82 protein-coding genes and 1 pseudogene are annotated in these 110,336 nt (G+C 73.2%); 34 read left to right on the top strand and 49 right to left on the bottom strand.

Features of this window, described 5'->3' with window-relative positions; all coding sequences use genetic code 11:
• Nucleotides 1-72: 72 nt before the first annotated feature.
• A complete protein-coding gene (locus ACIA5A_RS23390) occupies nucleotides 73-363 on the bottom strand; it encodes a hypothetical protein (protein WP_396766048.1) in 291 nt (96 codons plus the stop codon).
• A 173-nt stretch (nucleotides 364-536) separates the two neighbouring features.
• On the opposite strand from ACIA5A_RS23390, the gene ACIA5A_RS23385 reads away from it, so the two are divergent.
• The gene (locus ACIA5A_RS23385; RefSeq protein WP_396766045.1) at nucleotides 537-1,067 is read left to right on the top strand and encodes a phosphatase PAP2 family protein; all 531 of its coding nucleotides are present in this window, start codon (nucleotides 537-539) and stop codon (nucleotides 1,065-1,067) included.
• 55 nt (nucleotides 1,068-1,122) lie between these two features.
• On the top strand, nucleotides 1,123-1,866 hold the full coding sequence (locus tag ACIA5A_RS23380; protein ID WP_396766042.1) for an SAM-dependent methyltransferase: 744 nt from the start codon (nucleotides 1,123-1,125) through the stop codon (nucleotides 1,864-1,866).
• A 99-nt stretch (nucleotides 1,867-1,965) separates the two neighbouring features.
• Here ACIA5A_RS23380 and ACIA5A_RS23375 read toward each other — a convergent pair whose 3' ends face one another.
• Nucleotides 1,966-2,646, bottom strand: a complete 681-nt coding sequence (locus ACIA5A_RS23375; protein WP_396766039.1) for an HAD family hydrolase — start codon at nucleotides 2,644-2,646, stop codon at nucleotides 1,966-1,968.
• A 76-nt stretch (nucleotides 2,647-2,722) separates the two neighbouring features.
• Here ACIA5A_RS23375 and ACIA5A_RS23370 point away from each other — a divergent pair, with 76 nt between their 5' ends.
• The 8 genes from ACIA5A_RS23370 (at nucleotide 2,723) to ACIA5A_RS23335 (ending at nucleotide 12,707) form a co-directional block, all read left to right on the top strand.
• Nucleotides 2,723-3,097 carry an ArsR/SmtB family transcription factor gene (locus tag ACIA5A_RS23370; RefSeq protein ID WP_396766036.1) on the top strand — a complete coding sequence of 125 codons (375 nt, stop codon included), beginning with the start codon at nucleotides 2,723-2,725 and terminating at the stop codon, nucleotides 3,095-3,097.
• Nucleotides 3,098-3,483: 386 nt separating this feature from the next.
• Entirely contained in the window at nucleotides 3,484-5,004 is a 1,521-nt protein-coding gene (locus ACIA5A_RS23365) for an arabinofuranosidase catalytic domain-containing protein (protein ID WP_396766034.1), read from the top strand.
• A gap of 30 nt (nucleotides 5,005-5,034) precedes the next feature.
• Complete coding sequence (locus ACIA5A_RS23360) at nucleotides 5,035-6,801, top strand: family 43 glycosylhydrolase (protein WP_396766031.1); 1,767 nt, start codon at nucleotides 5,035-5,037, stop codon at nucleotides 6,799-6,801.
• Between the two features lie 12 nt (nucleotides 6,802-6,813).
• Nucleotides 6,814-7,932 (top strand): RICIN domain-containing protein, encoded by a 1,119-nt coding sequence (locus tag ACIA5A_RS23355; protein ID WP_396766028.1) that lies wholly within the window; start codon nucleotides 6,814-6,816, stop codon nucleotides 7,930-7,932.
• Between the two features lie 80 nt (nucleotides 7,933-8,012).
• Complete coding sequence (locus ACIA5A_RS23350; RefSeq protein WP_396766025.1) at nucleotides 8,013-9,257, top strand: extracellular solute-binding protein; 1,245 nt, start codon at nucleotides 8,013-8,015, stop codon at nucleotides 9,255-9,257.
• Nucleotides 9,258-9,261: 4 nt separating this feature from the next.
• On the top strand, nucleotides 9,262-10,140 hold the full coding sequence (locus tag ACIA5A_RS23345) for a carbohydrate ABC transporter permease (protein WP_396766022.1): 879 nt from the start codon (nucleotides 9,262-9,264) through the stop codon (nucleotides 10,138-10,140).
• Between the two features lie 62 nt (nucleotides 10,141-10,202).
• Nucleotides 10,203-10,964 carry a carbohydrate ABC transporter permease gene (locus tag ACIA5A_RS23340; RefSeq protein ID WP_396766057.1) on the top strand — a complete coding sequence of 254 codons (762 nt, stop codon included), beginning with the start codon at nucleotides 10,203-10,205 and terminating at the stop codon, nucleotides 10,962-10,964.
• A 30-nt stretch (nucleotides 10,965-10,994) separates the two neighbouring features.
• Nucleotides 10,995-12,707, top strand: a complete 1,713-nt coding sequence (locus ACIA5A_RS23335) for an amylo-alpha-1,6-glucosidase (protein WP_396766019.1) — start codon at nucleotides 10,995-10,997, stop codon at nucleotides 12,705-12,707.
• Between the two features lie 20 nt (nucleotides 12,708-12,727).
• Here ACIA5A_RS23335 and ACIA5A_RS23330 read toward each other — a convergent pair whose 3' ends face one another.
• The gene (locus ACIA5A_RS23330) at nucleotides 12,728-13,753 is read right to left on the bottom strand and encodes a LacI family DNA-binding transcriptional regulator (RefSeq protein ID WP_396766017.1); all 1,026 of its coding nucleotides are present in this window, start codon (nucleotides 13,751-13,753) and stop codon (nucleotides 12,728-12,730) included.
• A gap of 172 nt (nucleotides 13,754-13,925) precedes the next feature.
• On the opposite strand from ACIA5A_RS23330, the gene ACIA5A_RS23325 reads away from it, so the two are divergent.
• Both ACIA5A_RS23325 and ACIA5A_RS23320 read left to right on the top strand, forming a co-directional pair.
• Nucleotides 13,926-16,322, top strand: a complete 2,397-nt coding sequence (locus tag ACIA5A_RS23325) for a ricin-type beta-trefoil lectin domain protein (RefSeq protein WP_396766014.1) — start codon at nucleotides 13,926-13,928, stop codon at nucleotides 16,320-16,322.
• Nucleotides 16,323-16,349: 27 nt separating this feature from the next.
• Complete coding sequence (locus tag ACIA5A_RS23320) at nucleotides 16,350-17,489, top strand: mandelate racemase/muconate lactonizing enzyme family protein (protein WP_396766011.1); 1,140 nt, start codon at nucleotides 16,350-16,352, stop codon at nucleotides 17,487-17,489.
• Here ACIA5A_RS23320 and ACIA5A_RS23315 read toward each other — a convergent pair.
• The 4 genes from ACIA5A_RS23315 to ACIA5A_RS23300 form a co-directional block, all read right to left on the bottom strand.
• Nucleotides 17,486-18,226, bottom strand: a complete 741-nt coding sequence (locus ACIA5A_RS23315) for a FadR/GntR family transcriptional regulator (RefSeq protein ID WP_396766008.1) — start codon at nucleotides 18,224-18,226, stop codon at nucleotides 17,486-17,488. The genes ACIA5A_RS23320 and ACIA5A_RS23315 overlap by 4 nt on opposite strands.
• A 50-nt stretch (nucleotides 18,227-18,276) precedes the next feature.
• Nucleotides 18,277-19,143 (bottom strand): aldo/keto reductase family oxidoreductase, encoded by an 867-nt coding sequence (locus tag ACIA5A_RS23310; RefSeq protein ID WP_396766006.1) that lies wholly within the window; start codon nucleotides 19,141-19,143, stop codon nucleotides 18,277-18,279.
• A gap of 104 nt (nucleotides 19,144-19,247) precedes the next feature.
• Complete coding sequence (locus ACIA5A_RS23305) at nucleotides 19,248-19,745, bottom strand: YcxB family protein (protein WP_396766003.1); 498 nt, start codon at nucleotides 19,743-19,745, stop codon at nucleotides 19,248-19,250.
• Between the two features lie 40 nt (nucleotides 19,746-19,785).
• Nucleotides 19,786-20,187 carry a winged helix-turn-helix transcriptional regulator gene (locus ACIA5A_RS23300; RefSeq protein ID WP_396766000.1) on the bottom strand — a complete coding sequence of 134 codons (402 nt, stop codon included), beginning with the start codon at nucleotides 20,185-20,187 and terminating at the stop codon, nucleotides 19,786-19,788.
• 75 nt (nucleotides 20,188-20,262) lie between these two features.
• On the opposite strand from ACIA5A_RS23300, the gene ACIA5A_RS23295 reads away from it, so the two are divergent.
• From ACIA5A_RS23295 to ACIA5A_RS23280, 4 genes are all read left to right on the top strand, one after another.
• Nucleotides 20,263-21,069: an SDR family NAD(P)-dependent oxidoreductase gene (locus tag ACIA5A_RS23295; protein ID WP_396765997.1), complete on the top strand. Its 807-nt coding sequence runs from the start codon at nucleotides 20,263-20,265 to the stop codon at nucleotides 21,067-21,069.
• 419 nt (nucleotides 21,070-21,488) lie between these two features.
• A complete protein-coding gene (locus ACIA5A_RS23290; protein ID WP_396765994.1) occupies nucleotides 21,489-22,793 on the top strand; it encodes a cellulose binding domain-containing protein in 1,305 nt (434 codons plus the stop codon).
• A 105-nt stretch (nucleotides 22,794-22,898) separates the two neighbouring features.
• Entirely contained in the window at nucleotides 22,899-23,318 is a 420-nt protein-coding gene (locus ACIA5A_RS23285) for a PPOX class F420-dependent oxidoreductase (RefSeq protein ID WP_396765991.1), read from the top strand.
• Nucleotides 23,319-23,340: 22 nt separating this feature from the next.
• A complete protein-coding gene (locus tag ACIA5A_RS23280; RefSeq protein WP_396765988.1) occupies nucleotides 23,341-24,075 on the top strand; it encodes a hypothetical protein in 735 nt (244 codons plus the stop codon).
• Between the two features lie 161 nt (nucleotides 24,076-24,236).
• Here the strand turns inward: ACIA5A_RS23280 and ACIA5A_RS23275 are convergent, their stop codons facing one another.
• Nucleotides 24,237-24,794: a DUF3455 domain-containing protein gene (locus tag ACIA5A_RS23275; protein WP_396765986.1), complete on the bottom strand. Its 558-nt coding sequence runs from the start codon at nucleotides 24,792-24,794 to the stop codon at nucleotides 24,237-24,239.
• A 183-nt stretch (nucleotides 24,795-24,977) separates the two neighbouring features.
• Between ACIA5A_RS23275 and ACIA5A_RS23270 the strand changes: the two genes are divergently transcribed.
• Both ACIA5A_RS23270 and ACIA5A_RS23265 read left to right on the top strand, forming a co-directional pair.
• A complete protein-coding gene (locus ACIA5A_RS23270) occupies nucleotides 24,978-26,756 on the top strand; it encodes a hypothetical protein (protein ID WP_396765983.1) in 1,779 nt (592 codons plus the stop codon).
• Between the two features lie 15 nt (nucleotides 26,757-26,771).
• The gene (locus ACIA5A_RS23265; RefSeq protein WP_396765980.1) at nucleotides 26,772-27,728 is read left to right on the top strand and encodes a glycosyltransferase family 2 protein; all 957 of its coding nucleotides are present in this window, start codon (nucleotides 26,772-26,774) and stop codon (nucleotides 27,726-27,728) included.
• Nucleotides 27,729-27,802: 74 nt separating this feature from the next.
• Here the strand turns inward: ACIA5A_RS23265 and ACIA5A_RS23260 are convergent, their stop codons facing one another.
• On the bottom strand, nucleotides 27,803-29,086 hold the full coding sequence (locus tag ACIA5A_RS23260) for a hypothetical protein (RefSeq protein WP_396765977.1): 1,284 nt from the start codon (nucleotides 29,084-29,086) through the stop codon (nucleotides 27,803-27,805).
• Between the two features lie 250 nt (nucleotides 29,087-29,336).
• On the opposite strand from ACIA5A_RS23260, the gene ACIA5A_RS23255 reads away from it, so the two are divergent.
• Nucleotides 29,337-31,763 (top strand): ATP-binding protein, encoded by a 2,427-nt coding sequence (locus ACIA5A_RS23255; protein ID WP_396765974.1) that lies wholly within the window; start codon nucleotides 29,337-29,339, stop codon nucleotides 31,761-31,763.
• 51 nt (nucleotides 31,764-31,814) lie between these two features.
• Here ACIA5A_RS23255 and ACIA5A_RS23250 read toward each other — a convergent pair whose 3' ends face one another.
• The 11 genes from ACIA5A_RS23250 to ACIA5A_RS23200 all read right to left on the bottom strand — a co-directional run bounded on the left by ACIA5A_RS23250 (nucleotide 31,815) and on the right by ACIA5A_RS23200 (nucleotide 41,074).
• A complete protein-coding gene (locus ACIA5A_RS23250; RefSeq protein WP_396765971.1) occupies nucleotides 31,815-33,395 on the bottom strand; it encodes a cellulase family glycosylhydrolase in 1,581 nt (526 codons plus the stop codon).
• A gap of 287 nt (nucleotides 33,396-33,682) precedes the next feature.
• A complete protein-coding gene (locus ACIA5A_RS23245; protein WP_396765968.1) occupies nucleotides 33,683-34,048 on the bottom strand; it encodes a UBP-type zinc finger domain-containing protein in 366 nt (121 codons plus the stop codon).
• A 122-nt stretch (nucleotides 34,049-34,170) separates the two neighbouring features.
• Entirely contained in the window at nucleotides 34,171-35,013 is an 843-nt protein-coding gene (locus ACIA5A_RS23240) for a DUF6745 domain-containing protein (protein WP_396765965.1), read from the bottom strand.
• 168 nt (nucleotides 35,014-35,181) lie between these two features.
• Nucleotides 35,182-35,652: an SRPBCC family protein gene (locus ACIA5A_RS23235; protein WP_396765962.1), complete on the bottom strand. Its 471-nt coding sequence runs from the start codon at nucleotides 35,650-35,652 to the stop codon at nucleotides 35,182-35,184.
• Between the two features lie 91 nt (nucleotides 35,653-35,743).
• Complete coding sequence (locus ACIA5A_RS23230) at nucleotides 35,744-36,109, bottom strand: DUF3618 domain-containing protein (RefSeq protein ID WP_396765959.1); 366 nt, start codon at nucleotides 36,107-36,109, stop codon at nucleotides 35,744-35,746.
• Complete coding sequence (locus tag ACIA5A_RS23225) at nucleotides 36,102-36,551, bottom strand: phage holin family protein (RefSeq protein WP_396765956.1); 450 nt, start codon at nucleotides 36,549-36,551, stop codon at nucleotides 36,102-36,104. Before ACIA5A_RS23225 ends, ACIA5A_RS23230 begins: the two co-directional genes overlap by 8 nt.
• A 62-nt stretch (nucleotides 36,552-36,613) precedes the next feature.
• Nucleotides 36,614-37,984: a CoA transferase gene (locus tag ACIA5A_RS23220; protein WP_396765953.1), complete on the bottom strand. Its 1,371-nt coding sequence runs from the start codon at nucleotides 37,982-37,984 to the stop codon at nucleotides 36,614-36,616.
• A 75-nt stretch (nucleotides 37,985-38,059) separates the two neighbouring features.
• The gene (locus tag ACIA5A_RS23215) at nucleotides 38,060-38,749 is read right to left on the bottom strand and encodes a glycosyltransferase (protein ID WP_396765950.1); all 690 of its coding nucleotides are present in this window, start codon (nucleotides 38,747-38,749) and stop codon (nucleotides 38,060-38,062) included.
• A gap of 5 nt (nucleotides 38,750-38,754) precedes the next feature.
• Nucleotides 38,755-39,381: an SAM-dependent methyltransferase gene (locus tag ACIA5A_RS23210; RefSeq protein ID WP_396765947.1), complete on the bottom strand. Its 627-nt coding sequence runs from the start codon at nucleotides 39,379-39,381 to the stop codon at nucleotides 38,755-38,757.
• Nucleotides 39,378-40,121, bottom strand: a complete 744-nt coding sequence (locus ACIA5A_RS23205) for a PIG-L deacetylase family protein (RefSeq protein ID WP_396765944.1) — start codon at nucleotides 40,119-40,121, stop codon at nucleotides 39,378-39,380. The genes ACIA5A_RS23210 and ACIA5A_RS23205 overlap by 4 nt, the downstream gene beginning before the upstream one ends.
• Nucleotides 40,115-41,074 (bottom strand): acyl-CoA dehydrogenase, encoded by a 960-nt coding sequence (locus ACIA5A_RS23200; protein ID WP_396765941.1) that lies wholly within the window; start codon nucleotides 41,072-41,074, stop codon nucleotides 40,115-40,117. The genes ACIA5A_RS23205 and ACIA5A_RS23200 overlap by 7 nt, the downstream gene beginning before the upstream one ends.
• A 253-nt stretch (nucleotides 41,075-41,327) precedes the next feature.
• Between ACIA5A_RS23200 and ACIA5A_RS23195 the strand changes: the two genes are divergently transcribed.
• Complete coding sequence (locus tag ACIA5A_RS23195) at nucleotides 41,328-41,789, top strand: hypothetical protein (protein WP_396765939.1); 462 nt, start codon at nucleotides 41,328-41,330, stop codon at nucleotides 41,787-41,789.
• Here ACIA5A_RS23195 and ACIA5A_RS23190 read toward each other — a convergent pair.
• Entirely contained in the window at nucleotides 41,786-42,799 is a 1,014-nt protein-coding gene (locus tag ACIA5A_RS23190; RefSeq protein ID WP_396765936.1) for a hypothetical protein, read from the bottom strand. The two genes, ACIA5A_RS23195 and ACIA5A_RS23190, sit on opposite strands and share 4 nt — an antisense overlap.
• 61 nt (nucleotides 42,800-42,860) lie before the next feature.
• Between ACIA5A_RS23190 and ACIA5A_RS23185 the strand changes: the two genes are divergently transcribed.
• On the top strand, nucleotides 42,861-43,442 hold the full coding sequence (locus ACIA5A_RS23185; protein ID WP_396765933.1) for a TetR/AcrR family transcriptional regulator: 582 nt from the start codon (nucleotides 42,861-42,863) through the stop codon (nucleotides 43,440-43,442).
• Between the two features lie 15 nt (nucleotides 43,443-43,457).
• Here ACIA5A_RS23185 and ACIA5A_RS23180 read toward each other — a convergent pair whose 3' ends face one another.
• The 5 genes and pseudogenes from ACIA5A_RS23180 to ACIA5A_RS23160 all read right to left on the bottom strand — a co-directional run bounded on the left by ACIA5A_RS23180 (nucleotide 43,458) and on the right by ACIA5A_RS23160 (nucleotide 46,125).
• The gene (locus ACIA5A_RS23180; RefSeq protein WP_396765930.1) at nucleotides 43,458-44,117 is read right to left on the bottom strand and encodes a Type 1 glutamine amidotransferase-like domain-containing protein; all 660 of its coding nucleotides are present in this window, start codon (nucleotides 44,115-44,117) and stop codon (nucleotides 43,458-43,460) included.
• A gap of 93 nt (nucleotides 44,118-44,210) precedes the next feature.
• The gene (locus tag ACIA5A_RS23175; protein ID WP_396765927.1) at nucleotides 44,211-44,660 is read right to left on the bottom strand and encodes a GNAT family N-acetyltransferase; all 450 of its coding nucleotides are present in this window, start codon (nucleotides 44,658-44,660) and stop codon (nucleotides 44,211-44,213) included.
• Between the two features lie 44 nt (nucleotides 44,661-44,704).
• Nucleotides 44,705-45,268, bottom strand: coding sequence for a dihydrofolate reductase family protein (locus tag ACIA5A_RS23170; protein WP_396766054.1), 564 nt, complete (start codon nucleotides 45,266-45,268; stop codon nucleotides 44,705-44,707).
• A 48-nt stretch (nucleotides 45,269-45,316) separates the two neighbouring features.
• A pseudogene (locus ACIA5A_RS23165) lies at nucleotides 45,317-45,754 on the bottom strand (SRPBCC domain-containing protein); the annotation flags it as partial.
• Nucleotides 45,751-46,125, bottom strand: coding sequence for an ArsR/SmtB family transcription factor (locus ACIA5A_RS23160; protein WP_396765924.1), 375 nt, complete (start codon nucleotides 46,123-46,125; stop codon nucleotides 45,751-45,753). The pseudogene ACIA5A_RS23165 and the gene ACIA5A_RS23160, both read right to left, overlap by 4 nt.
• Nucleotides 46,126-46,327: 202 nt before the next feature.
• Between ACIA5A_RS23160 and ACIA5A_RS23155 the strand changes: the two genes are divergently transcribed.
• Entirely contained in the window at nucleotides 46,328-48,076 is a 1,749-nt protein-coding gene (locus ACIA5A_RS23155; RefSeq protein ID WP_396765921.1) for a DUF1996 domain-containing protein, read from the top strand.
• Nucleotides 48,077-48,127: 51 nt separating this feature from the next.
• Here the strand turns inward: ACIA5A_RS23155 and ACIA5A_RS23150 are convergent, their stop codons facing one another.
• The gene (locus ACIA5A_RS23150; protein WP_396765918.1) at nucleotides 48,128-48,982 is read right to left on the bottom strand and encodes a hypothetical protein; all 855 of its coding nucleotides are present in this window, start codon (nucleotides 48,980-48,982) and stop codon (nucleotides 48,128-48,130) included.
• A 187-nt stretch (nucleotides 48,983-49,169) separates the two neighbouring features.
• On the opposite strand from ACIA5A_RS23150, the gene ACIA5A_RS23145 reads away from it, so the two are divergent.
• The 3 genes from ACIA5A_RS23145 (at nucleotide 49,170) to ACIA5A_RS23135 (ending at nucleotide 56,435) form a co-directional block, all read left to right on the top strand.
• On the top strand, nucleotides 49,170-52,016 hold the full coding sequence (locus ACIA5A_RS23145) for a BTAD domain-containing putative transcriptional regulator (RefSeq protein WP_396765915.1): 2,847 nt from the start codon (nucleotides 49,170-49,172) through the stop codon (nucleotides 52,014-52,016).
• Nucleotides 52,017-52,111: 95 nt separating this feature from the next.
• Complete coding sequence (locus ACIA5A_RS23140; protein WP_396765912.1) at nucleotides 52,112-53,302, top strand: cellulose binding domain-containing protein; 1,191 nt, start codon at nucleotides 52,112-52,114, stop codon at nucleotides 53,300-53,302.
• Between the two features lie 1,210 nt (nucleotides 53,303-54,512).
• Nucleotides 54,513-56,435, top strand: coding sequence for a BTAD domain-containing putative transcriptional regulator (locus tag ACIA5A_RS23135; protein WP_396765909.1), 1,923 nt, complete (start codon nucleotides 54,513-54,515; stop codon nucleotides 56,433-56,435).
• A 2-nt stretch (nucleotides 56,436-56,437) separates the two neighbouring features.
• Here the strand turns inward: ACIA5A_RS23135 and sbnB are convergent, their stop codons facing one another.
• The 4 genes from sbnB to ACIA5A_RS23115 all read right to left on the bottom strand — a co-directional run bounded on the left by sbnB (nucleotide 56,438) and on the right by ACIA5A_RS23115 (nucleotide 60,527).
• Nucleotides 56,438-57,463, bottom strand: coding sequence for a 2,3-diaminopropionate biosynthesis protein SbnB (sbnB, locus tag ACIA5A_RS23130; RefSeq protein WP_396765906.1), 1,026 nt, complete (start codon nucleotides 57,461-57,463; stop codon nucleotides 56,438-56,440).
• Nucleotides 57,460-59,733 carry an MMPL family transporter gene (locus ACIA5A_RS23125; protein ID WP_396765903.1) on the bottom strand — a complete coding sequence of 758 codons (2,274 nt, stop codon included), beginning with the start codon at nucleotides 59,731-59,733 and terminating at the stop codon, nucleotides 57,460-57,462. The genes sbnB and ACIA5A_RS23125 overlap by 4 nt, the downstream gene beginning before the upstream one ends.
• Nucleotides 59,734-59,889: 156 nt before the next feature.
• On the bottom strand, nucleotides 59,890-60,177 hold the full coding sequence (locus tag ACIA5A_RS23120) for a hypothetical protein (protein ID WP_396765900.1): 288 nt from the start codon (nucleotides 60,175-60,177) through the stop codon (nucleotides 59,890-59,892).
• Nucleotides 60,177-60,527 (bottom strand): ArsR/SmtB family transcription factor, encoded by a 351-nt coding sequence (locus ACIA5A_RS23115; protein WP_396765897.1) that lies wholly within the window; start codon nucleotides 60,525-60,527, stop codon nucleotides 60,177-60,179. The genes ACIA5A_RS23120 and ACIA5A_RS23115 overlap by 1 nt, the downstream gene beginning before the upstream one ends.
• Nucleotides 60,528-60,861: 334 nt before the next feature.
• On the opposite strand from ACIA5A_RS23115, the gene ACIA5A_RS23110 reads away from it, so the two are divergent.
• Nucleotides 60,862-61,797 carry a class I SAM-dependent methyltransferase gene (locus ACIA5A_RS23110; protein WP_396765894.1) on the top strand — a complete coding sequence of 312 codons (936 nt, stop codon included), beginning with the start codon at nucleotides 60,862-60,864 and terminating at the stop codon, nucleotides 61,795-61,797.
• A 52-nt stretch (nucleotides 61,798-61,849) separates the two neighbouring features.
• Here the strand turns inward: ACIA5A_RS23110 and ACIA5A_RS23105 are convergent, their stop codons facing one another.
• Genes ACIA5A_RS23105 through sbnA form a run of 13 tightly spaced genes read right to left on the bottom strand, consistent with a single transcriptional unit; the run spans nucleotide 61,850 to nucleotide 100,928 of the window.
• The gene (locus ACIA5A_RS23105) at nucleotides 61,850-62,131 is read right to left on the bottom strand and encodes an acyl carrier protein (RefSeq protein ID WP_396765891.1); all 282 of its coding nucleotides are present in this window, start codon (nucleotides 62,129-62,131) and stop codon (nucleotides 61,850-61,852) included.
• A 26-nt stretch (nucleotides 62,132-62,157) separates the two neighbouring features.
• Nucleotides 62,158-63,891, bottom strand: coding sequence for a fatty acyl-AMP ligase (locus tag ACIA5A_RS23100; protein WP_396765888.1), 1,734 nt, complete (start codon nucleotides 63,889-63,891; stop codon nucleotides 62,158-62,160).
• Nucleotides 63,888-65,135 carry a cytochrome P450 gene (locus tag ACIA5A_RS23095; protein ID WP_396765885.1) on the bottom strand — a complete coding sequence of 416 codons (1,248 nt, stop codon included), beginning with the start codon at nucleotides 65,133-65,135 and terminating at the stop codon, nucleotides 63,888-63,890. The genes ACIA5A_RS23100 and ACIA5A_RS23095 overlap by 4 nt, the downstream gene beginning before the upstream one ends.
• Nucleotides 65,132-69,649, bottom strand: coding sequence for an amino acid adenylation domain-containing protein (locus ACIA5A_RS23090; RefSeq protein ID WP_396765882.1), 4,518 nt, complete (start codon nucleotides 69,647-69,649; stop codon nucleotides 65,132-65,134). The genes ACIA5A_RS23095 and ACIA5A_RS23090 overlap by 4 nt, the downstream gene beginning before the upstream one ends.
• Nucleotides 69,642-70,418, bottom strand: a complete 777-nt coding sequence (locus tag ACIA5A_RS23085) for a thioesterase II family protein (RefSeq protein WP_396765879.1) — start codon at nucleotides 70,416-70,418, stop codon at nucleotides 69,642-69,644. The genes ACIA5A_RS23090 and ACIA5A_RS23085 overlap by 8 nt, the downstream gene beginning before the upstream one ends.
• A gap of 1 nt (nucleotide 70,419) precedes the next feature.
• Nucleotides 70,420-71,391, bottom strand: a complete 972-nt coding sequence (locus ACIA5A_RS23080; RefSeq protein ID WP_396765876.1) for a TauD/TfdA family dioxygenase — start codon at nucleotides 71,389-71,391, stop codon at nucleotides 70,420-70,422.
• A 29-nt stretch (nucleotides 71,392-71,420) separates the two neighbouring features.
• Nucleotides 71,421-72,353, bottom strand: coding sequence for a TauD/TfdA family dioxygenase (locus ACIA5A_RS23075; RefSeq protein WP_396765873.1), 933 nt, complete (start codon nucleotides 72,351-72,353; stop codon nucleotides 71,421-71,423).
• Nucleotides 72,354-72,398: 45 nt separating this feature from the next.
• A complete protein-coding gene (locus tag ACIA5A_RS23070) occupies nucleotides 72,399-73,682 on the bottom strand; it encodes an MFS transporter (protein WP_396765870.1) in 1,284 nt (427 codons plus the stop codon).
• Nucleotides 73,679-74,626 (bottom strand): ornithine carbamoyltransferase, encoded by a 948-nt coding sequence (locus ACIA5A_RS23065; RefSeq protein WP_396765867.1) that lies wholly within the window; start codon nucleotides 74,624-74,626, stop codon nucleotides 73,679-73,681. The genes ACIA5A_RS23070 and ACIA5A_RS23065 overlap by 4 nt, the downstream gene beginning before the upstream one ends.
• Nucleotides 74,623-94,713, bottom strand: coding sequence for an amino acid adenylation domain-containing protein (locus ACIA5A_RS23060; protein ID WP_396765864.1), 20,091 nt, complete (start codon nucleotides 94,711-94,713; stop codon nucleotides 74,623-74,625). Before ACIA5A_RS23060 ends, ACIA5A_RS23065 begins: the two co-directional genes overlap by 4 nt.
• Complete coding sequence (locus ACIA5A_RS23055) at nucleotides 94,710-99,665, bottom strand: amino acid adenylation domain-containing protein (protein ID WP_396765861.1); 4,956 nt, start codon at nucleotides 99,663-99,665, stop codon at nucleotides 94,710-94,712. The genes ACIA5A_RS23060 and ACIA5A_RS23055 overlap by 4 nt, the downstream gene beginning before the upstream one ends.
• A gap of 43 nt (nucleotides 99,666-99,708) precedes the next feature.
• A complete protein-coding gene (locus ACIA5A_RS23050; RefSeq protein ID WP_396765858.1) occupies nucleotides 99,709-99,933 on the bottom strand; it encodes an MbtH family protein in 225 nt (74 codons plus the stop codon).
• A complete protein-coding gene (sbnA, locus tag ACIA5A_RS23045; protein ID WP_396766051.1) occupies nucleotides 99,930-100,928 on the bottom strand; it encodes a 2,3-diaminopropionate biosynthesis protein SbnA in 999 nt (332 codons plus the stop codon). The genes ACIA5A_RS23050 and sbnA overlap by 4 nt, the downstream gene beginning before the upstream one ends.
• Before the next feature lie 188 nt (nucleotides 100,929-101,116).
• Here sbnA and ACIA5A_RS23040 point away from each other — a divergent pair, with 188 nt between their 5' ends.
• The 7 genes from ACIA5A_RS23040 (at nucleotide 101,117) to ACIA5A_RS23010 (ending at nucleotide 105,726) form a co-directional block, all read left to right on the top strand.
• On the top strand, nucleotides 101,117-101,890 hold the full coding sequence (locus ACIA5A_RS23040) for a DedA family protein (RefSeq protein ID WP_396765856.1): 774 nt from the start codon (nucleotides 101,117-101,119) through the stop codon (nucleotides 101,888-101,890).
• Between the two features lie 100 nt (nucleotides 101,891-101,990).
• Nucleotides 101,991-102,125, top strand: a complete 135-nt coding sequence (locus tag ACIA5A_RS23035; protein ID WP_396765853.1) for a keywimysin-related RiPP — start codon at nucleotides 101,991-101,993, stop codon at nucleotides 102,123-102,125.
• A 33-nt stretch (nucleotides 102,126-102,158) separates the two neighbouring features.
• Nucleotides 102,159-103,994: an asparagine synthase-related protein gene (locus ACIA5A_RS23030; protein ID WP_396765850.1), complete on the top strand. Its 1,836-nt coding sequence runs from the start codon at nucleotides 102,159-102,161 to the stop codon at nucleotides 103,992-103,994.
• On the top strand, nucleotides 103,991-104,251 hold the full coding sequence (locus ACIA5A_RS23025) for a lasso peptide biosynthesis PqqD family chaperone (RefSeq protein ID WP_396765847.1): 261 nt from the start codon (nucleotides 103,991-103,993) through the stop codon (nucleotides 104,249-104,251). The genes ACIA5A_RS23030 and ACIA5A_RS23025 overlap by 4 nt, the downstream gene beginning before the upstream one ends.
• Entirely contained in the window at nucleotides 104,248-104,682 is a 435-nt protein-coding gene (locus ACIA5A_RS23020; RefSeq protein WP_396765844.1) for a lasso peptide biosynthesis B2 protein, read from the top strand. Before ACIA5A_RS23025 ends, ACIA5A_RS23020 begins: the two co-directional genes overlap by 4 nt.
• Nucleotides 104,679-105,218, top strand: a complete 540-nt coding sequence (locus ACIA5A_RS23015; protein ID WP_396765841.1) for a MauE/DoxX family redox-associated membrane protein — start codon at nucleotides 104,679-104,681, stop codon at nucleotides 105,216-105,218. Before ACIA5A_RS23020 ends, ACIA5A_RS23015 begins: the two co-directional genes overlap by 4 nt.
• A 7-nt stretch (nucleotides 105,219-105,225) precedes the next feature.
• On the top strand, nucleotides 105,226-105,726 hold the full coding sequence (locus ACIA5A_RS23010) for a TlpA family protein disulfide reductase (RefSeq protein ID WP_396765838.1): 501 nt from the start codon (nucleotides 105,226-105,228) through the stop codon (nucleotides 105,724-105,726).
• Nucleotides 105,727-105,811: 85 nt separating this feature from the next.
• Here the strand turns inward: ACIA5A_RS23010 and ACIA5A_RS23005 are convergent, their stop codons facing one another.
• Nucleotides 105,812-106,138 carry a TraR/DksA family transcriptional regulator gene (locus ACIA5A_RS23005; protein ID WP_396765835.1) on the bottom strand — a complete coding sequence of 109 codons (327 nt, stop codon included), beginning with the start codon at nucleotides 106,136-106,138 and terminating at the stop codon, nucleotides 105,812-105,814.
• 176 nt (nucleotides 106,139-106,314) lie between these two features.
• Here ACIA5A_RS23005 and ACIA5A_RS23000 point away from each other — a divergent pair, with 176 nt between their 5' ends.
• Nucleotides 106,315-106,878, top strand: coding sequence for an NYN domain-containing protein (locus tag ACIA5A_RS23000; protein ID WP_396765832.1), 564 nt, complete (start codon nucleotides 106,315-106,317; stop codon nucleotides 106,876-106,878).
• A gap of 40 nt (nucleotides 106,879-106,918) precedes the next feature.
• Here the strand turns inward: ACIA5A_RS23000 and ACIA5A_RS22995 are convergent, their stop codons facing one another.
• Genes ACIA5A_RS22995 through ACIA5A_RS22980 form a run of 4 tightly spaced genes read right to left on the bottom strand, consistent with a single transcriptional unit; the run spans nucleotide 106,919 to nucleotide 110,254 of the window.
• A complete protein-coding gene (locus tag ACIA5A_RS22995; RefSeq protein ID WP_396765830.1) occupies nucleotides 106,919-108,112 on the bottom strand; it encodes a right-handed parallel beta-helix repeat-containing protein in 1,194 nt (397 codons plus the stop codon).
• Nucleotides 108,109-108,885, bottom strand: coding sequence for a hypothetical protein (locus tag ACIA5A_RS22990; RefSeq protein WP_396765827.1), 777 nt, complete (start codon nucleotides 108,883-108,885; stop codon nucleotides 108,109-108,111). Before ACIA5A_RS22990 ends, ACIA5A_RS22995 begins: the two co-directional genes overlap by 4 nt.
• Nucleotides 108,882-109,751: a carbohydrate ABC transporter permease gene (locus ACIA5A_RS22985; RefSeq protein ID WP_396765825.1), complete on the bottom strand. Its 870-nt coding sequence runs from the start codon at nucleotides 109,749-109,751 to the stop codon at nucleotides 108,882-108,884. Before ACIA5A_RS22985 ends, ACIA5A_RS22990 begins: the two co-directional genes overlap by 4 nt.
• Nucleotides 109,748-110,254: a carbohydrate ABC transporter permease gene (locus tag ACIA5A_RS22980; RefSeq protein WP_396765822.1), complete on the bottom strand. Its 507-nt coding sequence runs from the start codon at nucleotides 110,252-110,254 to the stop codon at nucleotides 109,748-109,750. The genes ACIA5A_RS22985 and ACIA5A_RS22980 overlap by 4 nt, the downstream gene beginning before the upstream one ends.
• Nucleotides 110,255-110,336 lie beyond the last annotated feature (82 nt).

Raw genomic sequence — 110,336 nt, 5'->3', positions numbered from 1 at the left:
TCCCGGTTGACCCCCGTGGAATTCGAGACCATCATGCACCCACCGGCCAGTCAGGCCGCGTGACTACACCTGTCACCTGCCGGTGCAGCAGACCCGTTCCGCGAGGGTCACCACGGCAGATCGGTCGCTGTCGTCCGGCGCACAAGTCTTGCCCTGGAAGAAGTAGGCACGAAGCGACGGATGCTCCAACAGACGGTCGTGCCAGGCGCGAGACAGGTTGTTCATCTCCATGAGCGCGGCGGCCGAGCCAATGCCGTTGTTGATGCGGCTCTGCTTCGCCACCTCTCGCGTCTGGAGGGCGGAGAAGCACAACGACACCGCGACCAGCACCAGACCGGCGACGCCCAGAACCGTCTCCTGCATGCCTGCCCACCTTCCCGGGACCGCCATCCACCATCACGCTAAGACGATCGCGCAACCACTCACCGCGACCGACCGCGTGGGGGGGCCGCCTGGCGACGCCGCGACTTCGCGATTCTCCGGATCCACGACGCGCGCGCGTGCAAGCGTGGAAGCGGCGAGACCGAGGAGGACGTGTGAACTACCACCTGTTCCAGATGATCAATGCCGGCGCGGGGCGGGTCGACTCCGTCGACGACGTCTTCGAGTGGTCGGCGATCTATCTGATCTACGTGCTGGGGGCGCTGGCGGTGGTGCCGGTGCTGCGCCGTGGCCGGTCCGCCGCCCGACCCGTCCTGCGGGTGCTCGCCGCGTCGGGGGTCGCGTTCCTGCTGGGGCGGACCGCCGCCGCGCTCAGCACCGAGGTCCGCCCGTTCCAGACCCACCACGTGCACCAGTTGATCCCGCACGCGGCCGGACCGTCACTGCCCAGCGACCACGCCACCGCGGCGTTCGCCCTGGCCTTCGCGGTCGGCGCCTTCCTGTCCCGACGCTGGGGGGTGGCGCTCACCGCGCTGGCGGCGGTCATCGGGTTCGCGCGGGTCTGGACCGGCGTGCACTACCCCGGCGACATCGTGGCCGGCGCGCTCGTCGCCGCCGTGGCCGTCGCCGCGGTCGCGGTCGCCGGCCGCCTCCTCGGGCACCGGTCGCGACCCGACCAGGTCTGACCTCCGTCCGGGGTGGAGCCGGAGCCCGCCGAAGCCCTGGTGTTCACTGTCAGCCGTGGATCGCCAACGGCTCAGCAGCATCGCGCACTCGCACCACCCGATCGCGGCCCCGGTCTCCGGCGTCAACGTCAACCGGCTCCTGCGCCGGGCGGACCGGCGACCGGCGGCACGCATCCTCGACCTCGGCTGTGGGCAGGCGGCCTGGGCGATGCAGGCCCTCGCCCACTACCCCGACGGACACGCGGACGCCGTCGACACCAGCCGCCACGCGCTCGACCACGCGGCCGCCGCGGCCGAGGCGCGCGGCCTCGCCGACCGGCTCACCCTGCACGAGCGCGACGCCCGGGGGTACGTGCCGGACGGCGAGTACGACCTGGTGCTCTGCGTCGGGTCGACCCACATCTTCGACGGCGTCCCCGGCACGCTCGGGGCAGCCGGCCGGCACCTGCACCCGGACGGCATCCTGCTGCTCGGCGAGTGCTTCTGGCAGGCCCCGCCGACACCGGCGGCGCTGACCGCGCTCGACGTCGAGGCGACGGACCACACCGACCTCGCCGGCCTGGTGGACGTCGTCGAGCAGGCCGGCTGGACCCCGGTGTACGCGCACGTCAGCGACGCCGCCGAGTGGGACAACTACGAGTGGTCGTGGGTCGGCTCGCTCACCGAGTGGGCGCTGGACAACCCCGGCCACCCGGACGCCGCAGACGCGCTCACCGCCGCGCGGGAGCACCGGAGCGGGTGGCTGCGCGGCTACCGCGACGTGCTGGGCTTCGCGACGCTGGTGCTGCGTCGCTCCTGACCGTCAGTGGTAGCCCAGGTCGGTGGCGGCGAGCGCGCCGACCCACGGCACGACGAAACCGCCCAGCAGCCCCACCGAGCCCGCCGCCGGCAGCAGGTGTCAGGGACCCGGTCGTGACAGCGGCCGGCCCAGCAGGGCGGGCAGCTCGGCGAGGCCGGTGATCACCTGTCCGGTCCAGCTCGGGTCGGTGTCGTTCAGTTCGGTGGTCCGGAGCACGGTCATCCCGACCGCTTCCGCGCCGGCCAGTTCGCCGTCCGCGCCGTCTCCCACGTAGACACACCCGGCCGGGGCGACGCCCAACCGCTCGGCGGCGATGTGGTAGATCGCCGGGTCCGGCTTGGCCACCCCGACGTCGGAGGAGAAGACCGCGACGTCGAAGCGACGGGCGAGCGGGCCGTCCGGCCACGCCTCGGCGGTCTCCGAGGTGGCGTTGCTGATCAGGGCCAGCGGATGCCCGGCCGCGCGCAGCGCGTCGAGGACGTCGAGGGTGGTGGCCGGAGGCCGGGCCAGCACCCGACGGGCCAGGGCGCGACGGTGACCTGCGGCCCGGGCCACCTGCTCGTCCGTCGGCGCGCCGCCGAGGCGGCCGGCGAGCACGCGGACGGTCTCCTCGACGTCCCACCGGACCAGCCGGTCCCGCCAGGAGGCGTGGTAGGCGGCAACAAGCGCGGCCGGCTCCACCCCGACCACGAGCGCCATCTCGCCGACCACCCGGTCCCGCTCGTCGTCGGCGCCGTGCAGCAGCGTGTGGAAGAGGTCGAAGATCACCGGCTGGGGCACGCGGCGCATCATATCGAGATTCACCGCCGGTGATGGTTGGCGGTTTTGCCGTCCCATCGATGGCGTCGGTGCGACTATGGAGGGCGTGGGAACTGCGAAGACTGCCGCCATGCCGTCCATCTCGCCGCTGACCGGCGAGCCGATCAAGCGGGCCGACGCCGAACGCCTCGCCGGGGTGCTGAAGGCGTTCGCCGATCCGGCGCGGCTGCGGCTGCTCAGCCTGATCCAGTCCGCCCCGGAGGGTGAGGCGTCGGTGAGCGACCTGACCGCGCCGCTCGGGCTGTCCCAGCCGACGGTGAGCCACCACCTGCGCATCCTCACCGAGGCCGGGCTGCTGGAGCGGGAGAAGCGCGGCGTCTGGGCCTACTACCGGGTGGTGCCGTCCGCGATCGCCGCGATCGCCGACCTGCTGACCCCGCCCCGCAAGCGGGCGACGAAGCGCGCCCGCTGAGCGCGCCCACCCCGCCCCGGGCGCGGCAGGCGCAGCGCGAACAGCGCGCCGAACACGTTCACGGCGTCCGGCACCGCACCTTCTGAGGGCCGCCCGGACCGACCCGGGCCGGATCCCCGGCGAAGTCTGCCCGATCCTCCACCGGCGCGCAGTGCCGCCGATGTGTTCTAATTATTCGCGTCGATGTTCGCGCTAACATCGATGACCGGTCGCCACCACCACCGGCACCTCCGGCATCGAGACGCGTGCGGGCCTCGCGCCGGAATCGGGCGCCGGCGGTGGGTTCCCCCCTGCGCGCGCCAGCGTTCCATCGACGGCCATCACCACTCGTGAGGCTCCGCGCCGGTACGGAACGTCTCGGAGCCCTGCGCATCCGAGGAGCCGTCATGCCCCTTCCCCGTCCCCCATCCGTCCGTTCCGGACCCGCGCGCCTGGCGTTCGCGGCCCTGGCCCTCGTCCTGACCGTCGGCGGCGCCACCCTGGTCACGCAGGCCCGGTCGGCGGTCGCCGCACCCGGGCCGGGCTCCGTCGTCGGCGCGCAGTCCGGCCGCTGCGTCGACGTGCCGAACGGCAGCACCACCAACGGCACCCAGGTCCAGCTCTACGACTGCACCGGCGCCGCCGCGCAGAACTGGACCTACACGTCGGCGAGGCAGTTCACGGTGTACGGGACCAAGTGCCTGGACGCCAACGGCCAGGGCACCACCAACGGCACCGCCGTGATCATCTGGGACTGCAACGGCCAGACCAACCAGCAGTGGAACGTCAACGCCAACGGCACCATCACCGGCCAGCAATCCGGCCTCTGCCTCGACGCCAACGCCGCCGGCACCGCCAACGGCACCAAACTCATCCTCTGGACCTGCAACGGTCAGGCCAACCAGCGGTGGACCACCCCGACCACGCCGACGTCCCCGCCGCCCACCTCACCGCCGCCCGGCGGCGGCCGGCCGTGCGACCTCTACGCCGCCGGCGGCACGCCGTGCGTGGCCGCGCACAGCACCACCCGGGCGCTGTTCTCGGCGTACGGCGGCAACCTCTACCAGGTCCGCCGCTCCTCGGACAACGCCACCCGCGCCATCGGCGTGCGCAGCGCCGGCGGCTCCGCCGACGCCGCCGTCCAGGACGCGTTCTGCGCCGGCACGACGTGCGTGATCACCGTGGTCTACGACCAGTCGGGCCGCGGCAACGACCTGTGGTACCAGGGATCGACGCAGGTACCCGGTTCCACCTCCAGCCGGCCGGCGACCGCGACAAGCGAGTCGTTGACCGTCGGCGGCGCCCGGGCCTACTCGCTCTACATCAACCCCGGAAACAGCTACTGGCGTGACGGTCACCTGACCGGCGTCCCCACCGGCAGCGCGCCCGAGGGCATGTACATGGTGACCAGCGGCACGCACGTCAACAGCGGCTGCTGCTTCGACTACGGCAACAGCGAGACCACCCGCAGCGCCGACGCCGCCGGCGCGATGGACGCGATCAACTTCAGCACCAGTTGCTGGTTCGGCGGCTGCTCCGGCAGCGGCCCCTGGGTGCAGGCCGACCTGGAGTGGGGCCTCTACCCCGGCGGCAGCCAGACCTGGAACCCCAACCAACGCGCCTTCACCAGCAAATTCGTCACCGCCACGCTGAAGAACAACGGCACCTCACGCTTCGCCATCAAGGGCAGCAACGCCCAGTCCGGCGCCCTCTACACGCTCTACGACGGGTCACTGCCGCCCGGTTACAGCCCGATGCGGAAGCAGGGCGCGATCATCATCGGCAGCGGCGGCGACTGCTGCAAGCCCGTCGGCGGCGCCAACCTGAGCGCCGGCACCTTCTACGAGGGCGCCATGGTGGCCGGCTATCCCTCGGACGCCACCGAGAACGCCGTGCAGGCCGACGTCGTGGCCGCCGGATACCGCTGAGACCCCCGTACCAGACTCGAAGGGACAGTGATGTTAGCGCTATCAAGAAGGCCGGCGCGGCGCAGGCTCGCCCTGGTCGCCACGCTGCTCGCCCTGATCGGGCTGTTCCCGGCCGTCGCCCGGGCCGACAACCCGATCGTGCAGACGATCTACACGGCCGACCCGGCGCCGCTGGTCTACAACGGCCGCGTCTACCTCTACACCGGCCACGACGAGGACAACTCGACCTGGTTCACCATGAAGGAGTGGCGGGTCTACTCGTCCGACGACATGGTCAACTGGACCGACCACGGCTCGCCGCTCAGCCTGGCCACGTTCAGCTGGGCCAAGCAGGACGCGTGGGCCGGGCAGGCGATCTACCGCAACGGCAAGTTCTACTGGTACGTACCCATGGTCGTGCGGGCGACCGGTCAGATGGGCATCGGCGTGGCGGTGGCCGACAGCCCCACCGGACCGTTCCGGGACGCCATCGGCCGTCCCCTGGTGAGCAACGGCGAGATCGACCCCACCGTGTTCATCGACGACGACGGGCAGGCGTACCTCTACTGGGGCAACCCGAAGCTGTGGTACGTGAAGCTGAACGCGGACATGATCTCGTACTCGGGCAGCCCGACGCAGATCCCGCTGACCACCGCGGGCTTCGGGACCCGGACCGGGGACGCGAACCGGCCCACCCTCTACGAGGAGGGGCCCTGGGTCTACAAGCGCAACAACCTCTACTACAACGTGTTCGCCGCCAAGTGCTGCTCGGAGTTCCTCGCCTACTCGACCGCGCCCGGCCCGCTCGGACCGTGGACCTACCGCGGGACGGTGATGCCCACCCAGGGCAGCAGCTTCACCAACCACCCCGGGATCGTCGACTTCAAGGGCAACTCCTACCTCTTCTACCACAACGGCGCGTTGCCGGGCGGCGGCGGCTTCACCAGGTCGGTGGCGGTGGAGAAGTTCACCTACGGCGCGGACGGCTCGATCCCGACCATGTCGATGACCACCACCGGGCCCCCACAGGTCGGCACGTTGAACCCGCACGTCCGGCAGGAGGCCGAGACGATCGCCTGGGGGCAGGGCGTGGAGACCGAGCCGGCCAGCGGCGGCGGGATGAACGTCGGCTACATCGACAACGGGGACTACATCAAGGTCAAGGGCGTGGCGTTCGGGACCGGCGCGACCTCGTACACCGCCCGGGTCGCCTCCGCCGGCAGCGGGGGCACCATCGAGCTGCGCCTCGACGGCGCCAGCGGTCCGCTTGTCGGCACCTGCCGGGTGTCCGGCACCGGCGGCTGGCAGACCTGGGCCGACACCACCTGCGGGGTCAGCGGCGCCACCGGCACCCACGACCTCTACCTGCGCTTCACCGGCGGCAGCGGCTCGCTGTTCAACATCGACCACTGGCGGTTCAGCTCCGGGACCAGCACCCCGCCGACCGACCCGCCGCCCACCACCGCGCCCCCGACCACCCCGCCGCCCACCACTCCCCCGCCGACCACCCCGCCCCCGACCGGCGGCGCCTGCGCCGCGACCTACCGCACCACCAGCACCTGGTCCGGCGGCTTCCAGGCCGAGGTGACGGTCACGGCAGGCGCGTCGGCGATCAGCGGCTGGACGGTGGGTTGGAACCTGGCCGGCGGCCAGAGCATCAGCCAGATCTGGGGCGGCACGCTGAGCACCAGCGGCTCCGCCGCGACCGTGCGCAACGTGTCCTACAACGGCTCGGTGCCCGCCGCCGGCTCGACCACGTTCGGCTTCCTCGCCAACGGCTCGCCGTCGACCCCGTCCCTCACCTGCACCAGCCCCTGAGAGGAGCAGACCATGCGTACCAGGAAATGGCTCGCCGCGGTCGCGGCGCTGGCCCTGTCGGCCACCGGCGTGCTGGCCCCGGCCGGCCCGGCGGCGGCCGAGTCCAACGGCGGGGTGCGGGTGATGCCGCTCGGCGACTCGATCACCGAGGGCACCCAGGTCCCGGGCGGCTACCGGATCGGGCTGTGGCAGCGGCTCGCCGCCGGCGGCTACCGGATCGACCTGGTCGGCTCCCAGTTCAACGGGCCCGGCAACCTCGGTGACCACGACCACGAGGGCCACCCCGGCTGGCGGATCGACCAGATCGACGCCACCATCACCGGCTGGCTGAACACCTACCAGCCGCGCACCGTGCTGCTGCACATCGGCACCAACGACATCCTGCAGAACTACAACGTCTCCACCGCGCCGAACCGGCTCTCCACGCTGATCGACCGAATCACCGCGACGGCGCCCAACGCCGACGTGTTCGTGGCCCAGATCATCCCGCTGGCCAACGCCGGCCAGGAGTCGGCGGTACGCACGTTCAACGCCGCGCTCCCGGGCATCGTGCAGGCCAAGGTGAACGCCGGCAAGCGGGTCCACCTGGTCGACCAGCACTCGGCGCTGACCACCGGCGACCTGATCGACGGCATCCACCCCACCGCCACCGGCTACGACAAGATGGCGGCGGTCTGGTACCGGGCGCTCCAGTCGGTCGACGGCAGCATCGGCGCCCCGGGCACCGGCGGCGGCACCTACCAGAACGTGCAGCTGGTGGGCGGTGGCTCGGGCCGGTGCCTGGACGTCCCGAACGGCAGCACCACAAACGGCACCCAGGTGCAGCTCTACGACTGCTGGGGCGGCACCATGCAGCGCTGGACCTACACCTCCACGAAGCAGTTGCAGGTGCTGGGCAACAAGTGCCTCGACGCGAGCGGCCGGGGGACCGCGAACGGCACCGCGGTGATCGTCTGGGACTGCAACGGCCAGCCCAACCAGCAGTGGAACCTGAACACGAACGGCACGATCAGCGGCGTGCAGTCCGGGCGCTGCCTGGACGCGGCCGGCTACGGCACCGCGAACGGCACGAAGATCAACCTCTGGGACTGCCACGGCGGCTCCAACCAGCTCTGGAGCACCCGCGCCTGAGGTGCAAGGCGGGGCCCCTTCTTAACGCCTCAGGTAGAGGAAGGGGCCCCGCTTAACACTCGCCACGAAAGGAGTACGCCATGCCGAGACGTCCACTCGTCGTCGGTGTCGTCGCCGGGGTGGCGGGGCTGGTCCTCGCCATGGGCGGCGTCGCGCTCGCCGCCGGGCCGGGCAGCGCCGGCGCCGGCACGCTGGCGGCGACCGCCGGCTGCGGCAGAGCGCCGACGCTGACCAGCGGCTCGCACACCATCTCCAGCGGGGGCCAGAACCGCTCGTACATCCTGCGGATCCCCGACAACTACGACAACAACCATCCGTACCGGCTGATCTTCGGGTTCCACTGGAACGGTGGCAACTCCCCCGACGTGCTCATCGTCGACAACCCGGTGATCTCGACACTCGCCCAGGCCGGCGCGCTGACAGCCGCCGACGAGACCGGGCTGGACACCTCGGCCTCCGCGCCCAACCTGCTCGGCGCCGGCCGGCTCGACGGCAAGGCGTACGGCGTCCCAATCGGGGCGAACACGCTCGCGCTCTGGTACAACAAGGACCTGCTGGGCAGGGCCGGGGTGGACGTCGCGTCGATCCGGGACTGGCCGTCGCTCACCGCCGCGCTGGCGAAGGTCAAGGGCGCCGGCAAGAAGGGCATCACGTTCTCGGCGATCGGCACCGAGGAGGGCAGCTTCCAGTTCCTGCCCTGGTTCTGGGGCTCCGGCGCCCAACTGACCGCGCTGGACTCGCCGCGGGCGGTGTCCGCGTTGACGCTGTGGAAGGACTGGCTGACCCGGGGGTACGCGCCGAACTCGGTCATCACCAACACCCAGACGACGAGCTGGCAGGAGTTCGCCGCGGGCGACTACGCGTTCGCCGAGAACGGCACCTGGCAGCAGGCCAACGCGGAGAAGCTCGACTTCGCGTACGGCATCATCCCGGTCCCGGGCAGCGCGGGCGGCACCGCGCCGGCGCCCACCGGCGGCGAGTTCGTCTCCGTCCCGGTGCAGCGCGACACCGGCCGGTACGACGTCTCGCGCAAGCTGGTGGCCTGCCTGACCAATCCGGACAACCTGCTGACCACCGACACCACGCTGTCCTACGTCGCCCCGGTGGCGGCGGTGCAGCAGAAGCAGGTCGCGGCCGATCCGGGGTTGAAGGTGTGGGTCGACGCGGTGAACGCCGCCAAGGGCCGCACCGGCGACAACCTCGGCACGAGGTACCCGAGGATCTCCGAGCAGCTCTGGACGGCCGTGCAGGGCGCGCTGAGCGGTGCGAAGTCGCCGCAGGCGGCGTTGACCGCCGCCCAGGGCGCGGCTGCCGCCGCCAGGTAGCGCCGTGCGCGGCAACCGGTGGACGGCGTGGGCGTTCCTCGCCCCGGTGACCCTCTACCTGCTGGCCTGCTACGCCTACCCGCTCTACCGCAACGTCGAGCTGAGCCTGCGGCGCTACACCGTCCGGTCGTTCGTCTCCGGCGGCGCGCCGTTCGCCGGGCTGGACAACTACCGGGAGGTGGTGACCCATCCGACCTTCGGGCCGGCGCTGTGGCACACGGCGGTCTTCACGGCGGTGTCGCTGCTGTGCCAGTTCACCCTCGGGCTGGCGCTCGCGGTCTTCTTCCACAGGCACTTCCCGCTGTCGCGGACCCTGCGGGCGCTGTTCCTCGTACCGTGGCTGCTGCCGTTGATCGTCTCGGCCTCCACCTGGTCGTGGCTGCTCAACAGCGAGGCCGGCGTGGTCGACGCGGCGCTCGGCGCGGTGGGCGTCGACCCGGTCAACTGGCTGACCTCGCCGCGCTTGTCGCTGGTCTCGGTGATCATCGCGAACATCTGGATCGGCGTCCCGTTCAACCTGGTCGTGCTGCACAGCGGCCTCCAGGCGATCCCACCCGACGTGTACGAGGCGGCGGCGCTGGACGGCGCGGGCGGGGCGCAGCGGTTCTGGCGGATCACGTTCCCGCTGCTGCGTCCGGTCTCGGCGATCACGCTGCTGCTCGGGCTGATCTACACGCTGAAGGTCTTCGACCTCATCTGGGTGATGACCCGGGGTGGGCCGGCGGACTCGTCGACCACGTTCGCCACCTGGTCCTACCGGCTCGGGTTCGGCAGCCTGCTGCCCGAGTTCGGGCCGGGCGCGGCGGTCGGCAACCTGCTGATCGCGGTCGCCCTGATCGGCGGGTTGGCCTACGCCCGGGCGCAGCGGAGACCGCGGTGGTGACCCGGGCGCCGGCCCGCACCGCCTGGTGGCGTACCGCCCTGGGGGTGGTGTTCACCGCGCTGATGCTGTTCCCGGTCTACTGGATGGTCAACGTCTCGTTCACCCGCGACGGCGACCTGCGGGCCGACCCGCCGCACCTGTTCCCCGTGCACGGCACCGTGGAGGGCTACCGGGTGGTGCTGCGCGAGCAACTGCCCTACCTCGGCACCAGCCTGCTTGTCGGGCTCGGCACCGTGGCGCTGACCGTGGCGCTCGCCGCGCCCGCCGGGTACGCGCTGGCGAAGCTGCGTCCGCCCGGCGGCGGCGTGCTGACCTTCGTGCTGCTGATCGCGCAGATGATCCCGGGGATCATCATGGCGATGGGGTTCTACGCCATCTATCTGCGCCTCGGGGTGCTGAACTCGGCGGCCGGGTTGGTGCTGGCCGACTCCACCATCGCCGTACCCTTCGGGGTGTTGATCTTCACGGCGTTCATGTCCGGCATCCCCGACGAGGTGGTGCAGGCCGCGCTGGTGGACGGCGCCGGCCGGTGGCGGACATTCCGGTCGGTGGTGCTGCCGCTGAGCCGGGGCGCGATCATCACGGTGTCCCTGTTCGCGTTCCTCTGGGCCTGGTCGGACTTCCTCTTCGCGTCCACCCTGGACGCCGGCGGCGCCAGCCGCCCGATCACCCTCGGCATCTACCGCTACATCGGCAACAACAACCAGGAATGGAACGCGATCATGGCGACCGCCGTGGTCGCCTCCGTCCCCGCCACCGTTCTGCTGATCGTCGCCCAGCGGTACGTCGCCGCGGGCGTGACGGCCGGCGCGGTCAAGGACTGAGCCATCCGCACCCAGAAAGGCAGCCCCCCGATGACCGTCGCCCCCACCGGTCCGGAGTTTTCCGTCCGGGAGATCCCGTTCAGCCACCACGGTTCCTGGCTCAGCGTCTCCCCCGTGCTCGCCGAGCACCGCTACGCCGACGACCTGCACCTGGTCTCGCACCGCAACGGCATGCACCCGGTGCTCCGGTTCACCCCGTCGGGCGACGCCACGGTGACCACCCGGCCGGCGCTGCTGAGCTGGCAGGGCCGAACCGGCCGGGTGGAGCTGACCGGCGCCGGCCCGGACACGCTGCGGCTGCGCGGGCGCGGCGCCGGGCTGCGGATCACCGCCGCCGCCGCCACGCTCACCCCGTTCAGCGGGACCTATCTCTACGACGACCCGGTCTCCCGCGGGTCCGTGTTCACCTCCTACGAGACCGGTCGCCGCTACCGGGTGACCGTGCTCGACGGCGCCGCCGAGACCGTCGGCGCGCAGGCCCTCGGCACCGCCGAACGGGGCCTGGTCCTGCCCGCGGACCAGCCGTGGGAGATCGCGATCGAGGAGTACGCGACGGCCCGCGCGCCGTACCTGTCGAGCCTGGGCTTCGAGGACCTGGTGGACGCCGGCCGGGCCGAGTTCGCCGCGTTCGTCGAGGCGGTCGCGCCCTGGCGGGACGCGGAGACGCCGGCCGCCGAACTGGCCGCGTACGTGCTGTGGTCGGCGACGGTGGCGCCGGACGGCTTCGTCACCCGGCCCGCCGTCCTGATGTCGAAGCACTGGATGAACAAGGTGTGGAGCTGGGACCACTGCTTCAACGCGCTCGCGCTCGCCGACGGGCTCCCCGACCTCGCCTGGGACCAGTTCCACCTGCCCTTCGACCACCAGGACCCGGCCGGCGCGCTGCCGGACTCGGTGACGCACTCGGAGGTCCTGCACAACTTCGTCAAGCCACCGATCCACGGCTGGGCGGTGCGACAGTTGCGGCGGCGGTCGGGCCGGCCGGTGCCGCGCGACGAGCTGGCCGAGATCTACCGGCGGCTGGCCCGCTGGAGCACGTTCTGGCTGGCGCACCGGCGGGCGCCCGGCCGGCCGCTGCCGCACTACCAGCACGGCAACGACAGCGGCTGGGACAACGCCACCACCTTCGACGACGGCCGGGTGGTGGAGGCGCCCGACCTGGCCGCGTTCCTGGTGCTGCAACTGGGTCACCTCGCGGAGCTGGCCACCGAGCTGGACCGCCCGGAGGAGGCCACCCGGTGGGCCGGCGTCGCCGGGGAGGTGCGCGACGCCCTGCTGTCCGAGCTGTGGACCGGCGAGCTGTTCACCGCCCGCGACCCGGTGACCGGGCGGACCCGGTCCGGCACCAGCCTGCTGGACCTCCTGCCCGTCGTGCTCGGCGCGGAGCTTCCGCCGGACGTCGCGGCCACCCTCGCCCGACGCGCCGAGGCCCACCTGACCGAGCACGGCCTGGCCACCGAGCCGCTGGACTCACCGCACCACCAGGCCGACGGCTACTGGCGCGGCCCGATCTGGGCCCCGGCCACCGTTCTGGTCGAGGACGGGCTGCGCCGGGCCGCGCACACCGGGCCGGCCGACGAGATCAGCCGGCGGTTCCGGCTCCTGTGCGAGCGGTCGGGGTTCGCCGAGAACTTCGACGCCAAGACCGGCGCGGGCCTGCGGGACCGCGCGTACACCTGGACCGCGAGCGGCTATCTCCTGCTCGCCGGCGACGACCGCCGGCGGCGGGCCGCGCGGGAATGACCGGACCCGGCGGTACGCGGTCAGCGCGCGCCGCGGGCCGCGGGCACCGGGCCGGTGCTGGCGCGCAGCGAGATCGGCGGGCGGTAGAGCCGGTGCCGGGGCGCGGTGTCGGGCGCGGCGATCCGTTCCAGCAGGAGCGACACCGCCTCCGCGCCCATGTCGACGATCGGCACGTCCGCCGCGGTCAGCGACGGCCGGACGTTCTCCGCCCAGTGCCGCGCGGCGACCCCGGTGAGCGAGAAGTCGCGCGGCACCACGAGCCCGGCGCTCTCCAGCGCCCGCTGCATCCCGGGCAGGGCCGCCTCGTTGACCGTCGCCACGGCGGTGACCTCGGGGTGGGTGGCCAGCAGTTCCTCGACGCACGCCTCGCCGGCGGCCACGTCGTCGCCGCAGCAGACGTCGACGCCGGCCAGGCCGCGTGCCGCGGTCGCCTCGGCGAAGCCGGCCGACGCGCGGCTGCCCGGGCCGTAGCCGGCGGCGACCAGCTCGGCCGACCGGTTGACCAGGGCGACGTGCCGGTGCCCCAGGTCGGCCAGGTGGTGCACGCAACCGGCGATGAGGCCGCCGTAGTCCACGTCGACCCAGCTCATCCCCCGCGGCTGGGCGGTGCGGCCGATGGTCACGAACGGCAGGCCGGTCTGTTCCAGCCGGGTCACCCGCTCGTCGGTGAGCCGGATCTCCATCAGCACCACGCCGTCGACCCGGCGGCCGGTGACGATCCGCTCGAACGACCTGTCGTGGTCGCCGCCGGACGGCGACAGCAGCACGTCCAGGTCGACCCGCGCGGCGGCCTCGACCACGCTCGCCACGAAGCCGAGCTGCATGTCGGTGAGGCGCCGGCTGGCCGGCGGGATGACCAGGCCGAGGGTGCGGGTGCGGCCCTCCTTGAGGGCGCGCGCGCTGGCGTTGGGGCGGTAGTCCAGCTCGTCGATGACGGCCTGGATCCGCTGCCGGGTGGCCGCCGAGACCGGCCGCTTGCCACTGAGCACGTACGACACGGTGCTGCGGGACACCCCGGCACGCCGGGCGATCTCACCGATGTTCATCCCGCTCCCGGCAACGGTCGTCGAATCGGTTCACCTGGTGGGACGACCCTAGGGCGGGTCGCGCGCGACTGTCAACGCACGCAATCGACGTTGCTCGATGTTGATCCGGCCGACACGGCTTCTTAACATGAGACGTCATACCTATCTCTGTCGATACGTCGTGGAGGCTTCCGTGAACACATCCGCCCTGCGCCGACCGGCCGCGACCGGTCTCGCGCTGGCGACGGCGCTGGCCGGCGTCGCCGTGGCGGTCTTCGCCTCGTCCGCGTCGGCCGCCGTCACCACCCTCCACGCGTCCCCCGGCGGCAGCGGCACGGCCTGCTCGGCGTCCCAGCCCTGCTCGCTGGCCACCGCGCAGTCCACCGTCCGGGCCACCGCGCCGGGCATGTCGGACGACGTCGTGGTGGAACTCGCCGACGGCGTCTACCGGGTGACCTCGCCGCTGACCTTCGGCGCGGCCGACTCCGGCACCAACGGCCACACCGTGCGCTGGCAGGCCGCCTCCGGAGCGCACCCGGTGATCAGCGGGGCGAGGCAGGTGACCGGCTGGACGGTCGCGGACGCCGGCCGCAACATCTGGAAGGCGACAGTCGGCGCCGGGCAGGACACCCGGCAGCTCTACGTCGACGGCCAGCTCGCCACCCGGGCGCGCACCCAGGTCAACCGGTCGGACTTCAGCGCCTCGGCCACCGGGCTGCGGATCACCAACGGCAACCTCAACTACCTGAACAACCTGACCAACCCCGGCCGGGTGGAGGTCGAGGGGGTCAACTCCTTCACCGACCGCTACTCGCCGGTGCAGAGCATCAGCGGCGGCCTGCTGACCATGCGGCAGCCGGCCTGGAACAACAACAACTTCGGTTACGACACCCTGATGAACCCGTTCCGGGCCGGCCCGTTCTACCTGGCGAACGCCTACGAGTTCCTCGACTCCCCCGGCGAGTGGTACGTCGACCCCGGCACCGGCACGCTCTACTACATCCCCCGCTCCGGCCAGAGCATGAGCAGCGTCGACGTCGAGTTCCCGGTGGTGCAGTCGCTGGTGAACATCGGCGGCAGCTACGCGAACCCGGCGCACCACATCGCGTTCTCCGGCATCACCTTCACCGGCACCAGTTGGCTCGGACCCAGCGGCAACCAGGGCTGGGTCGACCAGCAGACCGGCTCGTACATCGCCGGCACCTGGTCGACGCCCGCGTTCGGCTCCTGCACCTCCGGCTGCCAGCAGTTCGAGGCGGCCCGGCCGAGCTGGTCGCAGATGCCCGCCGCGGTGCAGGTCTCGGCCGCCCACACCATCACGTTCAGCGACTCGCAGTTCGTCAGCCTGGGCCAGACCGCCATCGGGATCGGCAACGACGCCAACGCGCACGCCACAGGCGTGGGGCTGGGCGCCAGCGGCATCACGGTCACCCGCTCCGAGATCGCCCGCAACGCCGCCGGCGGCTTCGTCATCGGCGGGGTCCGGGCCGACGCGCACCACCCGAGCGACAGCCGGATGACCAACCGGGACATCACCGTCAGCAACAACCGCATCCACGACCTCGGCATCGACTACCGGGGCGTCAGCTCGGTGCTGCCCACCTACGTCACCAACGCCACGATCAGCCACAACGAGATCTACAACATGCCGTACTCCGGGATCACCATCGGCTACGGCTGGGGGGCCAACGACGCCGGCGGCAACACTGAGTACGCCAACCGCGGCCTCTACAACTACCAGCCCCGCTACAGCACGCCCACGACCGCGTCCAACACCCGGGTGGTCGGCAACTACGTCCACGACGTGATGCAGCAGATGAACGACGGCGGCTGCATCTACACGCTCGGCTGGAACCCGAACGCGCTGATCAGCGAGAACCACTGCCTGCGGACCAACGGCTACTTCGGCGTCTACTTCGACGAGGGCTCCAAGTACTACACCGTCACCGACAACGTCTTCTCGAACACCGGCACCTGGGCCACCGCCAACTACTGGGGCGGCGAGAACATGGGCAACTGGACGCTCACCAACAACTGGTCGACGAACAACAGCACCAACGTGACGAACGGCGACCGGGGCAACGTCGTCTACGGCAACACGGTGGTGGCCAACGGCGCCTGGCCGGCCGGCGCGCAGACCGTGATGAACAACGCCGGCCCGCAGGGCACCGGCGGCCCGACCACCCCGCCGCCCACCGGCACCGCCCAGCAGATCGTCGGCGCGCAGTCCGGCCGGTGCGTGGACGTGCCCAACTCGTCGACGAGCAACGGCAACCAGGTCCAGCTCTGGGACTGCGGCAACGCCACCGGCCAACGCTGGACCGTCACCGCCGGCCGGCAGCTCCAGGTGTACGGCGCCAAGTGCCTGGACGCCAACGGCCAGGGCACCACCAACGGCACCGCCGTGATCATCTGGGACTGCAACGGCCAGACCAACCAGCAGTGGAACGTCAACGCCAACGGCACCATCACCGGCCAGCAGTCCGGCCTGTGCCTCGACGCCAACGCCGTCGGCACCGCCAACGGCACCAAACTCATCCTCTGGACCTGCAACGGTCAGGCCAACCAGCGGTGGAGCCTGCGCGGATGAGCCGGCGACCGGCGCCGGGAGACGACCGTGAGGGTCACCGGCTGGCGCAGCCTCACCACCACGCACGACTGGGGACGGCCGACCGGCGACGCCAACGGCGTGATGCCCGGCCCGCGCACCGACGTGCACGTGCTGATCGTGGAGACCGACGTCGGCCTGGAGGGGGTCGGCGTCGGCCCGCACGCCGACGTGGGCCGCGTCTTCCCGGCGGTCGACGGCCGGGATCCGCGGGCCGCGCCGGCGCTCTACGACCGGATGCTGGACCAGGTGTTCAAGACCGGCCACGCCGGGGCCACGTTCGGCGCGATCGGCGCGCTCGACATGGCGCTGTGGGACCTCAAGGCGAAGGCCGCCGACGAGCCGCTGTGGCGCACCCTCGGCGCCGTCGACCGGTTCGTCCCCGGCTACGCGTCCGGGCTGGACATCGCGCTCGACGACGACGAGCTGACGCGGCTGTACGAGCGGTTCGCCGAGCGCGGCTTCGGCGGCGCCAAGCTCAAGGGCGGCCACGACGTCGAGCGGGACCGGCGCCGGCTGGAGGCGGTGCGGGACATCCTGCGCCGCAACTGCGCCCACCCGGCGCTGATGGTCGACGCCAACGAGTCGTGGAACCGCGCGCAGGCCGTCCGCCACGTCGCCGCGCTGGAACGTACCGTCGATCTGGCCTGGGTCGAGGAGCCGGTGCGCCGGTGGGACGCGGCCGGCCTGGCGTCGGTGCGCCGCGGCGTCCGGGCGGCGGTCGCCACCGGGGAGAACCTCACCGGCCTGGAGCAGTACCGGCCGCTGCTCGACGCGGACGCGGTCGACGTGGTGCAGGCGGGCAGCGTCTGGGGCATCACCCACTTCCTGCGCACGGCCGTGGTGGCGCACGCGCGGGACCTGCCGGTGAGCCCGGTGGCCTACCACGCCAACCCGCTCGCGCACGCCGCCGCCGCGGTGCCCAACCACCTGTCCTGCGAGGTCCAGGACTTCTCCTGGCCGCTCGGGTTGGCGGTGGACCAGGAGATCGCGGACGGCGGCATCGTCCTCGGCGACCTGCCGGGCCTCGGGATCCGGGTCGACGAGCGGCGCGTCGAGGCCGCCCGTGCCGCCGACCCACCGGCCGCCACGACCGGGCCGCACGTGCGGCCGGACCGGGCCGGGTTGCGGCTCGTCCCCGACCCCTAGCCGGGCGGCCCCTGGAGCCGGCGTCGCTGCCAGGAGGTGACGATGTGGTCGCGCATGGCGCGCTCGGCGCCGGCCGCGTCCCGGCGGGCGATGGCGTCCACCACCAGCGCGTGCTCGTCGAGCGTCGACTCGAAGGCACTCTCGTACGCCAGCCCGTGGAACCTGTCGCTCTCCAGCGCCCGCCGGTAGAGGCGCTTGCAGATGTTCTCGGCCAGCCGGTTGCCGGACAGCTCCATGATCGTGAAGTGGAAGACCACGTCCGCCTGGCGGGAGGAGTCGGTCTCGTGCCGGATCTCGCGCATCGCCGCGAGCGCGTGCTCGACCCGGGTCAGCTCCTCCGGCGTACGCCGGGTCGCCAGGGCGCCCGCCATGGCCGCCTCCAGGCTGCCCCGGACGACAGTCAGCTCGTCCAGGACGCCCAGCGACTCGTCGTTGTCGATGAGCGCGGACAGCACGACCGGGTCCAGCATGTTCCACGAGCCGGCCCGGGCCACCTGGGTCCCGCGCCCCTGCGAGACCACCACGAGGCCCTTCTCCTCCAGCCGCTTCACCGACTCGCGGACGACAGTGCGGCTCACCCCGAAGTGCTCGCTGAGCGGCCCCTCCGGGGGCAGCAGCCGCCCCTCGCCGAGTTGACCGGTGACGATGAGCTCGACCAGCTCGCGGACGACCGCGACGCCCAACCGCTCCGCCGGGCGACGGGGCGGAAGGGCGAACCGGTCCACGCGCGCCGTCATGGCCACACCCTAGTGCAGCGCCGCGCCGGCCCCCGGCGCCCGCGACCGGGTCACGCGCCGATCGCGTCCAGCTCGGCGAGCGCGTCGGCGGGCAGGTCCAGGGCCGCGCCGGCGACGTTCTCCCGCAGGTGCGCGACCGAGGAGGTGCCGGGGATGAGCAGGATGTTCGGTGAGCGGTGCAGCAGCCAGGCGAGCGCGACGGCCATCGGCGTGCTCTCCAGCCGCTTCGCCACCCGGTCCAGGCTGCCGGACTGCAACGGCGAGAAGCCGCCCAGCGGGAAGTACGGCACGAACGCGACGCCCTGCCGGGCGGTGTCGTCGACGAGCGCGTCGTCGGCGCGGTTGGCGAGGTTGTAGAGGTTCTGCACGCACACCACCGGGGCGATCGACCGGGCCTCGGCGAGCTGGTCCGCGGTGACCGTGCTCAGCCCCAGGTGCCGGATCAACCCCTGCTCGCGCAGCTCCGCGAGCGCCCCGAACGGTTCGGCGACCGAGCCCGGCTCCGGGGTGTCGAAGCCGCCGACGCGCAGGTTCACCACGTCGAGCGCGTCGACGCCGAGGCGGCGCAGGTTGTCGTGCACCTGCTGGGTCAGCTCGGCCGGCGTGCGGGCCGGCGGCCATCCGCCCCGCTCGTCGCGGCGGTTGCCGACCTTGGTCACGATGTGCAGGTCGTCCGGGTACGGGGCGAGCGCCTCGCGGATGATCTCGTTGGTCACGTGCGGGCCGTAGAAGTCGGCCGTGTCGATGTGCCGGATGCCCAGCTCGACCGCCGTGCGCAGCACCGCGACGGCGGCGTCGCGGTCGCGGGGCGGCCCGAACACGCCGGGGCCGGCCAGTTGCATGGCGCCGTAGCCCATCCGGGTCAGGGTGAGGTCGCCCACCCGGTAGGTGCCGCCGGGAAGCTTGTCGCCGGTCATGGTTCCCTTCCGCGCGCCGGCGTCTCCGGCGGGCACCCCTCACGGTGCCCGCCGGCGGCAGGCGCAACCAGGCCCCACCGATCCCAGGATCGGCGGGGCCTGGTTCACCGCTGCCGGAGCAGCCCGCGCCCGGCCATGAAGGCCCGCAGCGTCTCGGCGTCCGCGTCGGACATCAGCCGGCGGGGGATCACGGTCGCCGGCATCCGGCCGACGTGCACGATCCAGAACTCCGGGTCGTCCGTCACCTTGGCGACCCCGTCCCAGGCTATGCCGCCGGACTCCGAGCCGCTGCGCATCATGATGTTGTCGTCGGTGATGTCGTAGCCGCCCTCGACGGCGTAGCCACCCGAGCGGCGGCGCGCGCGCCACCGCACCCAGGGCGGGTGGAGCATGGAGAGCAGGCCGCCCACGAGCAGCGCGGTCCACAGCGACGTGAACCGGCCGTCGGAGCCGAGCGCCCACGAGACGGCCAGCCCGAGCACCCCGAGGCCGGCCAGCGCCGCGCCGACGTAGCCGAACCGGCGCAGCCGGACCCGGCTGAGCGCGGCGGCCACGCGGCCCGGATAGGTGGGGTCGGCCGGGACGTCGAAACGGATGTGCACGCCCGAACGATAGCGCCGAGCGCGGGCACGGCGCGGTGAGTCAGACGGCTCGCCGAGCCGCGACGATCTCGGGGTGGTGGTGGAGCGCCCAGCCGGCCAGCACGGCGAGCGGCTCCAGCAGGCTGGCGCCCAGTGGCGTCAGCCGGTATTCGACGCTCGGCGGCGACGTCGGAAGCACCTCCCGGTCGACCAGGCCGTCGCTCTCCAGCGTGCGTAACGTCCGGGTGAGCATCCGCTGGCTGATGCCGTCGACGGCCCGGTGCAGCTCGTTGAACCGGTACGGCCGCTGCCCGAGCAGGGTGAGCAGCAGCAGCGTCCACTTGTCACCGAGCCGTCGGAGCACATCGGTGACCGGGCAGCACTCGTACTCGCCGGCCGGCACCGGGTCCGGCAGCCGGTGGTCGTCGAGTCGGGCACGCACACCGGTGTTCCCTGTGTCCATCAAAGTGCCTTCTTTCGCCGTCGCCGACGCCTGCCGAGGATGAGCACGGTTGCCAGAGACGGTAGTGGAGGCGGAATGGGACTCGTGGTGGTCAGCGGCGGCACCAACGGCATGGGACGGGCGTTCGCCCTCGGACGCGCCGAACGCGGCGACCGGGTCCTGGTGCTCGGCCGCGACCACACGCGCGGCGCGGCGCTAGCGAGCGACTCCGTCGACTTCCTCCCCGTCGACCTGTCCAGCGTGCGCGAGACCCGGCAGGTCGTCGAGCGCATCCTCGCGGAGCACCCGGTCGTGGACGCGTTGGCGCTGTTCGCCAACGCGGTGGCGCCGCGCCGGACCGTCACCGCCGAGGGCCTGGAGCACACCTTCGCGCTCTACTACCTCAGTCGCTACCTGCTCGGTCTCGGCCTGCGGCCGGCGCTCGACCGGGCGGCCACGCCGGTGATCGTGAACGTCGCGGGCGTCGGCGTCACCAGGGGCGGCGTGCGCTGGGCGGACCCGCAACTGGAGTCGGGGTACTCGGCGGTCACCGCGCAGTTGCAGGCCGGTCGCGCCAACGACCTGCTCGGCGTGGGCTTCGCCAGGCGGTCGGGAAGCCGCGCGCGGTACGTGCTCTACCATCCCGGCTTCACCAGGAGCGGCGACCGTGGCCCGCTGCCGTTCGTCGTTCGCGGGCTGTTGGCGGCGGCGTCGCTCGTGGCCCGTCCCGTCGCGGCGGCGGTGGCCCCGATCCACGGGTTCGTGGACGCGCCACCCGACGCGCCGCTGACCGCCGTGGACCGCGGCAGGCGACTTCCGCTCACCTTTCCGACGCTCGACCCACGCGACGCGGATCGCCTGGCGGACCTCACGGAGCGGCTGCTCGCGCCCCACGACTGTTAACGCTCACTGCCGTCGGACCGGCTCGGCGTCGGAGTTTTCCGGATGTCGAGCCGAGAGTTTCGGCGCTCCGGACTCTCCTTTATTAGCAGCTCAGGGGCGAGCGGTCCGCACCGGCGCACGGCCGGAACGACGAACCAGGAGCACTCGTTCCGCAACACGAGCGGTTGAACCTGTTATCGATAAACTGCTATCTTTCGGCACGGGAGCGAAGGGCACGCTCCCGGTCACCGGCAACGCGCCGACGAGGGCACGCCCCTCCGTCGCCCGGCGACCAGTCCGGGCCGCCGTGCCGATGCCCGCAGACCGTCGCCGGAGGACCTCGCTCCTCGCCGGCCCGCCTCTCCGCGCCTCGCCGCAGGCGAATCCGCACGCGCACCACAGGCACCGGACCACCACCACTGGCAAGGAGGCACGCAACAGTGAAACGTACCCATGTTCTCTCCACCCTCGCCGCCGCGGCCCTGATCGTCACGACGGCCGCCGGCGGTGTGCTGAGCGGCGGTCTCGGCGGCGCGGCGGAGGCCGCGACGAACGGCACGCTCGCCGCCACCGCCGGCTGCGGCAAGGCTCCCACGCTCACCAACGGCACCCGCACCATCTCCAGCGGCGGGCAGAACCGCAGCTACATCCTGCGGATCCCGGACGGCTACGACCGCAACCGCCCCTACCGGCTGGTCTTCGGCTTCCACTGGCTGAACGGCTCGGCGAACAACGTCGCGTCGGCCGGCTACTACGGGCTGCTGCCGCTGTCGAACAACAGCACGATCTTCGTCGCGCCGCAGGGCATCGACAACGGCTGGGCCAACACCAACGGCCGGGACCTGACCCTCTTCGACGACATCTCCCGGCAGGTCGAGAACGACCTCTGCGTCGACACCACCCAGCGCTTCGCGCTCGGCTGGAGCTACGGCGGGGCGATGAGCTACGCGGTCGCCTGCGCCCGGTCCAGCGTGATCCGCGCGGTAGCCGTGCTCTCCGGCGCCAACCTCAGCGGCTGCAACGGCGGCACCCAGCCCGTGCCCTACTTCGGCATCCACGGCACGCACGACAGCGTGCTGAACATCTCCATGGGCCGCTCGCTGCGCGACACGTTCGTCCGGAACAACGGCTGCACCGCGCAGACCCCGCGCGAGCCGGCGCTGAACAGCTTCAGCCACATCACCACCGTCTACTCGGGCTGCCGCGCCGGCTACCCGGTGCAGTGGGCCGCGTTCGACGGCGACCACACCCCCAGCCCGGTCGACGGCTCGGGCAGCCCGAACGACTCCCGGACCTGGACCTCGGGCGAGATCTGGCGCTTCTTCAGCCAGTTCGAGTCGACCACGCCACCGACCACCACCCCGCCGACGAGCACGCCGCCCACCAGCACGCCGCCCACCTCGACCCCGCCCACCACCACGCCGCCGACCACTCCCCCGACGACCGGCTGTGCGGCCGCCTACCGCACCGTCAACACCTGGCCGGGCGGCTTCCAGGGTGAGGTCACCGTCGCCAACAACACCACCGCCACCGTCAACGGCTGGACGGTACGCCTGACGCTGGCCTCCGGGCAGGCCATCAGCAGCCTCTGGAGCGGCGTCAACACCGGCACCACCGGCACGGTCTCGGTGCAGAACGCCCCCTACAACGGCACGCTGGCCCCGAACGCGTCGACCACGTTCGGGTTCACCGCCACCGGCAACGGCGCCACCGCCCCCGGCAACGTCACCTGCACCGCCTCCTGAGCGCCCCGGGCCCGGAGCCGACCGGCTCCGGGCCCGCGGTTCCCCTGCGAGCGCCGGCACCGGTCCGTACAGTGCTCAGACAGTGCCGTCGCGAGGAGGAGAGTCATGTCGAAGCCGCCGCTGCCCGAGCCGGCCGTCGCCATGCTGCGCAAGCCGAACCCGGCCGTCATCGCCACGCTGCGGCCCGACGGACAGCCGGTGTCCGCGGCCACCTGGTACCTGTGGGAGGACGGCCGGATCCTGGTCAACATGGACGAGGGCCGCCGCCGCCTCGACCACCTGCGCAACGACCCCCGGGTCACCCTCACCGCCCTGGACGAGCAGGGCTGGTACACGCACCTGAGCATCGTCGGGCGCGTCGTCGAGCTGCGCGAGGACACCGACCTCGCCGACATCGACCGGCTCTCCCGGCACTACACCGGGAAGGCGTACCCGCGACGGGAGCGGGCCCGGGTCAGCGCGCTGATCGAGATCGACCGCTGGCACGGCTGGGGCGCGCTCAAGGACAACAGCCAGGTCGGCTGAGCGAACCGCCGCAGGAGGCGACGTGGGCATCCGATCCCGGCGGCGAGGACGCCGGGCCTGGCTGATGGCCGGGCTGGTCGTGCTGACGCTGGTCACGGTCGCGTCGGCGGCTCTGGCGTACCCCTCGGCGGCCGCGGCCGCCTGTCCCCGCTGCTACGGCCTGGTGCCGGTGCAGGGCCGGCTCCACGCCGAGCCCGGTCTGTCGGACGCCGACCGGCAGCGGCTCGTCGAGGTGTACCGCGAGGCGAACCGGCAGGTCGACGAGTTCTACCAGGGGCGGCGGAGCGATCCGACAGTCCTCGCCTGCCTGACCACCGACTGCTACCAGCGGATCGGTGGCGGCGGCGAGCGGGGGGCGGCGATCCGCACCTGGGCGCTGATGCTCTCCCCCCGTGGCATCTCCACGACGATCGCCGCGCACGAACTCTCCCACGTCGAGTTCCGTACGCGGCTCGGTTCCCGGCACGCGGAGGTTCCGCAGTGGTTCGACGAGGGCCTCGCGGTCCTGGTCGCCGACGACAGGCGTTACCTCGCGCCGCCCACCGCACCGGACCGCTGCCGGGACGCGGCCCCGGGACCGTTGCCGGAGACGCTTGCCGCGTGGCTGCGCGCGGCCGGCGCGGACGAGCAGGTGTACGCCAGAGCCGCCTGCCGGGTGAGCCGCTGGGTCGACGCGCACGGCGGCCGGCAGGCCGTGCTCCACCTCGTCGACCGGCTCCGAGACGGTGAACGCTTCGCCGCGCTCGTCGACGGCTGAGGCGGGGACGCCGCCGAGGCGCTCTCCGGCCCCCCGTGCCGCATCACCCAGGGTGGAGTCGTCGCAGGGCCGCGGCGGCCATGCGCCCGGGCCAGGGCTCGCGGGAGCCGGTTGCCGTCCGGTGCCCGCCGGAGAGCCGCCGGGCACCGGGGCGAGGGCCACTAGCGCGGCGCGGCCCAGAAGACGTATACCGCGCCGTAGGGCACCGCTGCGGTCGCGCCGTCGGTGCAGGGACCGGACGGGGCGACACCGCCGGAGGTCAGCAGCCGGTTGACGTACGCGACGTCGGCGAGGATGCCCGAGCCGGTGTGGGTGTCCACCGTCAGCAGCAGTTCCGGGATGGTCCCCGGCCGCGGGCTCTCCGCGGTCTTCTTCGCGGTGATCAGCGAGTTGTCGCGCTCGGACTGCCAGCTCGGGCCCTTGAAGTGGTGGACCCGGCCGCCGGTGCCGACCAACCGGGCCTCCGGCACGGACGCGCCGGTGAACACGCCACCGGCGCACGTGTAGGTCTGCGTCCCGCTCGCGACGACGTACGCGCCGACCGGGCGTGATCCGGCCGGCGGGCGGATCGCCGGGGCGATGCCGCCGACGGCGACCCGGTCGGTGTCGGGACGGACGGCGGCGGACGCCGGAGCGGTCGTTCCCCCGATCGCCGCGAGGACGCCGGCCGTGCCGACGGCGGCGAGCGCCCGGACCCGGGAGCGAGACGTGCTGGGCATGCGGTTCCTCCGTTCGGGCAGGCGCGCTCGCGCCTCCGCACTTCTCAACGGGCTCCGGCCGGGCGGCGATCAACGGTGCGCCGGTTCTGTCGGCCACCCGACCATCCCCTGTTGCGCAGACGTTCGATCCAAATCTCGGGCAACTGATCGACAAGCCGATCCGTATCGGACACCATCTATCTCATGAATGTCCGGTCCGCCGGCGCTCGGCCAGCCGCCGAGAGCGCGAGCCCTGATCAGATCCCCGACGAGCGCCCGCCGGGCGGACGGGGGCGGCGAATCCCGCGCGAGTGGGTCCTCGCGATCGTCGGCAGCGTGCTGCTGGCGGTGGCGCTGACCTGGCCCACGCTGCGGCACCCGGCGACCACGATCCCCGGCGACCTCGGCGACCCGACGTTGCAGGCGTGGCAGGTCGCCTGGTCGGGGCACGCCCTGCTGAGCAACCCGCTCGGTCTCTGGGACTCGAACACGTTCTATCCCGAGAAGTACACGTACGCCTACAGCGACACCCTGCTCGGGTACGCGTCGGCCGGGATGCTCGGCTCCGGCTTCGAGGCGGCCGTGGTCCGCTACAACGTGCTCTACGTGCTGCTGCACGCGCTCGCGTGCCTCGGGGCGTACGCGCTGGCCCGGCAGCTCGGAGCGAACCGGTGGGGCGGCGCGGTCGCCGGCGTAGCCTGGGCCTTCGCGCCGTGGCGGCTGGCGCACTCCGGCCACCTGAACATCCTGTCCAGCGGCGGCATCGCGCTGGCGCTGGCGATGCTGGCGCGCGGGCACGGCTGGTCGCTGCGCCACGGCTACCGGCCGGAGCGGCGCCGGCCCGGCTGGGCGCTGGCCGGGTGGCTCGTCGCCGCCTGGCAGGTCAGCCTCGGCTTCGGCATCGGGCTGCCCCTGGTCTACTTCCTGCTGGCCGCGGTGCTGGTGGCGGCCGGCTGCTACGGCTGGTCCTGGTGGCGGCGGCGGGAGCGACCACCGTTCGGCCGGCGGCTGCTGCTCGCCGACCTGGCCGGCGGCGTCGCGTTCGGCGCGGTGACGGTGCTGCTCGGCCTGGTCTACCTGCGCGTGGTCGACCTCAACCCACAGGCGCAACGGACGCTCGACTGGACGAAGATGTTCTCCCCGCCGCTGATGGGCTTCCTGACCGCGCCCGGTGACTCCTGGGTGTGGGGCGAGCGGCACGCCGCCGCGCGCGAGCAGTTGAGCTGGCCGCCGGAGATGGCGCTGCTGCCGGGGATGACGCTGATCGGGCTGGCCGCGGCCGGGCTGTTCGTCTCGGCCTACCCGCTCCGCCGGCGGCTGGCGCTCGGGCTCGGCGTGCTCGGCACGGTGCTGCTGGGGCTGGGCGCCACGTTCGGCGGCGACGGGGACCCCGGTTACCTGACGTTGTCCCGGCTCCTGCCGGGCTGGGACGCGTTGCGCACGCCGGGCCGGATGATGCACTGGACCAGCCTGCTGCTCGCGCTGTTGGCCGCCGGTCTGGTGACGGCGCTGGCCGAGTCGTCGGGGCGGGCCACCAACCGCCGCCGGACGCGGATCCTCGCCACCCTGGTCCTGCTGGTGCCGCTGGCCCTGGTCACCGTGGAGGGCGTCAACCGGACGCCGCACCCGACCGTGCCGCCGCCACCGGCGGCGCTGCGGAGCGCGCCGGACCCGATCCTGGTGCTGCCCGCCGGCGGCGTGGGCGACCTGACGTACATGCTGTGGACGACCGACGGTTTCCCCCGGGTGACTAACGGGCTCGGCGGGTTCGAGCCGGCGAGCCAGGCGCAGACCCGCGTCGCGGTCGCGTCCTTCCCCGACCCCGGCAGCGTGGCCTACCTGCGGGGGATCGGCGTGCGGTCGGTCGTGGCGGTGCCGAGCCGCGCCGCCGGCACACCGTGGGAGGGCATCGAGGCGCGACCGGTCGACGGACTGGGCATCACCCGGGAGGATCGCGATGGCGTGCTGGTCTACCGTCTCTGACCAGGGCCGGGCGAGGTGACGGTGGTGCGGCTGTCCGTCGTGGTGCCCTGCTACAACGAGGAAGCGTCGGTGGAGCGGTTGCACCGTACGGTGCGCGACGCGCTCGACGCGCTGCCCGACGTCGACGTGGAGGTGGTCTACGTCGACGACGGCAGTGCGGACGGCACGCTGGACGCGCTGCGCCGGCTCGCCGCCGCCGACCCGTGCGTCTGCTATCTGTCGCTGAGCCGCAACTTCGGCAAGGAGGCGGCGATGCTCGCCGGCCTGCGCCGGGCGACCGGCGACGCGGTCGTCATCATGGACGCCGACCTGCAACACCCGCCCCGGCTGCTGCCGGAGATGGTGGCGCTCTACCGGCAGGGTTTCGACCAGGTGATCGCCCGGCGGGACCGGCGCGGCGACCGGTTCGTCCGCACGCTCGCCTCGCGGTCGTTCTACCGGGCCATCAACTGGTGGATCGACGTGCGCCTGCTGGACGGGGAGGGCGACTTCCGCCTGCTGTCGCGGCTCGCGGTGGACGCGATCCTCACCATGCCGGAGTACAACCGGTTCTCCAAGGGCCTGTTCTCCTGGATCGGCTTCCGGACGGTGGTCGTGGCCCACCACAACGAGGCCCGGCAGGCCGGGCGGAGCCGCTGGACGTTCGGCAAGCTGTTCAACTACGCGTTCGACGGCCTGCTGTCGTTCAACAACCGGCCGCTGCGCCTGGCGATCTACGGCGGCCTGTTCCTCACCCTGATCGCGGTGGCCTACATGGCCTGGGTGGTCGCGGACGCGGTGGAGAAGGGCATCGACGTCCCCGGCTACACCACGATCATCGTCAGCGTGATCGGGCTCGGCGGCATCCAGATGATGCTCCTCGGCGTGATCGGCGAGTACATCGGCCGGATCTACTACGAGACCAAGCGCCGGCCGCACTATCTGGTGCGGGAGACGGAACGCCTGGTCACCGAGGCCCGCGACGAGCGCTGAGCACCGCCGCGCGGTCGGACCGGGCCGGTACGCGGCAGGCGTACCGGCCCGGTGACCGGATCGGGGGCGGGCGCTCAGCCCAGGACCACCCCCGAGGCGCCGACGCCGGCGAGGCCGGAGAAGATGTCCTCGTAGTACATCCGCCAGGCGCAGACCCGGCCGGTGGGGACGTAGCCGGTGCAGGCCGTCGAGGTGTTGGTGTCGTCGATGGCGGAGTTGGTGCCGGTGGCGTACACCTGGGTGGTGTTGGCCCCGTTCACGATCTCCACCGGGCCGCCGCTGTCACCCTGGCCGACCGCGTTGGTGCGGGTGGTGCTCTCCGCCTGCACCTGGCCGCAGACCGTGCCGAAGTTGCGGATGTTGATGCACAGGTCGCGGGCCTTGACCTGGATCGAGCAGCGGGTGCCGGAGTAGGCGCCGGAGGTGCACACGAAGTTGCCGACCTGGCTGGCCAGCGCGCCGATCACCTGGTTGCTGAACTCGCTGGTCACCGCGCCGGCCGCGTCGGTGGTGTTGTTGAAGACCCGGCCGCCCCCGCTGCCCGCGAGGAGCAGCGTGTCGGTGCCGACGTTGCGGGTGCCGACGATGCCGATCGTCTGCCCGGTCGGGTCGGTGGCGACGTTGTTGAGGTTGCCGCAGTGCGCGGCGGAGAGCACCCGCGACACCCCGCCCTGGAGGACGCCGAAGCCGGTCGAGCAGCCGCCGCCGGTGGTGGCGTTGCGCCAGGCGGCGCCGCCCCACCACGGCGGCGAGTCGTCCCACCGGGTGGCGGGCGCGGCGGCGACGCCGGTCTGCACGGTCACCGGGACGCCGGCGAGGCTCGCCGCGCCGAGCAGCCCGTGCTGCGTGCCGACGAGCAGGCCGGCGCCGTCGGCGCGCGGCCCCACCGTGGTGACCGCGTCGCCGGCCGCGGCGCGCAGCTTGGCCGCGGCCACCGCCAGCTCCCGCTGCGAGTACGCGGCGGGCAGCACCCGGGTCGGCACCACGCCCCGGGCGGTGGCCAGCAGGCCGGCCGGCGCCGTGCCCTTCCAGTAGACCCGCAACTGGCGGGTGGTGGGGTCGGCGACCACGCCGGCGAACCCGGAGTCGGGTCCGCGTCGCGCCGCCCGTTGGATCCGCTCGGCGGCGGTGTTCATCCGCTGCTGCACCGTGAACAGCTCCGCCCAGGACGCGAAGCCGGCCGGCGCCGGCGCGCTGTCGACGAACGACCCGGTGGTGGCGCCCTTGCCGGCCGGCGCGGCGGCGGTGGCCGGCGCGGTGGACACGCCGGTGGCGAGCAGCGTCAGGCCGACCGCCGCGACGGCGGCGCGGCGCAGCAGTCCCCCGGCCCGTCGGGCGGTCAGGTGTCGATGGCTCATCAGGTCTCCCTTTCCCCAGGTGGCATGGCACGGGCCGAGCCCGCACCGGGACGGTGGCACGGGCCGCCGGGGCGCCGCCGGGCATCCTGGACTGCGCTGGACACCGCCGGACACCGTCGGCCGCCCCGGCGGACGTCCGAAGTGGATCTGTCGGAGATCAGCATCGATCTATGGATGTCGTCGGCTCCGGATCTACAGTCCCGGTGTCGGCTCCCTCGGCAGCCGGGGTGAGGTCGGCGGGGGAGGCCGCATGTCCGACCAGGCGGAGCGTCCCGGTGCGGCGAGATCGCCGCGGGGCGCGACCAAGGTCGACCGATCCGCGTACCCGGTGATCCGCGCCGCCGACGCCGCGCGGACCGTGCCGGAGCTGGCCGGCCTGCTGCGCCAGCTCCGGCGGCGGGAGGCCCGGCAGCAGGGCGAGACGCCGTTGACCTACCGGCAACTGGCCGCCAAGACCGGCTGGTCGCGGGGCGTGATCGGGGAGTATTTCGCCGGCAACATCCTGCCGCCGACGGAACGGTTCGACGTGCTGATCCGGCTGCTCGGCGCCACCGCCGGCGAGCAGGGTGCGCTGGCCACCGCGCGGGACCGGGTGGAGGAGGCGCGGCGGCAGCCGGACCCGGGCGACACCCGTGCCGGGCGGGACCGCGCCCGGACGGCACGGCTGCCCGTGCCGCGCCAACTGCCCCCGGCGCTGCCCGGCTTCGTCGGCCGGGCCGACCAGTTGGCGCAGTTGGACGCCGGCGGCGGCCCGGCGACGGGCGACCCCGCTCCGACGATCCTGGTCCTGTCGGGCACCGCCGGGGTGGGCAAGACGACGCTCGCGGTGCACTGGGCGCACCGGGCCGCCGACCGCTTCCCCGACGGCCAGCTCTACGTCGACCTGCGCGGCTTCGACGCCACCGGCGCGGTGGTGACACCGGCCGAGGCGGTGCACGGCCTCCTGGAGGCGCTGGGGGTGCCGCCGGAGCGGATGCCGGTGCACCTGTCCGCACAGGTGGGCCTCTACCGCAGCCTGCTCGCCGACCGCCGGATCCTGGTGCTGCTGGACAACGCCCGCGACGTCGAGCAGGTCCGGCCCCTGTTGCCCGGCAGCCCCGGCAGCCAGGTGCTGGTCACCAGCCGCAACCGGCTCGCCGGCCTGATCGCCGCCGAGGGCGCCCGCGCGATCACCGTCGGGCTGCTCAGCACCGCCGAGTCCTGGCAGTTGCTGGCCCGCCGCCTCGGCGCGCAGCGGCTGGCGGTCGAGCCGCAGGTGGTGGACGAGATGGTCGAGCGGTGCGCGCGGCTGCCGCTGGCGCTGGCGGTGCTCGCCGCGCGGGGCGCCGCGCACCCCGCGTTCCCGCTGGCCACCCTCGCCGCCGAGCTACGGGACGCGGCCCGGCTGCTCGACGCGTTCGACACCGGGGACGCCGGCACCGGCGTGCAGGCGGTCTTCTCCTGGTCCTACCGGAGCCTGACGCCGGCCGCCGCGCGGCTGTTCCGGCTGCTCGGCTGCCACCCGGGACCCGAGATCGGCATCCCGGCGGCGGCCAGCCTGGCCAGCCTGCCCCGCAAGCAGGTGCCCCGGCTGCTCGCCGAGCTCGCCCACGCGCACCTGGTCACCGAGCACGCGCCGGGCCGGTACGGCGCGCACGACCTGCTGCGCGCGTACGCGGCGGAGCTGACCGAGCGCCTCGATCCGGACGGCGGGCGACGGGCGGCGATCCGCCGCGGCCTGGACCACCACCTGCACTCCGCGCACGCCGCCGCGGTGCTGCTGCAACCGGGCTGGGATCCGGCCGCCCTGCCCGACGCGCTGCCCGGGGTGCTGCCCGAGGAGATCGCCGACCAGGAGGCGGCGCTGGCCTGGTTCACCGAAGAGCACCGCGTGCTCCTGGCGGCGGTGCACCACGCGGAGTGCGCCCGCTGCGACGGTCACGCCTGGCGGCTGGCCCGAACACTTGTGGACTTCCTGCAACGGCAGGGCCGCTGGTCGGACCTGGCCGACGCCCAGCGGACCGCGCTGGCCGCCGCCCGGCGGGCGGGCGAGCGGGCCGGGCAGGCCCACGCCCACCGGGACCTGGCGCGGGCCCTGGTCCGGCTGGGCCACGAGGAGGAGGCCGCCGGCCACTACCGCGACGCGTTGACGATCTTCGCCGAGCTGGGCGACCACAGCGGACAGGCGCGCACCCACCGGGCGTTCGGCGCCCTGCTGGACGCGCGGGGCCACTACGAGGAGTCGTTGCACCACGCGGCGCGCGCGCTGGCGCTCTACGAACACGTCGACCATCCGGCCGGGCAGGCGAGCGCCCGCAACGCGATGGGCTGGGCGCACGCCCGACTCGGCCGTTACGGCCCGGCGCGCGGCCACTGCGAGCAGGCGTTGGCGTTGCTGCGCCGCACCGACGACCGGCACGGCGAGGCGAACACCTGGGACAGCCTCGGCTTCATCCACGACGGGCTGGGCAACCACCGCCGGGCCGTCCGGTGCTACGGCCGGGCGCTGACGCTGTACCAGCGGATCGGCGACCGCTACGACGAGGCGGACACGCTGACCCGGCTTGGCGACAGCCGCGACGCCGCCGGCGACCGGGCCGGGGCGTCGCGCACCTGGCGGCGGGCCCTGGTGATCCTCGACGGACTCGGCCACCCGGACGCCGAGCGGGTCCGCGCACGGCTGCTGCGGGCGCCGTGAGCACGCGGGCCGGGCGTCCGCGACGCCCGGCCCGTTCGCCTCAGGGCCGGGTCAACCGGCCACGCAGGACAACGACGGGACGCCGTTCGTGGCGCCGGACGACCCCAGGAAGCCGAAGGTCGTGCTGCCACCGGCGCCGAGCGCGCCGTTGTAGCTGACGTTGCGGGCGGTCACCGTGGAGCCGCTGCTGGTCACCGTCGCGCTCCACGACTGCGTCACCTGCTGCCCGTTGGCGAACGTCCAGGTCACCGTCCAGCTACCGATCGCCGACGCGCCGGCGGTCACCCGCACCTCGGCCTGAAAACCGCCCTGCCACTGACCCGTCACGGTGTACGACGCCGAGCAGGAGCGCCCGTTCGACGGTGGCGGGGTGGTCGGTGGGGTGGTGGTCGGTGGGGTGGTGGTCGGCGGCGGCGTCGTCGGGGTGCCGCCACCGACGGCGCTCATGATGGCGTCGATGATGCCCTGCTGGGTGACGGTGGCGGACGAGCGGTTGAACAGCCCGAACCCGTACGCGCCGTTGTATCCGTTGTCCCAGTAGGCGGTGGCCGCCCCGTACTTCTTGGCGGTGGACACCAGGGTGCGCGCGTAGTCCGCGCGGTACCTGTTGTTCGTCGAGTCGGCCGACGTCTTGTCGACCGAGCCGTACTCGCCGACGAACACCGGGTATCCGCGCGAGACGAAGGTGTCGCGCACCTTCTTGAGCTGCGCGTCCATGAAGTCCTGCTGTCCCCAGGTCGACTTCCGCGCCGGATTCGTGGCGGCCGGCCCCCACTGCGTGATGGTGCCGTTCTCCTCCCCGGCGAAGTCCCAGGGGTCGTAGTAGTGCACCGAGATCATGAGCCGCTGCTCGTTGGCCGGCACTGTCGACGACCGGTACTGGTCCGTCGGCAGCACGAAGCCGTAGTTGCCCACGGTGTAGTCGATGTTGGTGTTCCAACCGGGGACGAGCAGCCATCGCGAGGTGTTGTTCCCGCCGGTCCGGCGGACCGTGTCCACGAAGATCTGGTTGTAGGCGTTGATGTTCGAGTAGCACGGCTGGGTGGGATTGCCGTACTGACCGTCGAACTCCTCGTTCATGGACTCGAGGATGAGGCGCTCGCTGTAGCTCTGAAACCTGGTGGCGATCTGTTGCCACACCTTCTGGTACTTGTCCCGGATCGTCGTCTGGTCCGACGAGTCGCAGATCAGCCAGGATCCGGTGACGGTCTTGTAACCGTCACCGTGCATGTTGATCAGCACGTACAGGCCACGACCGTAGGCGTAGTCGACGATTTCCTGGATCCGGTTCAGCCAGGCAGCGCTGATCGTGTAGTTCGGCGCCGAGCCGATGTTCCCGAGGTAGGACACCGGGATGCGGATCGTCTTGAATCCCGCCGCCTTGACCCGGTCGATGAAGGCCTGCGTCACGACCGGGTTGCCCCAGGCCGTCTCGCCGGGTATCCCGTTGACGTTGGCCTCCAGCGTGTTCCCCAGGTTCCACCCCGCGCCCATGTCGGCGACGAGCTGCGTGGAATTCAACTGTCTGATGCTGTCGGCAGATGCGGAATTCGTCATCAGGGTCGCGGATCCGGCCACCGCCAATATGCCGGCAAGGAAGGCGAGGAGCGCCTTCCGCAGCGTTGATCTCACAGGTAACTCCCGTCCGAATCGGCCATCACGCTGAGTTGTCGAATTTATTCGACGATGACGGTCGATTACGCTTTCACGAACGATCAGGTCAATAAAAGCATAGACGTCGATCCATAGAGCAACAAGGCGGCACCGAGCGCTTCACCGATCGCAGCCGACAAGCTGCGACGTGACCACCGCGCTCACGGTCGTGTCCACGCTTGTCGCGCGGCAGGCGCCGAAAGCCACCGCGAGTGCCTCGGCGGTGACAGGCCGGACCGCTCGCCGCCGGGGAGTCGGCCGTACCCCTACCGGTGCAGGTGGGCCGTCCAGTCCGCCGGCACCCGACCCTCGGGTCCCGGCGCGGGCTGGTCGAGCGGATGCGCGTGCGGCTCCGCCAGGGCCGGGCCGTCGGCGTAGAGCTGATCACTGGAGTAGTCCCAGAACCACGACTCGCCGGGCTCGAAGCTCTGGATGAGCGGATGCCCCGTCTCAGCCGCGTGCGCGGTCGCGTGCCGGCTCGGCGAGGAGTCGCAGCAGCCGACGTGGCCGCAGGCCGCGCAGCGGCGCAGGTGGAACCACCACCCGGCGGAGGACTCGCACTCGACGCAGCCGGTCCCGCTCGGCGGGACGGCGGGGTCGATCGCCGGGTTCGGCTGGGACTGGTCGTCCACCACGTGGTTCCCTCCGCTTCGCGGCTCCGGCTGTCGAGCCGTCCCGGCTCCGAGCCCCGGGCCTCGGAGCCTACCCGGCAGCCGGGACGGCGGCGCGCCGTCCCGGCCGTCGCCGGATCACCTCACCCGCTCAGCGGTGGCTCCCAGCCGTCGCGGTAGCGCACCCCGCGCAGCCGGATCTGCTCGTGCACCGCCTCGGGGACGGGCTCGGTGCGCACCGCCTCGGGGCGGTCCACCACGACGCAGACGTCCTCGCCGGGCCACCACCAGCCACCGGAACGGGCCAGGTCGGCCCAGGTGTCGAGCTGCGCGTCCTCGTCCGGCCGGTAGCGGGCCAGGCCGAGCCGCCGCAGCACGTCGTAGTAGGCGATCCAGGAGGCGTCCTGCTGCCCGTACCAGCAGACCGGGACCGGGCCGTCGGCCGCGAGCGCCGCGCGCACGGGAAGGGAGAAGCCGTGGGCGAGGCTCCGGTGCAGTGCGGTACGGACGCCCTGGTGCAGCACGACGCCGAGCGGGACGCCGCGGGCGAGCGCCGGCAGCGGCGGCAGCTCGGGCCAGGGCTCCTTGGTCTTGCCGGCGCGGAGCGGCGTCAGCTCCGGGTCGGCGTGGGTGACGCCCTCGCTCAGTGCGCCGCGCAGTCGGGAGACCACCAGGGCGACATCGCTGGCCGGCGGTGGCGTTCCGCGCGGTCGGGGATCCCGGATCCACTCGTGGAGCCGGTCGAGGGTGGGCCAGCCGGCGACCAGGGGGCGTGCCTCGTCGGGCGAGTCGACCCATTCGAACCGGGGCCGGGGCCGGGACGCGCGGGCGTAGACGGCGGTCAGGCAGCGCTCGACGGTCGACCTCTCCGCCGGCTGCGTGGACAGGGCGTGGCCGAGCCATTCGCGCCGGATCTCGACGGTCTGCTGCCACAACTCGGTCGGTGAGAGGGTCGCGGCCTCGTCGTGCCGCGCGGGGGCGCTCAACGCGCCAGGGCGTCGCCGCCCTTCCGATAGGAGATCATGACTCCACCATGACCGAGCCGGGATGCCGGCGCAAGCCGGTTTCCGTCGGTGACGTCGAGGCGGTCACCCTCCCCCGAAACCGGTCGACGGGTCGTGGGCGGCCGGACCGGCACGCCCACGACCCTCCGGTCAGGACAGGGCGTCCGGGCGGTCGACGTCCCCGCGCCACGCACCGGTCGCGCTCCCCCGGTTCTCGATGAACTCCTTGAAGCGCTTCGCGTCGGCCTTCACCTGGTGGCTGTCCACCCCGACGGCGCTGCCGGCCTTCTCCACCAGCCCCTCCGGCTCCCAGTCGAGCTGGATGGTCACCCGGGTCTCGTCGTCGGAGAGCCGGTGGAACGTGACCACGCCGGCGTGCTTCGTGTCGCCACCGGTGCTCTTCCACGCCACCCGCTCGTCCGGGTGCTGCTCGGTGATCTCGGCGTCGAACTCCCGGGTCACCCCGGCCACCTTGGTCACCCAGCGGGTGTGCGTCGGGTCGATCTGCGTGATCGACTCGACGCCGTCCATGAACTGCGGGAACGACTCGAACTGCGTCCACTGGTCGTACACGGCGCGGATCGGAACCTGAACATCGACGGACTCGGTCACGGTGCTCACTGGGCCTCCTCAAGCGACTTGTCGTGATCTCGTGGTGCCCCGACGTGGTCGGTTCAACCCTGCGACCACGTCACACCCGCGCCCGATTCGGTCACGCCCGCCGTCGTCGGGCCAGCACGACGAGCACCACGGCGAGCGCCGCCACCGCGCCGATCGCGGCGACCGGCAGCGGCCGACGCACCTTCTGCGGCAGGTCGTGCTCGCGCAGCGACGCCTCGATCGACTCCGAGGTCGACGCGAGCCGGCCGGTGACCGCACCGGCGACCTCCCCGGCGCGCCCCACCGCGGCGTCCACCCTGGCCCTGGCCTGCGCGCCGGCCTCCTCGGCGGCGACCTTGGCGCGGGCCTTGACGTCGGTCTTGGCGGCCAGCGCCTCGACGGTGTCGCCGAGCGCGGCGCGGGTCTGCGCGATCTCGGCCCGCAACTGCTGCGGGTCCGACGGCGTGCTCTCACTCATGGCTTCTCCCCTCCCGGAACGCGGTCCGCACCGCGTCCACGTCCGCGGTGACGCCGGACACCGCCTCCTGCGGCGCCAGCGGGGTCGTCGCGCGCAACTGCCGGCGGCCGAGCAGGGCCAGCACCCCGGCGGCGGCGAGCACGACGACCATGACGGTCAGCACGGCCAGCCACAGCGGCCAGGCCAGGTCCAGCAGCACCACCGCCAGGACCAGCAGCAACGCGAGCCCGTACAGGCCGAGGACGGCGGCGCCGCCGAACAGGCCCCCGCCGAGGCCGGCGTGCCGACCCTTGGCGACCAGCTCGGCCCGGGCCAGGGCCAGCTCGTCGCGTACGAGCGTCGACAGTTGCTCGGTCGCGCGGCTGATCAGGTCCGATGTCGACAGGGTGTCCGCCGGGGCGGCACGACCCTCGCCGACGTGGACCGACGGGTCCGGTGCCATCGCATCCCCTCTCGTCGTGTGCACGCCTGATGCCCGGCTCGCCCGCCCCACAAACGGGCGGGTCAGCTCCAACGCGCCGGCGCCTGCCCGTACGCCGGCGGCAGGTGGGGCCAGCTCAGGGAACGGCCGTCCAGGCGACCCGGCGGGCTGATTCCGCTCCACCCGTCGCCGAGCGGGATGCGGTAGGCGTCGGCGCGGCGCTCCGGGTCGTCGCCGGCGCTCGGCCCGTCCGGGTCGCTGCCCTGGTCGAGCAGCCATCGCGCGGTCCGGGTGAGGGACACCGACACGTGGGTGGCGTCACCGGTGCGGGCGCGCCGGCCCAGCGCGGCAAGTGCGCCGGCGGCGACGAGGTAGCCGGTGGCGTGGTCGAGCAGTTGGCAGGGCAGCGCGCCGGGCCGGTCGCCGTCGGGGCTGGTGGCCCAACCGATGCCGGTGGCGACCTGCACCAGGCTGTCGAATCCGTGCCGGGCGCCCCAGGTCCCGGTCGTGCCCCAGGCGGAGAGCGTGACGACGCTGGTGCCGGGGTGCCGGTCGGCGACCTGGTCCGGGTCCAGGCCGAGACGGCGCAGCGCGCCGGGCCGGTAGCCGGTCACCAGCACGTCGGCCCGGTCGAGCAGGCGGTGCAGCGTCCGGCGGCCCGCCTCCGTGCCGACGTCCAGGGTGGCGCTGGCCTTGCCGATCACCCCGTCGACCGCGTGCAGGGCCAGCTCCGGCCGGCGTGGATCGTCGACCCGCAGCACGTCCGCGCCGAGCGCGCCGAGCATCCGGGTGCCGACGGGACCGGCGATCACCCGGGTCAGGTCGAGCACCCGCACGCCCGACGCCGGCAGGCGACCCGGGCCGGGCAGGGGGCCGGTGGCGCGGCCGAGCGGCGTCATGGTCACCAGCGGGGCCGTCCCCGCCGGGTCCTCCTCGCCGTCCGCCAGCCACTGCGCCCGGGTACGGGCCGCGACGGCCAGCCCGCCGGCGGCGTACGCGGCGCGTTCGACCTCCCGCGCCGGGCGGTCGGCGACGACGTCGGCCACCCGGGCACGCACCTCGGCGTCCGGCCCGTCGGCCACCCCGAGGGACGACAGCAACGCCGCCCGGTGCCACGGATAGTTCGCGTGGGTACGCATCCAGCCGTCCCCGGCCGGCCAGAGGCGGGACAGCGGGGCGAAGCCGTCGATCCCCCGCCCGTCCGCGTCGCGGAGCCAGACCTCGCCGCGTACCGCCGCCGCCACGTGCTCGGTGTCGAGCGTGAGGTCGGGTCGCCGGCCGGTGCGGTCATGCGCCAGGTCGGCGGCCGCCGCGAGGCAGGCGGCCACGGACGCGACGGCGCAGTCGGCGACGGCGAGCGGTGACGCCAGCGCACCTGGTCGGGGATCCCCGACCAGGAGCGGGCCGGAAGCGGCCAGCCCCAGGTCGGTCAGCACGTCGACCAGGGTCCTCATGCGCACATCCTGACGGCTCCCGCCGGCGGGCGCGGGCGCGTTGCCCGGACTCGTGGTCGCGGGACGGCAGCCCGCTCAGGCCCTTCCGCCTACCACCGGAGGCCGGTCGTCGAGGGCGTCGAGATAGCGGGCGAAGCCGTGCGGGGCGCGGCTTCGTCGCCGGGCGCTGGTGCGGACCGGGCAGGTGGCGTCGGCGACGACCCGCAGGGCACCCCGGCGACCACGCTCGACGAGGTCGTGGTCCTCGCCGTGGCGCAGGTCGGCGAACCCGCCGAGTCGCTCGTAGGCGGTGGCGGCGCAGCCCAGGTTCGCGCCGTGCACGTGCCGGTGACCGGTGTCCGTCAGGCCCTGCCGGTACCGGGTCTCGAACCGCGTGCGGACCTGCTCGGACCGGGGTGCCCAGTCGTGCACGCGTACGGTGCCGACCAGCAGGTCGGTGCCGGCGCGGCCGTGGCGCAGGTGCCATCCACCCCAGCGTCGGGGCACGCGGCTGTCCGCGTCGGTGGTGGCGAGCCACAGGTCCTGCGGGCCGTGCCGCAGCGCGTGCGCCATGCCGGCGGCGCGCGCCCGCCCGACGTTGCGGGCGCGCACGGTCACCACCACCGCGCCGAGGCGCCGGGCGACGGCGGCCGTCGCGTCCCGGCAGTCGTCGGCCACCACGATCACCTCGGAGCGCACCGGCAGGTGGCGGAGCGAGTCGAGGACCGAGGTCAGGCAGTCGGGCAACACCGCCTGCTCGTCGTGGGCGGGCACCACGACCGCCATCCGGTTCACCACAGGCCCTCGGCCTGCGCCACAGAGCGGGCCGGCGGCGGCACCCGGAGGAGGACGTCGAGCAGGAAGTCCGCCTCCTCGTGGCGAGCCGTCCGCTCCAGCCCGTCCACGTCGCCGAGCAGCCGGTGCACGTCGTCGCCACCGCGTGCGTGCTCGGCGACCGCCGGCCGCCAGTGCACGGCGACGAGCGTGCCGCCCGGTTCGAGCGACGCCACCGCCCGGCCGAGCAGCCGGTCCAGCCCGGCGTCGTCGAGGTAGTAGCCGAGTTCGGAGAGCACGACCAGGTCGAAGCGCGCGTCCGCGCCGGCCGGCCACTCGTCGGGGACGCGCATCCGCTCCACCCGCACGTGCGCCTGGTCGGCGAGGCGTCGCCGGGTGCTCGCCACGGCCGCGGCGGCGATGTCGACCGCCAGCAGGCTGTCGCACCGGGCCGCCAGACGGCGGGTGAGCATGCCCGTCGAGCAGCCCGGCTCGAACGCCGACCGGTAGCGCCGGCGCGGCAGGCAGGCGACGGTCAGGTCGTGCTTGCGTTGCTCGTACCAGCGGGTCTCGAAGCTCCACGGGTCCTCGGCCCGGGCGTACATGTCGTCGAAGTACTCGGCGGGGGTGCCGGGTGTGGTCATGGCACGAACACCGTTTCGTAGGGACGCGTGAAGCGTGCGAGGACGTGCGGGGGAAGGATCGCGGCGTCGGCGGGCGCCGGCCCGAGCGGCCGGATCTGGCTGTGGAAGGCGTCGATCGCCGCCTGCTTGGCCGACCGGGCGGCCACGGTCAGGTCGATCCGGCGCGCGCGGTGCCACGGCACGTCGGGTTCGTCCGGCTCGGCCCAGTGCCACGTCCAGACCGGGAACTCCAGCAGCGTCGCACCGGTGCGCCGGCAAGCGTCGGCGGCGGCCCGGCCGACCGCCTCGTGGTCCGGGTGGCCGTCGCCGCGCCACGTCGTGACACACCACCGGCCCGGGGTCAGCCGGGCGGTCAGCGCGTCGGCCAGCGCCGGCTCGTCGATCCCCCCGTCGGGATGCCCGAGGTGCTCGACGGCCGAGGCGGGGACACCGAGCCGGCCGCACGCCGTGACGGTCTCGGCCCGCCGGATCCCGGCCAGCTCGGCCGGCGCGTACACCGTGGAGCCGGGGTGCGAGGCCTCGCCGTCGGTGACCACCGTGATCTCCGCGCCGGCGCCGTCGGCGAGCATGGCGACCAGGCCGCCGACACCGAGCACCTCGTCGTCGGGATGGGGGACGACCACGAGCGGCGGCGCGGTCCGTGCCGGACCGGCGAGATCGAGTACGGGCCAGGTGGCCGGCGCCGGCCACGCGCGCCACGTCTCCTCGCCGGTGCCGGCGTCGACGATCGGCCTCACCATCCGGGCTCACCCGCCGCCGTCACCAGCTCGCCCAGGTGCGCCAGGTCCGCCTCCGCGTGGCTCTGCCGCAGATAGACCGTCAGGTCGGCGACCCGCCTGGCGTGCGTGGCGTCCTGGCACAGCGGCCCCGCCCCCAACGCCCGGCCGACCCGGTCGGAGACGGTGGTGGCGGTGGCCTCGACGACGGCCCGCACCTGGTGCGCCAACCGGTCGGCGTCGCGGGTGGGGTGCGCGTCGATCTCGTCGGCGGCGGCGAACAGCACGGCGCGGGCGGCGGCCAGGGCCGCGTCGACCGCGCCGAGGTGCGCCAGCGCGTGCGGGCCCGGGGACCGGCGCCGCGCCGCCGCGTGCAGCGTGTCCGCGACCCCGACGGCGCCGCCGTACCAGCAGGCGGCCACGCCCGCCCCGCCGTGCCAGAAGCCCGGCCGTGCGGTGTAGGCGCCGGGTCCGCCGACGGGTGTTCCGGGCACGCCGTCGAAGCGGACCGTCCGGCTGTCGCTGGCGGCCATACCGACGGCCGGCCAGGTGCCGGGCAGCGGGGTCACGCCGGCCCCGCCCACCTCGACGGCGAACAGTCGTACGCCGTCGGCGGCGGTCGCGGTCACCAGGGCGCGGGACAGCAGCCCCGCCCCCGAGCACCAGGGTCGGTCCCCGGTCAGCCGCCACCCGTCGTCGTCGCCGGTCGCGGTGAGCGAGGCCGGCGCGGCGGCCCACACGCCCCACGGCACGCGACGTGACGCCGGATCGATCGTCGCGCCCAGCTCGGCGAGGATCGCCAGCGCGTCGGCGTGCCCCTCCCCCAGCCGCGCCAGCGCCAGGTCGGCGCGACCGAGGTCGGCGAGGCGCCGGAACCGCTCGGCTGTCCGTCCGCCACCGGGCGTCGGCAGGTCGAGCCGCCCGTCGCGCACGGCCGACCGGAACGCCGCCGCCGTCTGCTCGCCTCCCACCGTCACCCGCCGGCCCCCGCTGCCGCGGACCGAACCGCGCGACGCCACGCCGACGCCGTCCGGACGGCGCTCACCGGAGGCGTTCCTGGACGCCGACAGTCATCGCGAACTCCGATCTCGGCAGGGACGGGGCGGCCGGAAGATGCCCCTCACGCCGACGGTGAAACCTCGCCCGACCGACGTCACCCGCGCCCCGACGGGCGGGACCGTCGCACGGACGCGTTGACTCTCGACCCGGTGGAGGGCGCATCCTCCAGCCGTGACATCGACAGAGCGCACCCCGCGACCGGACCGTCCGACGATCGACCTGGGGCGGCTGGCGCCGGTCCTGCGCGCGAGCTGGGGCGCGGACACCTGTGACCCGCACGACCTGCCGCACTGGCACCCCGGCAACCCGGCGCGCGGTCAGTGCGGCGTCACCGCGCTGGTCGTGCAGGATCTCCTCGGCGGGGACCTCGTCCTCGGCGAGGTCTTCGTCGGTGCGGCCAGGGTCGGGCACCACTACTGGAACCGGCTGCCCGACGGCACCGACGTGGACCTCACCGCGGACCAGTTCTTCCCGCGCGAGGTGGTCGTCGGCGCCCGGGTGCAGCGGCGTCCGCCGGGGCCGCCCGGTCGGTGCCGGCAGCAGTACGAGCGCCTGCGACAGCGGGTCGACTCGGCCCTGGCCGTCGCCGGCGAGGGAGCGCCGGAGTCCGTGTCGCCGGCCGGGGACGGCTAACCGGCGGACGGGCTCGGCGTGCGGGAGCGCCCGTACTCGGCGAGGGCGTGGAAGGCGACCTTCGGGGTCCACGAGCCGTCCGGCAGGACGCGCACGATCCCCCGCGACGCCAGGTCGTAGTCGTGCTCGGGGTCGCCGGTGGTCGGCAGGTGCCGATTAGCGAACGTGTACACGAACGCCGCCTCCGCCCCGCCGGCCTCGTAGTCGCGCAGCAGGTCGACGAGGTAGCGCGCCTGCCCCTCCTCGTCGCGCTCCAGCCGCGCGGTGAGCGTCGCCGCCCGGCCGTGCTCGTCGTAGGTCACCGGCTCGGTCGCGCCGGCGACGTCTGCCGCGCCGCGGTAGGTGCAGCACCCGAACTCGGTCGCCGCGTACGGCTTGCCCTGTCCTACGGCCGCCGCCAGACTCTGCGGGAACGCCTCGGCGTTGGTGGCGTCGCGGTAGCCGGCGTCGCTGGCGATGACGTCGAACGGCGCCCAGTCGACGTCCTCGAGCGGGATCGAGGCGTATCCGACCGGGCCGCCGAAGCGCTCACGCACGGCGGGCACCACGTCGGCGAGGAAGGCGCGCACCGCGGCCCGGGCGGCGGGGACCGCCTCCCGCATCCGCATCGGATCGGCGAACAGCGCCAACCGCTCGGTCAGGTCACGACCGGGCAGGAAGCCGTCGGTGAACAGGGAGATCTCGGAGCCGGTGAGATAGACGACCGACGCTCCGCCGCGCCGCAGCCGCTCGGCGCGCTCGGCGCCGTCGAGCAGGAACGCCGTCAGCCCGGCCCGGTCCAGGCCGTTGGTGAACGGGCAGTACCAGATCTCCAGCCCTGCCTCGGCGGCCAGCCGCGCGGTCAGCTCCAGCCGGTCCTGGACACCGCCGGTGACCCGGACCGCGTCGCAGCGCAGCTCGTCGCGGATGACCCGCAGGTCACTGCGGACCGTCTCGCTGTCGAACGGCTCGTGGGTGGTGGACCCGGCGCTGACGAAGCCGGTGTCGTAGTTCATGCCGAAGACACGCATGGGCGAACCTCCTCAGGGTACGCCGCGTACCCTATAAGGTACGTCGCGTACCCTGCAAGGCATGGGCACGAGGCGGCGGGGCGAGGAACTGGAACAGGCGATCCTGCGGGCCGCCGCCGAGGAGCTGCGCGAGTCCGGCTACCCGGGGATGACGATGGACCGGGTCGCCGCCCGCGCCGGCACCAACAAGAACGCCATCTACCGCAGGTGGCCGCACCGCGCGGCGCTCGGCGTCGCGGCCTACCGTCACCTGTCCGACGCCGCCATGCCGAAGCCGGACACCGGCACGCTGCGCGGCGACGCGCTCGAGATGCTCCGGCAGGCCAACGCGACATGGTCCTCGCCGTACGGCGTGATCCTGCGCGGCCTGCTCGCCGCCGCGGCCGACGACCCGGACCTGCTCACCCTCATGCGCGAGCGGTCCGGCGCCGACACGATGGACCGGGCGTGGATCGCGATGCTCGAACGGGCCGCGACCCGGGGCGAGGCGCCGGGAGCGGCCGTCCACCACCGGGTGGCGACGACGCCGATGATGCTGCTGCGCGCCGAGTACGCGATGCGCGGCATCCCCTCGGTCCCGGACGAGGTGCTCGTGGACATCGTGGACGAGGTGTTCCTCCCCCTGGTGCGCGGTCGCGGCTGACCGTCCGGGCGGCTGTCAGCCGAACCTCGTCCACTCCCCCTCGGAGACCACCTCGACCACGCCGTCGACGACGGTGAGGGCCGTCTGCTCGTCGATGGCGTAGGCCGGGACGCCGATCTCGGCCGCCCACCGCCGCGCGTGCGCCAGGGTGTTCGTCGGGAAGGCGTCCAGGTGCGGGAAGATCGAGAAGTCGACGACGCCCAGGGTGCGGTCGTCCGGCGCGGACGGCCACTCGACGAAGGACGTGCCGATCCGGGGCGTCATCACCATGCTTCCGGCGCTCACTCCCACCCAGACCGTGTCCGGCAGGGACGGCAGCAGGTCGGCCAGGCCGGACTCCCGCATCCAGTGGCACAGGTATGTCGCGTCGCCGCCGTCGACCAGGAGCACGTCCGCCTCCCGGACCCAGGGGACCCACCGCTCGGCGCCGACGCTGGGCAGCGCGCTGAGTTCGAGGACGCCTACCGACGCCCAGCCCAGGCCGGGTAAGTACCGCGACGGCGGATCGGCGGCGACGAAGCTCCGTACCGAGGCCGGGCCGCACATCGGATGGCCCCACTGGGCCGTCGGGACGCAGAGGGCGTGACACTCCTCGATCGGCTTGCCGAGGAGCGTCACGAGCGCCGAGTGGATGCTCGGGTTCGTGACGCCACCCGAGGTGAGCAGAAGCTTCACGGTGACTCCAGGGTCGCGGGAACGGTCGATGTGTCTGCAGACCGGGGAGCGCCCGGAACTCACCGGCTACCGGACGGTCGTGATCGCGAGCCGTCACCGCGCGGCGGGCGCCCGCAGCACCTTACGCAGGTGGACCGCCGACTCCTCGTACCCGAGCGCGACGTAGAACGGCGCGGCCCGGCGGGTGGCGAGCGTGACGAGGCCGCAGTCCCGGCTCGCGGCCCACCGTTCGAACGCCGCCATCAGGGCGCGGCCGACGCCACGGCCACGGACCTCGGCGCGCACCAGGATCTCCTCGACCACGGCGACCGGCCCGTTCGCGTAGAACGTGGGGTGGTCGAAGCCCAGCAGGTAGCCGAGCACGGCATCGCCGTCGACGGCGAGCAGCAGAGCCGCCCCGTCGGTGTCCAGCAACGCGGCATAGCCGGCGTCGAACCGCGTTCGGGAGAAGGGGAACGACTGCGCGAGCTGACCGGCGAGCTCGGCCACCGCCGCCGCGTCGCTGCCGGTGGCCCGCCGCACCGAGACCTGAGGGTCGTCCACCGCCGTCCGATCCACTACGCCCGGCGCACGGTCGCGGCTGTCGCTCACCGTCCGAGCACGCGGTAGCGGAGAAGGACGACACCGTTGCGGAACCGGCGCTCGTCGAGCAGTTCCAGGTCGACGCGCTTCCCGGTCGGCATCCCCGGCTTGCCGCCGCCGACGGTGATGGGCCAGACGAACATCAGGCACTCGTCGACCAGCCCGGCATCGAGGGCCTGCGCCGCGAGGTCGGCGCCGCCGACGGTGAGGTCGCGGTCGGCCCCGGCCTTCAGTTCGCGCACCGCGTCGGGGTCGAAACGGCGTTCGATCCGGGTGTCGGCGGTCGACGCGGAGGTGAGGGTGGTGGAGTACACGACCTTGCTCGCCGCCTGCCAGACGCTCGCGAAGTCGGCGGTCAGGTCCGACTGCGCGGCGAGCGCGGGCTCGGTCTCCCAGAGGGCCATCGACTCGTACAGGCGTCGCCCGTAGAGGAACGTGCCGGTAGACCGCAGGAGGTCGGTGTAGAACGCGAAGAGCTCGTCGTCCATCGGGAGCCAGCCGTACGCGCCGGCCTCGTCCTCCATGTAGCCGTCGAGCGACACGTTGTTCAGGTAGGTCAGCTTGGCCATGCTCAATGCCCTTCCGTTGATGATCTGGGGGCTGGTCAGCGCGGCGGTCAGCTTGGTGAACGCCTGGCGCCAGCCCTCGGCGCTGTGCGGCGCCATCCGTTCCGGCAGCCACTGGCGGATCTCCAGGCGCGTCCGCCCGTCGGCCTCGTCGTGGAACTCGACGCGCAGTCTCGTCGCGAACGGCTCGACGCCCTCCTGCAGCCGGCCGCCGACGTGCATGACGCCGTCGAGCAGTTCGCCGTCGGTGACGTCGGTGAGGTCGACGTGGACGCGCACCCGCAGGTCGGGGTCGGCGGGGTTGACCTCCGTCCACCGCTGGTAGCCGCCGGGGCGTACGTCGAACTCGATCTCGTCGGGCGGCAGGGTGTTGCCGATCGGGCCCCACCACGCCGCCAGGTGCTCGGGCTCGGTGAAGGCCCGGTAGACGAGCGCCCGGGGCGCGTCGAAGACGCGGGAGATGACGAGCTGCGCGGTGTCGGTGGTCATTCGCGTTCCCTGAGGTCGTCGGCAGTGCGGTCCGTCGCCGGTTCGGCGGCCTGCACCGCGGCGAGGTGGGCGTCGAGGCGGGTGAGGGAGGTGTCCCAGAACCGCCGGTAGCGCTCGATCCAGTCGGCCGCCTCGCGCAGCGGGGCGGCTTCGAGGTGACTCGCGCGCCACTTGCCCGACTGCGAGCGCGAGATGAGCGCGGCGCGCTCCAGCACCTTCAGGTGCCGGGAGACCGCCGGCATCGAGATGGAGAGCGGAGCGGTGAGCTCGGTGACCGTCGCGTCGCGGCCCGCCAGCTCGGCGATGATCGCCCGCCGGGTCGGGTCGGCGAGCGCCGAGAACACCGCGCTGAGCTGATCGGTGCCGGCCATCGGATCCTCCTCACTTAACCAACTCGTTAAGCGTATGGGAGCGCGCGGGATGTTGTCAAAGACCGCCACGCGTGTCCCGGTCGAGTTCTTACCTGTCGGTGACGTGGGCACGAACCGCTGAGCGTCGGGGGCCGGTGTCGCCGTACCCGGGTGCGACGACGGCCGCGACGACGGCCGGCCCTTCGAGCGAGGAGCGGACGACATGACAAGGCGCGATGCGAGGCGGGTGCCACCGGGTGCGACATCTGCCACGCGACTGGCCCTGGTGGCGGTGGTGCTCGCCGCGACCGGTGCGTTGACTGCCACGTTCGTCTCCGGCGGCGGCAAGGGCGCGGCGGACGCGGCGACCGCCCCGTCGGCCTTCGTGGCCATCGAACAGGTCCGGCCGAACGTGGTCCGTCCCCCGGCCGGGCCGAAGGCGTCGACCGGCCGGTTCACCGTCGACTGCGGCACGAACGGCGTCGGCAAGTTCAGCCCGGACAACCCGGTCGCCCAACCCGGCGTGCGGAACGGCGCCGAGCACGTGCACGACTTCGTCGGCAACCTCGCGGTCACCGCGGACTCCTCCGACGCGGACCTCGCCGCCTCGGGCACCACGTGCGCGAACGGCGACAGGTCCTCGTACTTCTGGCCGGTGGTGCGGATCGACCGCTCCGCGCGCGCCGACGCCGGCGACGTCCGCCGGGCGCTCGCCGCCACCTCGGGCGCCGTGGTGTGCCCCGCGGTACGCGACCGCCTGCCCGCCGTGCCCGTCGGGGCGCGAGCCGCCGTCGATCGTGGGCTCACCGAACTCGACCGGCTCGAAGCCTCCGCGAACCGGCGCGTCGCGCGTGCCCGCGGCGTGGACGTCGGCCTCAACGACGACGTGCTGCGGTGGCTCCGCGTGCGTCGCGCGGCGACGCTGGCCGGCATCGGCGCCGCGATCCGTGCCTCCGGTGGGCAGGCACCTACCGGTCTGGTCTCGCGGACCGACTGCGACGTCAGCTACGACGCCGTCCACGCCCGGTTGCACGCCGCGCACTCCCCCGCCGCGAGTTCGGCGACCCCGCAGGTGAGCTGCCCGTCGGTACGGGATCGGTTGCCGGGCGTTCCAGGGCCGGCCCTCGCCGAGGTCGACCACGCGCTCACCGAACTCGACCGGCAGGTCTCCGAGGCCAACCAACGCCTGGTCACCGGCCGTGGCGCGGGTGGCGCGGGCTTCGTGGAGAACGCCGTCCTCGGCCCGCTGACGGCCGGGCGAGCCGCGGTGCTCGACCGGATCGCCGTCGCCATCGGTCGCGCCGGCGCCCGACCTCAGGGCCTCGACACCCTCGCCCGGTGCACCGTCGACCGGTCCGACGGCCGGCCGGCCACGCCGCCGAGCGGTGCCGCGAGCCCGTTGCCGGACCCGCAGGGACCGAACCGGGAACTGCCCAACAACACCGGCCGGATCCTCCGGCCGGCGGCCGTCCTCATCGAGTACCGGGGAAACCCGGTGGGCAAGGTCGTACCCATGCCGAGGTTCCTGCGCGAGCTGACCGGTGACGCCAAACCGACCAGCCGCGGACCGGCGAACGCCCGCGCCACCTGGACCTGCTCCGGCTTCGACGACCGCCTCTCCGACCGGTACCCGATCTGCCCCACCGGCCGCCAGGTGCAGCGCGTCCACGACTTCCCCGGCTGCTGGGACGGCCGGAACACCGACAGCGCCAACCACCGGGGCCACGTCGCCTTCGCCGACCGGACCACCGGCGCCTGCCCGCCGGGCTTCGCCGCGATCCCGCAGCTCCGCATCACCATCTCCTACGACATCCCGCGCCGCGTCCAGCTCAGCGGCCAGTACGCCCTCGACTCCTTCCCCGAGGAGAACCACAACCCGTTCTCCGACCACAACGACTTCATCAACGTCAACTCCACCCGGACAATGCAGCGCATCGCCGCCTGCCTGAACAGCGGCCGGAACTGCCGGTAGTCGTCGAGGGCGGTCGGAGGCGACAGCGCCTCCGACCGCCCCGGCCGCGGGTCAGCTCCCGCAGATGCCGTACGCGTTGAGGCTCCACGAGCCGGCGAAGCCGTCGGCGTCCTCGTCCGCGCGTACCCGCGCGGTGTTCCCCCCGGTGATGTTGATCCCGGTCAGCAGCACCTGCCCGTTGCCGGCGTTGATGTCCGCGCCCGCACTGTAGAGGCCCTTGCCGGCCGGGCACGCCCGCAGGCCGCTGTCGGACGAGTTGCTCGCGCTCGTCCCCGTGGCCACGACCCGCTCCAGCCCGGCGGGCGCGGTGGCGCAGACCGCGATGGAGGTGGCACTCCAGCCGGCCGGCGCGGTGCCCTGCACGGCGACCGCCCGGACGGTCACCGACGTCAGGTCGAACGACGGCACCACCTGGTCGAGCACGACGTCGCCCAGGCCGCTGTTGATCCGCCCGCCCATTCCGATGACCTTCTTGGTCCCGCAGCTCGCCGTGACGTACTCCGTCCCGACCGCCCCGGTCGCGGTCACCACCTGGTAGCCGGCCGGCGCGGTGGCGCACTGGGCGAGGGTCTGCAACCCCCAGTCGCCGGCGAAGTTGACCGGGCCCGCCTCGCGCATCGTCGCGATGAACCCGGTCCCGTTCGCCAGCGGCTCCAGCCGGTCCAGCGCGACCTTCCCGGCGGCCGACGAGCCGGCGGGGAGGAACCCACCACCCCCGGTGACCACCTTGCCGGCCGGGCAGGACGCGAGCGCCGACTTGTCCACGCTGCTCTCGCCCACCGACTGGATGACCGTCTCCAACCCCGCCGGCGTCGCGAGGGCCGGTGCCGCCCAGCCCAGACCCGCCACCACGGCCGCCGTCGACACGACGGCCGTCAGCGCGCCACGCCCCCTGGTTACTCGCATGTCGCTCTCCCTGTCCACCTGGGCCGGCGACGTGCCGGCCCGCCTCCCGCCGAGCCAGTGGGCCGGCGACCTGAGAGGAGCCTGGGCGGGGCCGCTTGCCGTCCACTATCCGACGGCTTGGCGCCGGTCGCGCCGGCCGCGCGATCCATAGACTGACGTCGTCCGACCACTACCGACGAGGAAAGCCATGCGGTGGTCCCTCCTCGGCCCCGTCCAGGTGACCGCCGGAGGGCGGGTCCTCCCCATCGACCGCCCGCAGCAACGCGCGGTGCTCGCGCTGCTGCTCCTCAATGCCGACAAGCTGGTGCCGTTTGGGCAGGTCGTGTCCGCGCTCTGGGCCGACGGGCCACCGGCCAGCGCCCGGACCCAGGTCCAGGTCTGCGTCTCCCGGATCCGGGCGGCCCTGCGGGACGCGGGCGCGGCCGACCTGCTGACGACCCACGGCGGCGGCTACCGGCTGACCGTACGCGGGACCGAGCTGGACCTCGCCGAGTTCACCGGGGCGGTCGAGCGGGCCCGGGTCGAGGAGGCTGCCGGACGGCCGGCGGAGGCCGCGCGGCTGCTGCACGACGGCCTGGCGCTGTGGCGTGGGCCGGCGCTGGCCGGCGCGGCCGGAGCCTTCGTCGAGGCGGCCGCCGCCGGTCTGGACGAGCAGCGGCTGCTCGCGTACGAGCGGCTCGCCGCCGTGGAGCTCACCCTCGGCCGGTTCGCCGCGACCGCGCGCGCCCTGCGCCCCCTGGTGGCCGAGCATCCGCTGCGGGAGCCCCTGGTGGCCGGTTACCTGCTCGCCCTGGCCGGCTGCGGTCAGCAGGCGGCCGCGCTGCGGCTCTACGCCGAGACCCGCCGCCACCTCGTCGACGAGTTGGGCGTGGAGCCCGGTCCCGAGTTGAGCGGGGCGCACCTGCGGGTGCTGCGGGGGCGCATACCGGCCGAGCCCGCGCCGGCGCCACCCACCGCGCCGCCACCGGCGCAGCTTCCCGGCGAGCCGGCCTGGTTCACCGGCCGGGCGGCGGCGCTGCGGCACCTGGACGCGCTGCTGCCCACCGTCGACGTGGGGGCCGCCCGGGACGGCGGCGCGGGTGCTCCGGGCCGGGCGGTGGTCATCTCCGCCATCGCCGGGACCGCCGGGGTCGGCAAGACCACGCTCGCGGTGCACTGGGCCCACCGGGTCGCGCACCGCTACCCGGACGGGCAGCTCTACGTCAACCTGCGCGGGTTCGACCTCGACGGTCGGGCCATGCCGCCCGGTGAGGCGCTGCGCGGCTTCCTGGAGGCGCTGCACGTGCCGCCCCAGCGGATGCCACAGGACCTGCTCGCGCGGGCCGCCCTGTTCCGAACCCTGGTCGCCGGCCGCCGGATCCTGGTGCTGCTCGACAACGCCCGCGACGAGGAGCAGGTGCGGCCGCTGCTGCCGGGATCCGCGGGCAGCCTGGTCGTGGTGACCAGCCGCAACCGGCTCACCGGCCTGGTGGTCAGCGACGGGGCACACCCGGTGACGCTGGACCTGCTCCCGCCGGCCGAGGCCCGGGAGTTGCTGGCCGGTCGGCTCGGTCGTGGTCGGGCCGGGCGCGAGGCGGCCGCGTTGGACGAGATCGTGTGCCGCTGCGCCGGGTTGCCGCTGGCGCTGGCCGTCGTCGCGGCCCGCGCGGTCGGGCAGCCCGACGTGCCGCTGGGGGCACTGGCCGCCGAGCTGCGGGACACCGACCCCGATCGGCTCACCGCGCTGGCCACCGGCGACCCGGCGACCGACGTACGGGCCGTCTTCTCCTGGTCGTACCGGGCGTTGGACGCCGACTCGGCCACCCTGTTCCGGCTGCTCGGTCTGCATCCCGGCCCGGACGCCGGGCGGGAGGCGGTGGCCAGCCTCGTCGGCCGGCCACCGGCCCGGGTCGGCCCGCTGCTGGCCACTCTCACCCGGGCGCACCTGCTCACCGAGCGGGCACCCGGCCGTTACGCGATGCACGACCTGCTCCGCGCGTACGCCTCGGAGCTGTGCCACGGCACCGACCCCCCGGCCGAGCGGGAAGCGGCCCGGCGCCGCCTGCTCGACCACTATCTGCACGCCTCGCACGCGGCGGACCACCTGCTCGACCCGTACCGGTTGGCGCGGCCGGCCGCGCTGCCGCCGCCCGCGCCGGGCGTGACGGTGGGCGACCACCCGGAGCACGCGTGGGCGACCGCCTGGTTCGCCGCCGAGCACCACGTCCTGCTGGCGTGCGTGGAGCGGGCGGCGAGCACCGGCCTGGACCGGCACGCGTGGACGCTGGCGGCGGCCCTCACCACGTACCTCGATCGCAGCGGGCACTGGGCGGAGCTGGCCGCCGCGCAGCGGACCGCCCTGGCCGCGGCCCTGCGCCGAGGCGACCTGGCCGGTCAGGCGCTGGCGCACCGGGGGCTCGCCATCGCCTGCACCTGGTCGGGCGAGCACGAGGCGGCACACCGGCACTACCGGCGCGACCTGGAGCTGTATCGGGAGATGGGCGACGACACCGGCCGCGCGCACACGCACCTCGGGGTGAGCTGGGTGCTGGCGCGGCAGGGCAGGCTACGGGCGGCCCTCGACGAGACCCGGCTGGCCCTCGACCTGTACCGGGCCGGCGGCTACCGGGTCGGGCAGGCCAAGGCGCTCAACAATCTGGGCTGGATGCACGCCAGGCTGGGCGAGCCGGAGGCGGCGCTACGCTGCTGCCGGGCGGCCCTGCGGGTGCACGAGGAGACCGGCGACCGGCACGGCGCGGCGTTGACCTGGGACAGTCTCGGCTTCGTCCGGCACGGTCTCGGCGACCACGACCGGGCCGCGGACTGCTACCGGCGGGCGCTGGCGCTGCACCGGGAACTCGGCGACCGGTACGACGAGGCGGAGGTGCTGGACAACCTCGGCGACGCCCTGCGGGCCGCCGGTGACCTCGACGCCGCGCGCCGGGCCTGGCGAGAGGCGCTGGTGATCTTCGACGAGCTGCGCCATCCGGACGCCGACCGCCCGCGCGGCAAGCTGGCCGCCCCGATGCCGGCGGGTCACGCCGGCGCGGGGTGAACGCGTCCCGACAGCCGAGCATTCAATTGACTGATCTCGATGTGATGGCGATAGTGGCCGCAGGCGGCGCGACGGCGCCACCCACGGGAGGGCGCATGAGACGGACATCGAAGGTCTTCGTGGGTCTGGCGGCCGTCGTGCTGCCGCTCACCTCCGTGGTCATGGCGCTCGGCGGCACGCCGGCCGATGCCGCGACAGGCGGTTCCGGCCCCTACCCCGCCGACTACGAGACCTCGACCACCCTGGCCAACCACACCATCTTCCGGCCCCAGACGCTCCCGACCGATCGCCTCCCCATCGTCGTGTGGGGCAACGGCGGCTGCTCGGCCAACGGCCTCTCCCAGGGCACCTTCCTCCGCGAGATCGCCTCCCACGGCTTCCTCGCCATCGCCAGCGGCGCGCCGAACGGCTCCGGCTCCACCACCTCGCAGATGCTCACCCAGTCCATCGACTGGGCCGTGGCGGAGAACTCCCGGCCGGCCAGCAAGTACTACAACCGCCTCGATCCGTCCCGGATCGCGGTCGCGGGTTTCTCCTGCGGCGGCCTGGAGGCGTACGCCGTCTCCGCCGACCCACGGGTCACCACGACCGGCATCTTCAGCAGCGGCCTGCTCAACGATGCCGACGACTACCAGCTCCGGCGGTTGACCAAGCCGATCGCCTACTTCGTCGGCGGTCCCGGTGACATCGCCTACCCGAACGCCATGGACGACTGGGGCAAGCTACCGGCCGGGCTGCCGGCGTTCATGGGCAACCTCGACGTCGGGCACGGCGGCACCTACGACCAGCCCAACGGCGGCGAGTTCGGCCGGGTGGCCGTGCTCTACCTCAAGTGGCGCCTCAAGGGCGACACCACCGCAGGGCGCGCCTTCGTCGGCGCGGACTGCGGTCTGTGCCACAGCCAGTGGACCGTCCGACAGAAGAACCTGACGCTCGACGACGGCCCGCCACCCACCACCCCACCGCCCACCAGCCCGTCGCCCGGCGGTTCCCCCGCCTGCACCGCGGTCTACACGGTGCAGGACCAGTGGAACGGCGGATTCGTGGCAAGGGTCGACGTCACCGCCGGCACCACCGCGCTCACCGGCTGGCGGGTCACGCTCGGCCTGCCGGGCGGAGCGTCGATCACCTCGGTGTGGAACGGCGTCGCCAGCGGCACCAGCGGGACGGTCACCGTCGCGAATCAGAGCTACAACGGCCGGCTGGCCGCCGGACAGTCCACCACCTTCGGATTCCAGGGCAGCGGAACCGGCGGCGGAGCCACCGCCGCGTGCGTCGGAAGCTGACGCCCTGTCGGGCACCTCGACCGGTCGGGTGCCGACCAACGACGCGGTGATCGGGTCACTCGACGCGGGTCCTTCGGGGCGGGTCGGCGACGGACGGGTGGGTAACCCCTCCCGAACAGAACAGGCCGGGTGCCACCGCGATATCGGCCGAATATAGGCCGTCTCGGCAGGATGGCTGCGTGGTGACCAGGCATGAGGCTACCGACACGCCCACGGCGGAGCCGTGCCCCCGCCATCCGTGCCGTGGTGGTGCCGACCCGTCCCTGGCCGCCGGGATCGCCGCCCTACTGACCGAAACCCACCCGCTACGTGTCGGTGCGGAACTACGCCGGGTGGCGGCGCTGCTCGATGAGCTCGCACCGGCGGAGGTGGCCGCCGCGACGCTCGACCACGCCGTCGGGCTCGCCCTGGCCGCCGGCACACCCCCTGAGGCCAGGCGACAGCGGGAGGACGGGGCTGATTCGGAACCACACCCGGCCGGGCCGGCGGATGCCCCCCGCGAGCCGGACGCCGACCCGAACCGTCCGGGCGAATACGGACGCCTACCCCTGCCGCATATCTGACTCGGGCAACCCGCGTGACAAGCGCTCCGAAACGGCCGTCTGCACAGGTCGAACGCAGTCGAGGCGGTCGCGATAAAGTGCACGCTCCCGGGGCCGGTCGAAGGCGAAAACCGAGAGTCGGGTCGCCCCGGCGGCATCAATGAGGTAAATGCGCGAAAGGCCGCTCCTCGGGGGCCCACCAACGCGGTTGACCTGGGCCGGAAGAGGAATCCGGTCCGCGCCGAACACGCGGCAGCGCGGCGCGACATGCCGGGCATCCCGCCCCAAGACGGCTTAAGCCGCGCCCGATGAAAGGCGATCCGCATCCCCCCGACGGCATGAGCGCAAGGTAGTTCCTCCGTATCTTCTCGTGTATGCTGGCGCCGCGTGCGATGTTCTTCGCCGAACCAACGGGGGTTGGAAATATGCTTGCGCCATTGACTTTGCGCTTTGACGCGCCTCAATCGCGGTGCCGAATCGGCGATCGGGGTGTCCGTACCGCGCCGCGGCGAGCAGGCTCTCCCCAGCACACCAGGTGACATTCGGTCCCGTTCGCCTCGCGACGGGACCCCACCCATTCGCACATCCGAGCCTGCCCGCCCTGTTGCCCGGCTGGCCGCGCAGTCGCGCCGCCGCCGGGACGATGCGCGCCGTCAAGGAGCCGCACCATGGAGATCCGCATCCTCGGACCCGTCAAGGTCCTCTCCGGCACCACGGAGATCGGCCTCAAGGGTTCGAAGCAACGCACCTTCCTGGCCGCACTGCTGCTCGCTGGTGAACGAGTCCTGTCCGACAGCACCCTCAGCGAGATGTTGTGGGGAAGCCGGCCGCCGGCGACCTACCAGGCCCAGATCTACACGTACGCCTCGCAGTTGCGCCGGCAACTCGGCCGGTCAGCTCGCATCGCCCGGCAGGGCACCGGCTACGTCCTGACCGTCGGATCAGCCTGGTTCGACTACCGGGAGTTCGAGCGCCGGCACCGCGCCGGGCGGGCGGCCCTGCAGCGAGGCGAGCACGAGCAGGCAGCCGACCTGCTCCGGTCCGCGCTCGGCCTCTGGCGCGGCCCCACCCTCGCCGACGTCAGCGCTCCCTTGGGCGAACGGGAGCGGCCGGGCATCGAGGAGGTCCGGATCGAGGCACTGGCGGCCCGGATCGACGCCGACCTCGCGCTGGGCCGCCACCGCGAGATCCTGCCGGAACTCATCAGCATCGTGGGCGCGCATCCGTTGCGCGAGCGTTTCCGCGCCCAGCTGATGACCGGGCTGCACCGGTCCGACCGGCAGGCCGAAGCCTTCGACGTCTACTACCAGGGCTGTCGGCTGTTGCAGGAGGAGCTCGGCGTGGACCCGAGCCCCACCCTGCGATCCGCGTACGAGTTGCTGCTGCACGCCGACGGCGACCGGGCTCCGCAGCCGGCGCCGCCCGCGAGCACCGAGCCGATCGACGTCGGCCAACCGGTTCCGGCGATGCTCCCGGCTGACACCCAGGACTTCGTGGGTCATCCCGACGCCCTGCGCCAGGCCACCCGCCTGCTGCGCCGCGGCGCCGCCGACCAGCCGCAGCACTCGACGCTCGTGGTCACCGGCATGGGCGGGGTAGGCAAGACCGCGCTCATGGTCCGGGCCGCGCACATGTGTGCCGACGACTTCCCGGACGGCCAGATCTTCCTGGAGCTGCGGGGCAGCACGCACGCGCCGCTGCCGACCGGGGAGGCGCTCGCCGTCCTGCTCCGCGCGCTCGGTGCGGCCGAGCCGCTGCCACGGTCCCTCGAGGAGCGCACGCACCTCTACCGCAGCCTGTTGGCGAACCGCCGGGTCCTCCTGATGCTCGACGACGCCGCCGACACCAACCAGATCCGGGCGCTGCTCCCGGGTGGCGTGCACTGCCGAACGATGGTGACCTCCCGGCCCTTCCTGAGCATCGCGGCCGGTCAGCACACCGTGTCACTCACACCGTTCTCCCCGGAGGAGGCGCTCGACCTCCTCCGCCGGATCGTCGGTACGGAGCGGGTCGACGCGCAACCGGAGGCCGCGCGACGGATCGTCGAGCTGTGCGGCTCGCTGCCCCTGGCCGTGCGGATCGCCGGAATCCGTCTGGTGAGCAGACCACACTGGACGTTGACGCACCTCGCCGACCGGCTCACGGACGATCTGCTGGACTCCCTGCGGGTCGGCGACCTCGATCTACGCGCCAGCCTCGAACGCAGCTTCCAGCGGCTCGGGGCGATCCAGCGGCTCGCCCTGCTGCGCCTGGCGACGGCCGGACTGGACTCGTTCACCTCCGCCACCGTCGCGACCCTGCTCGGTGTCACCGAGGCCGAGGCCGAGCACCTCGCCGAGGGCCTCGTCGACGTCCGGATGCTGGACCTGGCCAGCCTCGACGACAGCGGCGGATGCCGCTACCGGGTCCACCAGTTGGTCCGCCTCTTCGCGCACGACCGGCTGCAGGAGCCGACGAACGACCTGCCCACCCTGAGCACCCCGGTCCCCCGCACCCGCCTCGACGCCCACTCGCCGGCCTGGTACGCGCGGCGGACGGTGCAGGCCGGAGGGCCGGCACCGTCGTTGGTGCCGACCCCCGGGCGATACTGACCTCAGCCGTACCGCTTCAGCTCGTCGAAGAAGTCGACGATCTCGTGCAACACACCCTCGCCCGCCAGTTCGTCGTAGACGTACCGGGCGACGGCCAGGTCGAGGACGCCGAGACCGAACGGTGAGAAGATCACCGGCCGGTCCGCCGGTATCTCGAGGTTGTCCGTCACCACGTCGTAGAGCGTGCCGGCGATGAAGTCACGGTTGCCGGCACGCTGCTCGGCGAGATGCGGTGAGGTGCCCGCCTTGAGGCAGTGATCGATGTCGTCGACCACGTTGAACGCGGAGAGGATGATCTCCGGCGCCAGATCCCGCAGCGATACGTGCAGCACGAGCGGGTTGTGCTGGAAGAGCGCCGGGTCGGTGACGTGCGGGCTGCCCGTCACGGTGGCGAAGACGACGAGGTCACTGGCGCGGAGCAGGGAGTCGACGTCCGCGTACACCCGGCCGGGCGCGGACCGGGTCCGCTCCAGGTACCTGCGGAACCGCTCGGCGTTGTCCGGGAGCGTGTCGTGCACGCCGACCTCGTCGAAGACGAAGCCGTTGCGCTCCAGGTAGGTGTGGATGTATCGGGCGATGAGGCCGGCGCCCACGAACCCGACCCGCCGGGGGACGGAGCCCCGGCGGGTGCTCAACTGCATCGCCGCCAGCGCCGCCGACGCCGCCGTCCGGGCCGCGCTGATGATCGAACCCTCGATGCAGGCGAAGGGGTACCCGGTCTCCGGATCGTTCAGGATGGTCACCGCGGACGCCCGGGGCAGACCGTGCTCCGTGTTGTCCGGGAAACTGGAGATCCACTTGATGCCGTGCACGTTGACGTGACCGCCGGCCGAGGCGGGCAACGCGATGATGCGGTCGGCCGGACGTTGCGGGAACCGCAGGAAGTAGGAATCGGGGTTGATGGTCTGCGCGGTGCCGTGCAGCCGGTAGGCGGACTCGACGATACGGGTGACGACGTCCTCCCGACCCTGCAGGACGCCCCGGACCTGCACTCCGGAGACCACGGCGAAGCGAGGCGGTTGGTTCATCGCTGCGGCCCCGCCGTGCTCACCGCGACGTCCGGATCGGAGCCGTCCACGGTCGGGACGGTCGCCTCGGCCTCCGGCTGCGGCCGCCGGTCGTCCCGCCGGCCGGGGAAGGCCCAGGCGCCCCGACCCAGCAGGGAGAGCACGGCCGGCAGCAGCACCCCTCGGACGACCGTCGCGTCGATCAGGACGGCCACCGCCATGCCGACCCCGAGCATCTTGTATTCCACCGCGGTGAGGGTCAGGAAGATACAGAACACCGCGACCATGATCACCGCCGCGCTGGTGACCACGCCGGCACTGCTGGAGATCCCGCGTGTGACCGCCGTCTTGGGATCCGCGCCGGCGAGCCATCGCTCGCGGACCCTGCTCAGGATGAAGATGTGGTAGTCCATGCTCAGTCCGAACAGGATGACGAACATGAACAACGGCAGCCAGCTGACGACGCCGCCATAGCTGGTGAAGCCGAGCAGGGAGGCCAGGTGCCCGTCCTGGAAACCCCAGGTGATGACGCCGTAGGCGGCGCCGATGGACAGCAGGTTGAACAGGATCGAGACCACCGGGATGGTCAGCGACCGGAACGTGACGGTCAGCAGCACGAAGGCCAGCGCCAGCACCAGACCGAAGATCCACGGGGTACGCCCGCTCAGCGCCGCCGCGAAGTCGTGCGCCACGGCGGTGTCGCCCGCCACCGCGACCTGGACGCCGTCGACCGCGCCGACGGTGGCGGGGAGCAGGTCCTCGCGCAGGGTCGCCAGGGACTTGTTCGACACCTCGTCCGTCCCGGTGCCGGCCAGTGGCACCTTCACGATCAGCGCGTTGCCGACCTGGGCGGTGGACAGCGTGGTGCCGAACTGCGCCGGACGGGAGGCGACCTCGGTGCCGAGCCGCTCGACGGCGGCCCTGACCTCCGGGCTGTCGACCTTGTCGCCCCAGACGACGACCTGGGCCGGGCTCGGCCCACCCGGGAACGCCTCCTCGATGCGGGCCACCGCGTCGACCGCCGGCAGGCTGCGGGGAAGGCTGTCGGTCAGGGACGGATCGCGCAGCTTCAGGTGCGCCGCGGGCGCCGCCAGCAGGAGCAGGAGCAGGGTGGCGAGCCCGCCCCACAGGAGCGGACGCCGCACCGCGCCGCCGGCGACGCGCGACCACACCCGGGATTCGGCGGCCGCGGTGCGGCGGCGGCTCAGCCAGGGCAGCCGGCCGCGGTCCACCCGGTGCCCGAGCAGGGCCAGCATCGCCGGGAGGAGCGTCACCGAGCCGAGCACGGTGAGCCCGACCACCAGGATGGTGCCGACGGCGACGCCGTTGAAGACGTCCATGCCGGACAGGAAGAGCCCGGCGAGGCACAGCATCACGGTGAGCCCGGAGACCACCACGGCGTGACCGGAGGTCCGGGCGGTGATGCGCAACGCCTCGACGACGTTGCGGCCCGCCAGCCGTTCCTCCCGTTCCCGGCGTAGGTAGAACAGCGAGTAGTCGATGCCGACGGCCATGCCGATCAGCAGCACCATCGAGGCGACCGTGCTGTTCACCGGCATCCAGTGGCCGATCGCCTGGAGCAGACCCAGGGTGGCCAGCACCGCGGTGAGCGACAGCAGGAGCGGGATGCCGGCCGCGACGAGCGCGCCGAAGACGATCAGCAGGATCACGATCGTCACCGGCAGGGTGATGATCTCCGCCCGGCGGAAGTCGTCGTCGTAGGCGCCGTTGGCCGCCGCGGTGATGCTCATGTCGCCGGCCTGGAGCACCCGGACGTCCGAGTGCCGTCCGGCCACCTTCTCGATCGCGGCTGCCGACTCGTCGAAGTTTCTCGGGATGTTCTCCACCGGCGTGGCGATCTGGAAGGACACCAGACCGGAACGCCCGTCCGGGGAGACCAGGCGGCCGGCGGCCGGGTCGAGCGGCGAGCGGATGTCCGTCACCTGGCCGTTCAGGCCGCGCAGGGTGTTCACGACGTCCTCGGTGGCCTGCCGCACCTTCGGGTCGGTGAACGACTCGCCGTTCTTGCCCTGGACGAGGACGTTCTCCCGGATCTGTTCGTCGGCACGCTCGGCGCGGATGACCCGCTGGGCGCGGCCGGCCTCGCCCGGGTCGGTGGTGCGGGCCTCGTCGCCGGTGACGAGCACGCCCGCCAGCAGGCCGATGATTACGACGGCGAACCAACCGCCGATCGCCAGGAGGCGGTGGCGCACGGACCACATCACGATCCGCTCGACGAACGGCGCGCGCCGCGGCCGCTCTGTGGTGACCGGGTCTTTCGAGCTGGTCATGCGGGCGTTTCCTTCCTCGGTGGTGAAGCTATCCCGGGGCATATCTGGGCAGGGGCGATCGACGGCGGTCCCGCGAGCGCGGAACTCCGTTGTGGGGTGGGGCGGTACCGAGGGGACCGGGGGCCGGCGACGGGAGGGCCGGCTCTCGGGGCTCTGTTACTCGACTTCCTTCAGGATCCGCTCGAAGGAGTCGAGCCTGCCGCGTACCTCCTGCAGCTGAGAGTTGATCTCGGTGAGGTGCCGGTCGGCGCGCTCCTGGGCGGCGACGGCGCCCTCGGCGAGCTGGCGGTACTCCTGCTCCCGCACGAGTTGGGCCTTGGCGCGGATGGTTGCGGAGCGGTGCCAGATGAGGACCGTCACGACGGCCGTGACCAGGATGAAGAGGCCGATGATGGCCGCCGTGGCCGGCCAGGTGTAGTCGTCCGGTGTCGGCTGGTAGTCCATTATCCGTTCCCCTTCTCCGCCTGTCCGGGCTCCTCCGTCAGGCCGCTGAGTGTCTTCGATGCGGTGGCGATCACGCTCGGATCGAGCTGCAGTGAAAAGTTGGTCACCTCGTAGAACTTCATCGCTTTGCCCTCGTCGGAGAGCTTGAGTGTCGAGGTGACCAGCCCGGCACCCTCCAGCTTGCGCAGGTGCACCTGCAGGAGCGGGCGGCTGATCTCGAGCTCTCGCGCGAGTTCGCTGACATAGGTGGTGCGTTTGACCAGGGCGGCGATGACGCGCAGGCGATGCGGATTGCCCAGGGCCGCCAACACTCGGAGCAGGCCGTCGCCCGTCATCGCCTCCGTGTCCATGCAGACTCCCTAGGGCTCATGCCAAGAAATTATTGCACATGCCCGCCGCGATTGCGATGCCAAACCTCCGATCGCCGAAAGCTCCCGACCCGACCCCGCCGACCCGCGGCCCGCCACCCCGTACGGGCGTCGCACGCCACCGGCCCCGCCGTCCCGCATCGCCCCGGAGGAGCCCGAGAGCGACGGTATGGTTCTAGTCCCCGCATCGATGATCAACCTATGTTGGCCCTATTTATCGCGGCCCTGTCCAAACAAATGGCGAGCCCCACCCGACCGGGATCGCCGGTGTTAGCGTCGGCCGACCGAATTGACGATCAGCCAACAGGGAAAAACCATGTCCCTCACCAGCACCATCCCCCTTCCTTCCGGCGGCGCGCTGACCGACATCGTCACCCGGGTCACCGAGATCTGGCCTGAACACGCCGCCTTCCTGGCACAACGCTTCGCCGAGGAGTCCCCCGAACAGCTCGCCGCCGCCGAGGCCGTGGCCCGTCGGATCGCCGTGCTCACCGCCGGCGAACTCGACGAGGTGATCGCCGGATACCGGTGGGCCTGCCGGCGACTGACCGGTGAGCAACTGTTCTTCCGCCGGCACGGTCGCTACCGATTCACCTCGGTCGACGAGGTCTGGGAATCGGGCCTGCTGAACGACCCCTACATGACCTATTACCAGCAGGGATTGCTTCTGTCGCACATTCTGTGGACCAATCACGCCCGGGTCGACGAGGTCTACCAGCACGAGTTCCTGCGGCGCCGCGGCGGCGACCGTGAACGGCTGCTCGAGGTGGGTCCCGGGCACGGCCTGCTGCTCTCCCTCGCCGCGGAGGTCGTCACCGGCGAGGTCGCGGGCTGGGACATCAGCGAGTCCGCGCTGCGGCACACCCGGCGCAACCTCGCCGCGCTGGGCGCGCGCGAGACGTCCCTGGTCTGCCACGACATCCGCTCCGGCCCGCTCGACGGCACCTTCGACCTGGTGGTGGCGAGCGAAGTGCTCGAGCACGTCGAGGACCCCGCCGGAGTGCTGACGTCACTGCTCAAGCTGATGAGCGAACGGGGACGGATCTTCCTCAACGTGCCGGTCAACAGCCCTTCGCCGGACCACATCTACCTCTGGCGCACCCCCGAGGAGTTCTTCGCCTTCACCCGGGAGTGCGGCGTCCGGCCGCTGAGCACCTACACGTTCCCGATGACCGGGCACAGCGAGCAGCGAGCCCGCGAGGAAAAGCTGACCATCTCCTGCGTGGTGATCGGCGAGGCCGTCGGCGCCTGACCGCAGAGCAACGGGACGTCGCCGCGCGACGTCCCGTTGCCCGATCCGGGTCTCAGCGCCGCGCGGTGGCCTCCTTCCGCAGCGCCTCCGTCAGCGCGTCCACCGTCGGGTGGTCCCACATGAGGTTCGGGTCGAGTTCGAAGCCGAGGTGGTTCTCCAGCTCGACCATCATCGACACCGCGGCGACCGAGTCCAGGCCGTACGAGGACAGCGGCACGGCGGGATCGATGTCGCCGGGCTCCCGGCGGACGAAGGAGGCGGCGCAGTGCCGCACCCAGACGTGCAGGTTCTCCAGGTCCGGCTCGGTGGCGGTGGACGTAGTCGGATCGGACAAGGCATTCCCCTTTTCCCGTAGGGACGTCACAGTCGGTCTTCGTAGAGGGAGGCGAGGTCACCCGCCAGGTACAGCTGCCGCATCTCGCCGCGCTGGATCTTGCCGCTGGTGGTGCGTCGGGTGGTTCCGGGACGCAGCAGCACGACCGCACCCACCCGGACGCCGAACTCCCGGCTGACGGTGTGCCGCATGGCGCCGGCCAGCTCCGGCAACCGCTCCCCCGGCACCCCCCGGACCTCGTGGGTCACCACCACGTCCTCGACCTGCTCGTGCGCGTCGTCCAGCCTGGGCACGCCGAACGCGGCACCGAGGGAGCCGGCGAGTTCACGGTGGTGGGACCGCAGTTCGTGCTCGATGTCGTGCGGGTAGATGTTGCGACCGTTGACGATCATCATCTCCTTGATCCGGCCGACCACGAACAGCTCGCCGTCCTCGACCGCGCACAGGTCCCCGGTACGCAGGAACCCGCCCTCGCCGTCCGCGGTCACCGCCCGGAAGGTCCGCTCGGTGGCCTCCGTCCGCCCCCAGTACCCGGGCGACACGCTCGGCCCGCGCAACCACAGCTCACCGATCCGACCCGGCCCCACCGGCGCGCCCGTGGCCGGGTCGACGATCCGCACGTCGTACCCGATGGGGGTGCCGCAGCCGACCACGTTGCGGATCGGTTGTCCCTCCCGGGCCTCGACGAACTCGCCGTGTTCGAGCCGTTCCGCGTCGACCGCCCGGACCAGCGGCGGCCGGTCGCCGTTGGTGGACACGTAGACGACAGCCTCGGCGAGACCGTAGGACGGCGTGAACGTCGCCTCACGGAAGCCGTGGGCGGCGAAACGCTTGGCGAAGGCCGCCATGACCGAGGGTTGGATCGGCTCCGATCCGTTGATCGCGAAGCGCCACCGGGACAGGTCCACCCCCTCGACCTGCACGTCGGTCACCTTGCGGGCGCACAGGTCGTAGCCGAAGTTCGGGCCGTAGGAGACACCCACCCCGAAGCGGTCGATCGCCCGGAGCCAGGTGTCGGGCCGACGCACGAACGCCATCGGGTCGAGCAGGACCGCGTGGCTGCCCATCATCAGCGCCGGCATCAACTGCCCGCTCAGCCCCATGTCGTGGTAGAGCGGGAGCCAACCCCCGGATACCAGGTCCGCGGTCAGGCCGATCGAGGTGATGTAGCCGTCCATGTTGGTCAGCAGGTTGCCGTGCGTCAGGATGACGCCCTTGGAGTCGCCTGTCGACCCGGAGGTGTACTGCAGCAGGGCGATCGTGTCCCGGTCGATCGGCGGCGCGGTCCAGGCGTCCGGGTCCACGTCGTCGAGGACGTCGGTGACCACCACCGCCGCATCGATCCCGTCGGCGCCGGTCACCCAGTCGGTCACCGCGGCCCGGTTCGCGTCGTCGGTCAGGACGGCCACCGCCGCCGAGTCCACCGCGATGCCCCGCAGCCGGCGACGCTGGTGCGGGAACTGGCCGGGCAGCGGCGCTGGGACGGCGATCACGCCGGCGTACAGGCAGCCCAGGAACGCGGCCACGAACGACAGGCCCACCGGGTGGAGCAGCAACACCCGGCTGCCCGCGGGACAGCTCCGCCGCAGGTGCACGGCCACCCGCCGCGCCTCGCGGTCCAACCGCAGGTACGTCCAGGTCCGGAACCCGTCGGGCGCGTCCACGTCCGTCACGTGGAGCACGGCCGGCCGCTCCGGGGTGGCGTCGACGTGCGTCCGGAACCGGGTGACCACGTCGGGCGCTGTCGTCAGGTCGCTCACTTGTCTGCCTCCTGGCCGTCCCGGCGCGGCGCCAGGACATCGTCGAAGTCCACGGTCAGCACCTGCGGCCCACGCAGGCTGAGGTTCGCCTTGTACGAGATGCCTCCCGCGCGGAGCCGCGGCTCCCGCAACCGGTCGGTGACCGCGCTCAGCGCGATCTGCGCCTCCAGCCGGGCCAGCCCGGCGCCCAGACAGAAGTGCGGCCCGGCGGAGAACGCCAGGTGAGGTGCCGGGTTCCGGCGGCGGATGTCGAACCGGTCCGGGTCCGGATAGACCGCGGGGTCCCGGTTCGCGGCGCCGAGCAGCAGGACGACCATGTCGCCGGCCGACACCTCGGCGTCGCCGAGCCTGGTGTCGTGCCGGGCTACCCGGCTGGTGATCTGCACCGGCGCGTCGTAGCGCAACACCTCCTCGACCGTCGCGGCCGCCAGACCGGGCTCGGCACGCAACGCGGCGAGCTGCGCGGGGTGGCGCAGCAGTGCCAGCACCCCGTTCGCGATGAGGTTGACAGTGGTCTCGTGGCCCGCGTTGATCAGCAGGATGCAGGTGGCGAGGATGTCGCTGCTGTCGAGCCGGTCGCTGGCGTCCTCGACCGCGACCAGGTGTGACACGAGGTCGTCGCGCGGCGCGCGCCGCCGGTCGGCGATCAGCGCCTGGAAGTATGCGATGAAGCTGGTCCGCGCGCGTGCCGCCTCCCGTGAGACGGCGGGACCCACCAGCCCGGGAATCGGTGGCTCCAACGCCTCGGACAACCGCGCCGACCACTCCTGCACGAGCTGCTGGTCGGCCAGCGGCACGCCGAGCAGCTCGCAGATGACCCGCAGCGGCAGCGGGTAGGCCAGGTCGGCGACGACCTCCATCGAGCCCCGCGCCGCGGCGGCGGTCACCAGGTCGTCGGTCAACCGGCGGATCCGCGGCTCCAGGGTGGCGACCACCCGCGGCGTGAACGCCTTGCTGACCAGCCGTCGCAGCCGGGTGTGGTCAGGCGGATCGAGGTGCAGGAAGTTCCGGGTGCGCGGACCGCGCGCGGCCGGCGCCAGCGTCGCCCACTGCCGTTCGCTGCTCATGGTCGGGTCACGCAGCACCGTCGAGCAGACCTCGTGCGTGCCGGCCAGGACCAGCCCGGGCAGTGCGACGTACGGCGAGGCCCGCCGCATGCGGTGCAGCAGCGGGTACGGGTCCTCGCGGCCCATCCGGTCGGCGAGCAGCGTGATGTCCTCGGCGGGTTCCGCGGTCGCGGTCATGCGGCACGCTCCGGTCGTCCATGGTCCGTGGCGCCCGGCGGGACGGGGGCCGGCTCACGCACCAGCCCCACCAGGCGGGTGTACGCGGTATCGAGCAGCCGGGCCGCCTCGGCCCCGGTGAACGCGTCGGTCCGGTGGTTGAGCATCAGCCGCAGCTCCGGGCCGGGGACCGCCGCGAAACGCAGCGGATACTGGGTGCCCTCGTGGGCGGTGACGGCGTGCACCGTCAGGTCCCGCAGCCGGGCGTCGGCGGCCGCCGCGGTCACCTCGTGGTCGAGCGTCAGGGTGGTGGTGTCGAACATGTCGCGGTGCCCGCAGGCCCGTTGGATGTCGGCCAGCCCGAGGAACTGGTAGGGCAGCAGCTCGGCCTGCTCGCGTTGGACGCGGTGCAGCAGGTCGAGGGTCGGTTCGCCGGGGTGCAGGCTGACGCGTACCGGAATGGTGTTGGTCAGGAGTCCGACCATCGACTCGACGCCGGGCACGCGCGGGTCCCGGCCCGACACGGACGTGCCGAACACGACGTCGGTCGACCCGGTCAGCTCGGCGAGCACCTGCGCCCACAGCCCTTCGACGGCGGTGTGCAGCGTGAGCCCGTGCCGGCGCAGCAGGGCGGTGAGCCGCGCCGTCTCGTCGGCGCCGAGCGTCCGGCTCACGCGCAGTTGCGGGGCGGTCGCGTCCACGGCGACCCACGGCGCGGCGAGCGTCTGCCCGGCGAAGCCGTCGAGCGCCTGGTGCCACGCCTTGCCGGCCCGATCGCGGTCCTGGTCGGAGAGCCAGGCCAGGTAGTCCTCGTAGTCCGGTGCGGGAGGCAGCGCGGCGTCCTCCCCCGGCTGGTCGTACGCGTCCAGCAGCTCCCGCAGCAGGACGGCCGTCGACCAGGCGTCGAGCACGATGTGGTGCCCGGTCAGCACGATGCGGAACGAGTCGTCGCCCAGGCGCAGGACGAGGAGCCGGACCAGCGGCGGGTCGGTCAGGTCGAATCCCCGCCGACGGTCCTCCCCGGCGAGCCGGTCCGCCTCGGCGGCGCGACGCGACGCATCCGTGCCTCGCAGGTCCACCTCGACCGGCGCGACCGGTGGGGTGCGGCAGACGAGCTGCACCGGTTCGGACAGCTCGTCGAGGAGGAATGCGGTCCGCAGCGCGGCGTGCCGGTCCAGCACCGTGTGCAGCGCCGCGGCCAGCCGCTCGACCTCCAGCGGACCCTCCACGTCGAGGGTGAGCTGAGCGCTGTAGATGTCCGCGCCGGCGGCGGCGAACGCCGAGTGCAGCAGGAAACCGGTCTGCAACGGTGACACGGGCAGCACCCGGAGCAGGCCGGGATGACGTCGGCGCAGGTCCGCGAGCCGGTCCGGCGCGACCTCCACGACGGCCGAGCGGACCGGCTGCCGCGTGGCGGCCGTCGGGCTCGCGACGGCGGCCAGGCCGGCCGGGCTCAGCTCGGTGAAGACGTCCCGGGTGCTGATCTCGACGCCGGCGTCGCGGGCACGGGTCACCAGCCGGTGCACCATGATGCTGTTGCCGCCCAGGTCGAAGAAGCGGTCGTCGACGCCGACCCGGGGCAGGCCGAGCACCTCCGCGTAGACCGCGCAGAGGATTCGTTCGACGGCCGAGGTCGCCTCGCGGTCACCTGTCACGGCCGCCAGGTCGGGAGCGGGCAGGGCGGCTCGGTCGAGCTTGCCGTGCGCGTTCAACGGCAGCGCGGGCAGCACCACGACGGCGGCGGGCACCATCGCCGGCGGCAGCCACTCCCCGGCGGCCCGGCGCAGGGCCAGCGGGTCGACCGTCGCGCCGGGCGCCGGCACGACGTAGGCGACCAGCCGCCGTTCGCCCGGCTCGTCCTCCCGGACCACCGCCACCGCCGCGCCGACGGCCCCGTCGCGGGCCAACGCCTGCTGGACCTCGCCCAGCTCGATGCGGACACCACTGATCTTCACCTGGTGGTCGGTCCGGCCGTGGAAGTCCAGGTTGCCGTCGGGGAGGTGACGCACGAGGTCACCGGTGCGGTACATCCGCTCCCCCGGCTCGCCGAACGGGCAGGGCAGGAAGCGCTCCGCGGTCAGCGCCGGGCGACCCCGGTAGCCCCGCGCCAGGCCGACCCCGGCGAGGTACAACTCGCCCACGGCGCCGGCCGGCACCGGCTGGAGGCTGTCGTCGAGCACGTAGACCCGGGTGTTGCGGATCGGCCGGCCGATGGGTGGGGAGACCGCCCGACGCAGCGGGTCGGTGGCGGTGGAGACCACCGACGCCTCGGTCACGCCGTAGACGTGCACCATGCGCCGCCCGGCCGACCACCAGGCGACGGTGGGCGCGTCGATCGGATCACCGCCGGTCACCAGGCTGCGCAGCTCCGGCAGGTCGGCGCGGCCCAGCGCGGTCGCGACCGCGGCCGGCCACACCGTGTGGGTGACCCGATGGTGGCGCGCGTAGCGGGCGAGATCCTCACCGACCCGCAACCGCTCGGCGGGCATGAGCACCAGACACGCGCCGGACAGCAGCGTGCACCAGATGTCGAGCGCGGCGACGTCGAAGCTGGGCGAGACGAACTGCAGGAACCTGTCCCCCGGCCCCACCGCCATCCGGTCGACGTGGTCGCACGCCACGTTGACCAGCCCGGCGTGGGTCAGCAGCGCACCCTTCGGCAGCCCGGTCGAGCCCGAGGTGTAGATGGTGTAGGCGCAGTCGTCGGGGTCGATCGGCACGACCCGGTCGGCGTCGGTCAGGTCGGCCGGGTCGTGGCGCGCGATCGCCGCCGCCACCGCGGGATCGTCCAGGACCAGCCGCGCCACGCCGTCGGGCAGCCGGTGGGCGGCGTCGGCGACGGTGAGGACGCACTGCGGGGCGGCGTCCTCGATCATGTAGGCCAGCCGCTGCGGCGGATACGCCAGGTCGACCGGCAGATAGGCGCCGCCGGCCTTGAGCACCGCGAGCATGGCCACGATGTAGCGGGTGCTCTGCGGAATGCCGAGCGCGACGAAGGTGTCCGGACCCACCCCGTGCTCCCGCAGGTGCCGGGCCAACCGGTTCGCGCGGGCGTTCAGCTCGGCGTAGCTCAGGGTGCCGTCATCGGCCGTCACGGCGGGGGCGTCGGGGGTGGCGGTGACGCGCGACTCGAACCGGCCGGGGACGGTCACCGGCCTCGGCAGCGGCGCGGCCGTGGCGTTCCGCTCGTGCACCAGCTCGTGCCGCTCGGCCGCGGAGAGCAGGTCGACGTTGCCGAACGCGGTGTGCGGGGCGGCCGAGAGGGCGCTCACCAGGCGCAGGAACCGGTCGAGGTGCGCCCGCAGCGTCGGCGTGTCGTAGCTGTGCGGGTTGGCGTCCAGCAGGATGGCGGTGCCGCCGTCCGGGGCGCCCCGCCGGACCTCGACGGAGACGTCGATGGCGGACGGGCTGGCCACGGTGCGGCTCGACACCGGGCGGCCACCGAAGTCGGTCTCGACCTCGAACGACATGATGTTGACCATGGCGCCGACCAGCCCACCCCGCCGCGCGTCGAGGCCCAGGTCGCGATGCAGGTCCTCCTGCCGGTAGTGCTGGTGGCGCATCATCTCGCGCAACCGCCGCGACACCTGGGGCGCGAGGTCGACCAGGCAGTCGCCGGGGCGCACCCGGACACGCAGCGGCAGCGTGTTCGCCACCATGCAGGGCGTCCGCCGGGCCGCCGGTGTCGTCCGGGCGATCAGCGGCACGGCGACCACGACGTCGGTGTCCCCGGTCGCCCGGTGCAGGTACGCGACGGCGGTCGCGATCATCATCGTGACGCTGTCCACCCCCGCCGCGGCGGCGGCCCGGTCGAGCCGGTCGACCTCGGCGGCCGGGATCGTGCCGGTGACCCGCACCCGGTCGGCGCCGCGACGGCCCGGTGACGGGGGCGGCGCCAGCCGCGTGGGCGCGGGACGGTCGGCGAACCGGTCCAGCCAGTACGCCCGGTCGGCCTGGTAGCCGGCTGATTCGCGGTACGCCGCGTCCTCGGCGACCACGTCGGCGAGACGGCCGAAGACGGCCGGCACCGCCGGCGTGCCGGCCAGGATGGCGGTGTAGAGCGCGGACAGCCGCCGGGTGAGCTGGGCGATGCCGAAGCCGTCGAGCAGCACGTGATGGAACCGCTGGTGGTAGAGGTACCGGTCGGCGCCGACGCGGATCAGCGCCCAGTTGGCGAGCACCGCCCCCGGCGCCGCGCCGGGCTCCGCCGCGTCGGCGGCCATCCACGCCTGCGCGGCCGCCTCCGGGTCCGGCTCCTCGCTGACGTCGAGCAGCGCGAGTTCCCGGTCCGGGTCGTCGTCGAGCACCTGCCACCAGCGGGCGTCGCGCTCCACGAGCATGGTCACCCGCATGACCTCGGCCTCGGCCCGCAGGTGCCGCCAGGCGACCCGGAACGCGTCCGGGTCGAGCCCGCCGGCGAAGTCGAGGTAGCCGGCCATGACGAAGTGACGGCCGCCCGGATCGTCCAGGCAGGCGTGCCACACCGCGGTCTGCGCGGGCGAGAGGGGGAGCAGCGGGACCTCGCGCTCAGCCAACGTCTGCTCCTTCGGTGACCGGAGCGGCGGTCGGCTCCAGGACGGCGGTCAGCAGGCGGGCCAGCCCCGCCGGGTCACTGTCGAGATAGAAGTGACCGCCGGGAACGCTGTGCGCGGCGTACGAGCCGATGGTGTGCGCCGACCAGCGGGCGGCGTCGGCTGCCGACACGGTGCTGTCCTGCTCGCCGACGATCGAGACGATCGGGCAGGTCAACGGCGCCCCCGGGGCGTAGCGGTAGCCGCGGACCAGGTTGAGGTCGTGCCACAGCGGCGGGGCGACGAGTTCCCAGATCGCGTCGTTGTCGACGATGCCGGCGCCGGCCCCGCCCAGCCGACGCACGTAGTCGCGCAGTTGGGCGTCGGTCACCGGCAGGCCGGCCGGCGCGCCGCCGGTGGGCGCCTTACGCGCGGACACGATCAGACCGGTCAGCGGGGTCGGGAAGCGCGGCGTCAACCGCCGGGCGGTCTCGTACGCGACTGTCGCCCCCATGCTGTGGCCGAACAGCGCGGTCGGCCGGTCCAGGCGGTCCTGGACGACGGCGGCGATCTCGTCGGCGAGGTCGCCGATCGAGGCGGCGTACGGGTCACCGCAGCGGTCCTGCCGGCCCGGGTACTGCACGGCGACGACCTCGATCGAGGCCGGCATCAGTTCGGCCCAGGCCCGGAACGAGTTGGCCGCGCCGCCGGCGTGCGGGAAGCAGATCAGTCGCCGGGGAGCCGCGAGCCGCCGCGGCGACAGGGAGCGGAGCCAGGTGGACGACGACCCCACGTCACACCCTGCGCTGTTCCGCGGGGGGCGTGTACGCCTCCGCCATCGCCACGGCGATGCGCCGCCTGCCCGTGAACGGCTCCCGCCCGTGCGCGGCGGCCATGTTGTCGACGACGAGCATGTCGCCCTCCTGCCAGTCGAAGCGCACGGACGCCGCCCGGTAGCAGTCGCGCAGGTGGGCGACCACGTCGTCGGGAATCCGGCCGCCGTCGCCGTAGTAGGTGTTGCTGGGCAGCCGGTCCTCGCCGCCGAAGAGCTCCAACAGCCCCTCCCGCACCTCCGCCGGCAGCGTGGTGTGGTGGAAGAACGTGATGTGGTTGAACCACACCGGCAGGCCGGTGTCGGGGTGCAGGTGCACCGCGTCGCGCACGGCCCGGGTGCGGAGGCCGTCCGCGCCGACCCACTCGAACGCGAGGTCCTTGCCACGGCAGTACGCCTCGACCGCCGCCCGGTCCTCGGTGTTGAAGATGTAGCGCCAGGACGAACCGAACTGCTCGTGGAAGTTGCGCACCACCATCCACCGGCGACGGACGAACTCCTCGCGCACGGACGGGTCGACGGACTCGTGGACGCGCCGGATGTCGGCCAGCGGGGTGGCGCCGAGGGTCGACGGCGGGACGTCGCAGTAGAAGAACAGCAGGCGCGGCCAGGACGCCTGGTAGGAGTTCTCGTTGTGCAGGAAGATCTCCTCCTCCGGCGGATAGTCGGTGGAGGTGTAGATGCTCGCCTCGATCTCGCTGCGCGGCGACGACCGCTCGGCGTACGTCAGGGGTTCGCCGGAGAAGGCACGGACGGCCTGGCCGAAACCGTCGACGCCGCCGACCGGGAAGCCGCGCAGCAGCACGGCGCCGTGCTCGGTGAGCAGGCGACGGATCCGGGGGCGCTCGGCGTGCAGCGCGGTCGCCAGGTCGGGCCCGTCGGGGTCACCGTCGACGATCAGAGGCAGGGTACGCAACCCGGAGGCTGTGTCCATCAGTGCACCTTCGTTCACGAGTGGTCGGATCAGTCGGACATGGCGACGAGGATGCGTCGCGGGCCGGTGAACGGGCGCCGGCCGTGCCCCACCGCGACGTTGTCGATCACCATGAGGTCGCCCTCGCGCCAGTCGACGTCGACCGCCTCGGCGAGCGCCTTGTCCCTGATCTCGGTGATGTAGTCGGCGGGGATGGGCGAGCCGTCGGCGAACGTGACGTTCTGCGGCAGCTCCTCCTCGGGCAGGATCTGGTAGAGAGCGGCAGCGGTGTCGTCACCGAGGCCGGCGGCGTGCCACTGGTCGGCCTGGTTGAACCACACCTCGTCGCCGGTGACCGGGTGCCGGATCGTGGCGCGGCGTTGCTGCACCACCCGCAGGCCACCGTCGGCCTTCCACTCCCACTCCGCCTCGGACCGGGCGAGGAACTCCTCGACGACCGCCCGGTCGTCGGTCTCGAACGTCTGCTGCCAGCTCCGGCCCAGGCCCATGCCGCCGTGCAGGTTCTGGGTGTAGCGCACGCCGCCGGCGAAACGCTCCCGGATCTCGGGCCGCAGGCAGGCGAGCCAGCGGGTCCCGTCGACGACCGGGGTGGCGCCGTCGGTCAGCGGCGCGGTCTGGCAGTAGAAGAGCAGGCGGGACGGCCACTGGCTGGCGTACGACATCTCGTTGTGCATGGAGATGGTGAACTCGGCCGGGTATTCGGTCGAGGTGTACACGTTCTGCCCGACCTTCGTGCGGGGCGAGTTGCCGTGCACGTAGGCCAGCCGGTTGGGCAGCAGCACGTCCATCACGTCCCCGAGCTGCTCCGGCGTGACACCGAAGCCGCGGAAGACGAGCGCCTTGGCGTCGGTCAGCTCACGGCCGACGTCGATCTGGTCGAGGAACTTGAGCAGGCCGGCCGCGCTGGCCTCGAAGCCCTCCTGGGGGCCGATCTCACGCGGCCGCCAGTCACGTGCGTCCATGGCGTTCTCCCTCCGTAGGCGCCCGACCCAGTGTGGGAACGGCATCTATAGTTCTTCGGTATCCGGTCTATCGGGCGCCTCGCCGGTCCGGGTCGCGGTCCGCACGGCGGGCGTCACGAGGGCCAGCGCGGCCATGGTGGTCATCGCCGCGGCGGCGTACCAGAACGTCGGTCCGGTCCCCCAGGCGGTCAGCACCACCCCGGCGAGCACCGCGCCCAGCGAGTTGGCGCCGGAGGACAGCAGGGCCGCGGCGCTGCTGACCCGCCCCTGCAGGCCGTCCGGCGTGATGTGAACCTGGTAGATGCCGGCGGCCACGTTGAGCACCGCGCCCGCGCAACTGGTCACCGCCAGCAGGGCGCCGAGCAACGGCACCCGGGTGGTGAGCGCCATGGTCGCGGTCGCGGTCGCCCAGACCGCGAACGTGGCCAGCAGCACGCGCGCCGGGCTCAGCCGGCGCACCGTACGCACCGCGGCCAGCGCCCCGACCACCCCGCCGGCACCGGACAGCAGGCCGATGAGACCCAGTTCCGCCGGGGACCCGCCGTTGTCCCGGACCACGAGCACGAGCCCCAGGTTGATCGACTGGAACACCACGTTGCTGCCGGCCACGAGCCCGATCGCGAAGCGCAGGAACCGCTGCCCCCACAACCACCGCAGCCCCTCGGCGATCTCCGTACGCAACCGGCGGGCCGGCGCGGACCGCTCGCTGCCCAGGGGCCGGCGGATGAGCAGCAGAGTGGTCAGGGCGATCAGGTGGGCGAGCACGTTGAGGGCGAACGGCGCCCAGCGCAGGGCCGCGAACACCGCGCTGCCGGCGGGCTGGCCCAGCAGCCCCGCGGCCCGGGTACGCGCCTCGTACTGCCCGAGCGCGGAGCCCAGGTGCGCGGTGTCGACCACGTGCCGGACCGCGGCCCGCTCCGCGATCCGGTAGAAGATCCCGGCGCACCCGCCCACGAAGGCGACCGCCATCACGTGCGGCAGCCACAGCCTGCCGAACAGCAGCGCGACGGCCAGGCTGCCGACGGCCAGCGCCCCGGCGAGGTCGCTGAGGATCATCACGGTGCGACGGTCGTGGCGGTCCACCATCGCGCCGGCGGGCAGTTGCACCAGCAGCAGGGGCAGCAGGCCGGCGAAGCCGACCAGACCCGCGGCGAGCGCCGACCCGCCGTGCCACACCATCAGCAGCGGGTACGCCGCCGCCCCCACCCGCATGCCGAGGGTGGACACCCCGGCGCCCACCCACAGCAGCCGGAAGTCGCGGTTGGCGCGCCACGCGCCTTTCGGCGCCCGGTCCTCCACCGCCGTGGCGCCCGGCCCGGCTGCGGTCATGCGCCGGATCCGGTCGCCGGCCCGGCCGAGCAGCACCACTCCAGCGCGGCCATGGCGCTGTGCAGCTTGAAGCGCGCCTGGGTGAACGCGATGCTCGCCGGCCCGTCCAGGACGTCGGCGGTGACCTCCTCGCCCCGATGCGCGGGCAGGTCGTGCATGAACAGCGCCTTCGGGCTGGTCTCCCAGAGCTGCGCCGTGACCCGGAACGGCGCGAACGTGTGACGCCAGCCGGGGTCCGGCTTGGCCGTGCCGGTGGTCTGCCAGCGGGTCGTGTAGACGACGTCGAGGTCCGGTGGCAGGTCGGCAAGGTCGTGCCGCAGGTCCAGCACCGCGCCGCTCCGGGCGGCGTGCGCGTGCGCCCGGGCCAGCACGTCGGCGGTGAGCCCGTATCCCGGCGGGGTGCGCAGGCAGAGCCGGACGCCGGGGAACCGGGACAGGGCCAGGGCGAGCGCCGCCGCCGTGTTGTTGCCCTCCCCCACGTACAGGATCCGCAGGCCCTCGACCCGGCCGAACCGGCTGCGCAGCGTGGCCAGATCGGCCAGCGCCTGCGTCGGGTGTTCCTCGGCACTCATCGCGTTCACGACAGCCATCCGGTCCTGAGTCGCCCAGCCCCGCATCTCGGCGGCCGGTCCGGCGGTGCGGGCGACGAGGCCGTCGAGCATCCCGGCGAAGATCCGGCCGGTGTCCTCGGTGGTCTCGCCGGTCACCGTCTGCAGGTCCTCCGGGCCGTACGCGACGATGTGCGCACCCAGTCGCAGGGCCCCGGACGAGAACGCGGTCCTGGTCCGGGTGGAGGTCTTGCGGAAGTAGATGCCGATCACCTGGCCGGCCAGCGGGCGTTCCACCGCCAGGTCCCCGGTGGAGAACCGCACCGCGCGCTCCACCACCCGGCAGAGGTCGTCGTCGGACAGGTCGTCGGTGGAGATCAGGCTACGAGCGGTCACGGCAGCTCCGTCCTTTCCTCGGAGGCCATCAACGCCCGGGCGACCTGGTCCCCCCGGTCGCCGTTGGCCAGGAACACGAACCCGTTGCCCCGCCGCAGCGTGCACAGCCCGAGGGCGTGGTAGCCGGGGGCCTGCCCGGCGTGCCCGAACTGCCGGTCGTCGCCGAGATCGTCGACGACGGCGCCGAGGCCGTAGGCGCTGCCCGGATGGGCGGTCAGCATCGCCCTCGCCGTGTCCGGTCGCAGCAGCGCCCGTGGCCGGCCCAGGTAGGAGCGACGCAGTTCGCACAGCAGCGCGGCCATATCGCCCGCGGTGGTCCACATGCCGGCGGCCGCGGCGTCCGGCCGGATCAGCCAGCCACCCGCGAGCGGCACGCCGTCGCTGTCGTGGCCGTGGGCCAGCGGCCCCCGGGGCGGCTCGGGCGCCTGGTCGAAGGTGGTGCCGTCCAGGCCGAACGGGTCCAGCACCAACTCCCGCATCAGCTCCGGGAACGGCGCGGCGAGCAGGTTCTCCAGGACCGCCTGCAGCACCGAGTAGTTGACGTTGGCCTTGTGGAACGTCGCGCCGGGCGGGCTCTCGCGCCGGACCGGCTCGCCGTCCGCCGGCGTCCGGGCGTGCAGCAGGTCGAGCACGCTCGGCACCGGCTCCGCTCGGTAGCCCTTGCGGTGGGTCTGCGCCAGCCCGGACAGATGCGCGAGCAGGTGCCGCACGGTGACCGGCGGGCCGGCGGGCAACCGCCAGCCGTCGAGGTGGCGCTCGACGTCCTCGTCGAGCCCGATCCGACCCGCGTCGACCAGCCGCAGCACACCGACGGCGGTGACCAGCTTGCTCATCGAGCCGGCCTGGAACCGCGTCTCCGCGGTGACCGGTGGCCCGCCGTCACCCCCGGTCGTGCCGGCGGTCTCGATCGCGACCAGGTCCCCGTCGGCGAGGCGGGCCACGACCGCGCCGGGCACCTGCGGGACCTCGGCGAGGATCCGACCCAACGGGGTCGGGGCGGGCACCGGCACGGCCGTCGCGGGTCCCGGGGCGGGCGCCTCGGCGGCCTGCCCGTCGACCGCCGTGGCCAGGTCCCGCAGCCTCGCGTGCTGGTAGAGCATCGCCAGGCTGAGCGGCAGCCCGGCCTTGCGGGCGTCCGCCACCAGCCGGATGACCAGGATGGAGTGTCCGCCCAGGTCGAAGAAGGAGTCGTCCCGGCCGACCTGCGGGACCTCGAGCAGGTCCGTCCAGAGGCGGGCCAGGGCCTGCTCGGTCGGCGTCGCGGGCGGCGTGTGGGGGCGCGGCGCGGCGCCGCCCTCCGGAGCCGGCAGCGCCGGGCGGTCGATCTTGCCGTTGGCGTTGAGCGGGAAGGCACGCAAGGGGTAGAACACGGCCGGCACCATGAACTCCGGCAGCCGTCGGCCGCAGTACCCGGCCAGCTCCGGCGCGTCCGGCAGGTCGTCGCCGACCACGTACGCGACGAGCCGCGGGCTGCCCGGCACCGGCTCGTCGACCGTGACCACGGCGTCCCGGACCCGGTCGTGGCCGCGGAGGACCGTCTCGATCTCACCCGGCTCGACCCGGTAGCCACGGATCTTCACCTGGTGGTCGGTGCGGCCCAGGAACTCGACGTCCCCGGCGGGGAGCAGCCGCACCACGTCCCCGGTCCGGTAGAGCCGGGCGCCGGCGGCGCCGTACGGGTCCGGCACGAACCGGTCGGCGGTGAGCGCCGGGCGGCCGGCGTAACCACGCCCGACGCCCGTCCCGCCGACGTACAGCTCGCCGGGCACGCCCACCGGCACGAGCCGCAGGTGCTCGTCGAGCACGTACATGCTGACGCCGGGCAGCGGCCGACCGATGGGCACCACCGGCGCGTCGTCGGAACCGGTGATCTCGTAGGTGCAGGCGCCGACGGTGGTCTCGGTCGGCCCGTACTCGTTGATCAGCATCGTCGAGGGAGCGAGGTCGCGCCACAGGTCGAGCACCCGCCGGGTGAAGGCCTCACCGGCCACCACCACCGCGGCGGCCAGCCCCCGGGCCTCGGCCGCCGGCACCTGGGTGGCCAGCAGCTCCAGGTGCGCCGGGGTCAGCTTGATGAAGCTGTACGGGGCGCCCGCGCCGAGCCACTCGCCGAGCCGGGACAGGTCGTCCTCGGCGCTCATCAGGTGCACCGCCTGCCCGGCCGCGAGCGGCGCCCACAGGTTCGGCACCACCAGGTCGAACGCCACCGAGGAGAAGACCGGGGCGCCGCCGGAGCCGCGGGCCGCCAGCTCCCGCACCGCCCAGCGCACGTGGTTGGCGAGACCGCGATGGGTGATCTGGACACCCTTGGGGCGGCCGGTGGAGCCGGACGTGAAGATGACGTAGGCCGTGGTGTCGAGGTCGAGGACCGCACCGGGGCGGTGTGCCGAGGCCGCGGCGATGGCGGTGGCGTCGCCGTCCACGGTCACCACGGCGACGGCGAACCGGCCGGCGAAGGCGGTACCGGTGACGACCAGTTCGACGCCGCCGTCGGAGAGCATCGCCGCCATGCGGTCGTCCGGGTACGCCGGATCCAGCGGCACGTACGCGCCACCGGCCTTCCACACCGCCAGCAGCCCGACGATCAGGTCGACCCCGCGGTCGAGCAGCACGCCCACCACCGTCTCCGGACCCACCCCCCGGTCCCGCAGGTGGTGGGCGAGCCGGTTGGCCCGCCGGTCCACCTCGGCGTACGTGTACCGCTCGCCGCCGGCGACCACCGCGACCGCCGCCGGGTCCTCGTCGACCCGGGCCTCGAACTCGGCGAGGACGCCGGTCTCCACGTCCGTGGTCGGGTGCACGGCGAACTCACCGAGGATCCGCTCGCGCTCGCCGTCGGGCAGGAAGGCGGCGGTCGCGTCGCCGTCGGCGTCCGCGGCCATCGCCTCCAGCACGGACCGGTACATCTGCGCCAACCGGTCGGCGTTCGCCCGGCTCACCGAGCGGGTGCTCGCCCGCAGCACCAGCTCACCGGGGGCGGTCGCGACGGAGAAACCGAACTCGTTGACGCTGAAGCCGCGGGTCTCGCCCACCGACCGCTCGGCCGCGGCCGAACGGTCGAAGTCCTGGTAGCTGAAGTAGACATCGACCAGCCGGCTGCCGTCGCCCAGCTCGCGTTGCAGGGCCGGCATCGGGAACTGCCGGTGCGGCCAGATCTCGGCCTCCTGGCCGAACACCTGACCCACCAGGGCCCGCCACGTGGTCGCGGTGCGGTCCGCGGGGAACGGCAGGGTGTTGAGGTGCATGCCGTAGACGCGGTCCGCCCCCTCGGCCGCCGGACGGGTGTGGAACGTCAGCCCGGTGTGGAACCGGCGGGCGCGGGTGAGCGTGCCGAGGACCTTGAGATGCGCGGCGAGCAGCACGCTCTTCATCGGTGCGCAGGCCGCGGTGGCGAGGTCCCGCAGGGGACCGTCGAGGTCGGCGAACGACACCCGGACGCTGTACGACTCCTCCGGCCCGCCCGCCGGGTCGCCCCACCCGGCCGGCAGGGCGAACTTCTCCCGGTCGGCGAGGAGCGCGCGCCAGAAGTCCCGGTCCTGCGGGCCGGCCAGTGACCGCAGCTCCGCGGCCACCGCGTCGGCGAACCGGATCCCCGGCGCGGGCGGCGCCTCCGGCTCGCGGCCGTCCCGCAGCGCCTCGTACGCGGCGGTCAGCTCGCCGACCAGCAGGTGCACGCTCCAGCCCTCGAGGATGACGTGCGAGTAGGTCATCGTGAGCTGCCAACTGTCGTCCGGGAAGCGGTGCACCGTGATCCGTGCCAGCGGCGCCGTCCGGTGGTCGAGCACCGCCTCGCTCTCGGCGGCGACGTGCTCGGCGACGAGCCGGTCCTGCGCGGACCCGTCCGGGGTGTCCACGTCGACGACGCGGACCGGCAGCTCCGCGGTCTCGTGCACCACCTGCATCGGCACGGAGAAGCCGTCCAGGTGTGCCGAGGTCCGCAGCACCTCGTGCCGGGCCACGAGCATCTCGACGGCGCCCCGCAGCGCCGATGCCACGAACGGCCGGCCGTCGCGCAACCGGACCGAGTTGACGAGGTGGTAGCGCCGGGGTCCGGTCCCGGCCATCATCTCGATCAGCATGCCGGTCTGGTTCTGGGTCAGCGGGTAGGCGTCCGCCAGCCCGGCGGGCAGCGACGGGCGGTCCTGCGGATCGACGAGCGCGAACGGCTCGACCGGGCGCCGCTCGTCCTCGCCGAGCGCGCCCCGGCCCTGGGCCAGGGCGCCGAGGTTCTCGACGGTGCGCCGGTCGAGCAGGTCGCGCACGCTCAGGTCGTACCCCTCGGAGCGCAGCGCGCCGATGACGTTCACCGCCCGGATCGAGTCGCCGCCGAGGTCGAAGAAGTCCTCGTCGGCACCGACCCGGTCGAGGCCCAGCGCCCGCGCGTAGACGGCGGCCACCCGCTCCTGGACCGGGTCGGCGGGCGCCCGGTACGTCCGGCGCAGGCGGGCGGCGGTGTCCTCGGGCACCGGCAGGGCCCGGCGGTCGAGCTTGCCGTTGACGGTGAGCGGCAGGGCGTCCAGCGTCACGTACGCCGCCGGGATCATGTACGGCGGCAGGGTCAGCGCGAGCAACGCCCGCAGCTCACCCGGATCCGGCACCACGTCGCCGGCCGGCACCAGATAGCCGACGAGTTCCTGGGCCCCGGGCACGTCCTCCCGCAGCAGCACCGCGGCCTCGCTGATGCCGGGGTGCGCGGTGAGCGCCGCCTGGATCTCGCCGAGTTCCACCCGGTAGCCGCGGATCTTGACCTGGTGGTCGATGCGGCCGACGAACTCCAGGCTGCCGTCCGGACGTCGCTGGGCCAGGTCGCCGCTGCGGTACAGCCGGGAGCCGGGGGCGCCGAACGGGTCGGGCACGAACCGCTGCGCGGTCAGCTCCGGACGGCCGAGATAGGCCCGCGCGACGCCTGGTCCACCCACGTGGATCTCACCGGTCACACCGACCGGCACCAGCTCGCCGGCGCTGTCGAGGAGGTGGATCTGGGTGTCGCTGAGCGGGCGGCCGATCCGGTTGGGGGCGCCCGGCTCGACGTCACGCTTGGTGAGCCGGTGATAGGTGGAGTGCACCGTGGTCTCGGTGATGCCGTACATGTTGACCAGCACGGTGACGCCGAGACGCCGCCGCTGGATCCACGGCCGCAGCGCGGCGGCGTCGAGCCGTTCACCCGCGAAGACGACGGCTCGCACGGACAGCTCGTCGATCCGCGGGTCACCGGCCTCGGCGGCGGCGACCAGCGACCCGAACGCGGTGGGCGTCTGGCTCAGCACGGTCACCTCGTCGGCGACCAGCAGGTCGAGGAACTCGTCCGGGGACCGGGTCACGTCCTGCGGCACCACCACGAGGCGGCCGCCGTGGAGCAACGCCCCCCACATCTCGAACACCGAGACGTCGAACGCGTACGAGTGGAACATCGACCACACGTCCGAGTCGTCGAACGCGTAGTGCTCCTGCGCCGTCTCTATCAGCCGGACGACGTTGGCGTGCGTCACCGCCACGCCCTTCGGGCGGCCGGTGGACCCGGAGGTGTAGATGACGTAGGCGCAGTTGTGCGGGTCCACCGGGACGCCGCCGGCCCCGGCCGGGGCGGGCCCGGCGAGAGCGGCGCCCGCGTCGAGGACCGGTCCGTCGAAGAAGGAGACCTCCCGGTCGGAGACCACCACCGAGACGCCGGCGTCGGCCGCCGCGAACGCGAGACGTTCGGCCGGGTTGGCCGGGTCCAGCGGTACGTAGCCGCCACCGGCCTTCAGCACGCCCAGCAGCACCGGGATCAGGTCCGGGCCGCGCCGCAGGTGGACCCCGACCAGCGACTCCGGGCGCACGCCCAGCGTGCGCAGCCGGGCCGCGACCCGGTCGGCGCGCTCGTCCAGCTCACGGTAGGTCAGCGAGGCCGCGCCGCTGGTGACCGCGACCGCGTCCGGCGCACGACGGACCTGCTCCTCGAACAGGCCGGGCAGGGTGGCGGTCACGGGTGAGACCGGGGTCGAGGCTCCCGCCAGCACCGCCTGCTCCCCCGCCGGCAGGATCGCCGGCCGCGCCGAGGCGTCCACGTCGGCGACGATCGCCTCGAGCACCGCCCGGTACATGCCGGCCACCCGGTCCGCGCCGGCCCGGTCGAGCGCGGCCGGCCGGCCCCGCAGCACGAGCGCGGCGGTGCCGTGCGCGTGCACGGCCAGACCGAACTCCGTCGGCGCGTTGCTGACGGCGAGCTGGACGTCCTCGGTGTCCGCGCCGCTGAAGTCGACGAAGTTGAACATGACGTCGAGCAGCCGGCCGCCGTCCGGGCTGAGCCGCTGGATCTCCGGCAACGGGAAGTGCCGATGCGGCCACGCCTGCAACTCGCGCTCGAACACCTGCCGCACCAACGCCCGCCACGACCCCACCGGACGATCCACCGCCAACGGCACCGTGTTCAGATGCGTCCCGTACACCCGCTCCGCACCCGGCAACTCCGGCCGCGCATGCATCACCAGACCCGCGTGGAACCGCTCCTCCACCGTCAACTGGCTCAACACCTTCACATGCGCCGCCAGCAACACGCTCTTGACCGGCACGCCCATCTCGGCGGCGACAGCACGCAGCGGTTCCGCCAGGTCGGCGACGGGGATCGGCACGCCGTAGGAGTCCTGGTCCGCGGCCGAGGGATCGGTGAGGGCCGCCGGCACCCGGAAGCGGGCGTACCCGTCCACCACCGACCGCCAGTACGCGCGGTCCTCCGGCGACGCCAGCGAGCGCAGCTCGGCGGCGATGAAGTCGGCGAAGCGTGCGGTGGGCGCCGTCACCGGCTCGGGGGCCGCCCCGTCGCGGATCCGGCGGTAGCAGGCCACCAGCTCGCTGAGCAGCAGGTGGTAGCTCCAGCCCTCGAGGATGGCGTGGCTCTGGGTGAATGTGCAGAACCAGGCGTTCGCTCCCTGCACGTGGGCGTACACCCGGAACGGGAGTTCCGAGCGGGCGAGGTCGAACGGACGCCCGCGTTCCGCGGCGACGAAGGCGAGCAGCTCGGCCCGCTGCGCGTCCTCGTCCAGGCCGCTCAGGTCACGATGCCCGCACGGCACCTCGACGTCGGCGTGGACCACCTGCATGGGCACCGAGAAGCCGGTGAGGTGCACCGTGGTCCGCAGGACGTCGTGGCGCGCGACCACGACGCGTACCGCCTCGCGGAGCGCCTCGACCGAGAACGGCCGGTCGTCGCGGACGACGAAGGACAGGACGTTGTGGTAGTTGGCGCGGGTGTGGTCGGCGAGCGTCTCGACAAGCATGCCGGTCTGGTTCTGCGACAGCGGGTAGGCGTCGACGGCGTCCGCGTCGAGCAGCGCCCGATCCGCGGCGTCGATCAGTTCGAACGGCTCGACCCGACGCAGCGAGCCGGGTGCCGCCTCGCCCCGCGGGGCGAGCAGCTCGGCCAGCGCCGCGACGCTGCCCGCCTGGAAGACGTCCCGCACGGACACGTCGTAGCCCTCGGCCCGCAGGGCGGCGACCAGGGTGACGGCGCGGATCGAGTCGCCACCGAGGTCGAAGAAGTCGTCCAGGGCACCGACCCGCTCGACGCCCAGCACCTGGGACCACACGGCGGCCAGGGCGGCCTCGGTGGGGTTGCGCGGCGGCAGGTAGCGGCCACGGGCGAAGGAGTCCTCGTCCGGCGCCGGCAGGGCGGCCCGGTTGAGCTTGCCGTTCACGGTCAGCGGCAGGGCGTCGACCACGACGTAGGCCGCCGGGACCATGTAGTCCGGGAGGTCCTGGGTGACCAGGTCGCGCAGCTCGTCCGGGCGCGGGGTGACGCCGGGCGCCGGGACCACGTAGGCCACCAGCATCGGCTCACCGGGGTTGTCCTCGCGGACCAGGACGACGCCGTCGAGCACCGCCGGGTGCGCCACCAACGCGGTCTGGATCTCGCCGAGTTCGACCCGGTAGCCGCGGATCTTGACCTGGTCGTCGGCCCGGCCGGTGAACTCGAGGCTGCCGTCGGTGCGGCGCCGGGCGAGGTCGCCGCTGCGGTAGCGGCGGGAGCCCGGCGGACCGTACGGGTCGGGCACGAACCGCTCCGCCGTCAACGCGGGCCGGCCAAGGTAGCCGCGGGCCACGCCGGCCCCGCCGACGTACACCTCGCCCGTCACCCCGACGGGGACCGGCTCACCGTGCGGATCGAGGAGCACCGTGGTCAGGTCCGGCAGCGGGTGCCCGACCGGGCTGGCCGCGCCGGGCAGGTCGTCGTCCCCGACCCGGTGGTAGGTGGTGTGCACGGTGGTCTCGGTGATGCCGTACATGTTCACGAGGGCGATCCGGTCGGTGCCCATCCGGGCGGTCCAGGGGCGCAGGTCGGCCATCTCGAGTTTCTCGCCGCCGAACACCACGGTGTGCAGGGCGAGGTCGTCGACGCGCGGGTCACCGGCCGCCGCGGCGGCGGCCAACGCCCGGAACGCCGACGGGGTCTGGCTGAGCATGGTGACGCGTTCCCGGACCAGCAGGTCGAGGAAGTCCTCCGGGGATCGGGCCACGTCCTGCGGGACCAGGACGAGACGGCCGCCGTGCAGCAGCGCGCCGAAGTACTCCCACACCGAGAAGTCGAAGGCGTAGGAGAAGAAACCGGACCAGACGTCGGCCGGACCGGCCCGGAAGAACGGCTCGGTGGTGGTCATGAGTCGCACGACGTTGGCGTGGGTGAGCGTGACGCCCTTCGGCCGACCCGTGGAACCCGACGTGTAGATCACATACACGCAGTTGTCCGGACCCACCCCCGACTCCACCACATCCACCACACCCGAACCCGCCACCACCTCACCAGCAACCACCACCGGACCCTCGAAGAACGACACCTCCCCATCCGAAACCACCACCGACACACCCGCATCAGCAGCCACAAACCCCAACCGCTCCACCGGATTCACCGGATCCAACGGCACATAACCCCCACCCGCCTTCAACACCCCCAACAACACCGGCACCAGATCCAGACCACGCCGCAGATGCACACCCACCAACGACTCCGGACCCACCCCCAACCCCCGCAACCGCGCCGCCACCCGAGACGCCCGCACATCCACCTGCGCATACGTCAACGACTCCGCACCACACACCACCGCCACCGCATCCGGCGACCGACCCACCCACTCCTCGAACAACCCATGCACCGTCGACGACACCACCGACACCGACGCCGCACCACCAACCACCACACCCCGCTCACCCACCGGCACCAACACCGGCACCGCCGAACCCTCCACATCCCCCGCCATCGACTCCAACACCAACCGATACATCCCCGCCAACCGACCAGCATTCGCCCGGCTGAGGACCGCCGGTCGGGCCTTGAGGTTGAGCCGGCCGGCGGTGGCCGTCACCGCGAGCGGGAACTCCGTCGCGCCCTCGCCGAACCCGGCGTCCCGGTCCACCACCGAGTCGTCGACGACGTGGAAGTCCTGGTAGGTGAAGACGACGTCGATCAGCCGGGTGCCGGCGTCCGCCAGCCCCTGCACGGCCGGCAACGGGTAGCGACGGTGCGGCCAGCTATCCACCTCGCGGGCGAAGACCGTCGCGATCAGCTCCCGCCACGAACCGGTCGGATGCTCGGCCGGGAACGGCAGCGTGTTGACGTACATGCCGTAGACCCGTTCGGCGCCGAGCACCTCCGGCCGGACGTCGCAGACCAGTCCGGTGTGGAACGCCTGCGCCTCGGTGATCTGGCTCAGCACCTTGAGATGGGCGGCGAGGAGCACGCTCTTCAGGGAGGCGCCGGCGGTCCGGGCGGCGGCCCGCAGGCCGTCCTCCAGGTCACGCAGGTCGACGGCGACGTTGTGGTCCCCGGTCTCCCCGGTCTCACCCCAGCCGTCGGGGATGCGCGCCGGCGCGTGTCCCGCGACGACCCGCTGCCAGTAGTCCCGGTCCTGCGCCGAGTCGAGCGACTGGCGTTCCGCGGCGACGAAGTCGGCGAACCGGACCGGCGGCAGGTCGGCCGGCTGCGGGTCCCGACCCTGCCGGTGCTGCCGGTACGCGGCCACCAGGTCCATCATCAGCGTGTTCTGGCTCCACCCCTCGGTGATCCCGTGGAACTGGGTGAGGCTGAGCCGCCAGCCCGCGTCCTCGACGTGCACGGTGAGGCGCAGGAGCGGGGCGTGCACCAGGTCGAACATGCGGGCCCGCTCGGTGGCCAGGAACTCCCGCAGCCGGCGGTGGTGCTCGTCCGTGCCGACGCCGCGCAGGTCGTGCACCTCGATCGGGACGGTGACCGACTCGTGCACCAGTTGCAGCGGCTCCGAGTAGGTGTCGAGGTGGAAGCTGGTGCGCAGGACGTCCTGGACGGCCGCGACCCGGGCGGCCGCCGCGGCGAGCGCGTCCCGGGAGAACTCCGCGTCGTCGCGAACCAGGTAGGACGCCACACCGTGGTAACGGTTGTGGTCGGTGTCCGCCAGCATCTCGACCGCCATGCCGATCTGCACCTGCGACAGGGGGTAGGCGTCCACGACGCCCGCCGGCACCAGCGCGCGGTCGGCGGCCGTGATCAGCTCGAAGGGGCGGACCGGCTGCCGCGCGGCGGCGTCGAGGTGGTCCCGGCCGGCGACGATCGCGGCGAGCCCGGCCACGGTACGGGCCTCGAACACGTCCTGGACGGACAGGTCGTAGCCGTCCGCCCGCAGCGCGCCGACAAGCGTCACGGCGCGGATCGAGTCGCCACCGAGGTCGAAGAAGCCCTCGTCCCGGCCGACCCGGGCGATGCCGAGCACGTCGGCCCAGACACCCGCGATGACCGCCTCGACCGGGGTGGCCGCCGCGACGTAGGCGGCCCGGCTGAAGGCGTCGCCGTCCGGCGCCGGCAGCGCACGCCGGTCGAGCTTGCCGTTCGGGGTGAGCGGGAAGGCGGGCACGGTGACGAACGCGGACGGCACCATGTAGCCGGGCAGGCTGCGGCTCAACTGCTCGCGCAGCTCGTCCGGGCGGGGCTCGGCGCCCGGGACCGGGACGACGTAGGCCACCAGCGTCCGGTCGCCCGGGGTGTCCTCGCGCACGACCGCCACCGCCGAGCCGACAGCCGGGTGCCCGGTCAGCGCCGCCTCGATCTCCCCGAACTCGATCCGGTAGCCCCGGAGCTTCACCTGGTCGTCGGCGCGACCGACGAACTCGAGGCTGCCGTCGGGGCGGCGCCGGGCGAGGTCGCCGCTGCGGTACATCCGGGCACCGGGCGGGCCGAACGGGTCCGGCACGAACCTCTCGGCGGTGAGCCGGGGCCGGCCGACGTAGTGCCGGGCGACGGTGCCGCCCCCGATGCACAGCTCGCCGACGACACCGAGCGGAAGCGGTTCACCGGCCCGGTCCAGCACGAGCAGCCGCTGCCCGGCGATCGGCGTGCCGATCGGGATCGGGCCGCCGGTCAGGTCGTCCTCGCCGACCCGGTGCGCGGCGCTCAGGATGGTGGTCTCGGTGATGCCGTACTCGTTGACCAGGGCGATCCGGTCGGTGCCCATCCGGGCGGTCCAGGGGCGCAGGTCGGCCGCCTCGAGTTTCTCGCCGCCGAACACCACGGTGTGCAGGGCGAGGTCGTCGACGCGCGGGTCGCCGGCCGCCGCGGCGGCGGCCAACGCCCGGAACGCCGACGGGCTCTGGTGCAGGACCGTGACACGCTCGCGGACCAGCAGGTCGAGGAGATCCTCCGGGGATCGGGCCACGTCCTGCGGGACCACGACGAGACGGCCACCGTGCAGCAGCGCGCCGAAGATCTCCAGCGCGGAGGCGTCGAAGGCGTACGAGAAGAAGCCGGACCAGACGTCGGCGGCGGTCGTGGTGAACCTCCGCCCGGCCGTCATGAGTCGCACCAGGTTGGCGTGGGTGAGCGTGACGCCCTTCGGCCGACCCGTGGAACCCGACGTGTAGATCACATACACGCAGTTGTCCGGACCCACCCCCGACTCCACCACATCCACCACACCCGAACCCGCCACCACCTCACCAGCAACCACCACCGGACCCTCGAAGAACGACACCTCCCCATCCGAAACCACCACCGACACACCCGCATCAGCAGCCACAAACCCCAACCGCTCCACCGGATTCACCGGATCCAACGGCACATAACCCCCACCCGCCTTCAACACCCCCAACAACACCGGCACCAGATCCAGACCACGCCGCAGATGCACACCCACCAACGACTCCGGACCCACCCCCAACCCCCGCAACCGCGCCGCCACCCGAGACGCCCGCACATCCACCTGCGCATACGTCAACGACTCCGCACCACACACCACCGCCACCGCATCCGGCGACCGACCCACCCACTCCTCGAACAACCCATGCACCGTCGACGACACCACCGACACCGACGCCGCACCACCAACCACCACACCCCGCTCACCCACCGGCACCAACACCGGCACCGCCGAACCCTCCACATCCCCCGCCATCGACTCCAACACCAACCGATACATCCCCGCCAACCGACCAGCATTCGCCTGACTGAGGACGGTGGAGCTGCTGCGGAAGGTGACCAGACCGTCGAGGGTGGTCACGCCGAGGCCGAACTCGGTGGGGCTCTCCGAGAAGCCGGCGCCGTCGGTCACCACGTCCTTGTCGAGCTCGTGGAAGTCGAGGTACGCGAAGAGCACGTCGACGAGCCGGCCGCCGTCCGGGGCGAGCCGCTGGATCTCCGGCAACGGGAAGTGCCGATGCGGCCACGCCTGCAACTCCCGCTCGAACACCTGCCGCACCAACGACCGCCACGACCCCACCGGACGATCCACCGCCAACGGCACCGTGTTCAGATGCGTCCCGTACACCCGCTCCGCACCCGGCAACTCCGGCCGCGCATGCATCACCAGACCCGCGTGGAACCGCTCCTCCACCGTCAACTGGCTCAACACCTTCACATGCGCCGCCAGCAACACGCTCTTCAGCGAGACGCCGGTGCTGGCGGCCACCTCACGCAGCGCCGGCACCAGGTCGTCGATGCGGCAGCCGGCGTAGACGGTGGTCGCCGGCGCGGCGGCGTCACCCCAGCCCTCGGGCAGGGCGAAGGCCTGACGCTCGGCGACCACCGACCGCCAGTACTCGCGGTCCGCGGCCGACTCCAGGGCCCGCAGCTCCGCCGCGATCACGTCGGCGAACCGCGACTCCGGCGCCTCCCAGCGGGCCGGCGCGAGTCCGTCGCGCAGGCGCTGGTAGCACTGGACGATCTCCATCGACAGCAGTTGGTTGCTCCAGCCCTCCAGCAGCGCGTGGTGCTGGGTGACGACCAGATACCACTCGTGGCCGGCGTGCAGGTGGGCGGCGATGCGCAGGGGCGGCCGCGTGCCGGACAGGTCGAACCGCTGCTCGCGCTCGCGCGCGACGAACCGCTTGAGCGCCGCCGGCTGCGCCGCCGCTTCCCGGTCGCTGACGTCGTGGACCGTGACCGGCACGTCCACGTGCTCGTGCACCACCTGCATCGGCACCGAGTAGCCGGTCAGGTGCATCGAGGTGCGCAGGACCTCGTGGCGACCGACGACGATGCGCGCGGCCTCCTCGAACGCCGCCGCGACGAACGGGTGCTCGTCGGCGACCCGGTAGACGTTGACGTTGTGGTAGTTGCCGCGCTCGGCGTCGGCGAGCGTCTCCACGAGCATGCCGGTCTGGTTCAGCGACAGCGGGTAGGCGTCCACCACACCCGCCGGCAGCAGTGCCCGGTCCTCGGCGCCGAGCAGCGCGAACGGGCGCACCGGCTCGATCGACTCCCCGTCCGGGGTGGCGCGGGCCGACGCCACCTGGGCGAGCGCGGCGACAGTGCGGGCCTCGAACACGTCACGTACGCCGACGTCCAGGCCCTCCCTGCGCAGCGCGCCGACAAGCGTCACCGCCCGGATCGAGTCGCCGCCCAGCTCGAAGAAGCCGTCCAGCACACTGACCCGCTCGACGCCCAGCACGCGCGCCCAGACCTCGGCCATCGCCTGCTCCTGCGGCGTGCGGGCGGCCACGAACGTCCCTCGGGCGAACGCGTCGTCCCCGGGCGGCGGCAGGGCGCGACGGTCCAGCTTGCCGTTGGCGTTCAGCGGGATGCGGTCCACCGTGACGAACGCGGACGGCACCATGTAGTCGGGCAGGTCCTGGCTCAGGGCGGCGCGCAGCTCCTGCGGTCGGAGGTGAGCCGCCGGGGCCGGCACCACGTACGCGACCAGCAGCCGGTCCGTCTCGGACGCGCCATGCAGCACCACGCGCACGTCGGCGATCTCCGACCGGGCGCCGAGCACCGCCTCGATCTCACCCAGCTCGACGCGGTGGCCCCGGATCTTGACCTGGCCGTCGCGGCGTCCGACGAAGGACACGTTGCCGTCGGGCAGCACCAGTGCCACGTCACCGGTGCGGTAGAGCCGGGCGCCGGGAGCGCCGAACGGGTCCGGCACGAACTTCTCCGCGGTCGCCTGCGGCTGGCCCGCGTACCCGCGGGCGACGCCGACGCCGCCGACGTGAAGCTCGCCCGGGACACCGATCGGCACCGGCTGCATCCGGTCGTCCAGCACGTACATCGCCATGCCGGGCAGCGGCCGGCCGATCGGGGCGACCTCCTGGGTCAGCGGCCCGGTGACGGGGTAGACGCAGGTGCCGACGGACGCCTCGGTTGGCCCGTACTCGTTGACCACCGGGGTTTCCGGCGCGAGTTCCCGCCAGCCGCGCAGCGTGTGCTCGGTGAACGGCTCCCCGGCCGCCATCAGCACGGCGGTGAGCCGACTCGCCTGCGCCGCGGTCAGTTGCTGGTTGAGGATCTCCAGGTGCGACGGGGTCAGCTTGACGAACCCGAACGGCCCGGACTCGTCGAGCCAGCGGCCGAGGTGGGCGAGATCCCCGTCCTGCGGCATCAGGTGCACCGGCCGCCCGGCCATCAGCGCCGCCCAGAGGTTCGGCGCGACCAGGTCGAAGGCCACCGAGGAGAAGACCGGCGCGCCGCCGACGCCGCGCCCGGCGAGTTCGGTGGCGGCCCAGGACAGGTGGTTGGCCAGTCCGCGGTGCGGCACCTGGACGCCCTTGGGGCGGCCGGTCGAGCCGGAGGTGTAGATCACGTAGGCGAGCCGGTCGAGGTCCGCCGGGACGCCGGGCGACGACGGCGGGTACGCCGCGAGGTCGACCCGGTCCAGCAGGACCGGCCGCCGACCGTCGCCGGCGATCCGGTCGAGGTGGGTGGAGTGGCTGACCACCGTGGTGGCCGCGGCGTCGCCGAGCATGTAGGCGATCCGGTCGGCCGGATACGACGGGTCGAGCGGCACGTAGGCCCCGCCGGCCTTCCACACCGCGAGCAGCGCGACCATCAGGCCGGCGCCGCGGTCGAGCAGCACACCGACGGTGGTCTCCGCGCGGACGCCCTCGGCGCGCAGGTGGTGCGCCAGCCGGTTGGCCCGCTCGTCCAGCTCGGCGAAGGTGAGCACGTCGCCGCCGGCCACCACCGCGGTGGCCGCCGGCGCCCGGCGGGCCTGCTCCTCGACGTCCTCGTAGGCGCAACGGGTGACCTCGGGGCCCGCCGTGGTGGCCCAGCCGGCGAGCAGGTCCGCCTCGCCCGCGGGCAGGAACGCGGCCCGCGCGTCACCGTCCATGTCGGCGGCCATGGCGGCCAGCACCTGCCGGAAGAGGTCGGCGATCCGCTCGGTGTCGTCCCGGCTCAGGCAGCGCGAGTCGGCGGTGAGGATGATGTGCTGGTTGCGCGAGGAGATGGTGAGCGGGAACTCGGTCGGGCTGTCGTCCACGCCGACCCGGTTGTCGACGAGTGACAGGTCGACCTGGTGGAAGTCCTGGTAGTTGAAGAACACCTCGATCAGCCGCTGTCCGGCGCCGAACTCCCGCTGCACGGCGGGCAGCGGGAAGCGCCGGTGCGGCCAGGACCGCACCTCGGTGTCGAAGGTCCGGCGCACCAGCTCGCGCCAGGTGGCCGGTGGCTGCTCGACCGGGAACGGCAGCGTGTTGAGGTACATGCCGCTGACCTGGTCGACGCCGAGGATCTCCGGCCGGGTGTCGTAGACCAGGCCGGCGTGGAAGGACGGCGCGTCGGTGAGCAGGCTCAGCACCTTGGCGTAGGCCGCGACCATGATGCTCTTGAACGACACGCCGGCCGTCACGGCGAACGCCCGGAGCCGGTCCTCCAGGTCGGCCCAGGATGCGGCGGCCTGGTGCTTGGTGTGCGGGGCCGAGCGTGCGTCACCCCAGTGGCGGGGCAGCGTGAACACCTGGTGGCGGTCCACCACGTCGCGCCAGTGGGCGCGGTCCTCGGCCGAGTCCAGCGACGCCAGCTCCGCGGCGATGGCGTCGGCGAACCGGACGGCCGGCGGGTCGTACGGCGCGGGCTCCCGTCCGTCGCGGAGTCGCTGGTAGCCGTCGAGCAACTCCATCAGCAGGGAGTGGTGGCTCCATCCCTCGAGAATGGGATGGCACTCGGTGACCGACAGCCACCAGCCTCCGGTCCCGCCGGCGTGCACCGCGAACCGCATGAGCGACGGGCGTTCGAGATCGAAGGTGTTGGCGCGCTCCTCGCGGACGTGCTCCTGGACCTCCGCCATGACCTCGGCCTCGTCGCGCCCGGTGAGGTCGAAGACCGCGACCGGCAGGTCGGCGGTGGCGTGCACCAGTTGCAGCGGAGTCGAGTAGCCGGTGAGGTGCACGGAGGTCCGCAGCACCTCGTGCCGCTCGACGAGCAGGGCGGTCATCGCCCGGAACGCGTCGGCCGAGAACGGGCGCTCGTCACGGATCCGGAACGAGCTGACGTTGTGGTAGTGGTTGCGGTCCTCGTCGGCGACCATCTCGACGACCATGCCGATCTGGATCTGCGACAGCGGGTACGCGTCCACGACGTCCTCGCCGAGCAGCGCCCGATCCTCCTCCTCGACCAGCTCGAACGGCCGTACCAGCGCCTGGGCGTCACCACCGAGCGGCGCGCGGCCAGCGGCCACCCCGGCCAGCGAGGCGACGGTCCGCGACTCGAAGACGTCGCGGACCGCCAGGTCGAACCCCTCGGCCCGCAGCGCGCCGACGACGGTGACGGCGCGGATCGAGTCGCCGCCGAGATCGAAGAAGCCGTCGTGCCGGCCGACCCGCTCGACGCCGAGCACGTCGGCCCAGACCTGCGCGATCCGCTCCTCGCCGATGCCCTGCGGCGCGGCGTACTCGCCCCGGGAGAAGGCGTCGTCGGCGGGTGCGGGCAGGGCCCGCTGGTCCAGCTTGCCGTTGGCGGTCAGCGGGACGGCCGCCAGCTCGACGAACGCCGACGGGACCATGTAGGCGGGCAGGCTGCGTCCGGCGAGGTCGTGCAGCTCGGCGGCGGGGGGCAGGGCGCCGTCCGACGGCACGAGGTACGCGGTGAGCTGCCGGTCGCCGGGGTTGTCCTCCCGGACGACGACCACCGCCTCGCGGACCGCGGGGTGCGCCGCGAGCACGGCCTGGATCTCGCCGAGCTCGATGCGGTAGCCACGGATCTTCACCTGGTGGTCGATGCGGCCGACGAAGTCCAGGCTGCCGTCCGGGCGACGGCGGGCCAGGTCTCCGCTGCGGTACAGGCGGGCGCCGGGGGCGCCGTACGGGTCGGGGACGAACCGTTGCGCGGTCAGCTCGGGGCGACCCAGGTAGCCGCGCGCCACGGCCGGACCGGCGACGTGGATCTCCCCGACCACGCCCGGCGGGACCGGGCGACCGAGCTGGTCGAGCAGTCGGATCCGGGTGTCGGAGAGCGGGCGGCCGATCGGGTTGCCGGGGCCGGTGAGGTCGTCCGCGCGCAGCCGGTGGTAGGTGGAGTGCACGGTCGTCTCGGTGATGCCGTACATGTTGGCGAGGACGACCTCGTCCGGGCCGACGCGGTCGGTCCAGGGCGTGAGCTGGGACAGGTCGAGGCGCTCGCCGGCGAAGATCACCGCGCGCAGGGACAGCTCGTTGATCCGCCGGTCCCCCGCCCCGGCGGCGGCGACCAGCGACCCGAACGCGGTGGGGGTCTGGCTGAGCACCGTGACCCGCTCACGGACCAGCAGGTCCAGGAAGTCGTCGGGTGAGCGCGTCACCTCGCCGGGCACCACCACCAGGCGGCCACCGTGCAGCAGCGCCCCCCACATCTCGAAGACGGACACGTCGAAGGCGTACGAGTGGAACAGCGACCACACGTCCGCGGCGTCGAAGGCGTAGTGCTCCTGGGCGGTGGTCAGGAGGCGCACGACGTTGGCGTGCGTCACCACCACCCCCTTCGGCCGGCCGGTCGAGCCGGAGGTGTAGATCACGTACGCGCAGCCGTCCGGGCTCACCGCGGTGGCGAGACCGACCTCGACGCGCTCGTCGGTGGTCACCGACGCGGGCACGACCGGGCCGTCGAAGAACTCCGTCGGACGGTCGGCCACGACCACCGACACACCGGCGTCGGCGACCACGAAGGCCAGGCGCTCGGCCGGGTTCACCGGGTCCAGCGGCACGTAACCCGCGCCGGCCTTGAGCACGCCGAGCAGCACCGGCACCAGATCCGCGCCACGGTCGAGGTGGACGCCGACAAGCGACTCCGGGCCCACGCCGAGCGCCCGCAGCCGGGCGGCGACGCGGTTCGCCCGCGCGTCGACCTGGGCGTACGTCAACGAGTCGGGCCCGCAGCTCACCGCCACCGCGTGCGGGGACGCCGCCGCCTGCCGCTCGAACTCACCGTGCAGGGTGGACGTGACCGCACCGGCCGGCGCCGGACCGCCGGCGACCTCGGCGAACTCGGCGTCGTCCATGATCCGCAGCGAGGACACGCGCGCGTCCGGGCGGGTGAGGGCGTCGTCCAGCAGGGTGGCGAAGTGCCCGGCCAGCCGGTCCATGGTGGACCCGTCGAACAGCGCGGTGGCGTACTGGAACTGCGCGGTGAGGCCGCCGTCGGCCGCGGTGACGACCTGCAGCTCCAGGTCCACCTTGGCCACCGTCCCCGCGTCGCCGTAGGGCGCCACCCGCAGGCCGGCCACCTCCACGGCGTCGGGTCGCTGCTCGTGCAGGGTGAAGGCGACCTGGTAGAGCGGGGTGCGCGACAGGTCACGCTCGGGTTGCAGCTCGTCGACCAGCCGGGCGAACGGCACACTCTGGTGGTCGTAGGCGTCGAGCAGGGCGGTGCGGCCCCGCGCGACCAGGTCGGCGAACGAGGGATCGTCGGTCCACGCCGAGCGCAGGACGAGGTTGTTGATGGCGTACCCGACCATGTGCTGCACCTCGGGTCGCCCACGGGTGGACACGACGGTGCCCACCGGGACGTCCTGCACGCCCGTGTACCGGGCCACCAGGAGCTGGTAGGCGGTGAGCAGAACGACGAACGGCGTGGTGTTCAGCTCCGCCGCGAGCGCGGCGACGCGGGCGCCGGCGCCCTCCGGCAGCGCGATCGGGTACGCCGCGCCGTGGTGGTCGCGGATCGCCGGGCGGGGCCGGTCGGTGGGCAGTTCGGTGGGGAGCAGGCCGGCCAGCGTCCGCTTCCAGTGGTCGAGCTGGCGGTCGAGGGCCGCGCCGGACGCCTGTTCGCGCTGCCAGGTGGCGTAGTCGGCGTACTGCACGGTGAGGTCCGGCAGCGCGGCCGGGCGGTCGGTGGTGAACGCCTCGTAGAACGCGAAGAGTTCCCGCCCGCAGAGCTGGGTGGACCACGCGTCGCAGGCGATGTGGTGGAACGTGACGACGAGCAGGTGCTCGTCGGCGGCGAGCCGGAACAACCGCACGTGTGTCGGCCAGTCGCGCTCCAGGTCGAAGGAGGCCGTGGTGGCGGCGTCGAGCACGTCGTCGAGTGCCCCGTCGACCACCTCCACCGGCACCTTCACGGCGGCCGGCGGATCGATGACCTGCGCCGGGCCGCCCTCGGTGAGCAGATAGCGGGTGCGCAGGATCTCGTGCCGGGCGACCAGGGCCGACCAGGCGCGCTCCAGCGCGGCGACGTCGAGGTCGCCCTGGACGCGGAAGGCGATCGGGACGAGGTACTCGGTGCTGTCCGGCGCCAACCGGTTGAGGAACCACAACTGCTGCTGCCCGTCGGAGAGCGGCAGCGGGCGGTCGCGCGGCACCCGCTCGATGCTCCGGCGGGCGGTCGCGGTCGGCCCGCCCAACCGCCGACGGAGCAGCTCGGCGCGCAGGTCGGCGGCGCTCTTGTGGTTCTCGGCGATCGTCATCGGGTGTGCTCCTCCAGCGACGCCGACTGCGCCATCAGTTCGTCCTCGGTCATGCTCGCGATCTCGGCGCGGACCAGGTCCTCGACGGCCGCGGCGAGTTCGGCGACGGTGGGTCCCTCGAACACCGCGCGCACCGGCACCACCACGCCGAACTCCTCCTGGAGCTGGGCGATCAGCCGGATGGCGAGGATCGAGTTGCCGCCGGAACGGAAGAAGTGGGTGGTGCGTCCCGCCGGCGCGCCCAGCAGGTCGCCGACGACCGCGGCGACCCGCGCCTCCAGCGGTGTCATCGGCTGCTCGGGCTCCGCCGCGGCCGGGGTGGGCAGCGCCAGCAGCGCCCGCCTGTCGACCTTGCCGTTCAGCGTCAGCGGGAACGCGTCGACAGGCACCAGCCGGGACGGGACCAGGTAGTCGGGCAGCGCGGTGGCGCAGAACGCGGCGAGGTCGCCGGGGTCGGTGTCCGGGCCGGCGGGGACGTAGTAGGAGACCAGCATGCGGTCGCCGGTGGCCGTCGGGGCGGCAAGCGTCAGCGCGGACCGCACCTGCTCGTGCCGGCGCAGGACGGCGTCCACCTCGCCGGGTTCGATGCGGAACCCGCGGATCTTGACCTGGTGGTCGGACCGCCCGACGAACAGCACCGCGCCGTCGGGCAGCAGCCGGACGAGATCGCCGGTGCGGTAGAGCCGGGACCCGGGTGGGCCGAACGGGTCGGGCAGGAACGACGCCGCGGTCGCGGTCGGGTCGCCGGCGTAGCCGCGCCCCACCCCCGCGCCCCCGACGTACAGCTCGCCCACGATCCCGACCGGGGTACGGCGCAGGTTCCGGTCGAGCACGTGCATGGTCACGTTGGGCAGCGGACGGCCGATCGGGACGTCCTCGCGCGTGGCGGCGTCGGTGACCGGCTGGGTGCAGGCGCCGACGGAGGTCTCGGTCGGGCCGTACTCGTTGACGAGCGTCCCGGGCCAGCGCTGCGCCAGCCGCGCGGGCAGCCTCTCGCCGGCGACCACGAACACCTCCGCGAGACCGGCCCGGCGCTCCGGCGGGATCTGGTCGCAGAGCAGTTCGAGGTGCGCGGGGGTGGCCTTGACGAAACTGAACGGGGCGTGCGCCGACAGCCGCTCGCCCAGCCGGCCGAGGTCCAGGTCGGCCGGCAGGACGACCAGTCGCTGGCCGGTCATCAGCGGCGCCCAGATGTTCGGTACGACCAGGTCGAACGCGACGGACGAGAAGAGCGGCGCGCCGCCGGAGCCGGCGGCGGCGAGTTCGTCGGCGGCCCACCACAGGTGGTTGGCGACGCCGCTGTGGTGGATCTGTACGCCCTTCGGCGTGCCGGTCGAGCCGGACGTGAAGATCACGTACGCGAGCCGGTCGGCGTCGTAGGGGTGGACCGGGGCGGGCTCGGACGCGGCGATCCGGTCGGCGTCCTCGTCGACGAGGACGCACCGCTGCTCGCCGTCGAGCGCCGACCGCTGCCGCGCGGTGGTGACGACCAGCTCGGCCCGGGCATGTGCCAGCACCGCGCGGAGCCGGTCGGCCGGGTGCGCCGGGTCGAGCGGGACGTACGCCCCGCCGGCCTGCCAGACGGCGAGCAGCGCGACCACGAGGTCGACGCCGCGTTCGAGCAGCACGGCGACCACGGACTCCTCCCGGACGCCGAGCCCGCGTAGGTGACCGGCCAGCCGGTCGGAGCGCTCGCGCAGCTCGGCGAAGGTGAGGCTGGCGTCGTCGGTGACCACCGCGACCGCGTCCGGGGTCCGCTCGGCCCAGTGCCGGATCCGCTCGACGACGCCACCGGGCGCCGGTGTCTGCGAGCCGCGGCTCGCGCGCTCCATCATCTCGACCTCGTCCGGCGCGGTCAGGTCGGCCGCGTCGAGCCGCGTGTCCGGGTCGGCGGTCAGCTCCTGCAACAACCGCAGGAAGTGCCGCGCCATCCGGTCGACCGTGTCGCGGTCGAAGAGGGCGGTCGCGTACTCCAGGGCGCCGAACATGCTGCCGTCGGGCAGCCGGCGCATGAACAGGCTCAGGTCGGTCTTGGCGACGGTCCAGACGTCGCCGAGCGTGCGCAGGTCGTCGAGGTCCGCGACGGAACCGGCCAGCTTCTCGTCGTGCAGGTCGAACGCGACCTGGTAGAGCGGGGTACGGGACAGGTCACGTTCCGGTTCCAGCTCGGCGACCAGCCGCTCGAACGGGAGCTGCTGGTGGGCCTGCCCCTCGGCGAAGACCGACCGGACGCGTCGCAACGCCTCGGCGTAGCTCAGCTCACCGCCGAGCGAACAGCGCACCACCAGGGTGTTGAGGAAGAAGCCCACCAGGTTCTCGAGCTCGGGCCGGTCCCGGCCGGCCAGTGGGGTGCCGACGGGGACGTCCCACTCCCCGGTGTAGCGGGACACCAGGGTGGCGAACGCGGTCATCAGCGCCACGAACGGCGTGACCCCGTGGCGTTTGGCGAGGTCCTCGACGGCCGCCGTCAGCCATGGCGGCACCGAGAACACGCTGAGCGCGCCGGCGATGTCGCGGACCGGTGGGCGTGCGCGGTCGGCGGGCATGGAGACCCGGGGCAGGCCGGCCAGGGTCCGACGCCAGTAGTCCAGCTCGCCGGCCAACTGCTGCGGGTCGGCGCTCTCGCGTTGCCAGACCGCGTAGTCGGCGTACTGCACCGGCAGCGGGGCCAGCGCGGGCGCCCGCCGCTGCAGGCGCGCGGCGAACAGCTCGCCGAACTCGCGGGTCAGGACCGCGGAGGACCAGCCGTCGACGACGATGTGGTGCAGCGCGAGCACGAGGATCTGCCGGCCGTCGTGCAGCAGCACCAGCAGGCCGCGCCAGAGCGGGCCGGTGGCCAGGTCGAAGCCCTGGGTGCTCTCCTCCTCGAGGATCGCCCGCAGTTGCTGCCGGTCGGCGCGGACCACCCGCAGCTCCACCGCTCCGGGCGGGTCGACGAGCTGGACCGGAGCGCCGTCCTCGTCGGCCGCGAAGCGGGTGCGCAGCGACTCGTGGCGGGCGGCGAGGGACTCCATCGCCCAGCGCACCACGTCCGGGTCGGCGCCCGCCGGGACGTCGACGAACAGCGCGGAGATCCACTCCGGGCTGCCGGGCGACATCCGGTCGAGGAACCAGAGTCGCTGCTGGCCGTACGACAGCGGCAGCGGCCGGTCGCGGGGCACCGGCCGCACGGCGCGGCCACGGGCGTCGTCGGCCTCCATCAGGCGCGCCTGCGCGCCGAGCGTGGTGGCGGCCAGCAGGCCGCGTAGCTCGACCTTCTTCCCGGACGCCGCCCGCAGGCGGTTCGCCAGCCGGGTGAGCTGCAGCGACGTGCCGCCGAGCCGGAAGAAGTCGTCGTCGGCGCCGACCTGGTCGACCCCGAGCAGGTCGCGCCACACGTCGGCCACCAGAAGTTCCGCCGCCGAGCCGGGCTCGGCGGCCGGCGCGTCGGCGACCGGGTCGGGCAGCGCGGCGCGGTCGACCTTGCCGCTGGTGGTGAGCGGGAACTCGTCCACCTCGACGAACGTGGCCGGGACGTAGCTGGACGGCAGCCGGTGGAGCAGGAACGCGCGCAGGTCTCCCGCGTCCTGCCCGGGCAGCGGCTGCACGTACGCGGCCAGGCGCAGGCCGCGTTCCTGGTCGCGGCGGGGGACCACGACGGCGCGCCGCAGGGCGGTGTGCTCGTTGAGCACGGCCTCGACCTCGCCGGGTTCGACCCGGACACCGTTGATCTTGACCTGGTCGTCGGCCCGGCCGACGAACTCCAGTGCCCCGTCGCGCCGCCTCCGCACCAGGTCCCCGGTGCGGTAGAGCCGGCTGCCGGGGGCGCCGTCGGGGTCGGGCACGAACCGCTCGGCGGTCAGGGCGGGGTCGCCGAGGTAGCCGCGGGCGAGGCCGACGCCGCCGGCGAGCAGCTCGCCGGTCTCGCCGTCGGGGACCGGCCGCCCGTCGGGCCCGGCCACCACGACGTGCATGCCCGGGATGGGCGCGCCGATCGGCACCGGCCCGCTCGTCTGCGCCGGGTCCGCGCGGTACGCCGTCACGTCGATCGCGCACTCGGTCGGCCCGTAGGTGTTCCACACCTCGACCGGCACCCGGCGCCGCAGCCGCTGGACCAGGTCGGCGTGGAGCGGCTCGCCCGCCACGAACAGCAGTCGCAGCGACCGGCACGCCTCCCAGCCGGGTTCCTCCAGCAGCAGGCGCAGCACCGACGGCACGACCTGCAGCACGGTGACGTCGTGCCGGGCGGTGGCGGCCAGCAGCGTGGCGGCGTCCCGTTCGGCGCCCGCGGGAGCCAGCACCACCGTGCCGCCGCTGGTCAACGGGGCGAACAGCTCCCAGCCGGCGGCGTCGAAGGTCAGTGCCGTCTTCTGCAGCACCCGGTCGCCGCGGCCGAGCCGGTGCCGGCCGACCACCCACGCGACCCGGTTCGCGAGACCCGCGTGGGTGATCACCACGCCCTTGGGACGGCCGGTCGAGCCGGAGGTGTGGATGACGTACGCGGCCTGCGCCGGGTCGACGTCCAGGTCGGGGGCGGTGACGGGCCGCTGCGCCACCTCGGCCGCGATCGACTCCGGGACCACCGGGCGCACCCCGGCCTCGCGCAGGACCGGTGACAGCCGGCTCTCGGTGAACGCCAGCGGCATGCCGGTCCGGCCGGCCAGCCACCCGATCCGCGTCGCCGGGTGATCGGGGTCGATCGGCACGTACGCGCCACCGGCCCGCCAGATCGCCAGGAGCGCCACCACCAGGCCGGGGCCGCGCGGCAGCGCGACGCCGACGGGCCCGTCCGGCCGGACGCCGTTGTCGACCAGCCAGTGCGCCAGGCGATTGGCGCGCTCGTCCAGATCCCCGTACGTGGTGACCCGGGCGCCGTCGATCAGCGCGACGGCGTCCGGGGTCAGCGCTGCCTGCCGGGCGACGTGAACGTGGATGGGAACGACCTGGTCCGTGGTGTGCAGCTGAGCGGCCACGCACACTCCTCGTTTCGAATGGTCCGGCGGGCGGTGGGTTCGGTCAGGCGCCGGCGGCGGCCTGCTCCATGCGGCGGCGCAGGCTGAGCGGACGCATGTCGGTCCACACCTCGCCGATGTGCTCCAGGCACGCCTCACGGCTGCCCTCGACGTCCTTGGCGTGCCAGCCGGCCGGCAGTTCCCGGTCGGCCGGCCAGATGGAGTACTGCTCCTCGTCGTTGACGACCACGCGGTAGGTCCGGTCGTCGGTCTGGTCCTGCTGCGTCACAACGCCTCCTGATAGGCCGGGAAAGTGGTTGATCCGTTGCTGTCCCACAGGTGGGAGACCTCGCCGAACCTGTCGGTCACCCACTCGTCGGAATAGATGGTGTCGAGGTAGCCGTCCCCACCGTCCGGGAAGATCAGCACGGCGTTCGCGCCGTCGGGGATGCGGGCCGCGTACCGTTCCAGCGCCGCGACCGTCGCGCCGGACGAGCCGCCGGCGAGCACGGCCTCGCGGCGGATGAGCCGCCGGCAGGAGATGACGCACTCCAGGTCGGAGACGTGCACGACCTCGTCGGCCATGGTCTCCGTGGCGAGGTCGGGGCGGACCGCCGCGCCGTGGCCGGGAATCAGCCGGGGCATGACCGGGGCGCCGAAGATGGCGCTGCCCATCGCGTCGACCGCCACGATCGTGGTGGCCATGCCGGTGCGCCGGACGTAGTCCGAGCAGCCGCGCAGCGTGCCGCAGGAGCTGACGGCGGCGAACAGGTAGTCGACGTCGCCGTGCAACGCCTCGGCGATCTCCTGCATCGTGCGCTCGTGCGCCCGGGGGTTGAGCGGGTTGGCGTACTGGTTGGGCCAGTAGGCGTGCGGGATGGTCGAGGCGAGCTCCCGGACCCGGGCCAGCCGGACCGGCAGCAGCTCGCCGGTCTGCGGGTCGGGCCGCTCGACGACCTCCACCTCGGCGCCGAGGGCCTTCAGGATGGAGCGGTTGCGCAGGGTGGTGCGCGCGTCGATCACGCAGATGAACCGCAGCCCGTAGTAGCGGCAGATCTGGGCCAGGCCGATCGCCAGGTTGCCGGAGCTGGACTCGACGACGACCGAACGCTCCGGGGTCAGCTCTCCTGACCGGATCTTGTCCAGCACCATGCCGGCTGCCGAGCGGTCCTTGATGCTGCCTCCGGGATTGAAGCTCTCCATCTTCGCGAAGACCCGCGGGCCCCGTCGCGACAGCAGCTGGTCGAGCCGCACCAGGGGTGTGGCTCCGATGGTGCCCAGGATTCCTTCGACAGGTCCGCTCCGCACGGCTCCCCCTTCGTCGGGACCACCGTCACGGCGTACGCAATATTCCGCCTATACCGCAGCTATCGCGGGCTCGACAATCGTCCACAGATTCCTCACCTTGCACCTGCAAAGTTCTGCTAGCATGTGCAATACGGACTGAGACCCATCGCGCCTCAGGAGGAACCGTGCTCCACGACGTCCTGCTCCTTGCCAGCTCACCGTGGCTCTTCGTGGTGGTCGCGCTGGTCGTCGCGCTCGACGGCGTCGCCCCGGTCCTGCCGGCGGAGACGCTCGTCATCACCCTGGGCGCGCTCGCCGCGGGCGGGCGGCCGTCCCTGGCCCCGCTGGTCGCCGCCGTCGCCGTCGGCTCGTTCGCCGGCGACCTGCTGGCGTACCGTCTGGGGTGGTTCGCCGCGGACCGGCTCACCCGCCACACGCGACCGTCCCGCTGGGACGGACGCCTGCGCCGCGCGGTCGACCGCAGGCGTTCCGGCCTGCACCGCCACGGCGACCTCGCCGTCCTCCTGGGCCGCTACCTGCCCGGCGGACGCACCGCCGCGGCGCTGTCGTCGGGCGCGGTCCGCTCCCCCCGCCGCCGGTTCCTGCCCTGCAGCGCGGTGGGCTCCACCGCTTGGGCCGGCTACATCGTCGGGCTCGGATATCTGGGCGGCGCCGCCTTCGCGCACCAACCCCGCTACGCCCTGCTGCCGGGCCTGCTCGCCGCCACGGCCACCACGACGATCGGGTTGATCGTCAGGCGGGTCGCCAGGTCCCGGCGAGCCCGGGCCGCCGCCGCGCCGGTGACGGTTCCCCGCCCGCCGGCCGGGGCGGTGGCGGCACCGCCCGCGAGGCCGGCCGCCGCGACCGTCGGGAGCCCGCGTCCCCGCCGGCCCGCCGGGCCGGTCCTCCGGCTGCCGACCACCGTCCGACCGCTGCGGTACTCCCCCACCGAGCCGTAGGCGGCGGGCCGCGATATCGGCCAAATATAGGAAGCGCGCCGAGACTTCGCCGTGCGGGCCCAGGTCGGCCCGAGTCACTCACCTGCGAAGGAGTGCACGGATGGCCAAGAAGTCCACGTACCAGCGTCCCACCCTCAGCAAGGGCGGCTCGTTCGCCCAGCAGACCGCCGGCAGTCTCTTCACCAACTGCCGGGAGTCGTTCGTCACCCAGAAGCCGCGAGCCGTCTGCTCCTGATCGTCACGGCCCACCGAGACCGAAGGGGCGATCATGGCGCAGGTGCCCGACGCGGCGTCACAGGCGTCGTGGTTCGTGATGATGCCGGACGTCGACGCCGGGCACCGGGTGGTGCACCGGCTGCGGCAGCTCACCGGCGTCGTGCAGACCATGCCCCACGCGTCCGGACGCCCCTGGATCGCGGGTCGCTGGCAGCCCGGCGAGGCGGTGACGGCCGAACTCGGCCACCGCCGCCTCGCCGCGCTCGGCGACCACCGACTCCGCGCGGCGGACCTGCGACTCGACGCGCCGGACGCCGTACGGCTCTGCGAGAGCCTGCGGGACGAGCCCGGCAGCTTCCACACGCTCGCCACCACACCCGACGGGACCGCGGTGCGGGGCGGCCTCGCCGGCTTCCGCCGCGTCTACTGGCACACCGCCCCCGAGGGCCCGCTCCTGGTGTCGGACCGGGCCGACGTGCTGGCCGCACTGACCGGGTCCGACGTGGACGACGAGGCCCTGGCGCTCCGACTGCTCACCCCGTTCGCACCGTGGCCGCTGTCCTGGCGACCGGTATGGCGTGGCGTGCACGGGGTGCCTCCGCACGAACTGCTCGCCGTCGACCGGGCGGGTCGCCCGCGTACGCGCCGGTGGTGGCAGCCGCCCGAGGCGTCGCTCGACCTCGACGCCGCGGCCGGCCGGCTGCACGAGGCGCTCTCCGCAGCCGTCGCGCTGCGCGGTCGACCGGGCGACGTGATCGCCGGCGACCTGAGCGGGACGGACTCGACCTCGCTCTGCGCGCTCGCCGTCCGGCAGGGCCGGCGGGTGATCGGCCTGACCTGTGTCAGCCCCGACCCGCTCGACGACGACCTGCCCTGGGCCGAACTCGCCGCGCGCGAGTTCGGCACGTTGACCCACGAGGTGATCGAGGGCGACGCCAACCCGTTGCCCTACACCGACCTCCACCAGCCGGCCGACAGTTTCGACGAACCGACGTCGGCGGTCATGTACCGGGCCGGGTTCCTGGCCGCGTCCCGCCGGGCCGCCGCCCACGGCGCGGCCGTACGCCTCACCGGGTTCGGCGGCGACGAGCTGTTCAGCGCCGACCCCGCGCTCCAGGTCACCCTCCTGCGGACGCACCCTCGCCTGGCCGTACGCCACCTGACGCTGCTGGCGTCGGCCCACCGTTGGGGCCGCGGCGCGACCCTCCGCGCGGTGCTCGACCGGCGGTCGTACCGCGGTTGGCTGACGTCGGTCGCCGACGAGCTGACCACGCCGGCGTCCGGCTTCGGCGGGCCGCTGCTGAGTTGGGGTCCACCGGCCCGGCTGGCCGCCTGGACCGCGCCGGACGCGGTCGCGACGGTACGACGGATCCTGCGCGACCACGCCGCGAGCGCCGACCCGCTCGACGAGGACCGCGGCTGGCACGGCCGGCTGGCCGGACTGCACGCCGGCGCCGCCGCGGGACGGCACCTGGCGCAGGCGTCCCGGCGCGTCGGCGTCACGGCCGCGCTGCCCTACTTCGACGACCGGGTGGTCAACGCGAGCCTGCGCGTGCGCCTGGCCGACGTCACGTCGCCCCGGCAATACAAACCACTGCTCGTGCGGGCCGTGCGCGACGTCCTGCCGGATCCGCTGGCCAGCCGGTCCACCAAGGCCGACACCTCGATCGCCGCGTTGCAGGGCGCCACCCGTCACCACGCCGCGCTCCGCGACCTGGCCGAGCGTTCACGGCTCGCCGAGCGTGGCCTGATCGACGCCGGGGCCCTCCGCGCCGCGCTGGAGGCGCCCGACGACCACACCTACTACGACCTCGACCAGACGCTGGCCTGCGAGACCTGGCTGCGGGTCCAGGAGAGCAGGCTCGTGAAGGGGGAGCAGCACCGATGAGCTGGATCCTGCCCGCCCCCGTCTCCTGGACGCCCACCGAGTACGGCGGGGTGCTCCTCGACGCCGCCTCCGGGGAGTTCTGGACGCTCAACCCGACCGCCAGCACCGCCCTCGCCGCGATCCTCGCGCACGCCGACCTGACCCGGGTAACCGAGCGCCTCGCCGCCGAGTACGAGGGCGACCACGAGACGATGGCCGTCGACGTCCCGCAGTTCCTCGCCGAGCTTCGGTCCGCCGGGCTGGTGGTCCCGGCATGACCACCGAACGCGTGATCGCCTACCAGCCGCAGCGGCTGGGACGGCGGGTCCTCGTCCTGGCCGTCGTCGCGTTCGCCCGGGTGCTGGCCCGGCGGCCCCCGGCCCAGATCTGCCGGGTGCTGCACCGGGTCAGCCGGGGCGCCCGCCCCGCCAGCCGGACCGAGGCCGCCGAGGCACGCCGCGTCACGGTGGCGAACAGCGCGTTCTGCGCCGGCCCGCTCGGCTGCCTGCCCCGGTCGATCGCCACCGCGCTGCTGTGCCGGGCGCGAGGCGCGTGGCCGACCTGGGTGGCCGGCGTCCGCCGCCATCCGCCCTTCGGCGCCCACGCCTGGGTGGAGGCCGAGGGCGCCGCGGTGGACGAGCCCTACCCGGACGGTTTCCACATCCCGCTGCTGACCGTCGCGCCGCCCGGACAGGGCCGGCGACGATGACGGCCACGCTGCTGCATCTGTCCTGGATCTGCCGCGGCACCCTCGCCATGGTCTTCGCGGTGGCGGTGTTCACCAAGATCCGCGGAGTCGCCGCCTTCGTCCGGTTCCGGGACGGCGCCACCACGCTGACCGGGGTCCGGGGCCGCCCCGCGGCGCTGCTGGCCGGGCTGGTCGTCGCCGGCGAGGCCGTCGCCGCGGCCGGGTCGGTCGTCACCGCCACGGCCCCCTGGGCCGCCGCGACGGCGGGCGTACTCCTGTCCGCGTTCACCTGGCGACTGGCGCGGACCCCCGGCTCCGACGTCGCGGCGGCGTGCGGGTGTTTCGGCTCGGCCGTCACCACTCGCGGGGTGGGCTTGCTGCGCAACGTGGTGCTGCTTGCGGTGTCCGCCGGCGCCGTCGCCGGCACCCTCGCCACCAGGGGTACGCGTGGCGGCGACCTCGCCGGCCCGCTCGTCTGCGTCGCCGCGGCGGCACTGCTCGCGGCGTGCGTGGTCCGGCTGCACGACATCGCGTCCGCGTTCCTGACCGGATGGTGAAGCCCGCATGAGCGCACTGGTCACCGTCGTCGTCGTGCTCGCGCTGGTGTGCGCGTTCAACACCGCCCTGAGCCTGGCTCTCGTCCGACGCATGCGCTACCACGCGGAGCTGCTCACCGACATCGAGCACCACGGGGTTCCGGCGCAGGCACGGCGACCCGGCGAGGCGGTGGGCCACTTCGCCGGCCGTGACGCGGACACGCTCGTCGCCTTCTTCTCCCCCACCTGCGTCCGGTGCCGCAAGGAGCGCGGGACGTTCGCCCGCGTCGCCGCCCGCTGGCCGGGCGGACCGGAGCGGGTCGTGGCGGTGGTCTCCGGGCCGGACGCGACCGCCGGCTTCCTCAGCGACTTGGGCGACGCCGCGCGGGTCGTGGTGGACACCGACGAGGCGTTACGGCACGACTTCGGCATCCGCGGCTTCCCGGCTCTGTTCGTCGTGTCGCCGGACGGGCGGCTGGCCTGGACCGGCATGCACGCCGAAGCGGTCCCGGGCTGCGCCACGCCGTGACCGGGCCGGCCCCCGCCGGGCTCGACGCCGGTCAGGTCAGCGGCCCTCGCAGCCCGGCGCCCCGGTGTCCACTCCCCCCGACGACCTACGCGCACGCCATGCAGAAGCGGGCGAACGGCCGCGCCGCGAGCCGCTCGTCGCCGATCGGCCGCCCGCATCGTTCGCAGACGCCGTAGGTCGCGGCGTCCACCCGACGCAGCGCGTCGTCGAGGTCGGCGATCCGCTGCCGCGCCCCGGCCAGCAGCGCCGTCAACTGGGCGCGTTCGAAACCGATGGTGGCGCCCTCCGGGTCGTGCTCGTCGTCGGCGTTCGAATCCCGCGACGCCAGGAACAGCGCCTCCAGATCCTGGGCCAGCACCGCCGCCTCAGCCTCCGCCCTCGCTCGCAGCCGCAGCAGTTCGTCCCGGGCCATGGGGGCAGCCTAACGGCCCCCAGCCGCGCGGACGGGCGGTGGCGGGGAGAGCCGGGTGCCGTCCAGGGGCCGGACCGGCAGGCAATACCCTTGACCGTGAGCACGGCTTTCCCCGGCACGTCGAACGCTCGGGCTCGACCGGTCCGCGCTCGCTGCTCGACTCGAGAGGCACACCCATGCCCGGTACGACCGACCCCGTCACATACCTCATCGTGGACGGGGAGAACATCGACGCCACTCTCGGCAACAGCGTTCTCGAGCGCCGGCCGGCTCCGGCGGAGCGACCCCGCTGGGAGCGTCTGCGGGACTTCGCGCGGGACACGTGGCAGCAGCCGGTGAAGGCGCTGTTCTTCCTCAACGCCTCGGGCGGCGGCCTGCCGATGCCGTTCGTCCGGGCCCTCCTGAGCCTGGAGTACCGGCCCATCCCGCTCGCCGGATCGTCGGATCAGAAGGTGGTGGACATCGGTATCCAGCGGACGCTGGAGGCGATCGCCCGGCGCCCCGGCAACGTGATGCTCGCCAGCCACGACGGCGACTTCCTGCCGCAGGTCGACGAGCTGCTACGGAGTGACCACCAGGTCGCGGTCGTCGGGTTCAAGGAGTTCCTCAACGCCGGCTTCGCCGACCTGCCGGGCCTGCAGGTGTTCGACATCGAGGAGGACGCGGGCTGCTTCACCAGCGTCCTGCCCCGGGTTCGCATCATCGACCTCGACAGCTTCGACCCGGAGCGCTTCCTGTAGGCCGGACCGGCACGGCCGGCACGCGGACGGGCGTTCCTCGTCAGAAGACGCGCGTCCGGCGCGCCCCGGACCGGAGGTCCGCGATCGGCCCGGCGGCGCCGTCCCGGCCGGGTCGCCGGGGTGCGCCCGACAGGTCGACGTCCATGACGGCGGGGCTGCCGTCCGGCTCCTCGAACTCCGCGTCGGCGCACCGGACCCGTTCCAGGTCCCGGCCGGTGACCACACCGACCCGGGCCTCGTCGAACGCCGCGGGGAGATCGGTGACGAGCCAGACCGCGTCGTCCTCCTCGACGACCGTCGCCGTCGCGGTGCCCAGCACTCGTGGCCCGCGCTCACCGTCGAACGGTCGGGCGCCCGTGGCGTAGGCGTTCGCCCGGGCGTACACCGGTTGTCGCACCTCGACGTACTTCTGCTGGTCGCTGGGCGGCTGGGCGTCGAGACGGGCCAGGTACTCCTCGAACGACGCGGGGTGGCCGTCGTATCCGGCGGTGCCGGCCAGCGGTGGCCCCTCGCCCTCCGCGCCCGGCCCGTAGGCCGCGCCCGGGTCGCCGCCGAGGAAGAGGTTGCCCACGTACCTGTCGTCGCCGCCGTAGATCACCGCGTAGCCGGCGACCTGGGTGCTGTGCGGCAGGTGGTACGGCGTGGCGCGGTCCAGCACCGGCTCCAGCCGCAACGTGCCACAGATCAGGTTGTGGACGAAGGCGCCGCCCTGGCTGAACAGCTCCAGCGAGGCGGGTGAGCCGAAGATGTTGTGGTCGACCAGGTAGGGACCGTGGCTGACCTCGACGAAGAGGTCCCGGCAGTTGTCGTGGTAGACGTTGCGGGAGAGCCGGGTGCCCTGCGCCTGCCAGTCCAGCCAGGTGCCGAGCGAGCAGCCGTGGATCCGGTTGTGCCGGATGACCACGTCGACGGCGGCGTGCAGCTTGATGCCGGCGATCTCGTAACCGTAGAACTCGCGCTTCACGCCGATGTCGCGGATGTGGTTGTCCTCGATCGTGGAGAACGCGCACCCGAGGTGACCGACTATCGCGTTCTGGCCGCAGTCGTGGATCGTGTTGCGGCGGATCACGTGCGAGCCGATGTGCTCCCGGTCCCACCCGATCTGGCGGGCCGCGAACACCGACTCCACCTGGTATTGGTAGCCCGGCTTGTCGCCGCGCAGAGCCGCGTGGTTCTGCCCGGTCGAGCCCTCCTTCCCGATGGAGATCGCCGCGCACTTGGCGCCGTGGATCACGTTGTCCTCGATGACCCATCCTTCGCCCAGTTGGGCCCGATGAGGCCCGGCTGGTCGGCGGTCGGCGGCGCCCACGGGCTGGCCGCGTGCGCCAGCTCGAAGCCGCGCACCGTGATGTAGTCCAGGTGCGGCTGGTCCGGGTGGAAGACGCTGCGGCGTACGTTGACCTCCACCAGCTCCGTGTTCGGGTCGGCGCCCTGGAAGTTGGCCCAGATCGTCGTCCGCTCCCCGACCTCGGCGTACCAGACGAGTCGGGTCCGGTCGGGGTCGCCGATCGGGTGGGTCACCCTGGTCCAGTGATCGACGACCTCGGTGCGCCGGGGCGGATCGTCGACCTCGGCCCGGCTGTCCACCTCGAAGAAGCTCACGCCGTTCAGGTAGACGTCGCCGAGGTGCCGGCGTGGCGCGCCCCTGGCGTACACGATCCAGTCGCCGGTCACCTCCTCGGCGAACGGGTTGAACGAGCCGAACAGCGCGTTGTCGATCACCGCCCGCCACACCGCCCCGCCGAGCGGCTCCCAGCCCGTGACGCGTTCCGATCCCTTGATCACCACGTGCTCACCGGGCGCCGGCTGGTAGGTGATGCGGCGGGTGTCGCTGAGGCCACCACGGCGTGGCTTCACCCACTCGCACTCCCCCGCGTGCACCACCACGGTGTCGCCGGGCCGCGCGACGCCGGCCGCCCGGTTGATCGTGCGGAACGGCCGCTCGACGCAGCCGTCGGCGCGATCCGAACCGGTGGTCGCCACGTGGAACTCGGATGCCGACCTCATCCCTTGAAGGCGCCTTCCATGATTCCCTGCACCAGGCGACGCCCGACGAAGACGAACAGCACCAGCAGCGGAATGGTGGCCAGGAAGGAGCCGGACATCGCGAGGCCGAGGTCGATGTCCCGGTTCTGTTGCAGCGCCTTGATGGCGATCTGGACGGTGTAGTTCTCCGGCGACTTCAGGACGATGAACGGCCACAGGAAGTCGTTCCACGCGTAGACGAACGTGAACAGCCCCAGCACGTACGCCGCCGGGCGGACGATCGGGAAGGCTATCCGCCAGAAGAGCTGCCAGGTGGTCGCGCCGTCCACCCGCGCCGCCTGCATCAGCTCGTCGTCGATGGTGCTGCCGATGTGCTGGCGCATCCAGAAGATGCCGAACGCGCTGACCAACCCGGGCACGATCACCGCCTGGAGGCTGTCCACCCAGTCGAGCTGGGAGATGATCAGGTATTGCGGCACCACTGCCAACTGCGCGGGCACCGTCATGGTCAGCACGACGACGAGGAACAGCGTGTTGCGGCCGGGAAAGGACAGCTTGGCGAAGGCGAAGCCGGCCAACGCGCAGAGCAACGCCTGGCCCACGGCGATCGTGGTGGCGACGACGAGGCTGTTGAGCAGGGACTGCACGAACGGCACGATGGTGAAGACCAGGTCCGCCAGGTGCAGGAAGTTGCCGCCGGGTGTGATCGTCGGGGGCAGCGTCGTCGCGGTGGCGGAGTCCGTCGTCGCGACCACGAACATCCAGTAGAGCGGAAAGACGCTGACGAGCGCCATGAGGGTGAGCACCACGTACACCGGGATCGGGACGCGGTTGGCCGGACGCCGCCGGGCCCGCGTGGGTGCGGCGGTCGGGGGTACGGGCTTCATGGGCGCTCCGAACGGATGCGGGTGGCCAGCAGGTAGTTGAGTCCGGAGAAGGCCACCACGATGACGAACAGCGCGACGCCGACCGCCGCGCCGTAGCCGAAGTGGAACTGCCCGAAGGACTGCTCGTAGAGGTAGAGGGTGACGGTCTGGCACTGCCGTGCCGCCCCGCACGTGAGCCCGCCGACCGGGTTGGCCAGCAGCGGTTCGGTGAAGACCTGGAGCCCGCCGATTGTCGAGGTCACGACGGTGAATGCGATGATCGGCCGTAACGAGGGGATGCTGATGTGCCGGAACTGCTTCCAGCCGCCGGCGCCGTCGGCGGCGGCGGCCTCGTACAGTTCCCGGGGGACCGCCTGCAACGCGGCGAGGTAGAGCAGCGTGTTGTACCCGGTCCAGCGCCAGGCGATCATCGTGGCGATCATGAGGTGGCTGCCCCACAGCGACGCGGTGAAGTCGATGTGGTCGAAGCCCAGTAACCCCAGGACCCAGTGGGTCTGCTGCACCGGCAGGTGACAGGTGTAGTCACGCGGCCTGACTGGCCGGTGGGTGCATGATGGTCTCGAATTCCACGGGGGTCAACCGGGA

The sequence above is a fragment of the Micromonospora sp. NPDC051300 genome, assembly GCF_044455315.1.
GTDB lineage: Bacteria > Actinomycetota > Actinomycetes > Mycobacteriales > Micromonosporaceae > Micromonospora > Micromonospora robiginosa.
Note: the sequence above shows the minus strand (reverse complement) of the source record. Positions and strands in the feature narration are given on the sequence as shown.

Coding starts and splice junctions, on each gene's coding strand:
- ACIA5A_RS23390 (WP_396766048.1), bottom strand. CDS start 363: ATGCAGGAGACGGTTCTGGGCGTCGCCGGTCTGGTGCTGGTCGCGGTG.
- ACIA5A_RS23370 (WP_396766036.1), top strand. CDS start 2,723: ATGGAGGGCGTGGGAACTGCGAAGACTGCCGCCATGCCGTCCATCTCG.
- ACIA5A_RS23365 (WP_396766034.1), top strand. CDS start 3,484: ATGCCCCTTCCCCGTCCCCCATCCGTCCGTTCCGGACCCGCGCGCCTG.
- ACIA5A_RS23360 (WP_396766031.1), top strand. CDS start 5,035: ATGTTAGCGCTATCAAGAAGGCCGGCGCGGCGCAGGCTCGCCCTGGTC.
- ACIA5A_RS23355 (WP_396766028.1), top strand. CDS start 6,814: ATGCGTACCAGGAAATGGCTCGCCGCGGTCGCGGCGCTGGCCCTGTCG.
- ACIA5A_RS23350 (WP_396766025.1), top strand. CDS start 8,013: ATGCCGAGACGTCCACTCGTCGTCGGTGTCGTCGCCGGGGTGGCGGGG.
- ACIA5A_RS23340 (WP_396766057.1), top strand. CDS start 10,203: ATGCTGTTCCCGGTCTACTGGATGGTCAACGTCTCGTTCACCCGCGAC.
- ACIA5A_RS23335 (WP_396766019.1), top strand. CDS start 10,995: ATGACCGTCGCCCCCACCGGTCCGGAGTTTTCCGTCCGGGAGATCCCG.
- ACIA5A_RS23330 (WP_396766017.1), bottom strand. CDS start 13,753: ATGAACATCGGTGAGATCGCCCGGCGTGCCGGGGTGTCCCGCAGCACC.
- ACIA5A_RS23315 (WP_396766008.1), bottom strand. CDS start 18,226: ATGACGGCGCGCGTGGACCGGTTCGCCCTTCCGCCCCGTCGCCCGGCG.
- ACIA5A_RS23310 (WP_396766006.1), bottom strand. CDS start 19,143: ATGACCGGCGACAAGCTTCCCGGCGGCACCTACCGGGTGGGCGACCTC.
- ACIA5A_RS23300 (WP_396766000.1), bottom strand. CDS start 20,187: ATGGACACAGGGAACACCGGTGTGCGTGCCCGACTCGACGACCACCGG.
- ACIA5A_RS23295 (WP_396765997.1), top strand. CDS start 20,263: ATGGGACTCGTGGTGGTCAGCGGCGGCACCAACGGCATGGGACGGGCG.
- ACIA5A_RS23285 (WP_396765991.1), top strand. CDS start 22,899: ATGTCGAAGCCGCCGCTGCCCGAGCCGGCCGTCGCCATGCTGCGCAAG.
- ACIA5A_RS23275 (WP_396765986.1), bottom strand. CDS start 24,794: ATGCCCAGCACGTCTCGCTCCCGGGTCCGGGCGCTCGCCGCCGTCGGC.
- ACIA5A_RS23270 (WP_396765983.1), top strand. CDS start 24,978: ATGAATGTCCGGTCCGCCGGCGCTCGGCCAGCCGCCGAGAGCGCGAGC.
- ACIA5A_RS23260 (WP_396765977.1), bottom strand. CDS start 29,086: ATGAGCCATCGACACCTGACCGCCCGACGGGCCGGGGGACTGCTGCGC.
- ACIA5A_RS23255 (WP_396765974.1), top strand. CDS start 29,337: ATGTCCGACCAGGCGGAGCGTCCCGGTGCGGCGAGATCGCCGCGGGGC.
- ACIA5A_RS23230 (WP_396765959.1), bottom strand. CDS start 36,109: ATGAGTGAGAGCACGCCGTCGGACCCGCAGCAGTTGCGGGCCGAGATC.
- ACIA5A_RS23225 (WP_396765956.1), bottom strand. CDS start 36,551: ATGGCACCGGACCCGTCGGTCCACGTCGGCGAGGGTCGTGCCGCCCCG.
- ACIA5A_RS23220 (WP_396765953.1), bottom strand. CDS start 37,984: ATGAGGACCCTGGTCGACGTGCTGACCGACCTGGGGCTGGCCGCTTCC.
- ACIA5A_RS23215 (WP_396765950.1), bottom strand. CDS start 38,749: ATGGCGGTCGTGGTGCCCGCCCACGACGAGCAGGCGGTGTTGCCCGAC.
- ACIA5A_RS23210 (WP_396765947.1), bottom strand. CDS start 39,381: ATGACCACACCCGGCACCCCCGCCGAGTACTTCGACGACATGTACGCC.
- ACIA5A_RS23205 (WP_396765944.1), bottom strand. CDS start 40,121: ATGGTGAGGCCGATCGTCGACGCCGGCACCGGCGAGGAGACGTGGCGC.
- ACIA5A_RS23190 (WP_396765936.1), bottom strand. CDS start 42,799: ATGCGTGTCTTCGGCATGAACTACGACACCGGCTTCGTCAGCGCCGGG.
- ACIA5A_RS23185 (WP_396765933.1), top strand. CDS start 42,861: ATGGGCACGAGGCGGCGGGGCGAGGAACTGGAACAGGCGATCCTGCGG.
- ACIA5A_RS23170 (WP_396766054.1), bottom strand. CDS start 45,268: ATGGCCAAGCTGACCTACCTGAACAACGTGTCGCTCGACGGCTACATG.
- ACIA5A_RS23160 (WP_396765924.1), bottom strand. CDS start 46,125: ATGGCCGGCACCGATCAGCTCAGCGCGGTGTTCTCGGCGCTCGCCGAC.
- ACIA5A_RS23155 (WP_396765921.1), top strand. CDS start 46,328: ATGACAAGGCGCGATGCGAGGCGGGTGCCACCGGGTGCGACATCTGCC.
- ACIA5A_RS23150 (WP_396765918.1), bottom strand. CDS start 48,982: ATGCGAGTAACCAGGGGGCGTGGCGCGCTGACGGCCGTCGTGTCGACG.
- ACIA5A_RS23145 (WP_396765915.1), top strand. CDS start 49,170: ATGCGGTGGTCCCTCCTCGGCCCCGTCCAGGTGACCGCCGGAGGGCGG.
- ACIA5A_RS23140 (WP_396765912.1), top strand. CDS start 52,112: ATGAGACGGACATCGAAGGTCTTCGTGGGTCTGGCGGCCGTCGTGCTG.
- ACIA5A_RS23135 (WP_396765909.1), top strand. CDS start 54,513: ATGGAGATCCGCATCCTCGGACCCGTCAAGGTCCTCTCCGGCACCACG.
- sbnB (WP_396765906.1), bottom strand. CDS start 57,463: ATGAACCAACCGCCTCGCTTCGCCGTGGTCTCCGGAGTGCAGGTCCGG.
- ACIA5A_RS23125 (WP_396765903.1), bottom strand. CDS start 59,733: ATGACCAGCTCGAAAGACCCGGTCACCACAGAGCGGCCGCGGCGCGCG.
- ACIA5A_RS23120 (WP_396765900.1), bottom strand. CDS start 60,177: ATGGACTACCAGCCGACACCGGACGACTACACCTGGCCGGCCACGGCG.
- ACIA5A_RS23115 (WP_396765897.1), bottom strand. CDS start 60,527: ATGGACACGGAGGCGATGACGGGCGACGGCCTGCTCCGAGTGTTGGCG.
- ACIA5A_RS23110 (WP_396765894.1), top strand. CDS start 60,862: ATGTCCCTCACCAGCACCATCCCCCTTCCTTCCGGCGGCGCGCTGACC.
- ACIA5A_RS23095 (WP_396765885.1), bottom strand. CDS start 65,135: ATGACCGCGACCGCGGAACCCGCCGAGGACATCACGCTGCTCGCCGAC.
- ACIA5A_RS23080 (WP_396765876.1), bottom strand. CDS start 71,391: ATGGACACAGCCTCCGGGTTGCGTACCCTGCCTCTGATCGTCGACGGT.
- ACIA5A_RS23075 (WP_396765873.1), bottom strand. CDS start 72,353: ATGGACGCACGTGACTGGCGGCCGCGTGAGATCGGCCCCCAGGAGGGC.
- ACIA5A_RS23070 (WP_396765870.1), bottom strand. CDS start 73,682: ATGACCGCAGCCGGGCCGGGCGCCACGGCGGTGGAGGACCGGGCGCCG.
- ACIA5A_RS23060 (WP_396765864.1), bottom strand. CDS start 94,713: ATGACGATCGCCGAGAACCACAAGAGCGCCGCCGACCTGCGCGCCGAG.
- ACIA5A_RS23035 (WP_396765853.1), top strand. CDS start 101,991: ATGGCCAAGAAGTCCACGTACCAGCGTCCCACCCTCAGCAAGGGCGGC.
- ACIA5A_RS23030 (WP_396765850.1), top strand. CDS start 102,159: ATGGCGCAGGTGCCCGACGCGGCGTCACAGGCGTCGTGGTTCGTGATG.
- ACIA5A_RS23025 (WP_396765847.1), top strand. CDS start 103,991: ATGAGCTGGATCCTGCCCGCCCCCGTCTCCTGGACGCCCACCGAGTAC.
- ACIA5A_RS23020 (WP_396765844.1), top strand. CDS start 104,248: ATGACCACCGAACGCGTGATCGCCTACCAGCCGCAGCGGCTGGGACGG.
- ACIA5A_RS23015 (WP_396765841.1), top strand. CDS start 104,679: ATGACGGCCACGCTGCTGCATCTGTCCTGGATCTGCCGCGGCACCCTC.
- ACIA5A_RS23010 (WP_396765838.1), top strand. CDS start 105,226: ATGAGCGCACTGGTCACCGTCGTCGTCGTGCTCGCGCTGGTGTGCGCG.
- ACIA5A_RS23005 (WP_396765835.1), bottom strand. CDS start 106,138: ATGGCCCGGGACGAACTGCTGCGGCTGCGAGCGAGGGCGGAGGCTGAG.
- ACIA5A_RS23000 (WP_396765832.1), top strand. CDS start 106,315: ATGCCCGGTACGACCGACCCCGTCACATACCTCATCGTGGACGGGGAG.
- ACIA5A_RS22990 (WP_396765827.1), bottom strand. CDS start 108,885: ATGAGGTCGGCATCCGAGTTCCACGTGGCGACCACCGGTTCGGATCGC.
- ACIA5A_RS22985 (WP_396765825.1), bottom strand. CDS start 109,751: ATGAAGCCCGTACCCCCGACCGCCGCACCCACGCGGGCCCGGCGGCGT.